The organism is Campylobacter sp. CFSAN093238 (assembly GCF_012898015.1).
GTDB classification, from domain to species: domain Bacteria; phylum Campylobacterota; class Campylobacteria; order Campylobacterales; family Campylobacteraceae; genus Campylobacter_D; species Campylobacter_D jejuni.
The window spans coordinates 1,436,944-1,552,286 of record NZ_CP040611.1 but is presented as its reverse complement, the minus strand read 5'-3'; the positions used below and the strand labels follow the sequence as shown (position 1 = coordinate 1,552,286).

Annotated in this window: 109 protein-coding genes, 1 tRNA gene and 3 pseudogenes (2 of these 113 only partly in view); 89 read left to right on the top strand and 24 right to left on the bottom strand. The window is 29.4% G+C overall.

Annotation, left to right across the window (positions count from 1 at the left end):
- Window positions 1-199, bottom strand: the 5' portion of a protein-coding gene (cueO, locus tag FBF21_RS07915) for a multicopper oxidase CueO (protein ID WP_002900976.1). Its footprint begins 1,343 nt before the window's first position; only the first 199 of its 1,542 coding nucleotides appear in the window; its start codon is at window positions 197-199; its stop codon lies off the left edge, out of view.
- A gap of 123 nt (window positions 200-322) precedes the next feature.
- Between cueO and nspC the strand changes: the two genes are divergently transcribed.
- From nspC to putP, 13 genes and pseudogenes are all read left to right on the top strand, one after another.
- Window positions 323-1,471 (top strand): carboxynorspermidine decarboxylase, encoded by a 1,149-nt coding sequence (gene nspC / locus FBF21_RS07910; RefSeq protein WP_100620038.1) that lies wholly within the window; start codon window positions 323-325, stop codon window positions 1,469-1,471.
- A 303-nt stretch (window positions 1,472-1,774) separates the two neighbouring features.
- Window positions 1,775-2,488 (top strand): molecular chaperone TorD family protein, encoded by a 714-nt coding sequence (locus FBF21_RS07905; protein WP_024088174.1) that lies wholly within the window; start codon window positions 1,775-1,777, stop codon window positions 2,486-2,488.
- On the top strand, window positions 2,463-2,654 hold the full coding sequence (locus FBF21_RS07900; RefSeq protein WP_002851537.1) for a twin-arginine translocation signal domain-containing protein: 192 nt from the start codon (window positions 2,463-2,465) through the stop codon (window positions 2,652-2,654). The genes FBF21_RS07905 and FBF21_RS07900 overlap by 26 nt, the downstream gene beginning before the upstream one ends.
- Complete coding sequence (locus tag FBF21_RS07895) at window positions 2,654-5,458, top strand: formate dehydrogenase subunit alpha (RefSeq protein ID WP_079264288.1); 2,805 nt, start codon at window positions 2,654-2,656, stop codon at window positions 5,456-5,458. The genes FBF21_RS07900 and FBF21_RS07895 overlap by 1 nt, the downstream gene beginning before the upstream one ends.
- Window positions 5,455-6,096, top strand: coding sequence for a formate dehydrogenase FDH3 subunit beta (gene fdh3B, locus FBF21_RS07890; RefSeq protein ID WP_002851264.1), 642 nt, complete (start codon window positions 5,455-5,457; stop codon window positions 6,094-6,096). Before FBF21_RS07895 ends, fdh3B begins: the two co-directional genes overlap by 4 nt.
- Entirely contained in the window at window positions 6,093-7,025 is a 933-nt protein-coding gene (locus FBF21_RS07885) for a formate dehydrogenase subunit gamma (RefSeq protein ID WP_100620037.1), read from the top strand. Before fdh3B ends, FBF21_RS07885 begins: the two co-directional genes overlap by 4 nt.
- Before the next feature lie 166 nt (window positions 7,026-7,191).
- A complete protein-coding gene (gene fdhD, locus FBF21_RS07880; RefSeq protein WP_002858885.1) occupies window positions 7,192-7,974 on the top strand; it encodes a formate dehydrogenase accessory sulfurtransferase FdhD in 783 nt (260 codons plus the stop codon).
- Complete coding sequence (locus tag FBF21_RS07875) at window positions 7,967-8,704, top strand: winged helix-turn-helix domain-containing protein (protein ID WP_168985470.1); 738 nt, start codon at window positions 7,967-7,969, stop codon at window positions 8,702-8,704. The genes fdhD and FBF21_RS07875 overlap by 8 nt, the downstream gene beginning before the upstream one ends.
- Window positions 8,705-8,816: 112 nt before the next feature.
- Window positions 8,817-10,919: an aspartate chemotaxis receptor CcaA gene (ccaA, locus tag FBF21_RS07870; RefSeq protein WP_002858883.1), complete on the top strand. Its 2,103-nt coding sequence runs from the start codon at window positions 8,817-8,819 to the stop codon at window positions 10,917-10,919.
- A 110-nt stretch (window positions 10,920-11,029) separates the two neighbouring features.
- The gene (gene yedF / locus FBF21_RS07865; protein WP_002860696.1) at window positions 11,030-11,602 is read left to right on the top strand and encodes a sulfurtransferase-like selenium metabolism protein YedF; all 573 of its coding nucleotides are present in this window, start codon (window positions 11,030-11,032) and stop codon (window positions 11,600-11,602) included.
- 9 nt (window positions 11,603-11,611) lie between these two features.
- Window positions 11,612-12,634 carry a selenide, water dikinase SelD gene (gene selD / locus FBF21_RS07860; RefSeq protein WP_079254328.1) on the top strand — a complete coding sequence of 341 codons (1,023 nt, stop codon included), beginning with the start codon at window positions 11,612-11,614 and terminating at the stop codon, window positions 12,632-12,634.
- 130 nt (window positions 12,635-12,764) lie between these two features.
- Window positions 12,765-16,253: pseudogene (locus FBF21_RS07855) on the top strand (proline dehydrogenase family protein).
- A 17-nt stretch (window positions 16,254-16,270) separates the two neighbouring features.
- Complete coding sequence (putP, locus tag FBF21_RS07850) at window positions 16,271-17,740, top strand: sodium/proline symporter PutP (RefSeq protein ID WP_002851539.1); 1,470 nt, start codon at window positions 16,271-16,273, stop codon at window positions 17,738-17,740.
- 15 nt (window positions 17,741-17,755) lie between these two features.
- On the opposite strand, the gene yedF (FBF21_RS07845) is transcribed toward putP, so the two are convergent.
- Window positions 17,756-17,983, bottom strand: a complete 228-nt coding sequence (gene yedF, locus FBF21_RS07845) for a sulfurtransferase-like selenium metabolism protein YedF (RefSeq protein WP_002851188.1) — start codon at window positions 17,981-17,983, stop codon at window positions 17,756-17,758.
- 3 nt (window positions 17,984-17,986) lie between these two features.
- Window positions 17,987-19,195 (bottom strand): selenium metabolism membrane protein YedE/FdhT, encoded by a 1,209-nt coding sequence (gene yedE / locus FBF21_RS07840; RefSeq protein WP_002851361.1) that lies wholly within the window; start codon window positions 19,193-19,195, stop codon window positions 17,987-17,989.
- 139 nt (window positions 19,196-19,334) lie between these two features.
- Here yedE and FBF21_RS07835 point away from each other — a divergent pair.
- The 30 genes from FBF21_RS07835 (at window position 19,335) to FBF21_RS07690 (ending at window position 47,826) form a co-directional block, all read left to right on the top strand.
- Window positions 19,335-19,432, top strand: a tRNA-Sec gene (locus FBF21_RS07835).
- Between the two features lie 27 nt (window positions 19,433-19,459).
- Window positions 19,460-20,710, top strand: coding sequence for an adenylosuccinate synthase (locus FBF21_RS07830; protein ID WP_002855302.1), 1,251 nt, complete (start codon window positions 19,460-19,462; stop codon window positions 20,708-20,710).
- The gene (locus tag FBF21_RS07825) at window positions 20,707-21,135 is read left to right on the top strand and encodes a flagellar export protein FliJ (RefSeq protein WP_002797496.1); all 429 of its coding nucleotides are present in this window, start codon (window positions 20,707-20,709) and stop codon (window positions 21,133-21,135) included. The genes FBF21_RS07830 and FBF21_RS07825 overlap by 4 nt, the downstream gene beginning before the upstream one ends.
- Window positions 21,128-21,646 (top strand): MotE family protein, encoded by a 519-nt coding sequence (locus FBF21_RS07820; RefSeq protein ID WP_002851265.1) that lies wholly within the window; start codon window positions 21,128-21,130, stop codon window positions 21,644-21,646. The genes FBF21_RS07825 and FBF21_RS07820 overlap by 8 nt, the downstream gene beginning before the upstream one ends.
- A 92-nt stretch (window positions 21,647-21,738) precedes the next feature.
- Entirely contained in the window at window positions 21,739-22,290 is a 552-nt protein-coding gene (locus tag FBF21_RS07815; RefSeq protein WP_002851269.1) for a DUF507 family protein, read from the top strand.
- Window positions 22,290-23,408, top strand: a complete 1,119-nt coding sequence (gene carA / locus FBF21_RS07810) for a glutamine-hydrolyzing carbamoyl-phosphate synthase small subunit (RefSeq protein ID WP_002851156.1) — start codon at window positions 22,290-22,292, stop codon at window positions 23,406-23,408. The genes FBF21_RS07815 and carA overlap by 1 nt, the downstream gene beginning before the upstream one ends.
- Window positions 23,405-24,064: a sulfite exporter TauE/SafE family protein gene (locus FBF21_RS07805; protein WP_002851528.1), complete on the top strand. Its 660-nt coding sequence runs from the start codon at window positions 23,405-23,407 to the stop codon at window positions 24,062-24,064. Before carA ends, FBF21_RS07805 begins: the two co-directional genes overlap by 4 nt.
- On the top strand, window positions 24,061-25,272 hold the full coding sequence (bumS, locus tag FBF21_RS07800; RefSeq protein WP_002876036.1) for a butyrate sensor histidiine kinase-like phosphatase BumS: 1,212 nt from the start codon (window positions 24,061-24,063) through the stop codon (window positions 25,270-25,272). The genes FBF21_RS07805 and bumS overlap by 4 nt, the downstream gene beginning before the upstream one ends.
- Before the next feature lie 2 nt (window positions 25,273-25,274).
- Window positions 25,275-25,955: a butyrate response regulator transcription factor BumR gene (gene bumR, locus FBF21_RS07795; RefSeq protein ID WP_002864474.1), complete on the top strand. Its 681-nt coding sequence runs from the start codon at window positions 25,275-25,277 to the stop codon at window positions 25,953-25,955.
- A 125-nt stretch (window positions 25,956-26,080) separates the two neighbouring features.
- Window positions 26,081-27,547 (top strand): cytochrome-c oxidase, cbb3-type subunit I, encoded by a 1,467-nt coding sequence (gene ccoN, locus FBF21_RS07790; RefSeq protein WP_002876038.1) that lies wholly within the window; start codon window positions 26,081-26,083, stop codon window positions 27,545-27,547.
- 12 nt (window positions 27,548-27,559) lie between these two features.
- On the top strand, window positions 27,560-28,225 hold the full coding sequence (gene ccoO / locus FBF21_RS07785) for a cytochrome-c oxidase, cbb3-type subunit II (protein ID WP_002851187.1): 666 nt from the start codon (window positions 27,560-27,562) through the stop codon (window positions 28,223-28,225).
- Window positions 28,226-28,229: 4 nt separating this feature from the next.
- The gene (locus FBF21_RS07780) at window positions 28,230-28,493 is read left to right on the top strand and encodes a cytochrome c oxidase, cbb3-type, CcoQ subunit (protein WP_002804842.1); all 264 of its coding nucleotides are present in this window, start codon (window positions 28,230-28,232) and stop codon (window positions 28,491-28,493) included.
- Entirely contained in the window at window positions 28,493-29,356 is an 864-nt protein-coding gene (locus FBF21_RS07775; RefSeq protein ID WP_002851306.1) for a cbb3-type cytochrome c oxidase N-terminal domain-containing protein, read from the top strand. The genes FBF21_RS07780 and FBF21_RS07775 overlap by 1 nt, the downstream gene beginning before the upstream one ends.
- Window positions 29,353-29,574 (top strand): DUF4006 family protein, encoded by a 222-nt coding sequence (locus FBF21_RS07770; protein ID WP_002858873.1) that lies wholly within the window; start codon window positions 29,353-29,355, stop codon window positions 29,572-29,574. The genes FBF21_RS07775 and FBF21_RS07770 overlap by 4 nt, the downstream gene beginning before the upstream one ends.
- Window positions 29,571-29,672 carry a hypothetical protein gene (locus tag FBF21_RS07765; RefSeq protein ID WP_002858872.1) on the top strand — a complete coding sequence of 34 codons (102 nt, stop codon included), beginning with the start codon at window positions 29,571-29,573 and terminating at the stop codon, window positions 29,670-29,672. Before FBF21_RS07770 ends, FBF21_RS07765 begins: the two co-directional genes overlap by 4 nt.
- Window positions 29,669-30,271: a hypothetical protein gene (locus FBF21_RS07760; RefSeq protein WP_002851454.1), complete on the top strand. Its 603-nt coding sequence runs from the start codon at window positions 29,669-29,671 to the stop codon at window positions 30,269-30,271. Before FBF21_RS07765 ends, FBF21_RS07760 begins: the two co-directional genes overlap by 4 nt.
- Window positions 30,258-30,779: a FixH family protein gene (locus tag FBF21_RS07755; protein WP_002851150.1), complete on the top strand. Its 522-nt coding sequence runs from the start codon at window positions 30,258-30,260 to the stop codon at window positions 30,777-30,779. Before FBF21_RS07760 ends, FBF21_RS07755 begins: the two co-directional genes overlap by 14 nt.
- The gene (locus FBF21_RS07750) at window positions 30,776-33,142 is read left to right on the top strand and encodes a PD-(D/E)XK nuclease family protein (RefSeq protein WP_002876040.1); all 2,367 of its coding nucleotides are present in this window, start codon (window positions 30,776-30,778) and stop codon (window positions 33,140-33,142) included. The genes FBF21_RS07755 and FBF21_RS07750 overlap by 4 nt, the downstream gene beginning before the upstream one ends.
- Window positions 33,139-35,904 carry a RecB-like helicase gene (locus FBF21_RS07745; protein WP_168985469.1) on the top strand — a complete coding sequence of 922 codons (2,766 nt, stop codon included), beginning with the start codon at window positions 33,139-33,141 and terminating at the stop codon, window positions 35,902-35,904. Before FBF21_RS07750 ends, FBF21_RS07745 begins: the two co-directional genes overlap by 4 nt.
- A gap of 83 nt (window positions 35,905-35,987) precedes the next feature.
- Window positions 35,988-36,413: a 50S ribosomal protein L13 gene (gene rplM, locus FBF21_RS07740; protein WP_002779321.1), complete on the top strand. Its 426-nt coding sequence runs from the start codon at window positions 35,988-35,990 to the stop codon at window positions 36,411-36,413.
- A gap of 2 nt (window positions 36,414-36,415) precedes the next feature.
- Window positions 36,416-36,805 (top strand): 30S ribosomal protein S9, encoded by a 390-nt coding sequence (rpsI, locus tag FBF21_RS07735; protein WP_002858868.1) that lies wholly within the window; start codon window positions 36,416-36,418, stop codon window positions 36,803-36,805.
- 124 nt (window positions 36,806-36,929) lie between these two features.
- Entirely contained in the window at window positions 36,930-37,889 is a 960-nt protein-coding gene (cadF, locus tag FBF21_RS07730) for a fibronectin-binding outer membrane protein CadF (RefSeq protein ID WP_002876042.1), read from the top strand.
- Complete coding sequence (locus FBF21_RS07725) at window positions 37,889-38,530, top strand: HAD family hydrolase (protein WP_002858866.1); 642 nt, start codon at window positions 37,889-37,891, stop codon at window positions 38,528-38,530. Before cadF ends, FBF21_RS07725 begins: the two co-directional genes overlap by 1 nt.
- Before the next feature lie 91 nt (window positions 38,531-38,621).
- Window positions 38,622-42,182, top strand: a complete 3,561-nt coding sequence (gene nifJ / locus FBF21_RS07720; protein WP_002851382.1) for a pyruvate:ferredoxin (flavodoxin) oxidoreductase — start codon at window positions 38,622-38,624, stop codon at window positions 42,180-42,182.
- Between the two features lie 23 nt (window positions 42,183-42,205).
- Complete coding sequence (locus FBF21_RS07715; RefSeq protein ID WP_002855438.1) at window positions 42,206-42,517, top strand: hypothetical protein; 312 nt, start codon at window positions 42,206-42,208, stop codon at window positions 42,515-42,517.
- On the top strand, window positions 42,495-43,907 hold the full coding sequence (gene mshL, locus FBF21_RS07710; protein ID WP_002856543.1) for a pilus (MSHA type) biogenesis protein MshL: 1,413 nt from the start codon (window positions 42,495-42,497) through the stop codon (window positions 43,905-43,907). The genes FBF21_RS07715 and mshL overlap by 23 nt, the downstream gene beginning before the upstream one ends.
- A complete protein-coding gene (locus tag FBF21_RS07705) occupies window positions 43,900-44,508 on the top strand; it encodes an ATP-binding protein (RefSeq protein ID WP_002851464.1) in 609 nt (202 codons plus the stop codon). The genes mshL and FBF21_RS07705 overlap by 8 nt, the downstream gene beginning before the upstream one ends.
- A 3-nt stretch (window positions 44,509-44,511) precedes the next feature.
- Window positions 44,512-45,099, top strand: a complete 588-nt coding sequence (locus FBF21_RS07700) for a membrane protein (RefSeq protein WP_002851370.1) — start codon at window positions 44,512-44,514, stop codon at window positions 45,097-45,099.
- Window positions 45,089-46,648: a GspE/PulE family protein gene (locus tag FBF21_RS07695; protein ID WP_168985468.1), complete on the top strand. Its 1,560-nt coding sequence runs from the start codon at window positions 45,089-45,091 to the stop codon at window positions 46,646-46,648. Before FBF21_RS07700 ends, FBF21_RS07695 begins: the two co-directional genes overlap by 11 nt.
- Complete coding sequence (locus FBF21_RS07690; RefSeq protein WP_002868229.1) at window positions 46,645-47,826, top strand: type II secretion system F family protein; 1,182 nt, start codon at window positions 46,645-46,647, stop codon at window positions 47,824-47,826. Before FBF21_RS07695 ends, FBF21_RS07690 begins: the two co-directional genes overlap by 4 nt.
- Here FBF21_RS07690 and FBF21_RS07685 read toward each other — a convergent pair.
- The 10 genes from FBF21_RS07685 to FBF21_RS07640 form a co-directional block, all read right to left on the bottom strand.
- Complete coding sequence (locus tag FBF21_RS07685) at window positions 47,819-48,583, bottom strand: TSUP family transporter (protein ID WP_002855821.1); 765 nt, start codon at window positions 48,581-48,583, stop codon at window positions 47,819-47,821. The two genes, FBF21_RS07690 and FBF21_RS07685, sit on opposite strands and share 8 nt — an antisense overlap.
- Window positions 48,584-48,586: 3 nt before the next feature.
- The gene (locus tag FBF21_RS07680; protein WP_002851318.1) at window positions 48,587-49,351 is read right to left on the bottom strand and encodes a TIGR02757 family protein; all 765 of its coding nucleotides are present in this window, start codon (window positions 49,349-49,351) and stop codon (window positions 48,587-48,589) included.
- A gap of 16 nt (window positions 49,352-49,367) precedes the next feature.
- Entirely contained in the window at window positions 49,368-51,194 is a 1,827-nt protein-coding gene (gene flgK / locus FBF21_RS07675) for a flagellar hook-associated protein FlgK (RefSeq protein WP_002876047.1), read from the bottom strand.
- 9 nt (window positions 51,195-51,203) lie between these two features.
- Window positions 51,204-51,638 carry a flagellar protein FlgN gene (locus FBF21_RS07670; protein WP_002876049.1) on the bottom strand — a complete coding sequence of 145 codons (435 nt, stop codon included), beginning with the start codon at window positions 51,636-51,638 and terminating at the stop codon, window positions 51,204-51,206.
- A 42-nt stretch (window positions 51,639-51,680) separates the two neighbouring features.
- On the bottom strand, window positions 51,681-51,878 hold the full coding sequence (gene flgM, locus FBF21_RS07665) for a flagellar biosynthesis anti-sigma factor FlgM (protein WP_002792053.1): 198 nt from the start codon (window positions 51,876-51,878) through the stop codon (window positions 51,681-51,683).
- Window positions 51,879-51,940: 62 nt separating this feature from the next.
- Window positions 51,941-52,282 (bottom strand): hypothetical protein, encoded by a 342-nt coding sequence (locus tag FBF21_RS07660; RefSeq protein WP_002869194.1) that lies wholly within the window; start codon window positions 52,280-52,282, stop codon window positions 51,941-51,943.
- Window positions 52,282-53,328, bottom strand: coding sequence for a flagellar basal body P-ring protein FlgI (locus FBF21_RS07655; protein ID WP_002869192.1), 1,047 nt, complete (start codon window positions 53,326-53,328; stop codon window positions 52,282-52,284). The genes FBF21_RS07660 and FBF21_RS07655 overlap by 1 nt, the downstream gene beginning before the upstream one ends.
- A 58-nt stretch (window positions 53,329-53,386) precedes the next feature.
- Complete coding sequence (rsmD, locus tag FBF21_RS07650; protein WP_002876051.1) at window positions 53,387-54,070, bottom strand: 16S rRNA (guanine(966)-N(2))-methyltransferase RsmD; 684 nt, start codon at window positions 54,068-54,070, stop codon at window positions 53,387-53,389.
- A complete protein-coding gene (locus FBF21_RS07645) occupies window positions 54,063-54,446 on the bottom strand; it encodes a hypothetical protein (protein WP_002858858.1) in 384 nt (127 codons plus the stop codon). The genes rsmD and FBF21_RS07645 overlap by 8 nt, the downstream gene beginning before the upstream one ends.
- Window positions 54,443-55,516, bottom strand: coding sequence for a DUF5644 domain-containing protein (locus FBF21_RS07640; RefSeq protein WP_002876052.1), 1,074 nt, complete (start codon window positions 55,514-55,516; stop codon window positions 54,443-54,445). The genes FBF21_RS07645 and FBF21_RS07640 overlap by 4 nt, the downstream gene beginning before the upstream one ends.
- 86 nt (window positions 55,517-55,602) lie before the next feature.
- Between FBF21_RS07640 and FBF21_RS07635 the strand changes: the two genes are divergently transcribed.
- The 3 genes and pseudogenes from FBF21_RS07635 (at window position 55,603) to FBF21_RS07625 (ending at window position 57,947) form a co-directional block, all read left to right on the top strand.
- Window positions 55,603-56,424 (top strand): thiamine-phosphate kinase, encoded by an 822-nt coding sequence (locus FBF21_RS07635; RefSeq protein ID WP_002876054.1) that lies wholly within the window; start codon window positions 55,603-55,605, stop codon window positions 56,422-56,424.
- Window positions 56,393-57,511 carry a tRNA pseudouridine(13) synthase TruD gene (gene truD, locus FBF21_RS07630; RefSeq protein WP_002876055.1) on the top strand — a complete coding sequence of 373 codons (1,119 nt, stop codon included), beginning with the start codon at window positions 56,393-56,395 and terminating at the stop codon, window positions 57,509-57,511. The genes FBF21_RS07635 and truD overlap by 32 nt, the downstream gene beginning before the upstream one ends.
- A gap of 121 nt (window positions 57,512-57,632) precedes the next feature.
- A pseudogene (locus FBF21_RS07625) lies at window positions 57,633-57,947 on the top strand (hypothetical protein).
- A 157-nt stretch (window positions 57,948-58,104) separates the two neighbouring features.
- On the opposite strand, the gene prfB reads toward FBF21_RS07625, so the two are convergent.
- Complete coding sequence (prfB, locus tag FBF21_RS07620) at window positions 58,105-59,202, bottom strand: peptide chain release factor 2 (RefSeq protein WP_002851475.1); 1,098 nt, start codon at window positions 59,200-59,202, stop codon at window positions 58,105-58,107.
- 73 nt (window positions 59,203-59,275) lie between these two features.
- On the opposite strand from prfB, the gene rimO reads away from it, so the two are divergent.
- The gene (rimO, locus tag FBF21_RS07615) at window positions 59,276-60,595 is read left to right on the top strand and encodes a 30S ribosomal protein S12 methylthiotransferase RimO (protein ID WP_002858853.1); all 1,320 of its coding nucleotides are present in this window, start codon (window positions 59,276-59,278) and stop codon (window positions 60,593-60,595) included.
- Window positions 60,585-61,550 carry a tRNA lysidine(34) synthetase TilS gene (tilS, locus tag FBF21_RS07610; RefSeq protein ID WP_002858852.1) on the top strand — a complete coding sequence of 322 codons (966 nt, stop codon included), beginning with the start codon at window positions 60,585-60,587 and terminating at the stop codon, window positions 61,548-61,550. Before rimO ends, tilS begins: the two co-directional genes overlap by 11 nt.
- Here tilS and FBF21_RS07605 read toward each other — a convergent pair.
- From FBF21_RS07605 to ciaI, 3 genes are read right to left on the bottom strand one after another with little or no spacing between them, the layout of a single operon-like run.
- On the bottom strand, window positions 61,533-62,246 hold the full coding sequence (locus FBF21_RS07605; RefSeq protein WP_002869775.1) for an EI24 domain-containing protein: 714 nt from the start codon (window positions 62,244-62,246) through the stop codon (window positions 61,533-61,535). The two genes, tilS and FBF21_RS07605, sit on opposite strands and share 18 nt — an antisense overlap.
- Before the next feature lies 1 nt (window position 62,247).
- Window positions 62,248-62,937, bottom strand: a complete 690-nt coding sequence (dut, locus tag FBF21_RS07600) for a dUTPase (RefSeq protein WP_002876056.1) — start codon at window positions 62,935-62,937, stop codon at window positions 62,248-62,250.
- A 35-nt stretch (window positions 62,938-62,972) separates the two neighbouring features.
- Window positions 62,973-63,536: an intracellular survival protein CiaI gene (gene ciaI, locus FBF21_RS07595; protein ID WP_002867263.1), complete on the bottom strand. Its 564-nt coding sequence runs from the start codon at window positions 63,534-63,536 to the stop codon at window positions 62,973-62,975.
- Between the two features lie 74 nt (window positions 63,537-63,610).
- Here ciaI and FBF21_RS07590 point away from each other — a divergent pair, with 74 nt between their 5' ends.
- From FBF21_RS07590 to FBF21_RS07550, 9 genes are all read left to right on the top strand, one after another.
- Window positions 63,611-64,018 (top strand): hypothetical protein, encoded by a 408-nt coding sequence (locus FBF21_RS07590; RefSeq protein ID WP_002870905.1) that lies wholly within the window; start codon window positions 63,611-63,613, stop codon window positions 64,016-64,018.
- A gap of 71 nt (window positions 64,019-64,089) precedes the next feature.
- Window positions 64,090-64,872, top strand: a complete 783-nt coding sequence (locus tag FBF21_RS07585; RefSeq protein WP_002876057.1) for an ABC transporter permease — start codon at window positions 64,090-64,092, stop codon at window positions 64,870-64,872.
- Entirely contained in the window at window positions 64,869-65,531 is a 663-nt protein-coding gene (locus FBF21_RS07580; RefSeq protein ID WP_002870907.1) for an ABC transporter ATP-binding protein, read from the top strand. The genes FBF21_RS07585 and FBF21_RS07580 overlap by 4 nt, the downstream gene beginning before the upstream one ends.
- Window positions 65,531-66,649, top strand: a complete 1,119-nt coding sequence (locus tag FBF21_RS07575; RefSeq protein ID WP_002876058.1) for a capsule polysaccharide transporter — start codon at window positions 65,531-65,533, stop codon at window positions 66,647-66,649. The genes FBF21_RS07580 and FBF21_RS07575 overlap by 1 nt, the downstream gene beginning before the upstream one ends.
- 1 nt (window position 66,650) lies before the next feature.
- Entirely contained in the window at window positions 66,651-68,309 is a 1,659-nt protein-coding gene (locus FBF21_RS07570) for a polysaccharide biosynthesis/export family protein (protein ID WP_168985467.1), read from the top strand.
- A 9-nt stretch (window positions 68,310-68,318) separates the two neighbouring features.
- Window positions 68,319-69,266 (top strand): KpsF/GutQ family sugar-phosphate isomerase, encoded by a 948-nt coding sequence (locus FBF21_RS07565; protein ID WP_002876060.1) that lies wholly within the window; start codon window positions 68,319-68,321, stop codon window positions 69,264-69,266.
- The gene (locus FBF21_RS07560) at window positions 69,266-70,894 is read left to right on the top strand and encodes a galactosyltransferase-related protein (protein WP_002876061.1); all 1,629 of its coding nucleotides are present in this window, start codon (window positions 69,266-69,268) and stop codon (window positions 70,892-70,894) included. Before FBF21_RS07565 ends, FBF21_RS07560 begins: the two co-directional genes overlap by 1 nt.
- Window position 70,895: 1 nt before the next feature.
- Window positions 70,896-73,310, top strand: coding sequence for a CDP-glycerol glycerophosphotransferase family protein (locus tag FBF21_RS07555; protein WP_002876062.1), 2,415 nt, complete (start codon window positions 70,896-70,898; stop codon window positions 73,308-73,310).
- Window positions 73,311-73,350: 40 nt separating this feature from the next.
- Window positions 73,351-74,802 carry a glycosyltransferase family 8 protein gene (locus tag FBF21_RS07550; RefSeq protein WP_002876063.1) on the top strand — a complete coding sequence of 484 codons (1,452 nt, stop codon included), beginning with the start codon at window positions 73,351-73,353 and terminating at the stop codon, window positions 74,800-74,802.
- A gap of 9 nt (window positions 74,803-74,811) precedes the next feature.
- Here the strand turns inward: FBF21_RS07550 and FBF21_RS07545 are convergent, their stop codons facing one another.
- From FBF21_RS07545 to FBF21_RS07535, 3 genes are read right to left on the bottom strand one after another with little or no spacing between them, the layout of a single operon-like run.
- A complete protein-coding gene (locus FBF21_RS07545; protein ID WP_002876064.1) occupies window positions 74,812-76,164 on the bottom strand; it encodes a fatty acid--CoA ligase family protein in 1,353 nt (450 codons plus the stop codon).
- Complete coding sequence (locus FBF21_RS07540) at window positions 76,157-76,888, bottom strand: SDR family oxidoreductase (RefSeq protein ID WP_002909439.1); 732 nt, start codon at window positions 76,886-76,888, stop codon at window positions 76,157-76,159. The genes FBF21_RS07545 and FBF21_RS07540 overlap by 8 nt, the downstream gene beginning before the upstream one ends.
- A 1-nt stretch (window position 76,889) precedes the next feature.
- Window positions 76,890-77,183: a hypothetical protein gene (locus tag FBF21_RS07535; RefSeq protein ID WP_002870916.1), complete on the bottom strand. Its 294-nt coding sequence runs from the start codon at window positions 77,181-77,183 to the stop codon at window positions 76,890-76,892.
- A gap of 125 nt (window positions 77,184-77,308) precedes the next feature.
- On the opposite strand from FBF21_RS07535, the gene FBF21_RS09310 reads away from it, so the two are divergent.
- The 27 genes from FBF21_RS09310 (at window position 77,309) to FBF21_RS07400 (ending at window position 109,211) form a co-directional block, all read left to right on the top strand.
- Entirely contained in the window at window positions 77,309-78,901 is a 1,593-nt protein-coding gene (locus tag FBF21_RS09310; RefSeq protein WP_227944507.1) for a hypothetical protein, read from the top strand.
- A 9-nt stretch (window positions 78,902-78,910) separates the two neighbouring features.
- Complete coding sequence (locus FBF21_RS07520) at window positions 78,911-80,416, top strand: hypothetical protein (RefSeq protein WP_168985466.1); 1,506 nt, start codon at window positions 78,911-78,913, stop codon at window positions 80,414-80,416.
- A 35-nt stretch (window positions 80,417-80,451) separates the two neighbouring features.
- Window positions 80,452-82,269 (top strand): hypothetical protein, encoded by a 1,818-nt coding sequence (locus FBF21_RS07515; RefSeq protein WP_052778630.1) that lies wholly within the window; start codon window positions 80,452-80,454, stop codon window positions 82,267-82,269.
- A gap of 3 nt (window positions 82,270-82,272) precedes the next feature.
- Window positions 82,273-84,477 carry a hypothetical protein gene (locus FBF21_RS09305; RefSeq protein WP_069176614.1) on the top strand — a complete coding sequence of 735 codons (2,205 nt, stop codon included), beginning with the start codon at window positions 82,273-82,275 and terminating at the stop codon, window positions 84,475-84,477.
- Between the two features lie 9 nt (window positions 84,478-84,486).
- On the top strand, window positions 84,487-86,283 hold the full coding sequence (locus tag FBF21_RS07505) for a hypothetical protein (protein ID WP_052778632.1): 1,797 nt from the start codon (window positions 84,487-84,489) through the stop codon (window positions 86,281-86,283).
- The gene (locus tag FBF21_RS07500; RefSeq protein WP_002871486.1) at window positions 86,283-86,828 is read left to right on the top strand and encodes a dTDP-4-dehydrorhamnose 3,5-epimerase family protein; all 546 of its coding nucleotides are present in this window, start codon (window positions 86,283-86,285) and stop codon (window positions 86,826-86,828) included. Before FBF21_RS07505 ends, FBF21_RS07500 begins: the two co-directional genes overlap by 1 nt.
- On the top strand, window positions 86,828-87,868 hold the full coding sequence (locus FBF21_RS07495) for an NAD-dependent epimerase/dehydratase family protein (RefSeq protein ID WP_002876273.1): 1,041 nt from the start codon (window positions 86,828-86,830) through the stop codon (window positions 87,866-87,868). The genes FBF21_RS07500 and FBF21_RS07495 overlap by 1 nt, the downstream gene beginning before the upstream one ends.
- Window positions 87,869-87,876: 8 nt before the next feature.
- Complete coding sequence (locus tag FBF21_RS07490) at window positions 87,877-88,911, top strand: GDP-mannose 4,6-dehydratase (RefSeq protein ID WP_002876274.1); 1,035 nt, start codon at window positions 87,877-87,879, stop codon at window positions 88,909-88,911.
- A 23-nt stretch (window positions 88,912-88,934) separates the two neighbouring features.
- Window positions 88,935-89,873 carry an NAD-dependent epimerase/dehydratase gene (locus tag FBF21_RS07485; protein WP_002860369.1) on the top strand — a complete coding sequence of 313 codons (939 nt, stop codon included), beginning with the start codon at window positions 88,935-88,937 and terminating at the stop codon, window positions 89,871-89,873.
- Window positions 89,874-89,947: 74 nt separating this feature from the next.
- The gene (gene hddA, locus FBF21_RS07480; protein WP_002876275.1) at window positions 89,948-90,967 is read left to right on the top strand and encodes a D-glycero-D-manno-heptose 7-phosphate kinase; all 1,020 of its coding nucleotides are present in this window, start codon (window positions 89,948-89,950) and stop codon (window positions 90,965-90,967) included.
- The gene (locus tag FBF21_RS09085; protein ID WP_002909366.1) at window positions 90,964-91,113 is read left to right on the top strand and encodes a hypothetical protein; all 150 of its coding nucleotides are present in this window, start codon (window positions 90,964-90,966) and stop codon (window positions 91,111-91,113) included. The genes hddA and FBF21_RS09085 overlap by 4 nt, the downstream gene beginning before the upstream one ends.
- Before the next feature lie 68 nt (window positions 91,114-91,181).
- The gene (locus tag FBF21_RS07475) at window positions 91,182-92,180 is read left to right on the top strand and encodes a class I SAM-dependent methyltransferase (RefSeq protein ID WP_002909367.1); all 999 of its coding nucleotides are present in this window, start codon (window positions 91,182-91,184) and stop codon (window positions 92,178-92,180) included.
- Between the two features lie 5 nt (window positions 92,181-92,185).
- Window positions 92,186-92,791 (top strand): D-sedoheptulose 7-phosphate isomerase, encoded by a 606-nt coding sequence (gene gmhA2 / locus FBF21_RS07470; RefSeq protein WP_002876464.1) that lies wholly within the window; start codon window positions 92,186-92,188, stop codon window positions 92,789-92,791.
- Window positions 92,779-93,453 carry a nucleotidyltransferase family protein gene (locus FBF21_RS07465; RefSeq protein ID WP_002876465.1) on the top strand — a complete coding sequence of 225 codons (675 nt, stop codon included), beginning with the start codon at window positions 92,779-92,781 and terminating at the stop codon, window positions 93,451-93,453. Before gmhA2 ends, FBF21_RS07465 begins: the two co-directional genes overlap by 13 nt.
- A 12-nt stretch (window positions 93,454-93,465) precedes the next feature.
- A complete protein-coding gene (locus FBF21_RS07460) occupies window positions 93,466-95,268 on the top strand; it encodes a DUF2972 domain-containing protein (RefSeq protein WP_052814078.1) in 1,803 nt (600 codons plus the stop codon).
- A gap of 79 nt (window positions 95,269-95,347) precedes the next feature.
- Entirely contained in the window at window positions 95,348-97,132 is a 1,785-nt protein-coding gene (locus FBF21_RS07455; protein WP_052949013.1) for a DUF2972 domain-containing protein, read from the top strand.
- Window positions 97,133-97,198: 66 nt separating this feature from the next.
- A complete protein-coding gene (locus FBF21_RS07450; protein ID WP_052949014.1) occupies window positions 97,199-97,972 on the top strand; it encodes a class I SAM-dependent methyltransferase in 774 nt (257 codons plus the stop codon).
- 50 nt (window positions 97,973-98,022) lie between these two features.
- Entirely contained in the window at window positions 98,023-98,784 is a 762-nt protein-coding gene (locus tag FBF21_RS07445) for a class I SAM-dependent methyltransferase (protein WP_002913983.1), read from the top strand.
- A 14-nt stretch (window positions 98,785-98,798) separates the two neighbouring features.
- Window positions 98,799-101,138, top strand: a complete 2,340-nt coding sequence (locus FBF21_RS07440) for a PEP-utilizing enzyme (RefSeq protein ID WP_002860376.1) — start codon at window positions 98,799-98,801, stop codon at window positions 101,136-101,138.
- Complete coding sequence (locus FBF21_RS07435; RefSeq protein WP_002860377.1) at window positions 101,129-101,731, top strand: gamma-glutamyl-CDP-amidate hydrolase; 603 nt, start codon at window positions 101,129-101,131, stop codon at window positions 101,729-101,731. The genes FBF21_RS07440 and FBF21_RS07435 overlap by 10 nt, the downstream gene beginning before the upstream one ends.
- A gap of 1 nt (window position 101,732) precedes the next feature.
- Window positions 101,733-102,494, top strand: coding sequence for a CTP:phosphoglutamine cytidylyltransferase (locus tag FBF21_RS07430; RefSeq protein WP_002869138.1), 762 nt, complete (start codon window positions 101,733-101,735; stop codon window positions 102,492-102,494).
- On the top strand, window positions 102,484-102,996 hold the full coding sequence (locus tag FBF21_RS07425) for a cytidine diphosphoramidate kinase (protein ID WP_002875994.1): 513 nt from the start codon (window positions 102,484-102,486) through the stop codon (window positions 102,994-102,996). Before FBF21_RS07430 ends, FBF21_RS07425 begins: the two co-directional genes overlap by 11 nt.
- Window positions 102,993-105,062 (top strand): capsular polysaccharide biosynthesis protein, encoded by a 2,070-nt coding sequence (locus tag FBF21_RS07420; protein ID WP_002875993.1) that lies wholly within the window; start codon window positions 102,993-102,995, stop codon window positions 105,060-105,062. The genes FBF21_RS07425 and FBF21_RS07420 overlap by 4 nt, the downstream gene beginning before the upstream one ends.
- Window positions 105,059-106,243: a capsule polysaccharide modification protein KpsS gene (gene kpsS / locus FBF21_RS07415; protein ID WP_002868491.1), complete on the top strand. Its 1,185-nt coding sequence runs from the start codon at window positions 105,059-105,061 to the stop codon at window positions 106,241-106,243. Before FBF21_RS07420 ends, kpsS begins: the two co-directional genes overlap by 4 nt.
- Window positions 106,244-106,315: 72 nt before the next feature.
- The gene (locus tag FBF21_RS07410; RefSeq protein ID WP_002860382.1) at window positions 106,316-107,437 is read left to right on the top strand and encodes a hypothetical protein; all 1,122 of its coding nucleotides are present in this window, start codon (window positions 106,316-106,318) and stop codon (window positions 107,435-107,437) included.
- On the top strand, window positions 107,434-108,795 hold the full coding sequence (locus FBF21_RS07405) for a cytochrome P450 (protein WP_002875992.1): 1,362 nt from the start codon (window positions 107,434-107,436) through the stop codon (window positions 108,793-108,795). The genes FBF21_RS07410 and FBF21_RS07405 overlap by 4 nt, the downstream gene beginning before the upstream one ends.
- Window positions 108,792-109,211 carry a hypothetical protein gene (locus tag FBF21_RS07400; protein WP_002780440.1) on the top strand — a complete coding sequence of 140 codons (420 nt, stop codon included), beginning with the start codon at window positions 108,792-108,794 and terminating at the stop codon, window positions 109,209-109,211. Before FBF21_RS07405 ends, FBF21_RS07400 begins: the two co-directional genes overlap by 4 nt.
- Here FBF21_RS07400 and acpS read toward each other — a convergent pair whose 3' ends face one another.
- A complete protein-coding gene (acpS, locus tag FBF21_RS07395; protein ID WP_002780441.1) occupies window positions 109,212-109,559 on the bottom strand; it encodes a holo-ACP synthase in 348 nt (115 codons plus the stop codon).
- Window positions 109,559-110,095 (bottom strand): flagellar basal body-associated protein FliL, encoded by a 537-nt coding sequence (gene fliL / locus FBF21_RS07390; protein ID WP_002780442.1) that lies wholly within the window; start codon window positions 110,093-110,095, stop codon window positions 109,559-109,561. The genes acpS and fliL overlap by 1 nt, the downstream gene beginning before the upstream one ends.
- 103 nt (window positions 110,096-110,198) lie before the next feature.
- Between fliL and pgmL the strand changes: the two are divergent.
- Window positions 110,199-111,588 (top strand): annotated as a pseudogene (pgmL, locus tag FBF21_RS07385) (phosphoglucosamine mutase PgmL).
- Window positions 111,589-111,634: 46 nt separating this feature from the next.
- A complete protein-coding gene (locus FBF21_RS07380; RefSeq protein WP_002860386.1) occupies window positions 111,635-112,012 on the top strand; it encodes a DUF1090 family protein in 378 nt (125 codons plus the stop codon).
- A 30-nt stretch (window positions 112,013-112,042) separates the two neighbouring features.
- On the opposite strand, the gene rsfS is transcribed toward FBF21_RS07380, so the two are convergent.
- Window positions 112,043-112,369, bottom strand: a complete 327-nt coding sequence (rsfS, locus tag FBF21_RS07375) for a ribosome silencing factor (RefSeq protein WP_002825802.1) — start codon at window positions 112,367-112,369, stop codon at window positions 112,043-112,045.
- 27 nt (window positions 112,370-112,396) lie between these two features.
- Window positions 112,397-112,942 (bottom strand): nicotinate (nicotinamide) nucleotide adenylyltransferase, encoded by a 546-nt coding sequence (nadD, locus tag FBF21_RS07370; protein WP_002780449.1) that lies wholly within the window; start codon window positions 112,940-112,942, stop codon window positions 112,397-112,399.
- Between the two features lie 59 nt (window positions 112,943-113,001).
- Here nadD and gap point away from each other — a divergent pair, with 59 nt between their 5' ends.
- The 3 genes in view from gap to FBF21_RS07355 are tightly spaced (at most 2 nt apart) and all read left to right on the top strand, a layout consistent with a single transcriptional unit that may run on beyond the window.
- Entirely contained in the window at window positions 113,002-114,000 is a 999-nt protein-coding gene (gene gap, locus FBF21_RS07365; RefSeq protein ID WP_002860388.1) for a type I glyceraldehyde-3-phosphate dehydrogenase, read from the top strand.
- A 2-nt stretch (window positions 114,001-114,002) separates the two neighbouring features.
- On the top strand, window positions 114,003-115,205 hold the full coding sequence (locus FBF21_RS07360; protein WP_002783833.1) for a phosphoglycerate kinase: 1,203 nt from the start codon (window positions 114,003-114,005) through the stop codon (window positions 115,203-115,205).
- Window positions 115,202-115,343: the beginning of a triose-phosphate isomerase gene (locus FBF21_RS07355; protein ID WP_002860389.1), read on the top strand. 530 nt of this gene lie beyond the right edge of the window; the window shows 142 of its 672 coding nt (coding positions 1-142); it begins with the start codon at window positions 115,202-115,204; its stop codon lies beyond the right edge, outside the window. Before FBF21_RS07360 ends, FBF21_RS07355 begins: the two co-directional genes overlap by 4 nt.

Below are 115,343 nucleotides of genomic sequence, written 5' to 3'. Positions count from 1 at the left end.
AAATTTCTCCTTGGGGGAATTGTTTTGGATCTAAAAGCTTTAAATTTTTTGGAGCAAAGTTTATAAAAGAAGTATCTAAGTCATGATTTATAGAATGATTTTTATGCATGGAGTGCATATCATGCATAGGATTTGCATAGGCTACACCCATACTTGCTAGAGTGAGTGCATTAAATTTTAAAAAATTTCTTCTATTCATTAGTTTTTCCTTTTGCTTGATTTTTTGTATTATAGTCATTATTTTTTTAACTTTAGTAAATATTTATTTTGAAAATTTGGTTTAATTTTGTTATGATTTTAGCAATTTAATCAAGGAAAAATAATGTTTTATGAAAAAATTCAAACCCCAGCTTATATTTTAGAAGAAGATAAATTAAGAAAAAATTGTGAGCTTTTAGCAAGTGTTGGCGAAAAAAGTGGTGCTAAAGTGCTTTTAGCTTTAAAAGGTTTTGCTTTTTCAGGAGCGATGAAAATTGTTGGAGAATACTTAAAAGGTTGTACTTGTAGCGGACTTTGGGAAGCAAAATTTGCTAAAGAATACATGGATAAAGAAATTCATACTTATTCGCCTGCTTTTAAAGAAGATGAAATAGGTGAAATAGCCAGCTTATCTCATCATATAATGTTTAACTCTTTAGCTCAATTTCATAAATTTCAAGCTAAAACACAAAAAAATTCCTTAGGTCTTCGTTGTAATGTTGAATTTTCTCTAGCCCCAAAAGAACTTTACAATCCTTGTGGAAGATACTCAAGACTTGGAATTCGTGCTAAAGATTTTGAAAATGTGGATTTAAGTACCATAGAAGGACTTCATTTTCACGCACTTTGCGAAGAAAGTGCTGGTGCTTTAGAAGCTGTTTTAAAGGTTTTTGAAGAGAAATTTGGCAAATGGATAGGGCAAATGAAATGGGTGAATTTTGGAGGAGGACATCACATCACTAAAAAAGGCTATGATGTTGAAAAGCTTATTGCTTTGTGTAAAAATTTCAGTGATAAATACGGTGTGCAAGTTTATCTTGAACCAGGCGAAGCGGTGGGTTGGCAAACAGGAAATTTGGTGGCTAGTGTAGTAGATATCATAGAAAATGAAAAACAAATTGCTATTTTAGATACTTCAAGCGAAGCGCATATGCCAGATACTATCATCATGCCTTATACAAGTGAAGTTTTAAATGCTAGAATTTTAGCCACAAGAGAAAATGAAAAAATTTCAGACTTAAAAGAAAGCGAATTTTCCTATTTGCTTACTGGAAATACTTGTTTAGCGGGTGATGTAATGGGAGAATACGCCTTTGATAAAAAGCTTAAAATCGGCGATAAAATTGTTTTTTTAGATCAAATTCATTACACCATTGTGAAAAACACAACTTTTAATGGTATAAGACTTCCAAATCTCATGCTTTTAAATGCAAAAAATGAACTTCAAATGATAAGAGAATTTTCTTATAAGGATTATTCTTTAAGAAATTAGTATTATTTATAATTTGCATAAAATGTTAATTTTACTCGGAAGAGAATCAAAGATGTAAATTTTATGCAAAGTATTTTATTTTTTCAAATATAAAATCAACTCAAATATCTAATTTTCAATACTTTGGTATGATTTTTTAATATTTTAAATCCTTGTGGAATTTTATTGAAATTCAGTGATTTTTAAATCAAATAGTATTAAGATAAATCGATTTAAAAATCGGCTTTAAAATGAATATTAGGTATATTTTGCATAATATTCATTCAAGCAAAATTTAAAGCTATTTTTGAAAATTTTGAATGCATGGGGGCTTTAATGGATTTGGAAAAATTAAGATTAGCTAGAAGTCTTTATTATCAATGTCTAGGAGAGCTTTTTGTTTTTTCATTTTCTGAAGAAAGATTGTCAAAATTACAAGAGTATTTAAAGACAATGCAAGAATGTTTATTTGATGAAAATTTAAAATCAAATTTTGATATCTTGCTTAAGCATTTAGATGATGAAAATTCTATACAAGCATTTTTTAAAGAATACGATTTGCTTTTTTTAAGTCTTAAAAACAGCATTCCAACGACTTTTTCTTACATAGAAGAAGGTTTTGAAAATTCAAATCCTTTACTTTGTGTGCGTCAAATTTTAGTCAAAAGTAAAATAAGACGCAATGAAAAATTTTTTAAAGAAAGTGAAGATAGTGTTGGATTTTGTTTATTGTTGATGAGTGAATTTTTAAGGCAAAATGAAGATGATTTAGCCAAAGAGCTTTTTGAAAAAGTGATCAATAAAAGCATTGATGAGTTTTTAGGCGATGTTTTCATGAATAAAAATGCGAATTTATATAAGGAAATTGCAAGTATTGCATTGGCTTTTATGGAATTTGAAAGACTTTGCTTTGAAGTAGAAAAACCTGCAAAAATAAATTCTAAAAAAGTGCAAAACGATCTATCGCGTTCAGAATTTTTAAGAAGAGAAGCAAATAAACAAAGGAGGACTCGTGAAAAATCGCAGGGAATTTCTTAAAAAATCCGCTTTTGCCTTAGGGGCTGCTGGAGTGCTTGGTAGCACAACTTTAGCTCTAGCTAAAGATGAAGAAAGAAAAGATTTGGTTAAAGGTAAAAGTAAGAAAAAAGAAGTGCTTTTTCAAAGAAGTGCTAATTGGGAAAATTATTATATAAAGGCTGAGTAATGTCAAGTGTAGGTGAAAATATCAAGCTTACGCGTCGTTCTTTTCTTAAAATGGCAGCACTTTCAAGCCTAGCAACACCGTTGCTTGCTAGAAGTGAAACTTTAAGAGAAGCGAGTGCTGATGAGCTTAAAGAAGCGTATGAAGGTAGTAAAAAAGTAAAAACAGTTTGTACAGCCTGTTCTGTAGGCTGTGGGATTATTGCAGAAGTGCAAAATGGTGTTTGGGTGCGTCAAGAAATTGCTCAAGATCATCCTGTGAGTTCAGGTGGACATTGCTGCAAGGGATCTGATATGATCGATATGGTGCGTTCACATGTGCGTTTAAAATATCCTATGAAAAAAGAAAATGGAGAATGGAAACGCATAAGTTATGAGCAAGCTTTAAGTGAGATCGGAGAAAAACTAGCTGCTTATCGTAAAGAAAATCCTGAAAGTGTTATGTTTTTAGGTTCTGCAAAACTTAATAATGAACAAGCTTATTATATAAGAAAATTTGCAGCATTTTTTGGAACGAACAATGTAGATCATCAAGCTAGAATTTGACACAGCGCAACAGTCGCCGGTGTGGCGAATACATTTGGTTATGGCGCTATGACAAACCATCTTGGAGACATTCAAAGAAGTAAATGTATCATTATCATTGGAGCAAATCCAGCGGTAAATCACCCTGTGGGTTTTAGACATTTCTTAAAAGCAAAAGAAAAAGGTGCAAAGCTTATCGTTGTAGATCCTAGATTTACAAAAAGTGCAGCAAAAGCGGATATTTATGCAAGAATTCGTCCAGGAACTGACATTGCTTTCATGTATGGAATGTTAAAAATCATTTTTGATGAAGGCTTGGAAGATACAAAATATCTTGATGAAAGAGTTTTTGGAATTGATAAAATTCGTGAAGAAGCAGCAAAATGGACAGCTGAAGAAGTGGAAAATGTTACAGGGATCTCTAAAGAACTTTTGGTGCAAATCACTCACGAAGTAGCTAAAAACAAACCAACTACGCTTATTTGGGCTATGGGTTTAACTCAACATACTGTAGGAACTTCAAATACACGTTTAGCACCTATTGTGCAAATGGTACTTGGAAATATAGGTAAATTTGGTGGTGGAGTTAATATCTTACGCGGACACGATAATGTTCAAGGTGCTTCAGATATGGCTTGTTTGAGTGAAAATTTACCTGGTTATTATCCTTTAAATGAAGCGACTTGGAGATACTATGCCAAAATTTGGGGTGTGGATTATGAGTGGCTTTTAGGAAATTTTGTAAGTAAAGATTGGATGCATAAAACTGGACTTTCACTTGCTAGATGGTGGGCAGCGGCTTTAAATGGAAAAGATGGAAATGATGCTATCGATAATGCAGGAACGCCTTTAAAAGCTTTAGTAGTTATGGGAAATGGTATTACTTCGACTGCACAACAAGTAAAAGTTAAAGAAGGTTTGGAAGCTTTAGAGCTTTTAGTTTTAGCCGATCCTTTTGTAAATGAAGCAGGGATTATCGCAGAAAGAAAAGATGGAATTTATCTTTTACCTGCAGCAACACAGTTTGAAACAAGTGGAAGTGTAACAGCTACAAATCGTAGTGGGCAATGGAGATTTAAAGTTGTAGATCCACTTTATGAAAGTATGGAAGATCAAGAAATTTTATTTGAGCTTGCTAAAAAATTAGGCTTTTATGAAGACTTTACCAAGACTTTACGCGATGAAAAAGGTGAGATCGTTTGGCCTGAAAATGCAACAAGAGAAATTGCAAAAGCAGTTAGAAGTATAGGGCTTAATGGTTGGAGTCCTGAAAGGCTTAAAAAACATACTTTATACTGGGATAAATTTGATGAGGTAACTTTAGAAGGAAAAGACGAAGTTGCGGGCGAGTATTATGGGCTTCCTTGGCCTTGCTGGAGTGATAAGCACCCAGGTTCTCCTGTACTTTATAATACCGACATTGAAGTAGCAAAAGGTGGTATGGGCTTTAGAAATAATTTTGGACTTGAGTATGAAGGAGAGAGTTTGCTTGCTAAAAATGCACCTTTAAATTCGCCTATTAATACAGGTTATCCACAAATTACTAAAGATAATATAGAAAAAGTTTTAGGTATTACTTTAAGTGCTCAAGAAAAAGAAAAAATGGGATCAACTTGGTCTTATGATGATAGCAATATCATAGCAACTAAATGTATAGAAAAAGGCATAGTTCCTTATGGAAATGCTAAAGCTAGAGCTGTAGTTTGGACTTTTAAAGATAAAATTCCACTCCACCGTGAGCCTTTACATTCTCCAAGAAACGATTTGGTACAAAAATATCCAAGTTTTGAAGATCAAAAAGCACTTTATCGCGTGGATACTAAATTTGTTTCTGTGCAACAAGCTAAGGATTATTCTAAAGAATTCCCGCTTAATCTTGTTACCGCAAGACTTGTGAATTTAAATGGTGCAGGTATGGAAAATAGAGCATCTATGTATCTAACGCGTTTAACACCTGAAATGTTTTGTGAGATCAATCCTGAATTAGCAAAAGAGCAAGACATTAAAGCAGGAGATATGATTTGGGTGCATTCTCCAGAAGGCACTAAAATTCATGTAAGAGTGAAGGTTAATCCAGGTGTAGCAAAAGATATGATTTTCTTGCCTTTCCATTTTACAGGAGTTATGCAAGGCGTGGATTTAACGCACAATTTCCCAGAAGGAACTAAGCCTTATGCAAGCGGAGAAAGTGCTAATACGGTAACAAATTATGGTTATGATATTATGTGTCAGATTCCAGAGACTAAAGGCGGGCTTTGTAGAATCAGTAAGGATGGAAAATGAGTAAGGTAAATTTTGCAAATTTAGAAAAAGAACGCTTGAAATTCTTTTGTGATAATGAGCGTTGTATTGATTGTAATGGTTGTGCGGTAGCTTGTGATGAAGCACATGAGCTTCCTATTCATATTCGCCGCCGCCGTGTGATTACTTTAAATGAAGGAATTCAAGGAAAAGAAGTTTCAACTTCTATTTCTTGTATGCATTGTGATGATGCTCCTTGTTCTATCGTTTGTCCTGTGGATTGTTTTTACATCCGTGCTGATGGTATTGTTTTGCATGATAAAGAAATTTGCATAGGTTGTGGATATTGTCTTTATGCTTGTCCTTTTGGTGCACCACAATTTCCAAAAGATAGTGTTTTTGGAAATAAAGGCATTATGGATAAATGTACTATGTGTGCAGGTGGCCCTGAAGCAACGAATTCAGAAAAAGAAAGAGAACTTTATGGTCAAAATCGTATCGCAGAAGGAAAAGTCCCTGTATGTGCTGCGATGTGTTCAACAAAAGCACTTTTAGTAGGTGAAAGTTCTAAAATAGAAGAGATTTATCATAATAGACTTATGAATAGAAATTATGGCATTCCAAATCCTTCGGAAAGTTTGGAATGGAAGATTGCTTACACAGGAAAGGAACGCTTATGAGAAAAGTATTTGTAACGCTTTTATTAAGCGTAGTGAGTTTATTTGCTTATGGTAGCGAGAGAATGGGACAAGATACTCAAATTTGGGATTTTCATCGTATTACAAATATCCCAAATTATGATACTTTTGGCAAACTTTGGACAACTTTGCAAGGTGAATATATAGCTACTATAGCTTTAATCACTGTTATTGCGGTATTATCTGCATTTGCTTTGCATTATATGGTTATAGGACCTAAGCAATTTTCACACGATGGAAAGAAAATTTATGCTTTTACATTATTTGAAAGACTTTTTCATTTTATCGCAGCCATTTCTTGGGTGATTTTAGTGCCAACTGGTTTTGTGATGATGTTTGGAGAAGTTTTTGGGGGTGGAGTTTTTGTAAGGGTTTGTAAAAATTTACACGCTTTTGCAACGATTTTGTTTATCATCTCTATAATCCCTATGTTTTTATGGTGGATTAAAAGAATGCTTCCTGCAAGTTATGATATCAGATGGATGATGATAGTAGGTGGTTATTTAAGCAAAGTAAAACGTCCTGTACCTGCAGGTAAGTTTAATTTTGGTCAAAAATCTTGGTATTATATAGCTGTATTTGGTGGATTTTTGATGATAATTACAGGTGGATTTATGTATTTTCTTGATTTTAATTCCACGGCAATTCAAGGTCTTTTTGGTTTAACTCAAATTGAACTTTTAAGAATTTCAGCTATAGTGCATAATTTCTTGGGTATAGTGTGTGCAGTGTTTTTTGGTGTGCATATTTATATGGCAGTATTTGCAATCAAAGGCAGTATCCATTCTATGATTAGTGGTTATAAAGAAGAAGAAGAGGTTTATATTTTACATTCTTATTGGTATAAAGAATTAAGCAATAAAAAGCAAATTGAACCTAGTTTTTCTTATGATCCTAATGTGAAAATTTAATCTTTAACCGCTATGTTATTACATAGCGGTAGTTTTAAGCTTTTTTGAAATAAATAGAACGAATTTTCTTTTATAAGTTGAATCTAAAATCTATTTTTCCATATATAAATTTGTTATTTATGTTTTTTTGATATAATATTGTTTAAAGATATTTAAAGGATAAGGTATGGATCCGTTATTTACAACTCAAATTTTAAAATATAAAGGTGATGAATCTTTTACATGCAATGATACTTTAGTGCGTGAAATTAAGCTTGAAATTTTTATTAATGATGAAAAAGTAGGTGCTTTAATGGCAACTCCTGTAGATGAACAGGCATTAGCAATAGGATATTTAATGAGTGAAAATATCATTGCGAAAGTAAGCGATATTGAGAGCATAGAAACAAAAGATGATGGTATGAGTGTGCATATTAAAGCAAAGATTGATAAAGAAAATTTAGCAAAGCTTAATGCTGAAGGTGTAGTTATAAGTGGTTGCGGTAGAGCACATACTGCCAATATCGATCCAGAAGCTATTGAAGCGAGTAAAATTAGTTCTGATGCAAAATTTAGCAAAGATGAAATTTTAAAACAAATGAGTACTTTTTATACTCAATGCGAGCTTTACGAGAAAACAGGCTGTGTGCATACGGCTAAGCTTTTTGTAGATGAGAAAACTTTTTTTATAGGTGAAGATATAGCTCAACATAATACCATAGATAAAGCTTTAGGAAAAGCACGTTTAGCTGGGGTTGATTTAAGTCAATGTTTTTTAATGGTTAGTGGAAGGCTAAGTTCTGAAATGGTAGCTAAAGCAGTTATGCATAAAATTCCAGTGCTTGTTTCACGCACGGCTCCTACTTGTTTAGGGGTTATGATAGCAAGAAAATTTGATTTAACGCTTTGTGGTTTTGCTAGAGAAAATAAGATCAATATTTATAGTGGAGAATTTAGAATTCATGGATAAAAATCAAGAAAAAGAAATCATCTCATATATGAGAGAATTGTTAAATAGCAATGAAAAATTAGATTGTGGTACGGCTTTTAAAATTGCAAAGAAATTTAATATAAATATAGAAAAAATCGGACAATTAGCCGATGAAAATCACATGAGAATTGATAATTGCGAGTTGGGGCAATTTGGACATTTAGATTTTGAAAAAGCAAAGATTGAAGTGCTTAAAAAAATAGAACCTAGTTTAGATGAAAAGCGTAGAATTTTTTGTAAAGATGCAAGAGATATTGCTAAAGAAGGTTGTGGACTTAAAAGTATGCGTTCAGCTTTAAAAACTTATAAGGTTGATGTAAAGTATTGTCAACTTGGTTGTTTTAAAGAAAAAAAAGGTAAGCAATTTATAGTAAGAACAAAAACTTGGATTGAAAATGCGGATGGAGATTTGCTTTTTGGTCGAGGAAAAACAGAACTTTTAGAACTTATCGGACAAACAGGTAGTTTATTACATGCTTCTAAACTTATGGGGATTAATTATAAAAAAGCTTGGATGCATTTACAAACCTTACAAAAAAATTCTCAAGAAAATTTAGTTAGCACAAGACAAGGACGCTCTAAAGAATCAGGAACAAAACTTACTCCTAGAGCTATGGAATTGATGGAAAATTACTCTATTTTGCAAAAAGACATAGAAGAATACGCTAATAAACGCTTTAAAGAATTGTTTTTAAAAGGAAAAAAATAAATCTTCTATCAAAAAATACTAATACATAATTTTTTTATAATTAATTAATATTATTTTTTTAAAAATATGTTAAAATTAGAATCTAAATTTTTTATTTTTTAGGAGTTATAAGATGTTTAAATCTTTAAATATAGGTTTAAAACTTATTTTTTCTGTGGCAGCTGTTGTTGTTATTGGACTTGTTATTTTAATTTCATTAATCACAAAACAAGTAAGTCAAAATATTACCAAAAATACAGAAGATATTCTTGCTTCTATCACGAAAGAATATGCTACTCAAACTCAAGGAATTTTTGGGGAAATGATCGCTTTAAATAAAAGTATTTCAGGTACTTTAACAGAAATGTTTAGATCAACCTCTAAAGAAGATTTAGATATAGACAATATAACAAATATTATAACCAATACTTTTGATAATAGTGCTTATTCTAATTTTACTTATTTATATCTTATTGATCCGCCAGAATACTTTAAAGAAGAGAGTAAATTTTTTAATACTCAAAGTGGAAAATTTGTTATGCTTTACGCTGATGAAGAAAAGGATAATAAAGGCGGAATAAAAGCAATACAAGCTAGTGATGAAATAGCTAATCTGCAAGTTGTGCAAGATATATTAAAAAAAGCAAAATATGGGGAAAATAAAGTATATATAGGCCGTCCTATTAAGATGAATTTAGAAGGTCAAGATTTTGATGCTGTAAATGTTGCTATGCCTATTTTTGATCGAAAAAATCAAGTTGTAGGTGTCATAGGCATGACTTTAGATTTTTCAGATATTGCTACTTATCTTTTAGACCCTAAAGGTCAAAAATATGATGGTGAATTAAGAGTTCTTTTAAATTCAGATGGTTTTATGGCGATACATCCAAATAAAAATCTAGTTTTAAAAAATTTAAAAGATATCAATCCTAATAAAGGTGCACAAGAAACTTATAAGGCCATAAGTGAAGGAAAAAATGGAGTTTTTAACTATATAGCTTCTGATGGTGATGATTCTTATGCTGCGATTAATAGTTTTAAAGTGCAAGATAGTTCTTGGGCAGTTTTGGTAACTGCTCCTAAATATTCAGTATTTAAACCCTTAAAAAAATTACAATTAATTATTCTTGGTGCATCTTTTATTTTTATTTTTGTTGTTTTAGGAGTGGTTTATTATTGCGTAAGAAAAATTGTCGCATCTAGATTGCCTGTGATTCTTAGTTCTTTAGAATCATTTTTCCGTTTTTTAAATCATGAAAAAATTGAACCTAAGGCTATTGAAATTCGTGCTAATGATGAGCTAGGAGCAATGGGAAGAATCATAAATGAAAATATTGAAAAGATTCAAATATCTTTAGAACAAGATCAAAATGCTGTAGATGAATCGGTGCAAACTGCTAGAGAAATCGAAAAGGGTAATTTAACTGCAAGAATTACTAAAAATCCTATAAATCCTCAATTAGTAGAACTTAAAAATGTTCTTAATAGGATGCTTGATGTTTTACAAAGTAAAATTGGTTCTAATATGAATGAAATTAATAGAGTTTTTGATAGTTATAAGGCTCTTGATTTTAGTACAGAAGTATTTAATGCTAAAGGTGAAGTTGAGATTACAACTAATATTTTAGGCAAAGAAATTAAAAAGATGCTTTTGGCTTCTTCAAATTTTGCTAAAGATTTAGCCAATCAGTCAGAAGAGTTAAAAAATTCTATGCAAAAACTTGCTGATGGCTCTAATGCACAAGCGAGTTCTTTAGAACAATCGGCTGCAGCTGTGGAGGAGATTAATTCTTCTATGCAAAATGTAAGTGGAAAAACAGTTGAGGTTGCTTCACAAGCTGATGATATAAAAAATATTGTCAATGTGATTAAAGATATCGCTGAGCAAACGAATCTTCTTGCTTTAAATGCAGCTATTGAAGCTGCACGTGCTGGAGAACATGGGCGTGGTTTTGCAGTTGTTGCAGATGAGGTAAGACAGCTTGCGGAAAGAACAGGAAAATCCTTATCTGAAATCGAGGCAAATATTAATATACTTGTTCAAAGCGTAAATGAAGTAGCAGAATCTGTAAAAGAACAAACAGCAGGAATCACACAGATTAACGATGCTATAGCACAACTTGAAACTGTAACTAAGGAAAATGTCGAAGTTGCAAATGTCACCAATAATATAACAAATGAAGTCAATCAAATTGCTGCGGCAATTCTTGAAGATGTGAATAAAAAAAGATTTTAAAAAAGCTCATTTTTGAGCTTTTAAATTTTTTCTATATTATTTAAAATTTTTAAACACAAAACAAGTAATAAAATAATATTATTTTTCAAAGCTAATATCAAGGAAAAATAATGAAAATTGATTGTCGCAATCTATCTTGTCCTCAGCCTATAGTTGAAACAAAAAACGCTCTTGAAAAACTTCAAGAAAATGAAATTTTAGAAATTGTTTTAAATTCTATTATTTCAAAAAATAATGTTGTAAAATTTCTTAACTCTTTAAATTTAAACCCTGTTGTAGATGAAAATGCACAAGAGTTTTGCATCAAAGTACAAAAAAAGAATTTTGATTCTAGTAAAGTAAATATTCACGATTATAATGTTTTATTTTTAAAAACCGACAAAGTGGGTGAGGGTGAATTGGGACAAAATTTACTTGTAGGATTTTTAAGTACCTTAAAAAATTTAGATCATGCTCCAAGTAAAATTCTTTGCGTAAATGAAAGTGTTTTAATCAATGTTGATGAAAATCATAAAGCACATTTAGCTATGAAAGAACTTGAAAATTTAGGTATTGAGATCATAAGTTGTGGAGCTTGTCTAGAATTTTTTAATAAAAGCAAAGAACTTAAAATAGGAAATATAGGCAATGCTTATGAAATTTTAAACGAGCTTTTTGGTAAAGCAAAAATCATTACTCTATAAGGAAAAACACTGCAATATAAAAATCAAAATTTAACGCATTTTGTTAAAGCAGCAGGCTGAGCAGCGAAATTAAGCCCGGGTGGTCTTAAAACAATTTTAAATTTCATGCAAAAAACTCCTGCTTTACTTAGTGATATCGGAAATAATGAAGATGCAAGCGTATATCAAATCAGTCCCGATTTAGCTTTGGTGCAAACGCTTGATTTTATCACTCCTATAGTAGATAGTGCTTATCATTTTGGTGCTATTGCTGCAGCAAATGCTTTAAGCGATGTTTTTGCTATGGGTGCAGAGGTAATTAATGCCTTAAATATAGTAGGTTTTGATACTTGCAATCATGATTTAAACATCTTAAAAGAGCTTTTAGAAGGTGCAAATGATAAAGTTAAAGAATGTAATGCTTTAGTCGTGGGTGGCCATACTATAGAAAGCACCGAGCTTTTTTTTGGACTTAGTGTTACAGGAAAAGTACATCCTAGTAAATTTATTGCTAATAATACTTCTAAAATCGGAGATTGTATCATTTTAACCAAGCCTTTAGGAACAGGAATTTTAAGTACAGCTTTAAAGGCGCAAATGTTAAATCAAAAACATTTAGATATAATGCTTAAAAACATGATGGAGTTAAATTATAAAGCCAGTCAAATTGCTCTTAAATTTCATCCAAGTGCCATGAGTGATGTTACAGGTTTTGGACTTTTAGGACATTTAAAAGAAATGCTAAATAAAAATATTTCTTTTGAAATTTTTGAAAGTGAACTTCCTTTTTTAGATGGAGTAAAAGAGTATTTTAATATGGGTTTAATTCCTGCTGGAGCTTATAAAAATTTAGAATTTATAAAAGAACTTACCCCTGATTTAAATGAAGAAAAATTATTACTTTGTGATCCACAAACTTCAGGAGGACTTTTAATTTCTATAAGTGAAAAAGATTCCTTAGAATGTTTAAAAAAACTAGAAGATGAAAATATTCAAGCTAAAATTATTGCTAAGGTTGTAAATAAGCAAGAAAATGATATTATCATTTCTTAATTTTTGTTACTTATATACCCATTAAAATTTTTTTTATCATTTTTTATACATTTTCTATGATTTAAAATATTATTTTTTATCTTATTTATATATTATTTATTAAAATTTATTTTATCTTAGGAGATACGAAATGATACAAAAAGCTTTAGCCTTAGCTGAAGAATTACAAGGACAAATAGAAGCCAATATTTCAAATTCTGAAAAAGAATTTCATGCTAAAATGCAAAAACTTCTTAATAATCCCAAAAATAAAGTTATGCTTATAGAGCTTTTAGATCGTTCTTTTAGATGTAAAGATAAAAATGCAAGTTTTGAGCTTATAGAATATACTTTGAGTAAATATGGCATAGCGGATTTTTTTAGCACTTTTGAAAAATTCCTACTTTTTAGCTTTTTAAATTTTGGCAAATTTGCTCCTAATTTAAGTGTACCTTTTTTTGTCAAACATTTAAGAGAAGATACTAAAGCTATGGTTCTAGATGCAAATCCTAGTGTTTTAGAACCACATATTAAGAAAAGAAAAGAGCAAGATAAAATTACCTTAAATGTGAATTTAATCGGCGAAGAGGTTTTAGGTGAAGCTGAGAGTAAATATCGTATGCAAAAATACGAAGAAGCCTTAAAATCAAGCTATATCACTTATATTTCCATAAAAATTACTACTATTTTTTCACAAATTAATATTATAGATTTTAATTATTCTAAAGAAGAGGTCGTAAAAAGACTAGATTATCTTTATGCTTTAGCCTTAGAAGAAGAGAAAAAACAAGGTGTATCTAAATTTATCAATCTTGATATGGAAGAATTTAGGGATTTAGAGCTCACCGTTGCAGCTTTTATGGAAAGTGTGGCTAAATTTGATATTAAAGCAGGGATTGTTTTGCAAGCTTATATTCCTGATTCTTATAAGTATCTTAAAAAACTTTTTGCTTTTTCAAAAGAGAGGGTTTTAAAAGGTATGAAGCCTATTAAGATCCGTTTTGTTAAGGGTGCTAATATGGAAAGTGAAGAAACCATTGCGTCTCAAAGGGGTTGGGAGCTTCCTACTTTTTACAAAAAAATAGATACTGATAGTAATTATAATAAAATGCTTGATTTTATTCTTGAAGGAGATAATTATAAATACATCAACATAGGAATTGCAAGTCATAATATCTTTGAGATTGCTTATGCTTATACACGCATAAGTGAAGTGGGTGCTTTGGATTCTTTTACTTTTGAAATGCTTGAAGGTATGAGTTTGCAATGTTCTTATGAATTATCTAAAATGCATGATCTAATCCTTTATGCCCCAGTTTGCGATGAAGCACATTTTAACAATGCCATTGCTTATCTTGTAAGACGCCTTGATGAAAATACAAGTGAAGATAATTTTATGCGTTATTTTTTCAATCTTAAAGTAGGAGATAAGAACTGGAATATCCAAAAAGAACTTTTTTTAAAATCTTTAGAAGGCATAAAAACTCTTGATAATACTACACATCGTAAGCAAGATAGAAATAAAGAATCAAATATCATAAGTTCTTATGAAAGTAAAAAATTTAGCAATGAAAGCGATACGGATTTTATTTTAGTACAAAATAGAGCGTGGGCTAAAGAAATTAAAACTAAATATGAAAATTTAAAAGATTATGATGTTTATCCTGTTATAGGCGAACTTGATTTTAAAGCAGAAAATTTAAATGTTTTAGAAGTTAAAGATAAGATCAAAGATAGAGTTATAGGAAAGGCTTATTTAGCAGGAGAAAAAGAAATCAAACAAGCTTTAGAAGTAGCTAAAAATTCCAAATTTACACAAAAAAGTCATGATGAAATTTATCAAATTTTAGCCAAAAGTGCAAAACTGATGAGAGAAAGAAGAGGGGATTTGATAGGTTTGGCAGCTTTAGAAGTGGGCAAAACCTTTTTAGAGATCGATCCTGAAGTAAGCGAGGCTATTGATTTTATAGAGTTTTATCCGCACTCTTTAGAAGAGCTTAAAAAATAAAATCCAAAAGTTACATTCACACCTAAAGGTATAGGGGTTACCATAGCTCCTTGGAATTTTCCTATAGGAATTTCAGTAGGTACTATAGCTGCACCACTAGCCGCAGGTAATGTGGTGATTTACAAACCTTCTTCACTTTCAACTCTAACAGGTTATATGCTTTGTAAGTGTTTTTGGGATTCGGGTATTCCAAAAGATGCTTTGATTTTCTTACCTTCAAAAGGAAGTGATATTTCTAAATATTTACTTATTGATGAAGCGATTAAATTTTCAATTCTTACAGGAGGAGAGGATACTGCTTATGCTATGTTAAAAGCTAATCCAACCTTGCTTTTAAGTGCTGAAACTGGCGGAAAGAATGCGACTATAATTTCTAAATTTGCTGATCGTGATAGTGCGATTAAAAATATCATTCATTCTGCTTTTAGCAATAGCGGTCAAAAATGTTCAGCTACTTCTTTGCTAGTCTTAGAAGAAGAGGTTTATCATGATGAAGAATTTAAAAAGACTTTAGTGGATGCTGCGAGTTCTATGGCAGTGGGCAATCCTTTTGAATTTAAAAATAAATTAGGTACTTTAGCTGATAAGCCAAGTTCTAAAGTTCAAAAGGCCTTAGATGAATTACAACCTTATGAAGAATGGGCATTAAAACCTAAGTTTTTAGAGGATAATCCTTATTTGATGACTCCAGGCATAAAATATGGCACTAAAAAGGGTGATTTTACTCATATGAATGAACTTTTTGTACCGATTTTAAGTGTGATGAAGGCTAAAGACTTAAAAGAAGCTATTGATATAGTAAATTCCACAGGTTATGGTTTAACTGCAGGTTTTGAAAGCTTAGATGAAAGAGAATGGGAGTATTTTCACACTCACATAGAAGCAGGAAATATTTATATCAATAAACCAACCACAGGGGCTATAGTGCTGCGTCAACCTTTTGGTGGGATTAAAAAATCAGCTATAGGTTTGGGTAGAAAAGTGGGAATTTATAATTATATCACTCAATTTTTAGAGATTAAGCAAGAAGATTTTGATGATCATTTAATTGAAGATAAATTTTCAAAAAAATTAGCACAAATAGATTTAAAAGAAGCACAAGATTTTATAAACAATTTAATTAAAATGTCTCAATCTTATGCTTATCATTATAAAAACGAGTTTAGTGTTTCAAAAGATTATGTCAATATTCGTGGAGAAGATAATCTTTTTTCTTATACTAAAATAAAGAATATGGTTTTAAGACTTTGTGGAAATGAAAGCTTAAAAGATGTTTTAGGTGTGGTTTTAGGTGCAAATATTGCAAATATTGATCTAAGTATCAGTTATGATGAACAAGATGTTAGTATGATAGAACGAATTGTTCAAAGCATAGGAGCAAAAGTATTGTTTTTAAAAGAAAATAAAGAAAATTTTATCAAGAGTATTAAAGAATATGAAAGAGTGCGTTATTTAGCAAAGCCAGATGTAAATGATGAGATTTATAAAGAGGCTGCAAAGCTTGCTAAAATCATTATAAGAGAAAAGCCATTATTAAATGGTCGTTTTGAACTTTTAAATTATTTTAATGAAAAAGCTTTAAGTATATCTTTTCATCGTTATGGAAATTTAGGCATTAGAGCAATATCTTAATGATCAAGGAGAGATTGATGGAAGTGGTTCAAATTAATACCCCAATAGCAGTGATGTTTGTAGTGTATGCCTTATTAATGCTTTATATAGGTTTTTATTTTTATAAGCAAAATAAAAATTCAGAGGATTATTTTCTAGGTGGGCGTACTATGGGGCCTGTGATATCTGCACTTAGCGCAGGGGCTTCTGATATGAGTGGTTGGCTTTTAATGGGTTTACCAGGAGCTTTATATGTAAGTGGTTTTATAGATTCTTATATTGCAATTGGGCTTACTATAGGAGCTAGTTTAAATTGGATTTTTGTGGCAAAAAGACTTAGAATTTATACCAGTGTGATTGCAAATTCTTTGACTATTCCTGATTATTTTGAAACTCGTTTTGATGATGATAAACATATACTGCGCATTGTATGTGCGGTGGTAATTTTGATATTTTTTACCTTTTATGTTTCATCAGGGCTTGTAAGCGGAGCAAAACTTTTTGAAAGTACTTTTGGTATCAGATACGATTATGCTTTAACTACTGGAACGATTATTATTGTTGCTTATACTTTTTTAGGTGGATATAAGGCGGTTTGTTGGACGGATATGATACAAGGGCTTTTAATGATGATGGCTTTAATTATTGTACCTTTGGTTATGCTTTATCATTTAGGTGGTTTTGGTGAAGCGATGAATATAGTAAGAGAAATAAAGCCACAAGCTTTATCTATGGGCGAAGGAGTAGGAATTGTAAGCATTATATCTGCACTTGCTTGGGGTTTGGGTTATTTTGGTCAACCACATATTTTAGTGCGTTTTATGTCGATTCGTTCTACTAAAGATATTCCTATGGCCACTTTTATAGGTATTGCTTGGATGGCGGTTTGTCTTTTAAGTGCTTGTATGATAGGTATTTTAGGTATAGCTTATGTGCATAAATTTGAATTAAGTTTGCAAGATCCTGAAAAGATTTTCATCGTGATGTCGCAGCTTTTATTTAATCCTTGGATAGCAGGTATTTTACTCAGTGCTATTTTAGCGGCTATTATGAGTACGGCAAGTTCACAATTGCTGGTTTCAAGTTCTACTATAGCGGAAGATTTTTATAAAAAGATTTTTAGAGAAGATGCACCAAGTCATATTGTATTAAATTTAGGTAAATTAGGTGTTTTATTGGTAGCTGTAATAGCGTTTTTGATTTCTACTGATAAAAACTCAAGTGTTTTGAGTATAGTTTCTTATGCATGGGCTGGATTTGGAGCTTCTTTTGGTTCTGTAATGCTTTTTTCTTTATTTTGGAGTAGGATGACAAGAGTAGGAGCGATCTTAGGTATGATAACAGGAGCTGCTACTGTGGTGCTTTGGAAGAATTTTGCAAATTCAGGTCTTTATGAAATAGTTCCAGGGTTTTTAGTAGCTTCGGTGGTGATTATTATTGCAAGTTTGTTTACAAATGTAAGATCTGGAACTAAGGCAGCTTATGAAAAGATGTTAAAAGAGCTTTGAGAATAAAAGCCTTTTTTAAGGCTTTTGGATTAAAAATCTTAGTGTGGGTCCACTTTGATCGATTTCAAGCACTTTAAAACCACGGTTTTTTACATCTTGAGGTATGGAATTGATACTTTGTGGGCAATCGCAAAGCACTTCCAAAATTTCTCCACTTTTAAGCTTAGGTAAGACATCAAGTGTTGCTATAGCAGGATAAGGACAAGCTTCACCTTGTAAATTTAAACTATAAGTAATTTTCACTGTTTATCCTTTAAGTTGATTTTTAAAAAAGTGTTTTTTGTAAAATACTACAAAAACAAACATTAAGATGAATAAAATAAGGTTGATAAAAAATCCATTTAAATTGCCAAATTCAGTTAAAAGATTGATTTTTATACCTTCTTTAAAAGCTTTTGGTAAAAAGTCATAACTTAAAGCTAAAATCATAGTTCCTATTATATTTGCAATTCCTACTATTATAAAATGACTTTGTCCTTCAAAGGCACGATAAGTCCAACCACACTCGCAACCTCCGGCAAAAACTATACCAAAACCAAACAAAAATGCTCCCACAGCTACAGCAGGAGAAAGTTCTATGAGTTTGCTAGTATGACCTTGCAAGATAAAAGCAAAAGCGATTAAAGAGGCGATAATCATACCGATTAATGCGCCTTTTATAGCATTATCTCTACCAAATAAAAATAAATCTCTAAAGCAAGAAGTAAAACAAATTTGCCCTCTAGAAATAACAAAGCCAAAAACAAAACCAAAAATCAGTGCTAAAGCTAGAAGACTTTGTTTGTTTTGTGTGCTGATATTGCCATTTGTAAAAACAAGATAAAACACCCAAACTAAAAAGGCTATGAAAAGCAATATGCCTAAGTTAAAATATAATTTTGTACGCAAACTTTGCTTGTTTAACGGCAAGTTTTCTTTATTTACACGTTCTAATTTAGCTTTAGGTTTAAAAAAGGAAGTGTTGCAAATTTTCACTCCTAGATAAATTCCTAAAACCATAAAAACAGTAAAAAGCCAAGTGTGTAAAGAAAAATAAGGTAAACCTGTAAAAAAATTAGCTAAATTGCATCCAAATGCAAGTCTTGCTCCATATCCTGAAAGAATTCCACCTACTATTGCTTGAAAAATTCTTATATTGCTAGCAGGTAGACGAAATTTGACTTTGTTAGCTAAAAGTGCGGCTACTAAACAACCTATAAACATACCTATGAGCATAATACCATCAGTTCTTGTTAAAGGGGTTCCATTTAAATTTTGCTTTTGGTAATAAGAATATCCATCTAAATTCATACCTAAAAGCTCTAAAAACTCGCCACCCCAACGTGTCATTTCTCCAGTAACAGCCCAAACGCCACCAAAAATCCCAAAATACACTGCACTTAAAATTCCAAGTGCAATCATAGAACGGGAATTGTCCCAAAAATTGATTAAATATTTTTGTTTAAAAGAATTCAAAGAAAGATCCTAAAAATGTAATCATCAAAACTTGATGCTAAAAAAGAGTGAGATTATAGCTTAAATTTAATATGAAGTCAAAAAGAATATTGATAAATTTATTTTGTTTTTCATTAAAAATCGCTATAATTATCACTTTGGAAGATTAGCGTATCTGGTGATCGCCACTGACTTCAAATCAGATGAAAGGATAGTTGACTATTCTTTGGGGAGTTCGATTCTCTCATCTTCTCGCCAATATTAAGTAAAATCAAGGAAATTTTTATGAGCAAAGCAGATATTATTGTCGGCATTCAATGGGGCGATGAAGGAAAAGGTAAGGTAGTTGATAAATTATGTGAAAATTATGATTTTGTTTGCAGAAGTGCAGGTGGACACAATGCAGGACATACGATTTGGGTAAATGGTGTAAGATATGCGCTTCATCTTATGCCAAGTGGAGTTTTGCATCCAAGATGTATTAATATTATCGGAAATGGAGTTGTGGTTTCTCCTGAAGTATTGATTGCTGAAATGGCTCAATTTGAAAATTTAAAAGGTAGATTATATATCAGCGATAGAGCTCATTTAAATTTAAAACATCATTCTTTAATAGACATTGCAAAAGAAAAGCTCAAAGGCAAAAATGCCATAGGAACAACAGGTAAGGGTATAGGACCTTCTTATGCAGATAAGATTAATCGTACAGGACATAGAGTTGGAGAGCTTTTAGAACCACAAAGACTTTGCGAGGCTTTGATAAAAGATTTTGAAGCTAATAAAACTTTTTTTGAAATGCTTGAAATTGAAATTCCAAGTGCTGAAGAATTGCTTGCTGATTTAAAACGTTTTAATGAAATTTTAACTCCTTATATTACAGATACTACAAGAATGCTTTGGAAGGCTTTAGATGAAGATAAAAGAGTACTTTTAGAAGGAGCTCAGGGCTCTATGCTTGATATTGATCATGGAACTTATCCTTATGTTACAAGTTCAAGTACTATTTCAGCAGGCGCTTTAACAGGACTTGGGTTAAATCCTAAAGAAGCGGGAAATATTATAGGTATTGTAAAAGCTTATGCAACGCGTGTGGGAAATGGAGCTTTTCCTACTGAGGATAAGGGCGAAGATGGAGAAAAAATTGCGCAAATTGGAAAAGAGATTGGCGTAAGCACGGGACGCAAAAGACGCTGTGGATGGTTTGATGCGGTTGCTGTAAGATATACAGCAAGGCTTAATGGTCTTGATGCTTTATCTTTGATGAAGCTTGATGTTTTAGATGGTTTTGAAAAGATAAAAATTTGTCGTGCTTATGAATATAAGGGTATGGAAATCGACTATATACCAAGTGATTTAGAAAATGTTCAACCTATTTATGAAGAAATGGATGGTTGGGATAAAGTTTTTGGTATAAAAGATTATGATTTATTGCCAGAAAATGCTAAAAAATATATAGCAAGACTTGAAGAGCTTGCAGGGGTTAAGGTAAAGTATATTTCTACTAGCCCTGAAAGAGATGATACTATCATCTTATGAAAAGTAAATATAATTCTGTTGTAAAGGTAAGAAAACAACAACTTGATAAAGCAGAATCAAATCTTAATCAAGCCAAACAAAGACAGCTTGAACATGAAAAAGCTTATGAACTTTCACGCCAAGAGTGTGAAAGTTTAGGCGTATTGCCAAAATCAGGATCTATAGCAGAGTTAAGATCGAATTTAAGTATGGCACAAGTAGGACGCGAGGCTTTGGCAAGAGCTAAGGAGAAAGTAGAACTTTCTAAAAAAGAAATGAATCATTATCAGTTTTTATATCAAAAAGCACATTTAGATTATGAAAAAATGAAGGTTTTAGAAGCCGAGGAAATTAAACAAAAGCAAAAAGAACTTGCCAAGGCTGAAGAAAAATTTTTAGATGAAATTGCAATCAGTCGTTTTTTCAAAGGAGAAAAAGATGATTAAAAAATTTATATTGTTAGTTTTTATTTCAAGTGTAGTTTTTGGAGCTGAACAAGATTGTGAGCAGTATTTTGAAGCTAGAAAAGCTCAAATTGAATTGCAAACTAGAGAATTTGATGAAGCAAGACAATCTTTAGAAGCTTATAAAGCCTCTTTTGAAGCTTTGCAAAAAGAAAGGCTTGAAAATTTAGAAAAAAAAGAGGCTGAGGTTAATGCAACTTTGGCAAAAATTGAAGAATTAAAGCTTGAAAACGCAAGGCTTGTAGAAGAACAACAAAAGATTTTAAATTCAATCAATGATAAAACACAAGGTAGGGTTAAAGAAATTTATTCCCAAATGAAAGATGCAGCCATTGCAGATGTTTTAAGTCAAATGGATGCAGAGGATGCAAGCAAAATAATGCTTTCTTTGGAATCGCGTAAAATTTCAGGTGTTTTATCTAAAATGGATCCAAAAAAAGCTAGCGAGCTTACTTTGCTTTTGAAAAATTTAGATAATAATGCTAGTAATTAGGTGATTAAAATAATGAAAATTTTTCATTTTTAACATTCTTTTACCAAAAATAAGCTATTATTTCAAACATTATCAAATAAAAGGTTTTTAAGATGCGTATAAAATTACCACATATTCCTTATATCGCAAATAAAATGATGTTAGATATAGCTAATTCTTCTTTTGTAGAAATTAAAGATCAATTAGAAAAGCTTAAGGTATGTATAATAGAAGTTTTAGAGAAAGATATTCTAAATGAAAGAAAATTAGATGAAAGAGTAAAAGAGCTTTTAGAGCAACAAGAAGATGAAATGGAGCTTATGCAAGTAGATCGTAAAAATATGTTTTGGCTTGTGAAGAAAAAGTTAGCTCCTGAATTTAATGTGATTTTAGATTCTGAAGATAGACATAATCATCTAGCGCATCAAATTTTAGAAGAACTTGTAGAGAATGATTATATTAATTTTATAGTGAGTGAAAATAGAGTTAAAAATTTAATCTTTTCAAGCATAGAGTCTTATCTTAAAATTTATGAAAAACTTGAAGATGAGGTTTATGAGAAAATTAGCAATTATAAAACAAAACCTATTCCAGGTAGCGAAGAATACGATCTTATCTTTGAAAAACTCTATCAAGAAGAGCTCAGAAAAAAAGGTATGTTTTAATGAAGGCTTATATTTATTTAGAAAATGATATTTTTTTAAGTGCTAAGGCTTTTGGAAAGAGCGGTACTTTTTTTGGAGAGCTTGTATTTAACACTTCTTTAACAGGGTATCAAGAAATTATTTCAGATCCTTCTTATGCAGGGCAATTTATCGTATTTTCCATGCCAGAAATTGGTATAGTGGGAACCAATGAAAATGATAATGAAAGCAAGGAAATTTTTGCAAGTGGTGTTTTAATGCGTGAATTAAGTTCCAGTTTTTCAAATTTTCGCGCTAAAGAAAGTCTGCAAGATTATCTTGAAAAACATGGAAAAATAGGAATTTATGAACTTGATACGAGATATCTAGTAAAAATGATAAGAAATAATGGCAATTTAAGAGCTGTAATTTCAACTGAAATTTCAAATAAAGAAGATTTAAAAATCGCCTTAGAAAAATCAGCAAAAATTGATGAAGTAAATTTTGTAAAAGAAGTTAGCACTAAGAAAAATTATTCTCATAAACAAGGCGTTTGGAACGCTAGTTTTCAAAAATTTAATGATGCTAAAAGAAGTGAGAAAAAAGTTGCTGTTATAGATTATGGTGTTAAAACAAATATCTTAAATGAACTTGTAGAAGTAGGTTTTGAAGTAGAAGTTTATCCATATAATGTTAAAGCAGATGAGTTGATTACTCTGTATAAAAAAGGTGAAATTCAAGGCGTGTTTCTTTCTAATGGTCCAGGTGAGCCAAGGATTTTAAAACAAGAGATTGCAGAGATTAAAAAACTTGCAGAAGCTAAAATTCCTATGCTTGGAATTTGCTTAGGTCACCAGCTTTTAAGTAATGCTTTTGGATATGAAACTTATAAAATGAAATTTGGACAACATGGAGCAAATCATCCTGTGATCAATCTTGATACAAAAACGGTAGAAATTACCGCACAAAATCATAATTATAATGTTCCAGAAGAATTAGCTCAAGTGGCTCATATCACTCATAGAAATTTATTTGGCGATAATGTTGAAGGAGTAAGATATAAAGACTATCCTATTATTTCAGTGCAACATCATCCAGAAAGTTCTTCAGGTCCTCATGAAAGTAAGTATATTTTTAAAGAATTTATGAATTTGATGTGAGTATAGATTTTTTAGCTATTATCAGCGTTGCTTTTTTATCTAGTTTTGGACACTGCTATTCTATGTGTGGTGGTTTTAATTTACTTTTTATAAATTTGAATTCAAAAAGCAATAATTTATTTTTATTAACTTTTATTTATAATTTGTTTAGAATTTTTGCTTATATTGTTTTAGGGATAATTTTTGGGACTTTTGGGAATATCTTGGCAATCAATGCTAAGGTTCAAAGTTTGTCATTTTTTATTCTTGGTATATTTATGATGATTTTGGGTTTTGCTCTTATTTTTAGAGGCAATATGTTATCTTTTATTGAAAATAATGTTTTTTTTGATAGTTTTGTAAAGAAAATTATTAAAAAATCTAAAAATTTTAAAGGATTAAAATCAGCCATATTTTTAGGATTTTCAAATGGTTTTGTTCCTTGTGGATTGGTGTATTTTTTTATAGCCAATGCAATGAGTAAGCAAAATATTTTTGAAGGTATTTTGGTAATGATGATTTTTGGAATATCAACTTTACCTGCGATGTTATTTTTTTCTAAAATTTCACAGTTTTTTAGTGATTTTTTGAAAAATTTATTTAATTATTTATCGTATGGCGTTATTGTTTGTTACGGTATAAATCTTGCCTATATAGGTTTTAAGGCTTTTCAATGAAAGATTTTTTTAAAGATCAGTTTTTTAAAGCTCTTGAAAAAAATACAATTTTTTCAAGAGCTGATGTTCAAGGAAATTTAATTTTTGTCAGTGATAAACTTTGTCAAATAAGTGGATATAGTAAAAAAGAGCTTATAGGAAAAAAACATTCAATATTTAAACATCCAGATGTTGAGGAATGTTATATTGAAGAACTTTTAAAAAAACTTTCATATAAAAAACCTTATCAAGTTATTTTTAAAAATATTGATAAATTAGGCAAAACTTTCTATCTTGAAACTTTATTAATCCCCATATTGGATAAAAATAATGAATTAATAGAAATAGTAGCATTCTCTCATAATGTTAGTAATTCTTTTAAGCTTAATGAAGAGCTTGCTCTAAATCACGCTAAATTAAGAGAATTAAGTATTAATCTTGAAAATACAGCTAAAAATCACCAACAAGAATTTATACAGTTAGGTAAAAAATTTGAGAAAAAAATGCAAATTGCCTTGGAAAAAAATGAAAAAGATATTAAAATAGCATATGAAGAGATTTTGAAATCTTCATTAGAACAAATGATTAGCGATATAGCACATCAATGGAGACAACCGTTAAATGAGCTCGGTATTGCCATGTTTCAAATGAAGCAAAATCTTAAAGATGAAAAAGGATTTGCTGAAATTTACTCACAATCAAAAGATATGATTAAAAATATGTCAGAAACAATTGATGTGTTTAGAACTTTGTTTAACAAAGGAGTAGAGCAGTGTGTATTTATAAAAGAGACTTTAAATAAAGCCTTGGAAATTGCTTTTGAAACTATAGAAAAAAATCATGTAAATATTAATATTGTTTCGAAAAGTGATTATGAAGTTTTGGCATATGAGAATGGTTTAATAAGAGTTTTTCTTAATTTGATTTTAAATTCAATAGAAGCATTTAAAAACAAAAAAAGGAAAATCATAACAATAAATTTTTCAAAATTTGGAAAAAATTATCTGAAAATTACAATAAAAGATAATGCTGGTGGGATTGATAAAGAAAATTTAGATAAAATTTTTCAACCTTATTTTACAACAAAACATCCTAGTCAAGGTATAGGAGTAGGACTTTATATAAGTAGACAAATTATCGAAAGTTTCCAAGGAAAAATAAAAGTTAAAAATGGAAAAGACGGGGCTTGTTTTGAGATATTTTTAAAACTAAAAGAGAGGGTAGAGTAGAAATGTCACAAGAATGTAAAGAATTGATAATATTAGTAGTTGAAGATGAGGTTAAGGCTAGAGAATCAATGATTAATATATTAAGCGAACGCTTTAGTAAAGTAATCGGAGCTCAAAATGGAGATGAGGGGCTTAAAAAATTTAAAAAATTTAAGCCAGATTTAGTTATCACAGATATTGCTATGCCTATTATGGATGGACTGGATATGGCAAGAGAGATTAAAGAAATTTCAGATGATGTCCCAATTGTTGTTCTTAGTGCGTATTCAGAGAAAGAGAGACTTTTGCGTTCTATTGATATTGGTATAGATAAATATTTGATTAAACCTGTTGATATAGAAGAGTTGTTTAAAGTTTTAGATTATCTGATAGGTGAAAAAATTGAAGCAAATATGCTTGTAAAAATTTCCGAAGAATATCAATTTAACAAAACTAAACGAACTTTAATTTACAGTGGTGGAGAAATTGTTTTAACTAAAAAAGAATTGGCTTTTATTTCTTTGCTTTTAAAGCAACCTGGAGCTTTGGTTTTGCATGAAGATATTAAGAAAAATGTTTGGATAGGTGAACATGTGAGCGATACTGCTGTTAGAACTTTTATAAAAAGAGTAAGAGATAAAGTGGGTGAAGATTTTATAAAAAATGTGCCAAGTTTAGGTTATAAGATAAATATCAATAAATAAGACTGATTTAGCCTTAAAATATAAAACATAACAAATGATTAACAAAATTATCATTTTTAAGAAAAAATGTATAATTAATATTCTATAATATTCTCTTGTTATCAAAAATTTTAAGGAGAAAGTCGATGCATCCAGGTAATGTATTAAATTACGACTATACGGTTGCAAGATATTTTATGTTTGCGACCATATTGTTTGGCATTGTTGGTATGGCTATAGGAACTCTTATAGCTTTTCAAATGGCATATCCTAATTTAAATTATTTAGCAGGAGAATATGCCACTTTTTCAAGACTTAGACCACTTCATACTTCAGGTGTGATTTTTGGTTTTATGCTTTCAGGGATTTGGGCAACTTGGTATTATATAGGTCAGCGTGTTCTTAAAGTGAGTATGGCTGAGTCAAGATTTTTAATGGCTGTTGGTAAGTTTCATTTTTGGCTTTATATGCTTACTATGGTTTTAGCTGTTATATCTTTGTTTATGGGTGTGACTACATCTAAAGAATATGCAGAGCTTGAGTGGCCTTTAGATATTCTTGTTGTTCTTGTTTGGGTTTTATGGGGTGTAAGTATTTTTGGACTTATTGGAATTCGCCGTGAAAAAACCCTTTATATTTCTCTATGGTATTATATAGCTACATTTTTAGGTATAGCTATGCTTTATCTTTTTAACAACATGGAAGTACCAACTTATTTTGTTACTGGAATGGGTAAATGGTGGCATAGTGTATCAATGTATGCAGGAACAAATGATGCTTTAGTACAATGGTGGTATGGACATAATGCTGTGGCATTTGTATTTACTGTGGGTATTATTGCTCAAATTTATTACTTCTTGCCAAAAGAAAGTGGTCAGCCGATTTTCTCTTATAAACTCTCTTTATTTGCATTTTGGGGCTTAATGTTTGTTTATCTTTGGGCAGGTGGTCACCATTTGATTTATTCAACTGTACCTGATTGGATGCAAACTATGGGTTCGGTTTTCTCTGTAGTATTGATTTTACCTTCTTGGGGTTCAGCGATTAATATCTTGCTTACTATGAAAGGTGAGTGGAGTCAGCTTCGCGAGAGTCCGTTGATTAAATTTATGATTTTGGCATCAACTTTCTATATGTTCTCAACACTTGAAGGGCCAATTCTTTCAATTAAATCTGTTAATGCTTTAGCACACTTTACAGATTGGATTCCAGGACATGTTCATGATGGAACATTAGGTTGGGTAGGATTTATGACTATGGCCGCGCTTTATCATATGACTCCTAGAGTTTTCAAAAGAGAGCTTTATAGCAAATCTTTAATGGAAGCTCAATTTTGGATCCAAACCACAGGTATAGTTCTTTATTTTGCTTCAATGTGGATTGCGGGTATTACTCAAGGTATGATGTGGAGAGCGACAGATGAGTATGGTAACTTGCTTTATAGCTTTATTGATACTGTTGTGGCTATTGTTCCTTATTATTGGATTAGAGCGATTGGTGGATTGTTGTATCTTATCGGTTTCTTTATGTTTACTTATAATATTTACAAAACAATTGCTTGTGGAAGAGTGCTTGATAAAGAACCAAAAAGCGCTTCGCCTATGGCAGCATAAAAAGGAGAGAAAATGTTTAGTTGGTTAGAAAAAAATCCATTCTTTTTTGCTGTAGCTGTTTTTGTAGTGATTGCTTATGCAGGCATAGTTGAAGTTTTACCAAATTTTGCAGAAAATGCAAGACCAATTGAAGGTAAAAAACCTTATACGGTTTTACAACTTGCAGGGCGTGCAGTATATATTAAAGATAGTTGTAATGCTTGTCATTCACAGCTTATTCGTCCATTTAAATCAGAAACAGATCGTTATGGTATGTATTCTGTAAGTGGTGAATTTGCTTATGATAGACCTTTTCTTTGGGGCTCAAAAAGAACAGGACCTGATCTTGCTCGTGTAGGAAATTATAGAACGGCTGATTGGCATGAAAATCATATGTGGGATCCTACTTCTGTTGTTCCAGATTCTATTATGCCTTCATATAAGCATATGTTTAAAAATAATGCAGATATTGAAACTGCTTATGCTGAGGCTTTAACTGTGAAAAAAGTTTTCAATGTTCCTTATGATGCAGAAAATGGAACAAAACTTGGTTCTTGGGAGGATGCACAAGCTGAAGTAAAAGCTGAAGCTCAGGCTATAGTTGATCAAATGAAAAATCAAGAAGTAAAAGATGCTTTTGCTAAAGGTGAAATCAAAGAAATAGTTGCTTTGATCGCTTATTTAAATAGTTTAAAGTAAGATGATGGAACATTTATCAATAGTTTTTGATGTGATTAAAAATTTAATCACATTTGATTTAGCAACAGTTCAAAAACATGAGTGGGAGATTTTCCAAGGTTATGGTTTTTTTGCACTCGTGATGTTTTTGTCAATAGTATTATATGCGTATTTGTATCATTTATATAGAACAGAAAAAAAAGGCGAGAGAAATTATGAAAATTATGCAAACCTTGCCTTAAAAGATGATATTGATGATAGTGTATTAGAAAGTAAAAGGAGTGCTTAATGCAATGGTTAAATTTAGAAGATAATGTTAATCTCTTATCTTTAATTGGAGCTATTCTTATCATTTTAATCACACTGGTTATTGTGGGTAGAATGTTTAAGCAAATGAAAGAAAAAAAAGGCGAGTCAGAGCTTAGTGAACATAGTTGGGATGGAATAGGAGAGTATAAAAATGCTGTTCCTACTGGTTGGGCTGTGGTATTTTTCCTGACTATTGTTTGGGCTATTTGGTATTTTCTATGGGGATATCCTTTAAATTCTTTTTCAAGTATAGGTCAATATAATGAAGAAGTAGCAACTCATAATACAAAATTTGAAGAAAAATTTAAAAATTTATCTCCTGAAGATAAAATAGCAATGGGTCAAAATATCTTTTTAGTTCAGTGTTCGGCTTGTCATGGAATTACAGGAGATGGTATCAATGGTAAAGCTCAAAATTTAAATATTTGGGGTAGTGAAGAAGGTATAATCAATGTAATTAAACATGGTTCAAAAGGTATGAATTTTCCAGGTGGAGAAATGCTTGGTGCTGCTGATTTAGGTGTAGCAGAAGAAGATATCCCTGCTATTGCTGCTTATGTAGCAAAAGATCTTTCAGCTATTAAGAAAACTGCAAATGAAAATTTAGTAGCAAAAGGTAAAGAAGCTTATGCAACTTGTGCAGCATGCCATGGAGAAGATGGAAAAGGTCAAGATGGAATGTTCCCAGATCTTACAAAATACGGTTCTGCAGCTTTTGTAGTAGATGTTTTACATAGTGGTAAGGCTGGTTTTATAGGAACAATGCCGAGTTTTCCAACACTTAATGATATTCAAAAAGAAGCTGTTGGCGAGTATGTAATTTCTCTTTCAAGGGGTGAATGATGGAAAATAATAATAGATGCGTGTTTTCTCTTTCAGGTGTTACAGGTATGTTAATTGCTACGGTTTTGTTGCTTGCTATCTTAGCAGTTTTAACTATTTGGGGTCTTAAAGCTCAGCAAGAAGTGATGCAAAAGCCATATAGTCTTAAAGATGTACAAAGTGTAAAGATGTTTGGTTCAAAAGAACAAGATCATAGAAGTATAAAGGAAGCACAATGAGTAAGGCTTTGGAATATTTAATTGTTATTGGTTTAGTTGTTGCTGCTGCAATCACCGCTTGGTCGGTTTTGACCGTAAATCATCTTCATATAGGATGAAAAAAATATTACAAGATGGCTTTTTTTTAGCTATCTTCTTCTTTGTTTTATTGCCTTCTAGGGTTTTTGCTCTTGATGCTGTGCTTTTTAATGAAAATATTTTAAGTCAAAAAGTAAGTAACGAGATTAATCTTATAGGAAAAGAGCTTTACCAAAAAAGTAATATTTTTATCGGCGTTATGGTTGGTGATAAAACTGAAATTGAAACTTTATTAAATAAACAAAAAGAACTTCCTCAATCTTATATATTGCTTCTTTTGTCAAAAAATTCTCACAAAGTTGATATAGTGGGCTCAAAAGGTGCTTTAGCTTTGATTGATAAAGAAGCTGTGCTTAGTCCTTATCCTGGAACAGGATCTATTTTGCCGATATTAGCTACAAATAAAGGTGATATTTATAATGCTGCTATACTTAATGGTTATGCAGATATTGTAGATCGTGTGGCAAAATCCTTGGGATTGCAATTAGAACATTCTATAGGTAATGCAAATCGTGATACTATCAATATTTTAAGAATACTTATCTATGGATTTATTTGCTTTGCATTGTTATACTATGCACAAAGAAGAATAAAGAGGAAAAAAAATGTTAGAAACTAAAAAAAGTTTTTGGCCTTATGGTATTTTGCTTTCACTTTTGGCTATAATTATTGCTTGTATTGTAACGATTTTTATAGCAAGTCACCATCCTGTGTATGAGGATGATTTTTATTTTGACTCTTATCAAAATGTTGAAAATAATTACAATCAAATACAAAAACAACAAGTAAATTTTGATAAATTTTTTAAAGTAAATTTTCAAAATGATAAAATCACTTTTATAGGTAAAAGAAAAATTCCTAGTTATGAAGTGGATCAAAATTCCTATGTTGCAAATTTTAAAATTTCTGCATTGCAAAATATAAATTCTAATGATTTAAAAGTTCAAGTTCTTCTTACAAGACCATTCACTAAAAATTTTGATCAAAAGTTAGAAGGACAAGTTAAAAATGGAATTTTAAGTATCGCTTTACCTAAATTAGATAAAGGTAGATGGGAGCTTAAGCTAAAGTTTTATGCAAATCAAGAAACAGTGGGTTTTTTTAGCTACGAATTAAATGCTCAATGAAATTAAGAATTTTTAGCTCTTCAAGGCAAATTAGAGAATATTATAATCAAAAAAAACAGCAAAATGCTTTATTAGATAGTGCTATTCATATAGGTGAATTTTTAGATAAAGTTTGTTTGAGCAATTTTCATAAAGCAAGTTCTTATGAAAGTTTGCTTTTAATGCAAGAAGCTTGTCTAAAAAGTAAGGATTTAGAAAAAAAACTAGGAATTTCGGTAGAATTTTTTGCTTTTTTGAAAAATAACGAATATCTTTTTTCTTTTTTTAAAGAACTGAGTTTGGAAAAAAAAAGCATAGAAGATCTTAAAAACAATGATTATTATGCCACCTATAATGAACATTTGGAAATTTTAGATGAGGTATATAAGAATTATCTTGCTTTGCTTGAAAAGAATTCTTTTTATGATGATCTTTCTTTACCTAAAAATTACACTCTTAATAAAGATTTTTTAGATGAGTATGAAGCTATAGTTTATGATTTGCAAGGTTTTTTAAGTAAATTTGAAGAAAATTTATTAAGTGAAATTTCTCAGATTAAAGAAGTGGTTTTAAGTTTTAAAACGAGTAAATTTAATCTTGAATATCTTTTAAAACTTGATTTTTTAAAAATATTTGATTTAAAAATAAACACTCATTATGAAATCAATCTTTCAAAACAAGAGATCTTAAAAGAAGAAATTTTTAAAACAAAAAATTCAAAAATGAAACTCAAATCTTTTGAATTAAGGGCTTTGCAATGTGCTTTTGTTATGGATGAAATTTCACATTTTGTACGCAAAGGTTTAAAGCCTGAAAATATTGCAGTTATAACTCCAGATGAAAGTTTTTGTGAGTTTTTAAGACTTTTTGATAAAGACAATATGCTTAACTTTGCAAGTGGAATTAGTATTAAAGAGAGTTTGTTTTATCAAAAATTTCAAGCACTTTATGAAAGTGCTAGTAGTGCTTCTTTTGTCTATAAAAATCAAGAGGATTATTTTGAAGACACGCAGATGATTTTTGATTATCACAATACGCTTTTACATTCTTTAAAACTTGATTTTATAGAGTTTAAAAAGTATTTTGATGAGAAATGTGATTTTGAATATTTTGAAAAATTACTTGCTTTGTTTTTAGAAAATGAAAAGCAAGAGCTTATTTATTTGATACGAAAAGAACTTTATTTTATTAAAGATTTATTGAAAAATCAGTCTTTAACTCTTAAAGAGTTGATCCATCTTTTTTTCATGCAAATTTCACAACTTTCCCTTAGTGATGTAGGTGGAGGTAAGGTTACGGTAATGGGACTTTTAGAAAGTCGTGGGCTTTGTTTTGATGGAGTGATTTTGGTTGATTTTAATGAAGAATTTATTCCTAAAAGAAGTGTTAATGAGCTTTTTTTAAACAATGAAGTGCGTAAAAAAGCAGGATTGATTAGCTATGATAGAAGAGAAAATTTACAAAGATTTTATTATGAAAGCTTGATGAAGAATGCTTTAGAAGTAAGTATTTGCTTTGTGGAAAATGAAGAAAAAAGCAAATCACGTTTTTTAGATGAACTTGATTTTGACTTTTTTTATGAAACTCATATCCACCAAAAAGCTTATCTTAATGCTTTAAAATTAGACTATGAAGGCATAAAACCTAATCTAACTCCTATAAAAGCTCCTATTTTAAAGCATAATCCTTTCGAGTTTCCGCTTTCTTTTAGTCGTTTTAATTTATTGGAAAATCAAAAAAGAACTTATTATTATCGTTATATTTTAAATTTAGCAGAACCTAGGGTTTTAAGCGAGGAAAGCAAAGCGAAAAATCAAGGAAATTTTATCCATAAAATGCTTGAAATTTATTATAAAAATTATGCAAATAATGATTTTGATATAAAAGTTTTTGCAAATTTATTGGATAAAGAATATCAAAAATACAATATCAGTGAACTTGATCTTGAAGTATTTAAATTAAAATTTATACAATTTGCTAAAAATGAAAAAGAGCATTTTTCAAAAGGCTTTTATGTCGCACATACAGAGCTTGAGTTAAACAATATTTTAAAGCTCGGAACAGATAGTATAAAACTTAAGGGTACTATAGATCGTATCGATAGTTCAAAAGAAGGTAATTTGATTATTGATTATAAAAGTGGAAAAGTGCCAAGTAATTCTTATCAACTTGCTTTTTACCAAGCTTTATATGATGAAAATGCAAGCGTGGGTTTTTATGATTTAAATAGTATGCAAATATTGCATCAAAAAGCCAAAAGTTTAGATGAGCTAAGAGAAAGACTTAAAGATTTAGTTCTTATGAGTAAGGAAGAAATAGAGTTTGAAAATGAACAAGATGAGTATTGTCCTTATAAACTCATTTATAAAAAGGAATTAAAATGAGTCAATTTGAGCCTTTTTTGGCATTAGAAGCGAGTGCAGGAAGCGGAAAAACCTTTGCCTTGAGTGTGCGTTTTGTAGCACTTATTTTAAAAGGAGCTAGGATTAATGAAATTTTAGCTTTAACTTTTACCAAAAAAGCTGCTAATGAAATGCAAAAAAGAATTATTGAGACTTTTTTAAATTTAGAAAAAGAAAATAAAACCAGTGAATGCAATGAACTTTGCAAGCTTTTAGGTAAAGATAAAGAAGAGCTTATTTCTTTAAGAGATGCTAAAAAAGAAGAATTTTTAAGAACAGAGTTAAAAATCAGTACTTTTGATGCTTTTTTCGGAAAAATTTTGCGTGTTTTTGCTTTAAATTTGGGCTTAAGTAGTGATTTTACAATGAGTGAAGAGAGGCTTGATGTAAGAGAGATTTTTTTAAAACTTCTTAAAAAAGATGAATTAAAAGATTTGGCTTATTATATTAATTTAGTTGATGAGAAAGAAAATTTTTTTAACGAGCTTGAAAAATTTTATGAGAATGCTTATTTTCAAAATCGTCCTAAAATTCTAAATCCAACTAAAGCTTATATCAATAAAGCTTATAGTGAGTTAAGAAGTTATTGTTTGGGTCTTACTCATGTAAAAAATTATAAAAATTTGTGTGACAATTTTAAAAGTGAAGTTTTAGATTTATCTGTATTTATGCAATCAAGTTTTATGACAAAATTTGAAAGTACAAAATATTTGCAAGATTTAGAAAGCACTAACTTGCATTTTAGTGCAAAAAGAATGGAGCTTATAAATGCTTTAAATACTTATGCTATAGAGCTTGAAAATTATAAAATTGCTAATTTAATGAATCTTTTAAATCATTATAGTGAAGCTAAAAATATATTTCATAAAGATAAAAATACCTTAAATTTCCAAGATGTGAGTAAAAAAGTTTATGAGCTAATAACTAGTGAATTTAAGGATATGATTTATTTTCGTTTAGATGGTTTTATTTCGCATTTGCTTATTGATGAATTTCAAGATACAAGCGTGATCCAATATCAAATTTTACGCCCTTTGATTACTGAGCTTGTTTCAGGAGAAGGAGTTAAAAAAAATCGCACTTTTTTTTATGTAGGAGATAAAAAACAAAGTATTTATCGCTTTCGTAAAGGAAAAAAAGAATTATTTGATTTGTTAAAACAAGAATTTAGTCAAATTAAAAGTGATAATTTAAATACTAATTATCGTTCTAAAGAGCTTTTGGTTGATTTTGTTAATGAAACTTTTAAAGAAAAAATCAAAGATTATAAAGAACAATTTGCCTTAGAAAGTAAAAAAGGCGGTTTTGTGCGTATTGTGGAGTCTAAGGAACAAAAGGTTAAAAACCAAGCCCAAAAAATTAAGGAAAAGACTTTAGAAACTTTATTTGAGCAAATTAATTTTTTAAGATCTAAAAATATTTCTTATGATGATATTTGTATTTTGTGTTGGAAAAATAGCAATGCAGATATGGTTTTGGATTTTTTAAGAGAGCAAAATATTCCTGCATTTACTCAAAGTAATGTTTTGCTTGAAAATAAAGCAAGTGTAAGACTTGTTTTAGAATATGCTAAATATTGTATTTTTGGTGATGAGTTTTACTTGGTATTTTTAAAGGAACTTTTAGGTTTTGAGCCGAGAAAAATTACCCTTGATTTTTCAAAAAATGCTATGGAAAATGTACTTTTTTTAATAAAAGAATTAAAACTTGATTTAAATGATATCGCTTTAATACAATTTATCGAATATGCTAAAACTAAGGAGAATTTTTTAAAGCTTTTATTTGAGCCTTGTGCTTTGAAAATAGTAAGCGAACAAAATATGGGAATTAGTATTATGAGTGTGCATAAATCTAAGGGTTTGGAATTTGATCATGTGATTTTACTTGATAGTTTATCTAAAAACAATTCAAACAATGAAGATATCATGCTTGAATATGATATCAATCAAGGTTGGCAACTCCATATTAAAGATAAAATTCGAGAGCTTACTAAAGAGCCTATTTATACTCTTTTTAAAGAAAATATTACAAGAGCAAATTATGAAGATGATATTAATAAACTTTATGTGGCTTTTACAAGAGCTAAGGAAAGTTTGATCATCATAAAAAGAAATGAAGAAAGTGTAAATGGAAATTATCCAAGTTATTTTAAGGGGGGATTTTTAAATATACATTCTCAAGAGAGAGGTTTTTTAGAAAGCAAAGAACAAATTTTAAGCGTTAAAAAAGAAAGCATTCAAACTTTGCAAAAATTTGAAAAAATTACCTTGCAAGAAATTCAAAGCGAAGAAAGGCTTGATAGTAAAGAACTATATTTTGGAAATGCTTTTCACTTTTTTATGCAAAATTTAAAACTTCCTAAGGGTGAAAATTTTCAAATACTTACTCAAAGATGCAAGAGTAAATTTAGACATTTTTTAGATGAGAGTGATTTTGAAAAGCTTTTTAAAAGAATTGAAATTTTACTTAAAAATATTCAATTTCAAAATTTGATTGGTGATGGAAAGCTTTTAAAAGAACAAGCTTTGAGTTTTAATGGAGAAATTAAACAATTAGACTTGCTTGCTTTAAAAGATGAAGAAGTTTTTATAATTGATTATAAAACAGGTCTTGCTATGCAAGATAAACATAAAGAGCAGGTAGGAACTTATAAGATCGCCATTAGTGAAATTTTGCAAAAAGATAAAGTGCGTGCTTTTATAGTTTATTGTTTGGAAAATGAAATTCAAATTTTGGAAATATAAACTTTATTTTTACTTAAATTAAGTAAAAATTAATATTATTTTTTATACAATCACATTTTAAATTTTTGGCAAAGGTAAAAATTATGACAAAGATAACAAAGCCAAACGAAGTAAAACGAGAATGGATTGTTTTAGACGCAGAAGGCAAACGCTTTGGTCGTCTTTTAACTGAAGTAGCAACAATTTTGAGAGGTAAAAACAAACCTTGCTTTACTCCAAATGTTGATTGTGGTGATTATGTAATTATCATTAATGCTTCAAAAGCTGTATTTACAGGTGCTAATAAAGCAGAAGATAAGCTTTATCATAGACATTCAGGATATTTTGGAAGTGTAAAAAGCGAAAAATTTGGTGATTTACTTGAAAAAAATCCTGCAAAATTATATAAATTAGCAGTTAGAGGTATGCTTCCTAAAACAAATTTGGGCAGAGCTATGCTTAAAAAATTAAAAATCTATGCGGGTAGTGAGCACCCACACACTGCACAAATTGCTAAAGAAGGAAAATAATCATGGCAACAACATACGCAACAGGTAAGAGAAAAACTGCTATCGCAAAGGTATGGGTAAAACCAGGTAGTGGTAAAATTAGTGTTAATGGTGTTGATTTAAACACTTGGCTTGGTGGACACGAGGCGATTAAGCTTAAAGTGGTTCAACCTTTACTTGTGACTAAACAAGAAACTTCAATGGATATTAAAGCAACCACTTTAGGCGGGGGCTATAGTGCTCAAGCTGAAGCTTTAAGACATGGAATTTCAAGAGCTTTAGCAGCTATGGATGATGATTTTAGAGCCTTATTAAAACCTAAAGGACTTCTTACTAGAGATAGTAGAACTGTTGAGCGTAAAAAATATGGACGCCGCAAAGCAAGAAGAAGCCCACAATTCTCTAAACGTTAATATTTTTGGTGGGATTTTCCCACCTTTCTACAATTTTTTATAAAACTCATCCTTTTTTCTATCATTTATGTTATAATTGCAAAATTTAAATTTTTATTTTATAACACAATGAAAGGTTTTTTCTATGAAAAAAATATTCTTATGTTTAGGTTTGGCAAGTGTTTTATTTGGTGCTGATAACAATGTAAAATTTGAAATCACTCCAACTTTAAACTATAATTACTTTGAAGGTAATTTAGATATGGATAATCGTTATGCACCAGGTGTTAGACTTGGTTATCATTTTGACGATTTTTGGCTTGATCAATTAGAATTTGGGTTAGAGCATTATTCTGATGTTAAATATACAAATACAAATAAAACTACAGATATTACAAGAACTTATTTGAGTGCTATTAAAGGTATTGATGTAGGTGAGAAATTTTATTTCTATGGTTTAGCAGGTGGAGGATATGAGGATTTTTCAAATGCTGCTTATGATAATAAAAGCGGTGGATTTGGACATTATGGCACGGGTGTAAAATTCTGTCTTAGTGATTCTTTGGCTTTAAGACTTGAAACTAGAGATCAAATTAATTTTAATCATGCAAACCATAATTGGGTTTCAACTTTAGGTATTAGTTTTGGTTTTGGTGGCAAAAAGGAAAAAGCTGTAGAAGAAGTTGCTGATACTCGTCCAGCTCCACAAGCAAAATGTCCTGTTGAACCAAGAGAAGGTGCTTTGTTAGATGAAAATGGTTGCGAAAAAACTATTTCTTTGGAAGGTCATTTTGGTTTTGATAAAACTACTATAAATCCAACTTTTCAAGAAAAAATCAAAGAAATTGCAAAAGTTTTAGATGAAAATGAAAGATATGATACTATTCTTGAAGGACATACAGATAATATTGGTTCAAGAGCTTATAATCAAAAGCTTTCTGAAAGACGTGCTAAAAGTGTTGCTAATGAACTTGAAAAATATGGTGTAGAAAAAAGTCGCATCAAAACAGTAGGTTATGGTCAAGATAATCCTCGCTCAAGCAATGACACTAAAGAAGGTAGAGCGGATAATAGAAGAGTGGATGCTAAATTTATTTTAAGATAATGAATAAAACTATTTTATTTGATTTAGATGGCACTTTAATTGATTCTACTGATGCTATTTTAAATTCTTTCCAAGGAGCTTTTAAAGCCCTTGGATTAACTTCTAAAAATAATGAAGAAATCAAAAATCTCATAGGTTATCCTTTAGAGCAAATGTTTAGAATGCTTTATCCAGATAAAGTAAATTTAAGTAAAGAATTTGTATTAACTTATCGTGAAATTTATACACAAATTTATTTAGAACAAACCACTCTTTTGCCTAAAGCAAAAGAGGCATTAGAACTTGGAAGCGAAATTGCAGATCTTGGTATAGTTACAACAAAAGGTGGTAAATTTACTCCGATTTTACTTGATTATTTGGGAGTTAAAAAATTCTTTAAAACTTTAATTACTCTTGAAGATGTCACAAATCCAAAGCCAAGTTCCGAACCTATAATTTTAGCCTTAAAAAGACTCAATAAAACTCAAGAAAATGCCTATATGATAGGCGATACAATACTAGATATTCAAGCTGCAATTTCTGCTAATATCACTCCTTTGGCCTTAACTTGTGGCTATGGTAATGAAAATGAATTAAAATCCCGTTCTATGGTATTTTTAAATGCATATGAGGCTGTTAATTATATAGCTAGATTAAACTAATTTCAAGTTTTCGTTAAACGCCTTTTAAGAGAATTTATAGTAAATTGATAGCTAAAAAATATAAAAATTATCAATATAAAGGAAGGTCTCAATGGGTAAAATTATGAAAACTATGGACGGAAATGAGGCTGCTGCATACGCTGCGTATGCTTTTACTGAAGTTGCTGGAATTTATCCTATTACACCTAGTTCTCCTATGGCTGATTATACCGATATGTGGGCGGCTGCAGGAAAAAAAAATCTTTTTGGAGTTCCTGTAAAAATCGTAGAAATGCAAAGTGAAGCAGGAGCTGCAGGTAGTGTGCATGGATCTTTACAAGCTGGGGCTTTGACTACAACTTATACGGCTTCTCAAGGATTACTCCTTAAAATTCCAAATATGTATAAAATAGCAGGTCAATTACTCCCCTGTGTAATCCATGTAGCAGCGCGTTCTTTGGCTGCTCAAGCTTTGTCTATCTTTGGTGATCATCAAGATATTTATGCAGCAAGACAAATTGGTTTTGCTATGCTTTGTTCGCATTCTGTGCAAGAAACCATGGACTTAGCTGGTGTAGCACATTTAGCTGCAATTAAGGGAAGAGTGCCATTTTTACATTTTTTTGATGGTTTTAGAACAAGCCATGAAATTCAAAAAGTTGAAGTAATGGATTATGCGCATTTTGATAGATTATTAGATAGAGAAGCTTTGCTTGAATTTAGAAATAATGCTTTAAATCCAGAAAATCCAAAAACACGTGGAACAGCACAAAATGATGATATTTATTTTCAAACTAGAGAAGTAAGCAATCGTTTTTACGATGCTTTACCTGATGTTGTTAATGAATATATGCAAGAAATTTCAAAAATTACAGGTAGAGAATACAAACCATTTACTTATTATGGCCACAAAGAGCCAGAGTGTGTGATTGTTGCTATGGGTTCTGTAACTCAAGCACTTGAAGAAGTGGTGGACTATCTTAATGCCAAGGGTGAAAAGGTAGGGATTTTAAAAGTTTATCTTTATCGCCCATTTAGTTTAAAATATTTCTTTGATGTTATGCCAAAATCAGTGAAAAAAATCGCGGTTTTAGATAGAACCAAAGAACCAGGAAGTCTCGGAGAACCACTTTATCTCGATGTAAAATCAGCTTTCTATGGAAGAGAAAATGCTCCTGTTATAGTGGGTGGAAGATACGGACTTTCTTCAAAGGATGTTGATCCTGCTCAAATGATAGCAGTATTTGAAAATCTTAAACTTGATAATCCAAAAGATGGCTTTACTGTAGGTATAATTGATGATGTAACTCATACTTCACTGAGTACTGGAGAGAAAATTTCACTTGGAGATGAAAGTACGATCGAATGTTTATTTTACGGACTTGGTGCTGATGGAACTGTGGGCGCAAATAAAAACTCGATTAAAATCATCGGAGATAAAACGGATTTTTACGCTCAAGCTTATTTTGCTTATGATTCTAAAAAATCAGGGGGTTATACAAGAAGCCATTTAAGATTTTCTAAAAAACCTATCCGTTCAACTTATCTTGTTTCAACTCCGCATTTTATCGCTTGTTCGGTAGCGGCTTATTTGGAAATTTATGATGTTTTAGCAGGAATTCGCAAAGGAGGAACTTTCCTTTTAAATAGTATTTGGAATGCTGAAGAAACCATAAGACAACTTCCAGATGCAGTAAAGAAAACTTTAGCTGAAAAAGAAGTAAATTTTTATATCATCAATGCAACTAAACTAGCTCGTGATATAGGTTTGGGAAATCGTACAAATACCATTATGCAATCAGCCTTTTTCAAACTTGCAAAAATCATTCCTTATGAAGACGCACAAAAATACATGAAAGAGCTTGCGTATAAATCTTATAGTAAAAAAGGCGATGCTATTGTAGAAATGAATTACAAGGCTATTGATGTGGGTGCTGATGGACTTGTAAAAGTTGAAGTGGATCCAAATTGGAAAAATTTAGAGCTTAAAGAAAAAGAACAAACCAATGCCTATAAAGGTACTGAATTTGTTGAAAAAATCGTAAAACCTATGAATGCGGCTAAGGGTGATGATTTACCTGTTTCAGCCTTTTTAGGTTATGAAGATGGAAGTTTTGAACACGGCACAACCGAATACGAAAAACGCGGTGTTGGGGTTATGGTACCAAGATGGATAGAGGCAAATTGTATCCAATGTAATCAATGTGCTTCAGTTTGTCCGCATGCTGTTATCAGGCCATTTTTGATCAATGATGAAGAAATGGCAAATGCACCTCGCGGTGTAAAAGATCATGCTTTAGAAGCTAAAGGAACCAAAGGAGAAAAATTAAGCTTTAAAATTCAAGTTTCTCCACTTGATTGCACAGGCTGTGAGCTTTGTGTTCATGAGTGTCCTACTAAAGAAAAATCTTTGGTTATGGTACCACTTCAAGAAGAGATGGATTTTGGTGAGCAAGAAAATGCGGATTATTTATTTAAAGAAATCACATACAAAGATGATATTTTAAATAAAGAAACTACAAAAGGAGCGCAATTTGCCCAACCTTTATTTGAATTCCATGGAGCTTGTCCTGGATGTGGAGAAACTCCTTATATTACTTTAATTACAAGATTGTTCGGTGAAAGAATGATTGTGGCTAATGCGACAGGTTGTAGTTCTATTTATGGGGGTTCAGCTCCATCAACTCCTTATAGAAAAAGTGTGAAAAATGGACACGGTCCTGCTTGGGGAAATTCACTTTTTGAAGACAATGCTGAGTTTGGTTTGGGTATGAAAATTGCAACTGAAAATACAAGACACCGCATTGAACATATCATGAATGAAAGTATGCAAGAAGTTCCAAATGCTTTATCAGCTCTTTTTAAAGATTGGATTGCAAATAAAGACAATGGTGCTATGTCTGTGGAAATTAAAGATAAAATGATCCCTATTTTAGAGCAAAATAAAAATATTAAAGCCGTACAAGATATATTAGAGCTTAAACAGTATTTAAGTAAAAAATCTCACTGGATTTTTGGTGGTGATGGTTGGGCTTATGATATAGGCTATGGCGGACTTGATCATGTTTTAGCAAGTGGAGAAAATGTAAATATTTTAGTGCTTGATACAGAAGTTTATTCTAATACAGGCGGTCAAAGTTCAAAATCTTCTAGAACAGGAGCTGTAGCACAGTTTGCAGCAGCAGGCAAACCTATACAGAAAAAAGATCTAGGTCAAATTGCTATGACTTATGGTTATATTTTTGTAGCACAAGTAAATTCAACGGCAAATTATACTCATCTTATCAAAGCTATCACTGCAGCTGAGGCCTATGATGGACCATCTTTGGTGATTTGTTATTCTCCTTGTATAGCTCATGGTATTAAAGGTGGGCTGGGTTACTCAGGAGAGCAAGGTGAGCTTGCTACAAAATGTGGTTATTGGCCACTTTATACCTTTGATCCTCGTTTAGAAGAGCAAGGAAAAAATCCTTTAACTCTAACAGGAAAAGAACCTGATTGGGATTTATATGAGCAATTTTTGATGAATGAAGTGCGTTATAATTCACTTAAAAAAGCAAATCCTGAACACGCTGCTGAGCTTTTTGAACGCAATAAAAAAGACGCTCAACGTCGCTATAGACAGCTTAAGCGTATCGCTATGGCTGATTATAGCAATGAGGTCGAAAGCTGATAAAATATATTTTTAGTGCTACATTGTGTTTTAGCACTTTGTTTGCACAAGATAATTTTGAAGAGTATTTTAAACTTATAGATAAAGAAAATCGTATAAATTTTAATACTCTTCAAAACCCATTTGTGAATCCTACTTTTGAAAAATTAAGACATATTAAAATTACTGCAATTATGCTTGATAAAGTAAAAATTTATGATCGATGGTATAAAAAAGGTGATATGATTGATGATGCTATAATATATGAAATAAATACTAAAGAGATTAAATTCCAATATGATAATTTAGAAATTGCAATCCAAATAAATAAAAATGATAAGATTAATATTAATTAACATTCTTTTTTGCCATTATCTTTATGCTTTAGATTGTCAAAAGCGTCTTTTTGATATCAGTATTAATGAAAAATTAAGCATACAAGAAAGTCTTGATGAGCTTGCAAAATATTGTTCTTTTAGTATTATTGTTAAAGATAAAATTGCCAAAGAAAAATTAGAAATATTGCAAAACTCTGTCAATATTCATCAAATGAGTTTAGACGAAATTTTTAATTTTTTTATCAAAGAGCATGATCTTAGCTATGATTTTGATGGTAAAATTTTAAGAATTTCAGGCATTAATACGAAGATTTTTAAGATAAGTTATATCACTTCTATCAGAGAAGGACAAAGCATAACTAAAGCGTCTGTAGACGCTAAACCAAGGCAAAGTGAATATAGCGGTAGTTTTGATGACGCAGAGGACAATATGATTAAAAGTATGGAAAAATTTGATTTTTGGCAAAATATAGAAAAAGAGATTATTGTATTATTAAAAAATTCTCATGAAGATTATGAGGCTAAAACTCCCATTATAAATCCCAATGCAGGTCTTATTATAGTAACTGGAACAAATTCTCAGTTAAAAAGTGTGAAAAATTATTTGCAAAAACTAGAAAATCGTCTTAAAAAACAAGTTATTATCGATGTTAGCATACTTGCTGTGAGTTTAAATGAAAACCATTCTAGTGGGATTAATTGGCAAAATTTTAATATAGGTTTAAATTCGCAAGTAAATAATGAAAATTCTTTTATTCAGTTTCAAAATGGGCAAGGTTTTGTTAAGAATTTGGGTTTAAGGGCGAATTTAAATTTTGATTCTATTATTAACTTTCTTTCTCAAAATGGAAAAACTAGCGTGCTTTCTAATCCAAAGCTTATGGCTTTAAATAACCAACAAGCCATTATTTCTGTAGGTGATACTATAAATTATCAAGTTAAAGAAAGTTCTAAAGGCACTGAAAATGGGACTACTGTTAGTGAAAGTTATAACAATTATTCTATTTTTGTAGGCATTTTACTCAATATCTTGCCTGAAATTTCTGATGATGGAAAAATAATGCTCAGGATTAATCCAAGCTTAAGTGATTTTAAGTATCCAGAAGATAATAAACGACAAAAAGAACCAAGAACTATTGCTCCTGATACCATACAAAAAAAGCTTTCTAGTGTTGTGCAAGTAGAGAATAATCAAACTTTAATTTTAGGTGGATTGATTTCTCACGATAAATCTAATGAGAAAAATTCTATCAATTTTCTATCAAAAATTCCAATCCTAGGTTCTTTGTTTAAAGGAGAAGTTTTAAATTCTAAAGCAACTGAAATTGTTTTTATTATCACTCCAAGTATAGTAGATAGTGTAAATGCTCCAAGTCTTAAAGATCTAGGATTTAAGCATTATGAGTAAAATTATTCCATTTAGAGAAGAAATTTTTCATCAAATCAATCAAATTTTAGAAAGCCAAAAAGCTTTTATTTTTTTATGGGGAAAAAGTGGTAGTGGTAAAAGTGTATTGTTGCAAAGATTGGCAAAAAAATATAATGTTGATTTTATTAATGAAAATTTTAAAGATCAGAGTTTCTTAAAAGAAAAAATTGAGTTTTTGATTTCACAAGGTCAGAGTTTAATCATTCTTGATGAAGTGGGAATGTATGATTACGCAATGCTAGAAAGCATCAGGATTTATAGTGATTCTATAAGTTTTGTTTTAAGTTCTCATAAAAAGTTAAATATACTTAAAAAAGAGCATTTTAAAAGTCGTTTAAGTGCTTGTTTTAAATTGAAAAATATTAGTCTTTTAGAACTTGATGATTATATTAAATTGAAATTCGGAATGAATTTTTCAAATAAATGTCTTAAGTTTTTACAAAAAATTTCTCAAGGAAATTTAAGATATATTGATAAAACTTTAAAAAGTTTTTATGAGATAAATAGTTTTTTTGATAAAAACAAAAGTCAAGAGTATATTTTAAAGCTTAGTGCTTTAGAGAATGGCTTATTAAGGTAAGATATGCAAGAAAGAATTAAAGAGCTTGAGCTTAGGTATAAATACTTTTTACTTAAAAAATATTTAAAATATTTATTATTAATTATTCTAATATCAGTAATAGCATTTTGTTTTTTTGTGCTAATGCAAAAATATAATAAGCAAAAAAATATTTATTTGCAAGCTATTGAACATAAAAAGCATTTGGAGCAAAAGATTCTTCAAGCGCAAATTTTACAAGAAAAAAATAAGATTTCTAGGGAAAAGTTATATAAAGAACTAGAAGAAGTTAAAGCGGTGCAGGAAAATACACATATTAGCAAGATAGAAATTGATTCTAAAATTTTAAATATTTCTGATTTAAAAAAATCTTTTTATCAAAATCCAAGCTATGAAAAGGCATTAAATTTAGCTAAGAAGTATTTTGATATTAAAGCTTATCAAAAGACAATATTTTGGGCTTTAAAAGCCAATGAACTTGACAAGCAAAAACAAGATTCTTGGCTGATTTTTGCTCAGGCTAAAAGAGCTTTAGGCGAAGAAAAAGAAGCTCAAAGTGCTTTAGATGCTTATATAAATTATTATGGTTTAATGGAATTAGATGGAAAGTAGAATGGATAAAATTTTTCAAGCTTATATTGATAATGAAATAAGTCTTGATGAAATTTGCACTAAATTTAATATCACTTCTTGGGATTTTTTTAAAAAATTAGCAAATTTTTGTAATTTGCATTTTGTTGATTTAGATGAAGATAATGATTTTATTTATGAAGGTATACCTTTTTCTTTACTTTTAAAATTTAAATTTCTGCTTATTAAAAACAATGACGGCTTTATGATTATTAGATCCAAACCTTGTTCTTTAGAGCTTTTAGAGCAAGTTAAGACTTTTATGATTTGTGAAAAAATCGACACTGCAATTGCCGATGAATTAAAGATAGCTAAAATTTTAAATCAAATTCGCATTCAAGAGGAGATTAAAAGATTAAGCATTAAGCTTAGACTTGAATGGCAAGAAAATCACAAAAGAGATGATCAAAGTTGCATCAGTCAAATTTTTGATTTTTTATTACATGAAATTTTATCTTTTCATACGAGTGATATTCATATAGAGGCAAGAAATGATGATGCTTTGATTAGGTTTAGGGTTGATGGAATTTTGCGTGAATTTGCTATTTTTGAGAAGGATATTTATGAAGCTTTGGTTTTTCATGTCAAATTTTTAGCTTGTTTGAATTTAGCTGAATCAAGAAAAACACAAGATGGAAGTTTTGAATTAGATTTTGAAAATGAAAGATATGATTTTCGTGTTTCATGTTTGCCTTTGATTTATGGCGAAAGTGTTGTTATAAGAATTTTAAAACATGATAAAGAAATTTTGGATTTGTATAAACTAAATCTTGGAAATAAAAATTTAGAAATTTTAAAAAAGATTTTACATCGTCCCAATGGAATGATTTTATTAACCGGTCCTACAGGTAGTGGTAAAAGCACAACTTTATACGCGTGTTTAAATGAGTTGAAAAGTATTGAAAAAAAGATTATTTCCGCAGAAGATCCTATAGAATATAAAATTCCTTTAGTGCAGCAAATTTTGCTCAATTCAAAAGTTGGAGTCGAGTTTAATAGTGTTTTAAGAGCAATTTTAAGGCAAGATCCTGATATTATCATGATAGGAGAAATTCGCGATGAAGAAAGTTTAGATATTGCACTTAAAGCTTCTTTAACAGGTCATTTGCTTTTAAGCACCTTGCATACTAATGATGCTTTTAGTACCATTGATAGGCTTTTGGATATGCAAGCAAAAAGTTACTTGATAGCATCGGCTTTGAGTCTTGTTATAGCACAGCGTTTGGTTAGAAAACTTTGTCCTTGGTGTAAGCAAAAAAGCAAAAAACATTATATTGAATTTGAAGGTGAATTTTTTGAACCAAAAGGATGTGAGCGTTGTCATCATAGTGGATTTTTTGGCAGAGAATTAATCGCTGAGTGCTTAGAGATCAATGAAGATTTATCTTGTGCAATTAGGGAAAATCAAGATAAAACGATTTTAATGGAGCTTGCAAAAAAATATGGCTTTCAAACTATGTTTGAACAAGGTTTAAAAAAAGCCAAAGAAGGTCTTACAAGTATAGATGAGCTTTTAAGGGTTGTAAGATGAAATTTTATGAAGTGGAATTTCTTAAAAACAATCAAAATTATACAAAAACTATAAAAGCTGAAAATTTAAATACAGCACAAGCAAAAGCCTTATCAAAGAATTGGAAAATCATTGATATAAAAGAAATTCAAAAATCTAATTTTCAGAGATTAAAAGATGAAAATTTTATACTCTTTTTTAAAGAGCTAGCTTTGTTGTGTGAAGTTGGATTAAGTGTTCAAGAAGCGATTAGAGAATTATATCTTATGCACTCTTGCAAGATTATGAAAAAAATATTAGACAATTTAATTTTAGCCCAAAATCTAAATCAAGCTTTTGAAAATGCTAATTTTGGATTAAATCGTGCGGAGTTAGCTTTGATTAAAACGGCTGAAAAGACAGGAAAAATCAGTGAAGTGTTTAGTCAAATTTCTAAACTTCGAGAAAAAAGCTTAGAGAGTCAAAAACAATTAAAAAAGGCTTTTAGATATCCTACTTTGGTTTTTTTAAGTATTATCGGAGCATTTTTGTTTTTAATGCTTTTTGTAGTGCCTAATTTTAAAGATTTATTTGAAAATTTAGGCGCGAGTTTGCCTTTTATCACGCATGTAATGTTAGAAATTTATAATTTTTTAGATGACTATGGAATTTTTTGCATATTTTTGTTTGTTATTTTTATTGTTATGCTTATTTTAGCTTATAAAAATTTTCATTCTTTTGCTTTTTCTTGCGATTTTTTATTTTTAAAAGTACCTTTGATTTCTCGTTTGATTATTTATAATCAAAATTATTATTTTTTTATGGTTTTTTCTTTGCTTTTAAAAAATGGAATTTCAATATCTAAAGCTTTTGATTTAGCTATTATAGGGCTTGAAAATAAATTTTTAATTTTTCAGTATAAAAAACTTTTTAGTTTTATAGATTCTGGTCTTGAGTTAAGTCAGGCTTTTAAAAAGATTGATATTTTTGATTCTTTGGTGTTTTCTATGCTTAGTGTTGCGATGAAAAGTGGAAGACTTGAAGTATTAAGTGAAGAAATTGCCAAATATTATCAACAAAAAAGCGAAAATTTGATGGATAGATTTTTGATTTTTTTAGAGCCTATGATGACTTTATTTGTAGCGCTTTTAGTTTTGTTTTTGGCTTTAGGTATATTTTTACCTATGTGGGAGCTTAGCTCAGGGGTCAATTTTAACTAAAATAATCCCAAGCTACTTTAATAATAGTAGCTCCTACAACGATTAAAAATAAAGTTTTTATAAACTTTCCATTAGTTTTTAACACAAGTTTTGAACCCAAATAAGCTCCTAAAACTTGTCCTACACCCATAAGCAAACCTACAGCCCATAAAAGTTCATATTGCCATAAAAATATAGCAAGAGCAATGATGTTGCTTGTGAAATTTAAAATTTTAGTATTAATGCTCGCTTTTCTCATATTAAAACCTAGTAGCATCACACAAGCAAAAATCCAAAATGAACCCGTTCCAGGCCCTAAAAATCCATCATAAAATCCTAAAGTTAAGCCACAAATTAAATGAAAAATTTTGATATTTTTTATTTTAGGTTCGCTTTCGTGTTTGCCTAAGTTGGGACGTAAGGCTGTATATAAGAAGGTAAGAGTTAAAAAGATTAAGATAATAAGCTTTAATTGCTCATCTTTTACAAAAAGAACACTATAACTTCCTATAGCTGCTCCTAAGGCTGTGAAAAAAACACCCCAAGCAAGATGAGGTAGAGTGGTGGATTTAAAATAAGTTAAAGTAGCCGTAAAAGAACCAAAGACGCTTTGGAGTTTGTTTGTTGCTAAGGATAAATGCGCAGGAATCCCACAGGCTATGAGTGCTGGTAGAGTAATAAGTCCTCCTCCACCTACAATAGAATCTATAAAACCAGCAAAAAGAGCTACAAAAAAAAGTATGAAATAATAAATCGTATTTAAGTGCTCAAAACCCATTCTTCACTCCTTAAATTTGTCAATTTCCTTACTTTGCCCTAAACGATAGAGTGCAAAGTCATATTTTATGGGATCATTTGCATCTAATTTTTTTAAATTTTGTGTGAGTTCTAAAACACTTTTATAATCATATATTTTACGCTTTAGAAGTCCTAAAGTCAAGGAAATTTTATGTGCATGTGTATCAAGTGGAATTAAAAGATCTTTGGTGTGAATTTTGGTAAAAAGTCCAAGATCAAGTTCATCTTTTCTAACCATCCATCTTAGATACATATTATAGCGTTTAAGAGGTGAAGTAGGAGTGTTTTGCCAAATTTTTCCAAAGAAAAAATCATATCCATAACTTGAATATGAATTTAAGGTTTTGATTTTTTGCATAAAAGCTAAGATGGCATCTGTGGTATTTTCTCTTTCTTGATAGGCTTGATAAAAAAGTTCGTAGAGTGAAATTTCATTTTTCAGCCTTGAAAGAGTGATAAAAATTTCTTGTATATCTTTTTCATTTTGGAAGCGGTATTTTAAATTTTTAAGTTCTTTTTTTATTTGTTTTTCTTGAAGGTTTAATAAAGAAAAATCAAGTTTCTTTAGAAAATTTACTATATTTTTAGCATTTCCATAGGCAAATAAAGCACAAATTAAGGCAATAAATTCATCATTGTGAATTTTAGCAATTTGCAAAGGATCTGGAGTTTCAAAAAGGGAATGATTGGTATTTTTTTGATTGGCTAAAAAATCGAGCTTAGCTTTAAGATGGATAAAATTTTTCATTTGATATTACTAGAGCTTAAGATTTAAGCCCTAGTAAGGTATCAAGCATTTGATCTACGGTTGAGACGATTTTTGCTGCTGCACCGTAACTTGATTGATATTGTATAAGGGCGGCTAATTCTTCATTTGTATTTACGCCACTTTTAGATTGGTACTCGCTATAAACAGAATTATAAAGAGTTTCATTGCTTGAATTGACGACATTGTTATTTTCACCATCTGAGGCTATTTTACCTGTAAGTTTGCGGTAATATTCTTCCATGGTAAGATTATCGATAGTGCCATCTTCATTATAAAAATTAACTTTTTCATATTGAAGTTGGATGATTTTATTTGCCATGTCATTGCCACTATCAACCCCACTTAAACTTGCTCTTACTGTGCTTGGATCATTTAAGATGGAATCTTTTACTTTCATATTACTTGCATCAGTTCCGCTGAAAAAACCACCTATACTAAACGCACCTGCGAAATTTGTGCCCTTATCTTCAATGGCTACCTTAAAACCTGATTTTGCATTGATTTGAAATAAACCATCTCCAGTTTTTGCATCGTAGCTAAAACTTGCATTGATATGATCATCAACATCATCGTTTGAATTTTTATTGTTATTATCATCTGTATTAGCATTGATTTGACGCATGATATCATTCATGGTTGTATTTACATCTATGGTGATGGTTTTGGTGAGTTTTTTATCGCCTTTATCATCATAAATGACTATATCAAAACTTCCTGGTTGTATGGTTCTGTCGTAATTAACTAAAGGAATATCTCCCTTAAGCCCAGATAGATAATCAGAAGTAACAGAACTTTTCGCAGAACTTGCATAAAGATTGTTAGTTTCATTGATCATGGTCTTAGCAAAAGTATCTAAAGAATCCATATAACCTTGGATAATTCCATCTTCATATTTTCCTTCGCTTTTGCTATAGTTTCTACCGCGTAAGTCAAGTTGAGCACCAAGCTGTCCACCGCTAATTTTTGCAGTAAGATCGCGAACTTTTTCATCAGGAGTTTCATAATAAATGCTATAAGATTTATTTTTATCATCATAATCAAGCTTTAAAGGATGAAAATTTATTCCATCTACTATACTAAAACCTTCTATACTTAGATTGTATTGATGTCCTGGATCAGTGATGGTTGTATCAAGGCGATTGTCTTGATTGATTTCATTTTTGCTTGCAACTGCACTAACTAGCTTTGAAAGAGTAAGCTCAAGTTCATCTCTTCTATCCCTAAGTTCATTTGCGTGTTCTGTTGGTAAGGCTTCTTGTCCATAAATTTGTTTATTTATAGTAGCAATTTCTTCGCCAATTCTATTAATCTCATCAACTGTATTTTTAATATCATCATTTACTTTTTTTTGGATTTTATCCAAGGTTGCAAAAGTGTTATTAACGCTTTCTGTTAAGGTCTGAGAAGCTTTTACAAGGGCTATTTTTGTGGCATTTTCATTAGGGTTAGATGCAAAATCATTCCAAGCTTTGTTATAATTTTCTAAATCTTTCAAAATTCCAGTATTTTGTAAGTCTGGAAAACGCTGAGCGATTTCTTGTAAGGTTGAAGCCATATATTTAGTGTATTCTAGTTGGTTTGATGCACCTTTTAATTTATAGTAAGAATACTCATCATGCAAACGCACTATACTTTCTATAGCAGTTCCTGTGCCTACTTGAACTCCACCTGCGGTAATATACCCATTTGTAGTTTGCACTACTCTTTGGCGTGTATAAAAAGTTGCATTAGCATTTGAGATATTGTTTCCAGTTGTTGCGATTTGAACTTCGCTTGCCTTTAAGCCTGTAACACCTGTGTATAATGTTCCAAAAATACCCATTATAAATCCTTATACATTGATCTTGAAAATTGACTCTGGATTTGTCTTTTTATCTCCATAAGCATTATTTGTTCCATCATTGATATCAAACATTTTATTTACTAAGCCATCAAGAAAATCTTTGACAATAAGAACAAATTTAGCATACTCTTTGTTTTTACTATGAAGGTTTTGAAGATTTTTTTTAAGTAGATCTAGTTTTTGTTTATCTTCATCATCTAAGAGTTCACTAAGCCCTTTTGTAGAGCTATTATTTAGCTCAACCAAGGCAACATCAAGTTGTTTTTTAGCTGTAATAAATTCGGCAATAAGTTTGTTTTTTTCTTCTACACTTGGCGTTATACTCTCATGTTTAGCCACTTTGATATTTTCTATATCTTCTTCGGTTAAAGCAATAAGTTTTGCTAAGATAGCATTTACTTCATCAAGTCTTTGTTTAAGCATATTTTCTCCTTTTCTCTCTCAAAAAAAAGGAGAATGAAAGTTTTAGATTAAAGAGTCAGCAATCGCAGCAGCCGTAGCTTTTGTATCGATTTTATAAGTACCGTTTTTAATCTGCTCTGCGATTTTACTCGCTTTATCATTTTCCGTTTTTTGAGTATCGTTTGTTTTAGTTTCTTTATCTATTCTATTTGTATTTAATGTGGTATTTGCCACATAACTTTGTTGTATAGGATTGATCATTTCTGCCTCCTTGATCTTAGTTATAATCCTCTACAAACCATATCGACCCAAATTTAAAAAACTTAACCCCTTTCTTTTAAAAAATCGTATAATAATTTTGAAAAACCCATACCTCCACTTAAAGCTTTACTCATAGTATCGTTATACATGGAAGAGTATATTTCATCACTGGCATCTTTTCCAAAGAGTGAATTTTGACTTTTTAAAGATACATCTAAAACTTGCTTTAAAAAAAATGCTTCAAAAGCATCTGTTTGTTCTTTTAAGGCTTCATCTTCTTTGGTTTTTGTAACTATATCATTATCATTTATTTTAATACTTGATTCTAAGCTTCTTGCTTTGGCTGCACGATCAAGTAAAGCGCTATTCATACTATAAGTATTTAAAAAATTATCCACTTTCATTAGATGATCTCCAAATCCGCGTTAATTGCACCTGCGCGCTTTAAATTTTCCATAATAGCGATAATGTCATTTGGGGTTGCTCCAAGTTTGTTAAGCATTCTAGCTATATTCGCAACTGTGCTTTTTGCATTGTTGATTCTTAAGGTATTTGAACTTGGATCTACAAAACCACCATCTTTCATATCGATTTCATTTTGATTAGCTACTGCGTTATTGTTTGGATCTATTTTTATGGTGATATCTTTATGAGTGATTAAAACAGGTTCTACCTCTACATCAACTCCAGCAATCACTGTTCCTGTTCTTTCATCGATGATAACTTTGCTTTGTGGTTTATAAGCTATATCTTGTTCTAAAACTCTTGCCATAAAATCAACATTTGAAAGATCTTCAGGTTTTTTGAGTTTTACTGTGCGAGAGTCGATAGCTTTAGCTACTTCTTCGCCAAAGACAGTATTTAAAACTCTTTCTATATCATTTGCGGTTTTAAAGTCCGCTACTTTTAAACTTAAGGTTAGATCACTGTTTTGACTAAAATTTTGTGGAATTTCTCTTTCTACATTAGCTCCGCCCATTACGGTTGCAGCAGTTGAGTGAGAACCTGCTCCTCCTGGTCTAGGTGTTAAACCTCCTGTTGAGATAGAGCCTTGTGCTATAGCATAAATTTCACCATCAATCCCACGAAGTGCAGTCAGTAAAAGTGTTCCGCCTTGTAAAGATTTTGCATCACCCATAGATGAAACGGTAATATCAAGTTTATCTCCGCTTTTTGCAAAGGCCGGAAGTTTGGCTGTAACCATAACAGCTGCGGTATTTTTTGATTTGATATCGTTAGGATCTACTTTGATATTCATACCTTGCAAAAGGTTTGAGATGGATTGTAGTGTAAATTTAGAGCTTGTTCCATCGCCGCTTCCATTAAGCCCTACAACAAGTCCATAACCTATAAGTTGGTTATCTCTTACACCTACAGTGTTTGCTACATCCTTGATTTGCACTGCAAAAATGCTTGTCATAAAGAGTAAAAATATCGTTAAAACTCTCATGGATTCTTCCTTTAATCTATTGTTGATGATAGATCAAGCAAGAAGTGTTCCAAGTAAGTTAAGAAGCGTAAAAGCTTAAGCTAGTTGATCCAAATTTCTTTTCTTTGACTTTTTGAAAATTTTGGATTTTTTCGGGAGTTTTTATGGTTGAGTGGTGTTCAAAAATGATTAAATTTAAAGTCTTTAAATCTAAATTTTCTAAAAAATGATAAATTTTTTCATAAATATCGCTAAAACCTTCTCTGGTATCAAAAGGTGGGTCAAGATATAAGATGATTTCATTTTTTGAATTTTCTATGAGTTTAGGTAAAATTTCAAAAGTATTTGCATGGATCACTTCTAAATTTGGATCTATATTTTTAGCATTTTCTAAAGCAATTTTATAAGCTTTTACATCAAGTTCTATAGCATAAGCTTTTAAAGCATGATTACTTAGTGCTTCAGCCGCCATTAAAGCACTTCCTCCAAAGGCTTCAATGAAAATTTTACTTCTTAAATCTTCTCTTATTACATTAAAAACACAACTTTTGACTATGCTTTTAGTACTTCTTGTTGTTGTAAGACTAGGTAAAAGTAGTTTTTTCCCTTTGTATTTACCACTTTCTATATTTGTATAAAGCTTTGTTTCTTTAGTTTTTTTTGTTTTTTCTTTAAGAGGTTTAATTTCTTGTTTTTGAAGAAATTTTTTTCTTTTTTCATTGTGATTAAAAAAGTCTTTAACGCTTATAAATTCATCATTCATCATTAAGTGCTTTTACGAGTTTGTTTTTAAGATCTTTTATGGCAAGATCGATTTTATTTTCATAATCTTTTTTAAATTCCAAAGCAATAGCGTCAATTTTTTCTTCAAGCAGTCTTTTTTGTTCAAGTGCAAGTTGCAAAGCTGCTGCTTTTAAGGCATTATCAAATTCATTTAAAGACTCAAACAAGGCTTCTTTGCTAAATGGTATGCTTAAAAATGGAGAGTTTTTAGAGATGATAAATAAGGGTTTTGCGGTATAAATTTTTTCATCGCTAATGATGAAATCACAATTTTTTTTCATTACCAAATGATCTTTTAAAAAAAGTTCTAAAGTTTTTTCTATGATGAGATCTTTGCATTCTAAAGAGATTTTCATATCAAACTAACCTTTAAAGTGTGATTTTTTAATGATGGAGCTTGTATGCCTTCGATAAGGGCTAAAAACTCAAAACGCCTCAAAATATAAAAGTCTTCAAATTCCCTTCCACTTGTTTGCATAAGTTTTTTAGCACAAGTATCAAAAAGATAAAAATCTTTTTCTTCTTTTACTACCATAAAATCAGCCCCGCTATCATAAGCGTCCAAAACAATATCTGCGGCTATTTTATAGCTTAGCGTAGGATTTAGATTAAGCAAGCTAAAGCCATTATTTTTTATACTGTTTTCATAGGAAATAAATTTAGCCTTAAGTTTGGATTTTAAAGTATCGCAAGCATTAAAACCATAAAAAGCTATATTGAAATCTTTAAAATTATGTTTAATTTCTTTAAGTTCTTTGATCTCATTATCAAAAGCATTGGTTTTAGGTAAATCAAAGTGTAAAATATTTTTATCAAAAAGCCCTAAATTTAAAATTTCATTTTGTAGGTTTTTGATCGTTGTTTCTAAAATTTCATTTTTGCTTTCAAGATGATAAAAAATACCCTTTTCTTTATCTGCTAGAGTTTTTAAAATTTCTATCTTTTTTTCAGGATATTTTTCTATCATTTTTGAAGCCAAATAAAACACTCCATCGCCCATATATTCAGGAAGATAGTCTAAAATTTCACTTGCATAATATAAATAATCATATTTTGCATAAAGTTTTTTATCCTCTTCATCACCAAATTTTTCAAGATATTTGTATTTGTCTAAAAAATCATTTTTATCGATGATAAGATCTTTAATGGCTCTTTTTGTGCTTAAAGGCTCGATACAAAGACTAAAATCAAATTCTTTTGCTATTTTTTCTAAAGGTGTAAAAAGTGGTATGATTTGCTTATTTACAACCATGTAAGTATCTTCATCTTTATCAAAATCAAAATAAATATCATCATCTTGAACTTGCAAAAGCAAATCATAAAAACTTGCAAAATTTTCATAATTATCATAAATATAAGGTTTATAATAAGCCTCATAATCCTTGGTTTTATCAAATCTAAAAATTCTTAATTCTAATTTTTTCATGGTTTTTCCTTAAATATTTCTATATTATATAAAATTTTTCTAAAATTCACTAGAATTTAAAAGGAAATTTTATAAAATCACGCATTATGAACAAAGAAGATTTTATTATCAAAGCTTTTTTAAATGAAAAAAATGGCGATGATGGAGCTATTATTGATGATTGGTGTTTTAGTAAGGATTTGTTTTTTGAAAATGTGCATTTTAAAAGAGAGTGGTTTAGCTTAGAGCAAATTGCTACAAAAGCAATGCTTGTTAATATCTCAGATGCTATTTCAATGAATGCTGTACCAAAATACGCACTTTTAGGACTTGCTTTACCAAAAAATTTAAGCGAAAATGAGATCAAAGCCTTGCAAAAAGGTTTTTTAAAAACAGCTAGGAAATTTAATATAAAAATCATAGGCGGTGATACTATAAGCAATGATAAAATAGACATTAGTCTTACTATCATTTCAAAGATTAACGATAAAGCTGTTTTTAGAAAAGGTTTAAAAAAGGGGCATTTACTTGCTTATACGGGAAAATTAGGACGAAGTTTAAAAGGGCTTGAAATTTTACAAAATGGGGGCACTTTAAAACCAAACCATGTATTTATAAAGCCAAAATTAAGAGCTAGTTTTTTTTATGAAATCGCACCTTTAATTTCTTGTGCTATGGATATTTCAGATGGTTTAAGCAAGGATTTATCAAGACTTCTAGCCTTAAATAAATGCGGTATTTCTTGGTTTAAAAAACTTGATGATTATACGCTTTATAGCGGAGAAGAATATGAAATTTTGTTTGCTTTTGATGAAAAAGAGCGTCAAAATATAAAAACAATAGCCAAAAAATACGGCGTGAAATTAAATATCTTTGGAAAAGCAGTGAAAGGAAAATATGAATTTAGAGGAAGAGAACACCATTTTTAAGCCTTTGTATAGTTTAAAACACAGTCCTATTAATGCGTATTTTAGTAAAAATAGCGATGATTTTGTAGTGCGTGAAAGGCCTTTGTATGAATTTAGCGGTAAGGGTGAACATCTTATTTTGCATATCAATAAAAAAGATTTAACCACAAATGAAGCTTTAAAAATTTTAAGTGAAACAAGCGGGGTTAAAATAAGAGATTTTGGTTATGCAGGGCTTAAAGATAAGCAAGGATCAACCTTTCAATACCTTTCTATGCCTAAAAAATTTGAGAGTTTTTTGTCAAATTTTTCTCATCCTAAACTTAAAATTTTAGAAATTTTTATCCATGAAAACAAGCTAAGAATAGGGCATTTAAAAGGAAATACTTTTTTCATACGCTTAAAAAAAGTTTTACCAAGCGATGCTTTAAAACTAGAACAAGCTTTGATGAATTTGGATAAGCAAGGTTTTACGAATTATTTTGGTTATCAGCGTTTTGGAAAATTTGGGGATAATTATAAAGAAGGGCTTGAAATTTTGCGTGGCAAAAAAATGAAAAATGTAAAAATGAAAGAGTTTTTAATTTCAGCTTTTCAAAGTGAGCTTTTTAATCGCTATTTGAGTAAAAGAGTGGAGTTATCACATTTTGCAAATGATTTTAGCGAAAAAGAATTGATCCAAATTTATAAAATTTCTAAAGAAGAAGCTAAGGAACTTAAAAAACAAGAACAATTTTTTAAGCTTTTAAAAGGTGAGGTTTTAGGGCATTATCCTTTTGGAAAGTGTTTTTTATGCGAGGATTTAAGTGCTGAGCTTGGGCGTTTTAAGGCAAGAGATGTAAGCGCCATGGGGCTTTTAATCGGTGCTAAGGCTTATGAAACAGGAGAAGGTTTGGCCTTAAATTTAGAAAATGAAATTTTTAAAGATACTTTGGAGTTTAAGGCTAAAATGCAAGGTTCAAGACGCTTTATGTGGGGATATTTAGAAGAGTTAAAATGGCGTTATGATGAAGAAAAAGCTCATTTTTGTATAGAGTTTTTCTTGCAAAAAGGCTCTTATGCTACTGTGGTTTTAGAAGAAATTTTGCATAAAAATTTGTTTGAGTGAAATAATTATGAGTTAAATTTTTACGTGATTTTTACTTTAGAATTTATTGCAAAAATGATATTTAAATTTTAAATTTAGGTATAGTTATATTAATTTAATTTTAAAACTAGGAGCAAAAATAATGAAAAAGATTTTAACAAGTGCTTTGGCTTTAGGAGCTATGACTTTGATTATAGGTTGTGGCGATGGCGATTTAGTCGAGTAAAAAAACAATGGCAACGATCAAGCTATGTTTGATTTAGGTAATCAAGAGATTATGAAAAAATATCCAAATCATAAACTTTATGATTATACTTCAGTCAGAACAATTAGTGATATTAACAATCCAGAAGGCAAAATTAAAGAAATGAAGCGTGATTTAGAAATAGATAAAACTCCATACTCAAACTATGTTTTCTTATTAAATCCAAACGATAAAAAGACTATAAAGTTGTGAGTGTTTATTGCGATAAAGATTTTAAGAAAAGAGTTTATTGTTCTGTGAATGATGCTCTTAGGTTTTATGCAAGATAATAAAACAAGCGGGAAAATCCCGCTATCTTTCTAATTCTTTTTATACCGACATTTTGCAGAAATTACTTATTTTTAAGCTGTTACTCCGCTTTTAAGGCAATTAAAACGCCTTCTATCATTTTTTTGATATCCCCATCAAGGATATTATCCACTTGAGAAAAAGCTTCTCCGCTGCGATTGTCTTTGACTTGCTGATAAGGGAAAAGCACATAAGAACGGATTTGATGCCCCCAACCTATCTCGCTTTTTTCTCCAGTATTAGCACTATCTTGTTGTTTCATGAGTTCAAGTTCATAAAGGCGAGATTTTAGCATTTTAAAAGCGGTGGCTTTGTTTTTGTGCTGACTTCTGTCATTTTGGCATTGTACGACTATGCCGGTTGGAAAATGTGTGATTCTCACAGCTGATTCTGTTTTATTGACATGTTGTCCGCCTGCACCGCTTGCTCTGTAATAATCTATTCTTATGTCTTTTTCTTCGATTTCAATTTCTATATCATCATCAAGTTCAGGGCTTACCATAACACTTGAAAAGCTTGTATGACGGCGTCCTGCACTATCAAAAGGAGAAGTTCTTACCAAACGATGGATACCATTTTCAGCTTTTAAATAACCATAAGCATTTTCTCCTTTAACTAAAAAGCTCACATCTTTAAGTCCTGCTTCTTCGCCTTCTTGAAAGTCTAAAGTTTCGACTTTAAAACCTTCTCTTTCACAAAATCTTAAATACATTCTATAAAGTATGCTTGCCCAGTCATTACTTTCCGTTCCACCTGCACCTGGGTGAATGGAAACAATGGCATTTTTACCATCATTTTCCCCGCTTAAAAGCATGGAAATTTCAAGACTTGTGATGGTATCTTCAAGTTTTGGTGCGTCATTAAATAAAGCTTCAAGTGTTTCTGTATCGTTTTCGCTATTGGCCAGATCGAAAAGTTCGCTTGCGTCATTTAGAGCATTAAAAGCATTTTCATAGTTTTTAAGTAGATTGGTGATTTTAGTTTTTTCTTTACCTATGATTCCTGCTTGTTTAACATCACTCCAAAAAGAAGGAGAATTTTCAAGCTCTTCGATTTCTTTAAGCCTTGTTTGGATATTTTCAGGCTTGATGATGGAGGCTATGTTGCCGACTTTGTTTTTTAAAGTTTTTAAAAGTTCGCTAAATTCGTAATTATCCATAAAATTTCTTTGCTATAATTATATTTTTAAAGTCAAAAATTATATCAAAAGAAAACTTTAATATAGGAAAAAAATGTCAAAACTTTATCTTATGTCTTTAGGTTGTAATAAAAATTTAGTCGATAGTGAGATCATGCTAGGGCGCCTTAGTGCTTATGAACTTTGCGATGAACCAAGCAAAGCTGATGTTATAATCGTAAATACTTGTGGTTTTATCGATAGTGCAAAAAAAGAAAGTATTAATGCGATTTTGGATTTGCACGAACAAAGAAAAAAAGATTCTCTTTTGGTGGTTACGGGTTGTTTGATGCAGCGTTACCGCGAAGAACTTATGAAAGAACTTCCTGAGGTTGATCTTTTCACAGGTGTGGGTGATTATGAAAGAATCGATGAAATGATACTTAAAAAAACAAATTTATTTTCAAATTCGACTTATTTGCAGAGTGAAAATTCCAAACGTATTATCACAGGTTCAAATTCCCATGCTTTTATAAAAATCGCCGAAGGTTGTAATCAAAAATGCTCTTTTTGTGCCATCCCAAGTTTTAAAGGCAAGTTAAAATCTCGTGAGATAAGTAGCATTATAGCTGAGCTTAAAGATTTGGTAGCTAGAGGTTATAAGGACTTTTCTTTTATTGCACAAGATACGAGTTCTTATTTGTTTGATAAGGGTGAAAAAGATGGGCTTATACGCTTAATCGATGAGGTGGAAAAAATCAAAGGCATAAGAGCGGCTAGAATTTTATATCTTTATCCTACGAGTGCGAGTGAAGCTTTGATTAAACGCATTATAGCTTCTGAAATTTTTGTAAATTATTTTGATATGCCTTTGCAGCACATAAGTGATAATATGCTTAAAATCATGAAGCGTGGGGCAAATAGCACAAGACTTAAAGAAATGCTAAATTTAATGAAAAGTGCGCCAAATAGCTTTTTACGCACGGGCTTTATCGTAGGGCATCCAGGTGAAAGTGAGGCAGATTTTGAAGAGCTTTGTGAGTTTGTTAAAGACTTTGGTTTTGATAGGGTGAGTGTTTTTGCGTATTCTAAGGAAGAAGATACAGCCGCTTTTGATATGGAGCAAGTGCCTTTTAAAGTGATCAATAAAAGGCTTAAAATCATAGAAAAAATTGTTGATGAAGTGATAGAAAAAAGTTTTGAAAAAGAAGTAGGGCAAAAGCGTTTAGTAGTTTGCACAGGAGAAAGTAGTGAGGGAGAGTTTTTTATCGCAGCTAAAGATTTAAGATGGGATAGAGAGATTGATGGGGAAATTCTTATTAATGAAAGCGAATGTGGAAATTTGGAAATGGGGCAAATTTATGAATGTGAAATTTTACAAAACCTTGATAAAAAACTCCTTGCTAAGGCTTTAAGAAAAGTAGATGCAAATTAAAGATGAAATTTTAGCCCTTTTAAAAAGGGGTAAAAATTTACTCGCTTTTTCTTATGGAAGTGATTCTAGTGTGCTTTTTTATCTTTTAATGCAAGAAAAGATCGACTTTGATCTTGTGATGATAAATTACAAAACTAGAAAAAATAGTGATTTAGAAGAGTTAAAAGCCAAAGAACTTGCTTTAAAATTTCATAAAAAAATTTTCATAAAACACGCTCCTAAATTTCAAAGTAACTTTGAAAAAAAAGCCAGAGATTTTCGCTATGATTTTTTTGAAAAAATTTGTCTTGAGCAAGGTTATGACCATCTTATCTTAGCCCATCATTTAAACGATCAATTTGAATGGTTTTTGATGCAACTTTCACGAGGCGCAGGTTTGGCTGAAATTTTAGGTATGCAAGAATGTGAAAAACGCTCAAATTATACACTTTTACGCCCTTTACTCTTTATAAGTAAAGATGAAATTTCATCTTTTTTAAAAGAAAAAGATATTTTTTATTTCCATGATGAAAGTAATGAAAATGAAAAATATTTTAGAAATTATATAAGAAAAAATTTCTCTAATGCCTTTGTGAGTGAATTTCATCAGGGTTTAAAAAGAAGTTTTTCTTATCTTGATGAAGACAGGAAAAAACTTTATGATTTTGAAAATATCAAAGAAATTCAAGGACTTCTTATTTGCCCTAAAAATGAAAGCTTGATTGCTAGAGCGGTGAAAATGAAAGGTTTGCTTTTAAGCACGGCACAAAGAAAAGAGCTTTTAAAGGGTGATTGTGTTTTAGGTGGTAAAATAGCACTTGCATATAAAAACGAACAAGCTATTGTTTTTGAGTATGAAACTTGTCAAAAATTACCTAAAAATTTCAAAGAAGAGTGTAGAATAGCTAAAATTCCAAGACTTTTAAGAGCTTATTTATACAATCACAAAATCGATATTTCAAGCCTTAGCTTTTAGTTTTAAAATTCTTTGATAGCTTAAATGTGTGAGAAAAATCACAAAAAATACTTGCAAAAAAAGTCCTAAAAGTGGTACTGATGAGAGTAGATAAAAACAAAGAGTGCTAAATTTAAACTCTAAAGGCGAAAAATCAGAATGAAAATTTTTAAAACTTTCTTTGTTTAAAATCGTGCTTGTAACATCAATCATTAAAAGTTTGTGAAAGAGATAATAAAAAGCAAGATAATATACAAAAATATTTATAAAAGGTAAAAATAAAGCCAAGGTGCAAAGCAATAAAATCCCTATAAATTTTATAAATATTTTAAAAATTTCAAAGATAGTTTTTAAGGTTGAAACTTCGTTTGTATTATCATAATGGTAATATTTTTGGTTGATTTCTTTAGCGATAAAAGGAGTAAGAAAAGAAGTGATAAAAAGGGCTAAAAAAACCGAAGCAAAAACAACAATAAAACCTGAAAATAAAAAACTTATGATGGTGATTAAAATTTGTACAAAATGAAGAGCATAAAACCACGCCCAAAACGAATCTTCTCCAACGCTAAATAAAGAATTAAAATAATCAAGCAAGGCCGAAAAGCCAAGTACTCCTAAAAAAAGCATCAGTATAAGGCTAAAAATCAAAGGAATTAAGGCAAATTTTAAAAATTTAAGACTTAAAAAATCTTTGATTGCAAGTTTTAAAATATCCAAATTATGCCTTTTTGTAGCATTCTTCTAGTTTTTTATAAATAGTATCAAAATCAAGCTCTTGTTCTAAAATTTGAGCTAAAACTTCATTGTCTTCTTTGCCATTCCAAGTTTTTTTATAGCTACCATCTTTGTAACCATTGTTTTGTCTAAAAATATTTAAAACATTTTTACCTATGTAGGTCTTATAAAGAATTTCAAGATTTAGCCCACATTTAATAGCTAGAGTAAAATAGGTTGAAAGTAATTCTCCAAGATTAAATCCAAAACCACTGCATTTATGGATAATAAGCTCTATATCATTTAAAATGCCATAAATATCACCCTCATTAGGGTATTCTTCTTCTTTGCAAAAATCTTGAAACACGCTTACAGCATTAACTTCTGTGGCTATAGCTTTGAAATCTTTATTGTTTTTATCGCGATACTCTTCAAGTAAAAGACTTAAAATAAAATGCCAAATATCGACAATCTCTATACGCACATTTTCCCAATTTGTCGGATTTGAAATGTTTTTCCAATGTTTCCATGCAAAAGAGTCTATAAGTTCTGCACATTCCATATAAATACAGCGTCTCCAACTGATCAGTTTTCCTTCTTTGGTGTAGCCATTTTCCCAATTTAAGCCGTTTGTTTCGTCGTTAAGTTTTTGTTGGAGTTTGAGCATATTTTCTAAAATTTCGATATTTGTCATTTAAAACTCCTTGATAATTTTTAATATTATATGATTTAAGCGTAAAGATTTAAACTATCATCTGTCTTATCTTGATTTTCCTTGGCTTTTTCTTGTTGTTTTTCAAGTTGTTTTTTCATTTGTTCTAAAACTTCATCAAGAAGTTTTTTGCTATCTTCAAGCATAGAAGTATTGATATCTTTATCATTTGTTTGATTTTGTTTTAGCAAATCACTGAGTTTATTTGTAAAATTATTCATAATAGCATTTTGATGGTTTTTATCATTTGGAGTTGGTAGAACATTTGCCATTTGCATAGCTGATTCGATAATTTCCTTTGGCTTTAACTCTCCAACTTTAGAATTTGCTAAAAAATCTTTGATCATAGGTTCAACTTCTTTCATAGCATTTTTAATCTCATCAAGATCATTTTGTGTGAGTTTAGAGCCTTCAAAAGTAAAGCTAAAACCATACTGACGCTTAAGATTAAGAGTTTTACCTTCTTCATTATTTGCATAACTTATGCTTTGATTGTCATACATAGATAAGGCTAAGTGTTTGCCACTTTTTGTTGTATAATCCATCGAAAAACTTTGGTTTTTACTAGCATCAATTTGCATTTCTTCCCCTTATATTTATAGTTTAAATCAAAAATCGGTTATTTTTAAAAATATTTTAGTATAATTTTTATAATATGGATGAAAGAATTTTAGAATTTATAAAAAATGAGCAGCTTTTATCTTGGGCTATGATTGATGAAAAAGGTGTTTATACGGCTAGTGCTTTTTATGCTTTTGATGAAAAGAATTTAGCTTTTATTATCGCTTCCCATGAAGATACTAAGCATATAAGATTAGCCAGTGAAAATTCAAGTATAGCACTTAATATAGCCAAAGAAAGTAAAATAGCCTTTTTAAAAGGTGTGCAAGCTAAGGCCGAGTTTAAAATGGCAAGTAAGGAGCAAAAGAAAATTTATTTTTCTAAATTTCCCTTTGCTATACTTGATAAAAGTGCAAAAATTTATGCTTTAGAGCTTTTTTGGCTTAAATTTACTAACAATGCTTTAGGACTTAGTAAAAAGCTTGAGTTTTGTAAAAAATAAATTTTTATGATTTTGTTTAAAAAAATGAGTTATGATTATAGTTTATGTAAATTGTTAGGTATAGAAAATAAATGTTAAATGTAATTCACGCTTTATTTTTTAGAGAGTTAAAAACTAGATTTGGTGCTAATAGGCATTTGGGTTATCTTTGGGTAGTTGGAGAACCAATGTCAATAACACTTGCTATTACAGTAATTGTTACCATTATAAGAGAATATCATCATCAAGTTATGCCTGAAGGAATTTCTATTTTTATGTTTTTAATTTCAGGTATTATGCCTTATTTTATGTTTAGAAGTATAGTAACTCAGCTTATGAATGGTACTCAGGCAAATTTGGCTCTTTTTGCTTATAAACCTGTAAAGCCTATACATGTATTTATTGCTAGAACTTTGCTTGAATTTTGTATTTATTTTGTGATTTTTATCACTGTGCTTTTTTTTGCAGGATGGTTTTTTAGATTTGATGTATTCCCCGTTCATTTACTCGGAGTTTTATTTTGTATTTTTTTACTTATGTGCTCAGCTTTTGCTTTGGGGATTTGTTTTGCTATTATTTGGCATTTTGTAGAGCCTTTAAGAACTTTATTAGCTTATTTTAGCATAGTGTTTTATTGGAGTTCCGGGATTATATTTCCTACTTGGCTTATGCCAAGACCTTTACTTGATATATTTTATTATAATCCTTTGCTTCACATAATGGAGCTTTTAAGATTTAATTTTTTTGAGAATTATCCTTTGCAAGATGAATATAGTTATTTTTATGCTATATTTTGGATTTTACTTGTTTTATTTATAGGACTTTTTATTTACTACTATAATAGACAAGCTCTAACGGCGGCAAAAAAAGAATGATAAAGCTAATTAATCTAACTAAATCTTATCCTTTATTTAGCGGTGGAAGACATTATGTTTTTAAAAATTTTACTTTTGAATTTCCTGAAAATTGTAGCATAGGATTGATGGGGGGTAATGGTGCAGGTAAGTCCACTCTCATGAGACTTTTAAGCGGGGCAGAGCTTCCTGATAGTGGTAAGATAATTACTAATAAAAAATTATCCTGGCCTTTGGGTTTAAATGGAGCTTTTCAAGGTTCTTTAACTGCTAGGGATAATGCTAAATTTGTAGCTAGAGTATATGGTTATAAAGGACAAGAACTTCAAGAAAAAGTAAAATTCGTAGAAGATTTTGCAGAGCTTGGGAAATTTTTTGATGAGCCTATGAAGACTTATTCTTCGGGAATGAGTGCTAGAATAGCTTTTGGACTTAGTATGGCCTTTGATTTTGATTATTATTTAATCGATGAAGCTGGAGCTGTTGGAGATCCTGCTTTTAGAGAAAAAAGCGTAAAATTATATAGGGAAAGATTAAGCAAATCAAAAGTGATTATGGTATCTCATGATGTAGCTGAAATTAAAGAATGGTGTGATAAAATAATTTATATGAAAAATGGACAAATTGCGGTTTATGATGATGTAGATGAAGGAATAGCTGTATATCAAGGAAAAGCTTAATGGAAGAAAATAAAACTTTATTAGAAAAAATCAAAGATTTAAGCATATTTGATTCTTTTAAAATTGTTTGGTTTATAATGATTTTTGTTGTGATTTATTATACATTGATTGCAGCACCAAGATATGTAAGCACGATGATTTTAGATGTTAGATCAACAAGTGGAGAAAGTGCTCAAACAAGTGGAATTTTGTCTTTGCTTAGTAGCACTTCTACAGCAAACGAAGATTTAAATTATCTAAAAGGTTATATAGAATCAAGTGATATGTTAAGAATTTTAGATGAGAAAATCAAACTTAAAGATCTTTACCAAGAACAACATATAGATTTGCCTTTTAAAATTTGGGATTCAAGCTCAATAGAATCTTATCTTAAATATTACCAAGCAAGAGTTAAGGTGCATACGGATGAAACTACTAAGCTTTTGCAGGTAGAAGTAGAAGGTTTTACACCTAAATCAGCTCATTTGATTGCTCAAACTATTATGCAAGAAAGCGAAAAGTTTATCAACGAAATCTCTCATAAAGCAGCTAGAGAACAAATGGCTTTTGCTGAAAATGAAGTACAAAAATACAAAGAACGATATCAAAAAGCACAAAATGGTTTGATTGCTTTTCAAAATAAATATGGGGTTTTTGATCCCTTGAAACAAGCTGAAGCTAAAGCAAGTTTGGTTGCGCAAATTGAGACTAATTTAGCTCAAAAAGAAGCTAAACTTTTAACTTTACAAAGCTATATGAATGATGCAGCACCTGAAGTAGTAGCACTTAAAGCAGAAATTGAAGCGATTAAAAAACAGCTTTTAAGGGAAAAATCTAAAATTTCAGCTAACAATTCTTCTCAAAAGCTTAATGATTTGGCTGCTAAATTTCAAGATCTAACTATAGAAGCTACTTTTGCGCAAAAAGCTTATGAAGCAGCTTTAAAAGCTTATGAAAGTGCTAGAATAGAAGCATTAAGAAAAATAAAACAACTTGTCATCATTCAAAGTCCAGATATTCCAGAAAGCGCAAAATATCCTGAAAGAATTTATGATATTTTAACAGCATTTATTGTATTATCTTTGATTTTTGGGATTGTTAAATTTATTAAAATGATAATAGAGGAGCATAAGTATTAAAATGAAAAAAATATTAATTTTACTTTTTAGTTGTATTTTATGTTTTGGAGCTGTGGATGTTTCACAAATCATTTCAGCAGAGGATCAAGGTTCTACTACAACTAGCATAGATCAAAATTTAAGCTCAAATTATGATATAGCAAATAAAGAAAATAATCTTACAAAAATTCATCAAATTTTAGTATTTGGCGCTCATCTTTTTAATGGAAATTTTAAAAATTACAATCAAAGAGTTTATAACCCAGATTATAAGATCGCAGTTGGTGATCAAATCAGTCTTAAAATTTGGGGAGCTGTTGAGTTTTCGCAAGTTTTAGTGGTGGATTCTCAAGGAAATATTTTTATCCCTAAAGTAGGAGCTGTAAATTTACTAGGTGTGAAAAATAGCGCCCTTGTAAGTGTTATAAAAGCACGTGTTAATAAAATCTATAAAAGCAATGTTTTTGTTTATGCAGATATGAATGCTTATCAAAATGTCAGTGTTTTTGTAACAGGAAGCGTTAATGCTCCAGGACTTTATCAAGGACTTAGTTCGGATTCAGTGGTCCAGTATCTTGATAAAGCAGGGGGTATAAATTTAGAATATGGAAGTTTTAGAGATATTCAAATTTTGCGTAATAACAGCGTGATAAAAAATATTGATTTATATGATTTTTTACTAAAGGGGCAAATGGATCTTTTTCCTTTTAGAAGTGGAGATGTTATTTTAGTAGGAAATGTTCAAAATTACGCTTTTGTTAACGGTGATGTGCAAAGACCTTTTCGTTTTGAACTTTCAAATGATATTAAAACTTTAGCTGACTTAGCTAGAGTATCAGGTGCTAAACCTATCGTGACTAATGCTATCGTAAAAAGTTATGGTGAAGATCATAAACTTGATGTCAGTGCTTATAATAAAATGCAATTTTCAAAAGTTTTACTTAGAACGGGAGATGAGGTAGAATTTCACCCTGAGTATGTTTCTGAAAATATAACTATAAGTGTAAATGGCGAGCATAATGGTTTAAAAACTTTAGTTGTGGGTAAAGGAACGACTTTAGAAGATATTTCTAAATTAATTAAAGCTAATCCACAATCAAACATGCAAGCTTTACAAGTGTTTAGAAAAAGTGTAGCTAGAACTCAAAAAGAACTTATCAATGCTCAGCTTAAAGAGCTTGAAACTCTAGCTTTAACTAGTGGTTCTGTTACAGCTCAAGGTGCAGCTATAAGAGCTCAACAAGCAAAAACGATTTTAGAATTTATCCAAAGAGCTAAGCAAGTAGAGCCTAAGGGTCAAATTGTCATTGATAATCCAAAGTCCTATAATTCGGTTATTTTAGAAGATGGTGATACTATTAATGTACCAAGTAAGAATAATCTCATCATAGTTCAAGGTGAGCTTTCTTTACCTGGAGCTTTTGTGTATGATAAGGGCAAAGATTTAAGATATTATATCAATCTTGCAGGAGGTTATGGAGAAAGAGCGGATACTTCAAAAGTTTTAGTGATACGAAGCAATGGAAAAGCTGAAAAATATCATAGTGGTATAGATATGAAACGAGGCGATTCTGTGTTGGTATTGCCAAAAGTAGATAGTGAGAATTTGCAAATTTTTTCAATGTTAACTCAAATTCTTTATCAAATTGCTATTGCAACCAATGTTGTACTTAATCTTTAAGGTTTAAAAATGAATACTCTTGAAATAGCCAAAGAAGTCTTTGAAAAAGAAGCACAAGCTATTTTGGATTTGGCTAAAAATTTAGATGAAAATTTTAATCAAGCTGTGAATTTGATGCTAAATACCAAAGGGCGTTGCATAGTCAGTGGAATGGGTAAATCAGGTCATATAGGTGCTAAGATAGCAGCTACTTTAGCAAGTACAGGAACGCCAAGCTTTTTCATCCATCCAGGAGAGGCTTTGCATGGAGATCTTGGAATGCTAACTCCTGAAGATGTTTTAATTGCTATTTCAAATTCAGGAGAAACTGAAGAAATTTTAAAAATCATTCCAGCTATAAAAAAGCGTAAAATTCCACTTATAGTAATGTGTGGTAAAAAAAATTCCACCCTTGTAAAGCAAAGCGATATATTTTTAAATATAGCTGTGGAAAAGGAAGCTTGTCCTTTGCAGCTTGCTCCTATGTCTTCGACAACCGCAACTTTGGTTATGGGGGATGCTTTAGCTGCTGCTTTGATGAAGGTAAGAAATTTCAAGCCTGATGATTTTGCTCTTTTTCATCCAGGGGGAAGTTTGGGACGTAAGCTTTTAACCAAGGTAAAAGATCTTATGGTTTCAAGTAACCTTCCTATAGTGCATCCTGATACTGAATTTAACGATCTTGTTGATGTGATGACTAGTGGAAAACTAGGGCTTTGTGTGGTACTTGAGAATGAAAAATTAGTGGGTATCATCACTGATGGGGATTTGCGTCGTGCTTTAAAGACAAGCGATAAACCAAGATTTGATTTTAGAGCTAAAGAAATCATGAGTACAAATCCTAAAGTAGTCGATGCTGATGCTATGGCAAGTGAAGCAGAGGAGATCATGCTAAAACATAAAATCAAAGAAATTATAGTAGGGAAAGAAGAAAGGGTTATAGGGATTATCCAGCTTTATGCTATAGGAAATGTTTAATGGCTCTTTTATCTGTTATTATTCCTTTTGGCTTAAGTAAGGAGCGTCCTTATATAGAAGAAAGGGTTATTGAGAAAGCAAAATATTTTAAAAGTGATGAGAATATAGAATTTATTTTTGTTGAAGGATATTCATCTAAAAATCACGAGCTTAAAAATTTTATCCAAGCAAACCATCATATTTATCTTAAAGATATGGAGCAAAAAGCTTTTTCTCAAGGAAAATGCAGAAATTTAGGAGCAAGTTGTGCGCATTCAAATGTTCTTTTGTTTTTGGATGTGGATTGTTATATTTCCTTGGATAATTTTGGAAAAATTTTAAAACTAATTCAAATTAAAAATATTTCTCAAAATATCAATGCTTTGATAGTTTTACCTGTAGTGTATCTTAATAAAGAAGCTAATGAAAAATTAAAACAATACAATGATAAATTTTGGGATATTTTGATACAAGAGGATTTATTTACAGCAAGAAATACTTGGGTAAAATTTTTTGCCCCAAGTTCTACTTCAAGTATTGTGATAAATAAACATCAGTTTTTAAGATTAGGCGGAAATGATGAAAATTTTATTGGACATGGTTATGAAGATTTTGATCTTTTTGCTAGAATTTTAAAAGCTTGTGTGAGTTTTGAAAAAATGCCTACTAATTTAAGTTATGATGCTAGAAATTGGAATTTTTTTAACTTTAAAGGTTTTAGATCTTGGTTTTCATTACTTGGTTATGAGGCTTGTTTTTATGGAATTTATATGTATCATTTTTATCATATAGAACCCAATCAAAATGCTTATATGCAAAATAAAGATAAGAACCATCAGTTTTTTTATAAGCATTTAAAAAACATCAAAAAACACGATTTAAAACCTTTGCAAGTTTTTAAAGCCAAAGGTGAAAAAGTTTTAATGCTTTTTAAAGATCAAAATTATGATTTTAAGGATATTAGTGTTTATGTGGGAGAAATCATTTATAAAAATATAAGTGATTTTTTCATAGATAAAGAGTTAAAATATGAACTTTTGTTGAATTTTTTACAACAAGAAAAAATCACTAAAATATTTTTAGATGCAAGTATAAAACTACAATTTGATGATATAGATTATTGTGATATTTTTTATTTTCAAAAAGGCATTTTACCTCATTCTTGGTTTTTTACAAAAAATTTAGATTTAGATTATAAACAAGATTTGAATTTAAGTGAGCAAAAACTTTATCAAGTTAAAAAATATTTTTTAACTTTAAAAGAGGATGAAAAAAAAGTCATTTTGGATCTTTTAGGCCAAAATAATGATGATAAGTGTGATTTGTATGAAATGCTTTATTATTTGATTAACGAGCTTTATAGTTTTGAGCATGAGGGAATTTTTTATCAAATCATCATTGATAAAGAAAAAATACTGATGGCACAAAAACATGATAAAAGCTTTTATCCTTTAAGATCTTTTGTTTATAAACCTTATTTACATGAGCTTAAGAGCATAAGGCCTTTTTCATTTTTGATGAAAATTTTAGGTTTAGAGTATCTTGGTGCTATGATTTCACATACTAAATTTTATCGCTTGGCAAGAAAATTGTTTTTTAATCCTAAGGGATTTTTTGAGGATTTAAGAATTAAAAAGGCTAGAAATTGATATGTTGTTAAAAGCAAAGTATAAAAAAAATATATCTTTCTTCTTTAAAAGTTTGTTAATTTCCCTACAAAATTTTTTAAAACAATTTAAACCTAAAAAATACAAAGCCTATAATAAATATGTCATAGTTTCAGCGGTTTATAATGTGGAAAAATATTTAGATGATTTTTTTAAATCTATAATTAATCAAAGATTGGATTTTAAAAATAATATTCATCTAATTTGCGTTGATGATGGTTCTACTGATAATTCAGCTAATATCATTAAAAAATATCAAAAAAAATACCCAAAAAATATTATCTATCTATACAAAGAAAATGGTGGTCAAGCAAGTGCGAGGAATTTGGGTTTAAAATATTTAAAGGAAAATAATTTAAATATTCCTTGGGTAACCTTTACTGATCCTGATGATTTTTTAGATAGGGATTATTTTTATGAGGTAGATAGTTTTTTAAAAAATCAAAATAATATAGCTATGGTGGCTACAAATATTATTTTTTATAGGGAAAAAAGAAAGATTTTATATAAAGATACTCATGCTTTAAATTTTAAATTCAAAAAACACAAAAGTGTTTATGATAATATAAAATTAAATGAAAATATTCAACTTTCGGTTGCATCATGTTTTCTAAAATGTGATTATCTTAAAGATACTTTTTTTGATGAAAATTTGACTTTAAATTTTGAAGATGGAAAATTTATTAATATTTATTTATTTAAAAATTTAAATCTAAAATCTATATTTTTAAAAAATGCAAGATATTTTTATAGAAAAAGATTTGATAAAAGTTCCACTTTAGATAAAAAAAATAAAAATAAAATTTACTATTTAGAAATTTTAGAAAAAGGATATTTAGAGCTTTTAAATTTTGTAGCAAAGCAAGATAAAATTCCTATTTTCATACAAAATGTTATTTTGTATGAACTATTTTGGCAGGTGCAAGAACTGGTTAATCATCCTGAAAAATTGTCTTTTATAGATCAAGCTAAAATTCATAAATATCTTGATTTACTCGATCAAATTTGTTATTTTATTGATAGTGAAAATATAATAAAATTTAATTTTAATTCTTTTTTGTTTTTACACAAAATGGGATTTTTGCATTGTTTTAAAAAAGAAAAAGTGCTTATAGACAAAGTTTTTATCGAGCAAATAGATGATAAAAATGATGAAATTTTAATTAAATTTTATACGGCAGATGTTAACGATGAAATTAAAATGCTTTTTGACGATAGATTAGCCAAAATCATTTGTTCAAAAATCAGACAGTATGATTTTTTAAACCGAGTTTTTATCTATGAAAGAAGAATTTGGCTTAAATTTTTTATAGATGCTAAAAATATGATTTGTTTTATTAACGATAAAAAGGTTGATATAATCTATCAAGAAAAAAGATGTACTTCTTATAATATTTCTTATGAGATTAAAAAATTAAAAAAAAGAAGGGCTAAGAATAAATCATTATGGCTTTTTGCTGATATGCCTTTTAGAGCCGATGATAATGCTGAACATTTATATCGCTATGTTATGAAAAATTATCCTGAGAAAAATATCGCCTTTGTCCTTAGAAAAAATTCTCATGATTATAAAAGACTAAAAAAAGAAGGTTTTAAACTGGTTGATCCAAAAAGTTTTAAATTTAAATATTTGGTTTTTAAGGCTGATAAACTCATTTCATCGCATATTGAGAGGTATTTTTTTGAAGCCTTGGGGGAAAATACTTTAAAAACTAAAGATTTTGTATTTTTGCAACATGGAATTACTCAGAATGATTTATCTTCTTGGTTGAATCAAAGAAAAATTGATTTATTTATTACTGGAATGCAAGATGAATATGATTCTATAGCAGGAGATTTTAATCGTTATAAATTTACTCCTAAAGAGGTAAAATTAACGGGATTTCCTAGATGGGATGCTTTGCTTAAAAATAATAAAATAAAGACTAAACAAATTCTTATTATGCCTACTTGGAGAGAATATATAGTAGGTTCTTATAGTAAAAAATTAATGAAAAGAAGATTTAATCCAAAATTTTATGAAAGTGAGTATTTTTATAGATGGGATTCTTTTTTACACAGTAAAAAATTACAAGAATTACATGAAAAATATAATTACAAAATAGTTTTTAGTCCTCATCCACAAATTAGACCTTATTTGGAAGGTTTTAATTTACCAAATTATATTATAATACCTTCTGTTGAAATGAGTATGCAAAAGCTTTTTTGTGAATCATCTTTAATGATAACGGATTATTCAAGTGTGGCTTTTGAGATGGCTGTTTTAAAAAAGCCCGTGATTTATTATCAATTTGATAAAGATGAATTTTTTGCAAAGCATACTGTGCAAAAAAAATATTTTGATTATAAGAAAGATAAGTTTGGGAAAGTTTTTACTAATAAGGTTAATATTTGTTAATTTTTAGAGTTTTAAATATATAAATTGTGAGGGTTTATTTATGTTTCATATTGTTTTTGGTTGTAATGAATCTTATGTGAAATATTTGTCAGTTTTAATTACAAGTATCATGAAAAATATTAATAGTCAAAAAACTTTTCTTGATGTTTATAAAGAAGCTAATATATTGCCAAAGATTGATATAAATTCTCTCGAGTCAAGAGAAGGGTTTATATTTCATATTTTAATTGATTCTATACAAGAAAAAACTTCTATAAAGCTTGATCAAATGATTAAACATTTAAGTAGAGAAAATGATTATCCTGCGGAAATTAAATTACACATAATGGATGCTGAGTTGTTTAAAGAGATGGATGTTCCTATTTGGGTAAAGCATTATGCTACCTATTTTAGGTTATATTTAGGGAGTATTTTGCCTGAAAATTGTGAAAAATGTTTGTACTTAGATGTAGATATGCTTGTTTTTTCTGATTTGAGAGAATTATTTTGTTTGGATTTACAAGATTATATTATTGCAGCATCTCCAGATATAAAACAATGGCCAGGAAGTTTATTTGTAGGGAAATCAAAAAAAGATAATGTTAGAGATTTGATTATTGAAAAAGGTCCTCTTTATTTTAATGCTGGTTTTATGTTAATCAATTTAAAACAGTGGAGATTAGAATCTTTAGAAAAAAGAATGGTAAATGTTGCAAATTCATACACATTTGAAGTTGGAGATCAGGATATTTTAAATTATGTTATTAATAAAAAAGTAATAATACTTCCTTGTAAATGGAATTTTATAGCTGGTCATTTTATTTTAGATAGAAAAGGTATTTTTAATGATTTTAAAGGAGAAGGAAATCAGCCATATTGGTATTATACAAGAGAAGAAATGAAAAAAAATTTACAAAATTTATCTATTCTTCATTATACTCATTATGTTGTAAAGCCTTGGGAGAGCTATTATACGGAATTTGATGTAAATTACTATCCGGTACATTATGATTACTATGATGAATGGTGGTATGTTGCTTTTAATACTCCTTTTTTTAATAAAGAGCTAATTAAATTAAATAAAATGATTAAAAATAAAGAGCTTGAAAATTATTCCAAAACATTAGCTTTTGTATTAAATTATAAGATGGGAAATATAGCTTCAATTAGGATTCGAAATCACTTGGCTTATAAAATTGGAAATTTAATATTGGATACTAAACAATTTAATAAAATATTAAAATTTCCATTTCTATTTATATCAATGGTATTTCGTCATTATATGAATAATATAATTTCAAAAATATTATTTAATGCAATTCCTTATTTAAAACCCTTGCCTTTAGTTTTTTGCATAGATTATATCGAAGCACTAAAAATTAAAAAGCATTTATCATATAGATATGGTAAGATTGTGCTCTATTGTTTTAAATATTGGTATAAAGGTAAAATATTTGCTATTCCTTATCTTTTGTTAAAAGAATATAAAGAATTTAAAAAAAATAAAAAATAATCTTACATTTTAACCCTTCCTCACCTTCTTAAACCTTTGGCTTAATTCTAATCCATCTACAATCTCAACTTGAGTTGGGATTTTATAATTAGCCAATTTATCTTTACAATACATTCTTAATTGTTTTTTGAGTTCAAGGTTTGTAAATTCTATATTTGGTTTTAAAAGCACCTCTACACAAACACTTTGTCCTGTAATAGTATTAGCTTTTGCATACACTAAGCAATCTTGTATATAGTCAAGTTCTAAAATCACCCCTTCAACTTCTTGAGGGACAACTTTCTCTCCTCCTACATTTATAAGCTCTTTGCTTCTTCCTATGATTTTTATATATTCTTCTCCATTTTCTTTATAAAGCTCAACTAAATCTCCTGTTGCAAAATATCCCTCTTCATCAAATACACTATTATCAGCATTTAAATAACCTAAGCTTTGGGTTTTACTTTTTAAGTAAAGCTCATTATTAATAATCTTATAAGCCATACCTTCTAATTTAATCATATTATCTTTAGTTTTAGTTTGAGCTATACCAACTTCACTTGTGCCAAATGTTTGATGAAATCTAACTTTAGGAAATTCCAATTTTAAGCGATTAAGTAAAGAATCACTCATTTTTTCTGTCCCATATGTAATAAGTTTTAAAGAATTTAAATCATACTTTTCTTTTACTCCACTCATTAGTATAAGATTTAGTAAACTTGGACTTGCAGGCAGTAAAGAAACTTGGTATTTTTGTATATTTTGCGCTAAAGCTTCAATATTCTTTCTGTCTTCTAAAGCTATACCACAAGCACCCATACCTAAAACATTAAATAAAGTATTTAAACCACCAATATGATCAAACATTAAAAACAAAACAATATTCATAACCTTAGGTTTTTTACCTTGATAAACATTTAAAATAACATCAAGATTATGAACCATAGCTTTAGGTTTTCCAGTGCTTCCACTTGAAAAAAGAATCAAACCACTAGATGAATGATTTTGAAGAGTATAGATAAGATTATGTTTTAACTGCTTACTTTGATAAGGTATAAACCTACCTTCATCATAAAGATAATCTATTTGCCCCTCATAGATTTTATCTTCTAATTCTTTAAAATCTTGATTTTTTAATTTTAAAAAAGGAGCAACAATTAATCTTTTTTCTATACAAGCTAACAATAAAGCTATACTTTTTAAGTTGTAATCTCCTAAAATTCCAATAATGCCTTTTAAATTATTTAATTGACCAATATATTTCTCAACTTCTAGTAAAAGTTCCAAATAAGAATAAGTTTTATCTTTATAAACTAAACAATTTAAATCTTTATAAGCTATAAGTTTGTTTAAAAAAGGATGAGAAAAATTTAAATTATGCATTAACTCCACCCAAATAAACTACTTGCGAGGTTATAAAACCACTTTTTTCATTAAGAAAAAACTCAATGACATTTAACACATCTTCAAATTCCCCAAAGCGTTTAATGGCTTGCTGATTTAATAAAACATCGAGTTTATTTTGAGGAACATTTTTAATTAAATCCGTTGGAACAGGTGTAGGACCAACAGCATTTACAGTAATACCAAATTCACTTAATTCTTTAGCGCACACTTGAGTTAAATTAACTAAAGCAGCTTTAGATGCTGCATATATGGCTTCACCTTCGAGTCTTAAAGGAGTGGCAACAGTAGTAAAATTAACTATACGAAAAGGCATGGTTTTTGTGTTTTTATAATTTTTTTTATAAATATTGCCCATAACTTTAGCAACTTCTCTTGTAAATAAAAAAGTACCAAAAACATTGGTATTGAAAATATTATTAACGCTTTTATAAGGCGTGGTTAAAATATGATTCATAGAAGCAATGCCTGCATTATTTAACAATACATCTATACGAGAAAATTCTTTACGCACAGCACGAACCATAGAAACTACTTTTTCTTCATCGCTTACATCAAGCTCAAAATGTCTATAATTTATATGATTTATACTTGAAGCACCTCTAGAACATCCACAAACTGTATGACCTAAAGAAAGATAATGCTCGCTTAATTGTTTACCTATACCTTTTCTTGTTCCTGTTATAAGAATGACTTTTTGCATTCTATGCCTTAATTTGACTTGCTATATATTGAGCTAGTGTTTGAACATCTTTAAAAGGAGAGTTTCTCAAACTCATCATTTTTTCATCTGCAAGAGTTATTTCTATATTAAGTTCTGTAGCTAAACTTTCCTCTAAATCTGTAATTAAGCTAACAAGAGCTAAAGAGTCTAAAAGACCTCCTAATCCGCTATAAAGTTTAGTATCCTTATTGGCTGATTTTAATTCTTCTATTTCATAATCATCAGCTGAATTTTTTAAAACATTTAAAATTATAGAAATTATTTTTTCTTCCATAAAAATTTTCTCCTTGATATCAAAGATAATTTCTATATTATAGATCTATTTATAAAATTATCCTTGTATATTTTTAAGTATTATATTATATAATTATTAATAAGTTTAATTGTGGAAATAAAATTATGAATAAAAATATAGTATTATTAGGAGCTAGCAATTCAAGAATTCCTGGTGGACTTCAAGCTGGCTTAAATCAAAAAAATATTAACTTGTATAATCTATCTATAGGTGGGACAGATTCTATACATAAAATTTATGAACTTAAAAGGAAAGAAAATAAAGATTTGATTCAAAATGCTGATTTGATTATACTTGAAGTAAATCTAATGGATGTAACGATGAGTTTTTGTTACAAAAATCTTGATTTTAAGATAATTAAATATATCAATTATCTTTATGAGCAATTATACTTATTAAAAAAGAAAATTTTAGTTTTATTACTTTTTGACTTAAGATGCATAAACGATAATAAAAACAAAAGTGCTAATTTTATTACAAAAATTCATAAACAATTAAGTTTATTTTATGATTTTAATCTGATTGATTTGCATCAAAAAATGATTGATACAAAATGTTTTAAGTTTTATACCGCATCCCTAGATCCCTACCATCTCCTAGCTACTATAATGTACCAACTTGGAAAAAATATTTCTGAAAACTTAAATTATTTTAAATTTTCAGAAAGGAAATTAATTTTTGAGACAAATGCAATTTTTAAAGTTCTTAGTCCATCTGATTTAATATCTAATCCTTGCCTTAAAGCATATAAAGATCTAATTTACAATGATAAATATGTTGAAATTTTAGATAAAGATTTAATTTCTTTTCCAAAACCATATATAGGCTATAAAATTTTAGGAGTACATACTTTTCTTCCAACTAAAAAAGGAGTATTATCTTCTTATCAATCAATGTGTGAAAACTACTTTAGCATGGTTTTTAAAAATTCAAAAAAAGAAATAGTAAAAAGTTTTAGATGTTACAACAATTTTGATTGGCTATATGATGATTTTGTAATCGATAGTGATACTATCGTTATGTATAATAAAGACAATCTGCCTATAACAGAAATTTCTTATGAGACAACTATAATTAATAATCTATCCAATACATCAGATAAAGCATCTATAGTCAATTTTTTACTTGTTAAAGATGATCCGAATTTCATTCAAATAAAAAATAATTTTTCGCAATATAAATATACAAAAGATTTTTCATATTTAATTCCACCTATCGAAATGTATAGAGATATTATAGAAGAATATACACTAAAAACAAGTAAATTAATTGAAATAACTTCACTAAACCAACAAATCTCCTCACTAACTCAACAACTCAATCATTTTAAAACTTTTTCAACAGCTAAACAAAGGATTCAAAACCAACTTCCATATAGATTAGGCCAAGCAATGATAATAAATTCTAAAAATTTTTTAGGTTATATATTTTTACCGTATATTTTATTAAGTATTGTTATACTATATAAACAAGAGCAAAAAAATTATAAACATAAAATTAAATTAAACCCAGAATCAACCTTACCTCCATTAGAAACTTATCCTGATTATAATGAAGCTTTAAAAGAAAAAAGATGCTTCACTTATAAATTAGGACTTGCTTTAATTGAAGCTAATAAAAAATGGTATGGGGGGGGGTATATCAAATTGTGGTTTAAGATTAAAAAATTAAAATATGAATTTAAAACTAAGAATTAGGTTTTAACTATGGGAAAGAAAAAAATTGTACTGATTGGTGCTAGTAACTCAATGCTTTTTAATGGATTGAGGGCTGGATTAAATCAAGATAATGTTGAATTAACGAATTTATCTTTGGGTGGAGCATCTATAATATTTTCTTTATATTGCACCTTAAGAGAAAAAAACAAAGATATAGTAAATAAGGCAGATTTAGTTATTTTGGAATCAAATATTATAGATATGATACATGGTATAGATCTCTATGGAAAAATTCACTTAATACTCAGAAATATTTTTTTAACATACAATGAATTATCTAAATTAAATAAAAAATTTTTAGTTTTATTGCTTCCACTTTTAGAAAAACATAGTGATTATAATGTAGTTGAAACTATTAACAATGCCCATAGAATGTGTTGCAACCAATATGGATTTAATTGTGTTGATGTTCAATCGGTTTATTTGAAGAATAATGTTATGGATTTTTATATGACCATGATGCCTGATGCTAGACATCAATTACAAAGAATTATGTATGAATTTGGTAAAAATATAGCAAATGAAAATTTTTCTTTATTTAAATTTTCTCTTCCTTCATCCATAGATTTAGATTTTAAAATTTGCTCTCCTAAAAATGATTTTAAAATAGAAAATAAGATGAAAGAATTTATTGTATCTGATTTATTTCATAATGAGTATTGTTATAGAATTACAGAAATAGATAAATATCTTTTTCCTACTTTTTTAATAGGTTATAAGATATTGGCTACTCATTCTTGGACTCATGGAAAAAAAGGTTTAAAAACATGGAAACAATATGAAAATACCTTATCTAGTATAATGATACGGAATAATCAAGGGAAATTTATTTGTGGCACATCTTCACATTATAATAGTTTTACTTGTATTTATGATAATATATTAATTGATAACCATACAATAATTTCTTTGAGTGATGTAAATAACCATGTTGATTATTACGACTTGGTTAACTTAATGCTTTATAAAGATGAGGGAAAAATACAAGTAGCTGTAGATGATATTAAGGAAACAGTAATTAAGCAAGAATATAATTTTTCTCATTTATTTCCAGATGTGGTTTTTATTAAGGAAATTTTGGAGGAATATTTAAATTCTACATCTAATATTTCGATTCAGATTTCCTCACTAACTCAACAACTCAATCATTTTAAAACTTTTTCAACAGCTAAACAAAGGATTCAAAACCAACTTCCATATAGATTAGGCCAAGCAATGATAATAAATTCTAAAAATTTTTTAGGTTATATATTTTTACCGTATATTTTATTAAGTATTGTTATACTATATAAACAAGAGCAAAAAAATTATAAACATAAAATTAAATTAAACCCAGAATCAACCTTACCTCCATTAGAAACTTATCCTGATTATAATGAAGCTTTAAAAGAAAAAAGATGCTTCACTTATAAATTAGGACTTGCTTTAATTGAAGCTAATAAAAAATGGTATGGGGGGGGTATATCAAATTGTGGTTTAAGATTAAAAAATTAAAATATGAATTTAAAACTAAGAATTAGGTTTTAACTATGGGAAAGAAAAAATTTACATTACAACTTGGAGAAAAGCCTTATATTATATCTGCAAAACCAGATGGATTTGGAATGAGATTATCGAGCATGCTTATAGGTATGTATTTGGCTGAAAAACTAGGATTTAATTTTGGTTTTGTATGGGATAATATCACTGAAACTCAAGATGAAAGTATTCTTGGTGTTAATGAAAAATTTATTGGAATAAATTTAGAAAAAAAAGAGAATATTTTTAATTTTAACTTTATAAAAAAATATAGTTTAGATGACTTTAATATTAAAAAAAATCATGGTTTTAAGTTACATTCCAAGATTAGAACTTTTGATGAAATTAAATCTCCTCCTTTTGAGAATGAATGGGGATGGTATTCAGCTGGAATAGAAGGTGGATTACCTTCAAATTGGATTTTAAATTGTAATGAGATTGAATGCTTGATTGATTTAAAAAGAATATTTTATAATTTAGATTTTAAAGAGAATTTAAGATATATTATAAATCAAGTAATTAATTTAGTTAAAACATTTGGTGAAGATTTTATAGCGCTACATATTAGAGGTGCTGATATCATTTATGGAGATTATTATAAAAAGTGGTCTTTGCAAGATTTTGTAGGCGATAAGGTTTTCCCTTATGAAATTGCATTAGAAATTATTAAAAGACATACTAATGCAAATGTAAAAATTATTATTTTTGGGCAGGATGTTAAATCAAATATGAAATTATTAAACTATATTATTGAGAATAAAATTTTACCTAAAAATAAAATTTTTACCGTTGATGAATTTATAAATCAGACTTTTAATATTTTTGAACGAACATTCTTTGAAATGAATTTGATGTCTCATGCATTAAAGATTTATACACCAGGTATTCAGGCTCAAAAATCAGCATTCTCTCAATGCGCAATGATGATTGCAGGCAGGAAAAATATTATTTCTTACCACGAAATATTTTCCTTGAAGCAACAGTATCAAATAATTAAAAGTAATTTAGGACTATTAGGTTTAGATAGTTTATATGATTCTATGGCTTATTTTCAATTATATAAGCTTTCTAGAATTTTAAATTTAACACTTGACTTATCTCTGAACTATATTAAAAAAGCTATGGAGTTAGATCAGGATAATGATGCTTGGGGTATTCATTACATATATTGTTGTTTTTTACTTGGCGATCTTGAAGCTATAGAAACTTTTTTGAAAGTATTGCTTGATAGTAATAAATTAAATAATTTACTTCAAACTTTTATTATCTCTAAATCTATGAGAATTTATAAAGAACAAGAGGATTGTTTTATTTCTTTTCGATCCACAAAGATATATCCCATGATAAATTATGTTGGCATATGGTTAAATTATCATTATGGAGAATTTGTTAGAATGTATAAGATGTATAAAAATTATCAAAAATATTTTAATGATTTAGAAGTTGATACACAATGTTTTTTTTCTTGCTATCAAAAAAAAGATCTTATATCAAATAGTGCCGTATTAATTGTAAAAAATCATTTAAGTTACAAGTTGGGTAAAATTCTATTGGAATGTAAAAATTTAAAAGATTTTGTTGAAATTCCAATTATTATAAAATATTTTCTTTGGGAATCTAAAAATGAAAAAGCATATTTCAAATCGTTCTTATTTGAGATAGAAAAATTGGATGATTATAATCAAAGTTGTAGCATTAGAAATTATTTGTCTTATCAACTTGGAAAGTTAATTATTGAAAGTTTTAAAGGTTGGTATAAAGGTTATTTATTATTGTTGCCCTATAGAGCTTTTATTCTTTATAGGAAAATAAAAAAAGATAAAAGATAAAAGATGTTTTATAAAAAAAATGATTTAATTGATATAACAAATTATTTAGCCATGAAGTCTTTTGGATTAAAATATTTTGCAAGCGAACAAACTTCACAATTATTAATTTATTCTAAAAAGAAATACTGTTTAAGATATCTTGTGTTAGAAAGGGTTGATTTTGATATTAAGAAGCTTATTGTTTTGATTTCTATAAATTCCATAGAATGGAAAAAAATAGAGTATAAATATTATATTGATAAAGATTTAAAAATTATTATTGAAATAAATATCCCAATATATTTTAAATATATTAAATTGAATTATAAAGATAATTTTTACATTACAAGATCTAATATGAAAATTCTAGTAACAAAATTTTTAGGCTTGATTGTATCCAACAGACCAGATGGATTTGCTTCAAGAATATGGGCTTTTTTAAATGCTATGTATATTGCAAAAAAAACTGGATTTAAATTCGGTTTTGTATGGCCAAGATTTGATGATGTTGGTGGCATGATTTCTAAAAAATATATAACTATTGATTCTGAGGAAAATATATTTGATAAAAATTTTATTCAAAATCACTCTTATACTTGTAGTCGTTTGCCACAAACTCATAGTTATGATAACTGTTTAGGCCCCTTGTCTTTAAAAAATATTCAAAAATTACCTTTTTATGAAGATTATGGTCATTTGGTTACATGTTGTATTCCGCTTTATGAATTAATTTTTGATATTGATATACAAGAATATCAATATAAACTACGACAAATTTGGAATAAATTACAATTTTCCTACAAGTATTTAAATATAAAAAATATTGTTGAGAATATTTATCATAAATTGAATAATCATTTTGTGGCTATACATATAAGAGGTGGAGATATTGTTAATGGAGAACATAGATTGTTCATAATGAGTAGCTTATGGACTTATTTATATCCTTTGGAGTTGGTAACACAATTGATTAAAATGCTTTTAGGTCAAAAAATTAAAATTATCGTATTTTCAGATGATGATGAAGCTGTTGAAATGATTAAAAAAAATCTTATCTATAATCAGTATAATTTAGAAAATCTTTATTTTTCTAAAGATTTGACCCCGAAATATTTATCTATAGAAGAAAATATTTTTTTTAATTTTCAACTATTATCTAAATCAAGATATATCTATGGTTCTCAATGGTCTACTTTTAGGATATTAGCTGGATTTTTAGGAGAATGTAAGAAGCAAGAGGCAATTTTAGATACCTTTACATATGATGAACAATATCAGATTTTAAGCGATAATTTAAGAAGCGTAAAAACTAATAGAAGTTATAAAGCAGCAAGTTGTATGTATTTATATGTTATTGGACGAAATATAGATAAAGATAAGGAATGTTTAATAAAAATTTTAAGAAAGGGTTTTAGATATGATCCAAAAAATCTCTCGTTTAAGATTAAAATAATTGATTTACTATTTGAACTTGATGTTGTTAAAGCCGAATGTGAAATTAAAAATATTTTTTTTGAAAAAAAATATGGATTTATAGAATTATTGTTTTCTAAATTTTATAAAATGGAATTTGAGATGGAATGGAGAAATTATCTTAAATTTGCAAATAAAAATTATCCTTACATTTCTTTAATTGCAAGTTATATAGCATTTTATATTGGTGATATTGAAAATTCTTTAAAGTTATATTCTTATTATAAAGATGACGAAGAGATTAAAGATATTACATCTAAGGTGTTTATGTGTGAAATATTTCAAAAGAATTTTTATTATTTAAATCAAGAGATTATTGATAAAAATATAATAATAACTTCACTAAACCAACAAATCTCCTCACTAACTCAACAACTCAATCATTTTAAAACTTTTTCAACAGCTAAACAAAGGATTCAAAACCAACTTCCATATAGATTAGGCCAAGCAATGATAATAAATTCTAAAAATTTTTTAGGTTATATATTTTTACCGTATATTTTATTAAGTATTGTTATACTATATAAACAAGAGCAAAAAAATTATAAACATAAAATTAAATTAAACCCAGAATCAACCTTACCTCCATTAGAAACTTATCCTGATTATAATGAAGCTTTAAAAGAAAAAAGATGCTTCACTTATAAATTAGGACTTGCTTTAATTGAAGCTAATAAAAAATGGTATGGGGGGGGGTATATCAAATTGTGGTTTAAGATTAAAAAATTAAAATATGAATTTAAAACTAAGAATTAGGTTTTAACTATGGGAAAGAAAAAATTTACATTACAACTTGGAGAAAAGCCTTATATTATATCTGCAAAACCAGATGGATTTGGAATGAGATTATCGAGCATGCTTATAGGTATGTATTTGGCTGAAAAACTAGGATTTAATTTTGGTTTTGTATGGGATAATTCTATTGATTTGGATAGGTTTGATATTAGAACAAAAATATCTGAAGATATATATTATTTTGCTAATGATATGGAAAATGTTTCTTCTATTTTTTCTTATTTTTTTCTCAAGAAGTATTATATAACTGATTATAAAATACAAAAAAATCATGGTTTTAAGTTACATTCCAAGATTAGAACTTTTGATGAAATTAAATCTCCTCCTTTTGAGAATGAATGGGGATGGTATTCAACTGATATTCCTCCGTATTATTGGTTGAAAGATTGTAAAAAAGAAGAATTTCTATGTATAGTTCGAGATATTTATAATAATAAATTTATTTTTTCTTCTGATTATCAGCAAATTTTTGATAATGTTAATGTGATTAATGAAAAAATTAATAATTTTATTGCTTTGCATATCAGGGGTGGAGATATCGTATATTCTAGTTTGAGAAAGCATGCTGGTCGCAAAGTTTTAGAAGAAAGATTTTTCCCTTATGAAATTGCATTAGAAATTATTAAAAGACATACTAATGCAAATGTAAAAATTATTATTTTTGGGCAGGATGTTAAATCAAATATGAAATTATTAAACTATATTATTGAGAATAAAATTTTACCTAAAAATAAAATTTTTACCGTTGATGAATTTATAAATCAGACTTTTTCTTCACTTCAAAGAGTTTTTTTTGAGATAAATTTAATGTCTAAAGCTTATGCTATTTATTCTCCTAAAGTATCAGCCTTTTCTAGAGCTGCTATGATGATTTCTGGGAAAGATATATTGATTGCGTATGAAGATATATTTAACGTACAAGAACGATTTGATATAATTCAAAGGAATTTATTTTCTTTGGGATTAAATGATTTGCAAATAGCTAGATCTCTCTTTTATCAATATACTTTATCTTTAAAATTGAAAATGCCTTTAAATATATGCTTGGAAATTTTGAAAAAAGCACTTTATTTTGATAGAGATAATGATGCTTATAGGATCTATATAATAGATAACTTATTTCAAACTTATCAACATGAACTTATAAATCGTTATTTAAAAATAATTTTAAATAATAGATATGATTGTTTTTTAAAAACTTTATGTGATAATTCTTTGAATGTTTTCTGTGATTATTATAAAAAATATTTAAATCAATCTAAAAATAATTTTTTTTATATAAAATTTGTTGCAGCATATATTAGTATTTATAAGGGTGATGTGTATTGTGCCTTGCAATATCTAGATGAGTTAATAAGTATGAAACATAACAATACGCTTTTATTGAAATTGATTGATAAAATAAAATATAATTTATGTTATAATGGAGAACTTAGATTAAAGGGTACTTTGCAATATAAATTAGGACAAGTGTTTTTAAATATTTTTACTAAAAGTAATATAATAGATGTTTTATTTTTTTTAAGTCGATATAAGAAGGAGAAGAAAAAAATAGAATTATTTATTCAAAATTTTAATATTAATATTCCATCATTTGAACAATGTTATGATTATAGCAATGCAAAAAGAATTGAGCACTATTTATCTTATAATATAGGTAAAATAATGATTCAAGCTCACCAGTCTTGGTATAAAGGAGCTTATTTTATTTTGCCTTATAAAATATACATGCTTTATAAGAATTTTAAATACAAAAAAGGAAAATAATGGCAATAGAATTTGATATACAAGAATCAAAAATTTTAAAAGGAGTGTATATCATAACTCCTAACAAATTTAGAGATTTAAGAGGTGAAATTTGGACAGCTTTTACAAGCGAGGCTGTAGATAAACTCTTGCCAAATGGATTAAAATTTATACACGATAAATTCATACATTCTAAACATAATGTTATTCGCGGTATCCATGGTGATGTAAAAACTTATAAGTTAGCCACTTGTGTCTATGGAGAAGTGCATCAAGTTGTGGTTGATTGCAGAAAAGATTCCCCAACTTATTTAAAGCATGAAAGATTCATCATAAATCAAGATAATCAAAAAATTATCTTAGTTCCAGCGGGTTTTGGAAATGCTCATTATGTTAGTAGTGAAACTGCAGTTTATTATTATAAATGTGCTTATTTAGGAGAGTATATGGATGCTCCTGATCAATTTACTTATGCATGGAATGATGAAAGAATAGGCATAGATTGGCCTACTAATAATCCTATTCTTTCGGAGCGTGATATTTTAGCTATGAGTAAGGATAAATAATGCAAAAAAATTCCAAAATTTACATAGCAGGACATGGTGGTACCTTAGGAAAAACTCTTTATAATACACTTATAGATGAGGGTTTTAATAATATTATCGTAAAAACAAGAAAAGAATTAGATTTAGTAGATCAAAAAGCTGTGACTGATTTTTTTGCAAAAGAAAAACCAGAATATGTTTTTTTATGTGCTGCCAAGCTTGATACTTTAGGGCTTTTTACTCCAGCCGATGTAATCTATGAAAATAGCGTACTTCAAGCAAATATCATTCATTCATCTTATCAAAATAATGTTAAAAAGCTAATTTTTTATGGTTCTGCTTGGGCTTACCCTCAAAAAGCTATAAATCCCATTAAAGAAGAGAATTTATTAGATGGAAAGCTAGATTTAAAAGCCGTTGCATATGGTTTACCAAAAATTATAGGAACAAAAATGTGCGAAAGTTATAATTTGCAATATGGAACAAATTTTATCACTTTGTATCTTGCAAATTTGTATGGAGAGACAACCGAGTTTGATTTACAAAAAGCAAAAGTTTTACCAGCTTTGCTTCGCAAATTTCATTTAGCAAAACTTTTAGATGAAAATAAAATTGATGAGGTTTTAAAGGATTTGCAAATGAATTCCTTAGAGCAAGCAATGGAATATTTACAAAAATTTGGTGTAAGTAAAGATAGCGTAGAAATTTGGGGTGGTGGTAGTGTAATTAGGGAATTTATTCATGCAAAAGATTTAGCTGATGCTTCTATTTATGTGATGAAAAATATAGATTTTAAAAATATTGTTTCATCTAATGAACCGCATCTTAATGTAGGAAGTGGGGAATTTTTAAGTATCAAAGAACTTGCTTTTTTGATTAAAAATATTGTTGGATTTAAGGGTGAAATTGTGTTTAACAATTCAAAACCAGATTCTACAATGGATAGAATGTTAGACAGTTCAAGATTGCAAAATTTAGGCTGGAAGGCAAAAATCAAGCTTGAAGATGGCATTAAGATGATGTATGAATGGTATTTAAAAGAGCAAAATATAAGACAATAGGAAAAATCATGAAAAAAACAGCATTAATTACAGGATTTACAGGGCAAGTTGGTTCTCAAATGGCAGATTTCTTGCTAGAAAACACAGACTATGATGTTATAGGTATGATGCGTTGGCAAGAACCTATGGATAATATCTATCATTTAAGTGATAGGATCAATAAAAAAGATAGAATCAGTATTTTTTATGCAGATTTAAATGATTACTCTAGTCTTCAAAAACTTTTTGAGAGTCAAAGGCCTGATGTGATTTTTCACCTAGCAGCTCAGTCTTATCCAAAAACTTCTTTTGATATACCTATAGAAACTTTACAGACTAACATAATAGGCACAGCAAATATTTTGGAAAACATTAGAATTTTAAAGGCAAAAGATGGATATGACCCTGTAGTGCATATTTGCTCTTCAAGTGAAGTTTATGGTAAAGCAAAAGCAGGTGTTAAGCTTAATGAAGAAACAGCTTTTCACGGTGCAAGTCCTTACAGTATAAGCAAAATTGGCACTGATTATTTGGGAAGATTTTATGGCGAAGCTTATAACATTCGCACTTTTGTTACAAGAATGGGAACACATAGTGGCCCAAGACGTTCTGATGTGTTTTTTGAAAGCACAGTTGCAAAACAAATTGCTTTAATTGAAGCGGGTTATCAAGAGCCTGTTATCAAGGTTGGAAATCTCTCAAGCGTAAGAACTTTTCAAGATGCCAGAGATGCTATAAGGGCTTATTATCTACTTTCTCTTGAAAGTGAAAAAGGAAAAGTTCCTTGTGGGGAAGCTTTTAATATAGCAGGAGAAGAAGCCTTTAAACTTCCTGAAGTTATAGATATATTGCTAAATTTTAGTGATATGGGGGGGGGTATTGAGGTAAGACAAGTTGAAGATAGGATGCGTCCTATTGATGCTGACTATCAAATGTTTGATAATGGTAAAATAAAGAGTTTTATCGATTGGAAAGCTGAAATTCCTGTTAGACAAATGCTTAAAGATTTGCTAAATCATTGGAGAAATGAAATTAAGAGAGGCAGAATTCCTTTAAATCGATAAAACCATCGATTTAAAGGAAAAATATGTCAAAAAAAGTTTTAATTACAGGTGGTGCAGGTTATATAGGTTCGGTTTTAACACCGATTTTACTTGAAAAAGGTTATGAAGTTTGTGTGATTGATAATTTGATGTTTGATCAAATCTCTCTTTTATCTTGTTCTCATAATAAAAATTTTACTTTTATAAATGGTGATGCTATGGATGAAAATCTTATTAGACAAGAGGTAGCAAAAGCTGATATTATTATTCCCCTAGCTGCTTTGGTTGGAGCTCCACTTTGCAAAAGAAATCCAAAATTAGCCAAAATGATCAATTATGAAGCTGTAAAAATGATAAGCGATTTTGCAAGTCCTTCTCAAATATTTATTTATCCCAATACAAATAGCGGTTATGGTATAGGAGAAAAAGATGCAATGTGCACTGAAGAATCTCCCTTGCGTCCTATCTCAGAATATGGGATTGATAAAGTGCATGCGGAGCAATATTTGCTTGATAAAGGAAATTGTGTAACTTTTCGTTTGGCTACTGTTTTTGGAATTTCACCTAGAATGAGACTTGATTTACTTGTTAATGATTTTACCTATCGTGCATATAAAGATAAATTTATAGTGCTTTTTGAAGAGCATTTTAGACGCAATTATATTCATGTTCGTGATGTGGTTAAAGGATTTATTCATGGAATTGAGAATTATGATAAGATGAAGGGTCAGGCTTATAATATGGGATTAAGTTCTGCAAATTTGACTAAAAGACAGCTTGCTGAAACGATTAAAAAGTATGTTCCTGATTTTTATATCCATTCAGCTAGTATAGGTGAAGATCCGGATAAAAGAGATTATTTGGTTTCAAATGCTAAATTAGAGGCTACAGGTTGGAAACCAGATAATACTTTAGAAGATGGCATTGAAGAACTTTTAAGAGCATTTAAAATGATGAAAGTTAATCGCTTTGCAAATGTTTAAGTGATATTAATAGAAGTTAAGTATATTTTGCTATAATTTTTATAATAAATTATAGCAAAATAAGTAGTAATTCGATGAAAACCATACGCACACAAACTCCTCTTCGTCTCGGTCTAGCAGGCGGAGGAACTGATATAAATTTATATTGTGATAAATACACAGGTTATGTTTTAAATGCGACTATATCTTTATACATACATTGCACTTTGATCGAAAGAGAAGATGGAAAGATCATTTTTGATTCTCCTGATACAAATTCTTACTCTGAGTACGAAAGTAAAGAATTCTTAGGAGATGATGGAAAATTAGATATTTTTAAAAGTATTTATAATCGCATTGTAAAAGATTTTACAAAAAAACCTTTAAGTTTTTCTTTGCATACATACTCAGATGTACCAAGTGGTAGTGGTTTGGGCGGAAGCTCAACTTTGGTTGTAGGGGTTATAAAAGCCTTTGCAGAATGGCTTAATCTACCTTTAGGAGAATATGAAATCGCTAAGCTTGCTTATGAGATAGAAAGAGAAGATTTAGGCATAGTAGGCGGAGCACAAGATCAATACGCCGCAACTTTTGGTGGCTTTAATTTTATGGAATTTTATGATAATAAAAGAGTAATCGTTAATCCTTTGCGTATTAAAAACTGGATAGCTAGTGAGCTTGAAGCTAGAATTGTGCTTTATTTTACAAATATCACAAGAGAAGCAAAAGATATAGAAGAGCATAAAAAAGGAAAGCTCGGAGATGAAAAATCCCTTGAAGCTATGCACGCTATAAAACAAGATGCTATAAAGATGAAAGAAGCTTTATTTAAGGCGGATTTTGATACTTTGGCGAAAATTTTAGGCAAGTCTTGGCAGTCAAAAAAAATCATTTCAGAAATCGTTAGCAATGATGAGCTTGAAAGAATTTATAAACTAGCTATAGATAATGGAGCTTATAGTGGCAAAACTAGTGGAGCAGGAGCAGGTGGATTTATGTTTTTCTTTGTAGATCCTACTAAAAAATACAACCTAATCAAAGCTTTAAGCAAAGAGCAAGGTTATGTGCAAGATTTTTCATTTACAAAAGAGGGGGTTAAATCATGGAGAATATGAATAATTTACAAAAATGTAGTTTATGCGGCCAAGTATATCATGAGAATATTATATTTAAAGCCAATAATATTTTTATTTCTGCTGAAAATTTACAAGAAAAACCTAGCATGCATTTACATAATTATGCTAGGGGGGGGGGAGTATAAAATTATCGCAGTGCGACAAATGTGGTTATATAGAAAATCTTGCTTTTAATAAAAATGAGATGCAGAAAATGTATTCGAGTGCTGGATATTATCAAACAAAAAATTTTACCTCTCGTTTGAATAAACATATAATAGAAATTAAAAATACTATAATGAAATACGCCAAAAATACTGATATTTTTTTGGAAATTGCACCAGGCAGAGGTGATCTTGCTTTAGCATTATCTAGAGAAGTTAGTTTTATTTATACTATAGATCCTTCTAAATCAAGTTCAAATTATGACAAAACGAAAAATATGAAACATATACAAGGATTTTTTAGTAAGAAATTTTTAGATGAGCAGGTTGATAATAAAATTAATTTTATAGTATTTAGACATTTATTAGAACACATTGATAACCCTAAAATTTTTTTAAAAGATATTGTAGAGTATTTAGATGAAAATGGTATGATTTACTTGGAGGTTCCGAATGCACATGATATTTTAAGATATAAAAGATTTATTGATATTTATCATGATCATTGTGGTTATTATCAAGAGGCTACTTTAGTAAATATTATGAATCATTTAGGGTGTAAACTTATTGAAAAAGTGAAATATTTTGATGAACAACACATAGGTTTATTTTTTTTAAAAAAACAAATTAGGAAATATCAAGAACCATTTGTTTTCTATAATAACATAAAAGATAGTTTTGATATTGAAATAAAATATATAAATGATGTTTTATCTCGGTATAAGAATATAGGTATTTATGGCGCTGGTGTGCAAGGGCATACATTAATCAATCATTTGAATTATAAAAATTTATTGAAAATTGTTTGTGCTTTCGAAATTAATAGAGATAAAGTTGGTAAATATATGGTTAATTCAAATATTTTAATAAACTATCCAGATCGGAAAAGTTTAGAAAAATTGGATTGTTTAATTATGGCTATACCATCTCATGAAGTATATGCATATGAAAATGAAATTCTAGATTTTATAAGGAAGAAATATTTTCAAGGAGATGTTATAAGAACTGCAAAAGGGATCGAATGTTTCAAATTTTCAAAGGGTAAATAAAAATCATGGAAGTTATAAATTCATATATAAAAGAACATTTTCAAGAATCAATTTTAGTAAAAGAGCAAATTTTAAAAGATGAGAATTTGATAACTCTTATTAAAAATGCTTCATTAGAAGTCATAAAAGCTTATAAAAATGGTAACAAAACTTTATTAGCAGGAAACGGTGGTAGCGCAGCAGATGCACAGCATATTGCAGGGGAATTTGTAAGTAGGTTTTATTTTGATAGGCCCGGTATTGCAAGTATCGCACTTACGACAGATACAAGTATTTTAACAGCTATCGGGAATGATTATGGTTATGAAAATTTATTTGCTAGACAAGTGCAAGCTCAAGGTGTTAAAGGAGATGTTTTTATAGGCATTTCAACAAGCGGAAATAGTAAAAATATCTTAAAAGCTTTAGAGCTTTGCAAACAAAAAGAAATCATAAGTATAGGCTTAAGCGGAGTTAGTGGTGGAGCGATGAATGAACTTTGTGATTATTGTATAAAAGTGCCTTCAACTTGCACGCCAAGAATTCAAGAAGCACATATTTTAATAGGACATATTATTTGTGCTATTGTCGAAGAAGAGCTTTTCGGTAAAGGTTTTTTTTGCAAGCAATAATACTTTGTGGCGGCTTAGGAACAAGACTTAAAAGTGTTATAAAGGACATTCCAAAGCCTATGGCACCGATAAATAATAAACCTTTTTTAGAATTTATTTTTGAGTATCTTAAAAAACAAGGCATAAAAGAGATTATCTTAGCAGTATCATACAAATATGAAGTGATAAAAGAGTATTTTAAAGATGAGTTTTTAGGTATAAAAATAAAATACAGTATCGAAAAAGAGCCTCTAGGAACAGGCGGAGCCATAAAAGAGGCTTTGAAATTTATAAAAAACGAGGCTTATGTTTTAAATGGCGATACTTTTTTTGACATAGATTTAAGTAAATTAAAGCTAAATAGAAGTAAAATTTGCCTCGCTTTAAAACAAATGAATGATTTTGATAGATACGGCATGATAAATATTGATAAGCATGGGCTTGTGATTTCCTTTGAGGAAAAGGTATTTAAAAAGCAAGGTTTAATCAATGGTGGAATTTATCTTTTAACTAAAGATATTTTTAATGATTTTGCTTTGCAGGAAAAATTTTCTTTTGAAGAGTTTTTACAAGAAAATTATAAAAAGCTAAAGGCTAGAGCTTGTATTTTTGATGATTATTTTATAGATATTGGCGTGCCTGAGGATTATTATAATTTTACAAGCAACCAAAGCTATTTTTAAAGGAGAAACCCTATGTATAACCCAAACTCAGCTATAGAAAGAGTAAAAAATCATCTTGCTTATAAACTAGGTCAAGCTATGATTGACTTTACAAACAATGGGGGGGGGTATATAGCATTATTTAAAAAACTCTATAAAATCAAAAAACAACATAAAAAAGAACAAAAAATTTATCAACAAACTATACAAATCTTTCCTCAGCTCAAATATCCAAGTTTAGAAACATGTGGTGATTATGAACAAGCTTTAAGATATAAATTTCATTTGTCCTATATGCTGGGTGAAGTTTTAATCAAGGCTGATAAAACTTGGCATAAAGGAAGTGGATTTAAACTAAAAAATGATATTAAAAAAGCAAATAAAGAATTTCAAATTTTTAGAGAAATTTTTAAAGAATTTGATCAGATTAACTCTAGCATTCTTGAAGGATTGATAAATAATAAACAACTATTCCTAAAAGAATTTCCAAGAATAAAAAATATATTAAAAATTCATCAAGACTATAAAGCAATACTAGATAATATCTTTCACAACTTTAATTATTTTATACAAAATTTTGATCTTATAGAAGAATGGTTGTTATCAGATGATTTTAATGAAAGATATAAAAAAGGAAGTCATCCTTATCCTTCTTTACTTGATCCCAAGAAACTAAATGATGAAAACGAAAAAATTAATTATAAAAATATACCTGCTGAACTTGCTTGGGAGATGAATTTGCCCTTACCGGATAGGTATGAGTTTGTGATTTTTGGTAGTCATGGTGTCGGAATGAAGAGCGTGTTGGCAATTTTAAAATTTTTAGGATATCATAATCCTAGTTATTTAAACCATGAGGCCGAAGGTAAATTCCGATATTATCAAGCTTATGTAACTTTTTTATCTAAAAAAATATTTTTTTTAGATATATTTGATTATGGATTTGAAGGATGTGATAAATATTTATTAATGATAGCTAAAAAATCCAAATGTATTTATTTCACTCGAGATCCTATTTGTATTTTAGAAACTTATATTAATGCTAAAATTAGAAACCCAAATTTTTCAATGAAAATTAGCATTGATTCAAATTTAGATGGAAAATTAAATTTATATAAATATGTTAATAGTTTAGAGGCTCAGAAAAATTTTATTTTTTCTAAAAATATGGGTTTGAGAGCATGTTATTTTGAATATTCGGTTGTAGATCTCTTGAAATTAAAGGATATCTTATATATTGATATGAATGAATTGCAATCAATAAATATTGTAAACACTTTTATTAAAATTTTTAATTTTTTAAATATCAGTTTAAACATTAATGATCAAATTAAAAATATTAATTTTGGATATTCTTGGTATTTTAATGGTCTAGAAATTGTGTCAAGTAGATTTAGTTTTTTTATTTCAACTCATGCTTCAGTATTGCTTAATGATAAAGTTTGGGAAAACTATAGCGAAATAACTGATCTTGTATCATATGATTATGATGTGTTAGATTTTAAAATTTTTGTTAAATCTGATTGTTATGCTTTGTTAATTAATGATGAGAAAGAATTAAAAAAAATGAACACTTTTTTAAAAAAATTTATACAAGAATTTCAAAAACAAGTTGGCATTGAAAGATCTAGAAAAATAACTCCTAGTCAGTATTTAAAATTTTTATTTACAGAGGAAAAGAAAGAAAAAACTATTAAATTAAAAGAACTTTTTGATTATGAGTTGCAACATATCAAGCAACATCGTCCGGATATAGTAGCTTCTTGGAAATACTACCAAGAATTTGAAAGAATGTGTAAAGAGTTAGATGAGAATAATCAAAACCCATCTTTATAATTTTTTAATCAATAATTATATATAATTATTTCTCGTTTTTGTATTAATTTATTTTTTAAAGGAGATCCCCCCCCCCCATATGAATTCAGCTATAGAAAGAGTAAAAAATCATCTTGCTTATAAACTAGGTCAAACTGTGATAGAACATAGACATAACGGGGGGGGGTATATAGCATTATTTAAAAAACTCTATAAAATCAAAAAACAACATAAACAAGGACAAAAAATTTATCAACAAACCATACAAGTCTTTCCCCAACTTAAATATCCAAACTTAGAAACGTGTCCTGATTATAATGAAGCTTTAAGATGTAAATTCCATTTATCTTACATGATAGGTGAAGTTTTAATCAAGTCTTATCAGAATTGGTATAAAGGAGCTGGATTTAAATTAAAAAATAATATTAAAAAAGCAAATAAAGAATTTCAAATTTTTAGAGAAATTCTAAAACAATTTAAAGAATTAAATAGTGAATCTTTAAAAGCCATTCAAGATAATAAACAATTATTCCTAAAAGAATTTCCAAGAATAAAAAATATATTAAAAATTCATCAAGATTATAAAGTAATATCAGATAATATCTTTCACAATTTTAATTATTTTATACAAAATTTTGATCTTATAGAAAAATGGTTATTGTCAGATGATTTTAAAGAAAGATATAAAAAAGAAAACCATCCTTATCCTTCACTACTTGATCCTAAAAAATTAAATGATGAAAACGAAGAAATTAATTATCATAACATACCTGCTGAACTTGCTTGGGAAATGAATTTGCCTTTACCAGATAGGTATGAGTTTGTGATATCATTCTCATATGGATCTGGCCATGCTGCACTTATAACTTATTTTAATATGTGTGAAGTATCAGTTGCTTATGGCTTTGATGAAAATCCTAAAGTATATTACAAAAATTTATATAATCAATTAACTAGATCATTTTTTAAGGCTATTTGTTTAAATAATTATTACCAAGGATTAAATAGCGAAGATATGGGGCATATAGTATCTTTATCTTGCAATTATAAAGATACGGTATTATTGGTTAGAGATCCTATTTCGATTCAAAAAACAATGTTAAATCATATAAGCTATTTATATTCAAGAGAATCTCTTACAATTAAACCAAATGATCAAAATAGTATAAATTGTTTTTTGAATCAATGGATATATTTTTTTGGATCCAATAAGCCCAATTTAAATACTTTATGTGATAAATGGTTATATGATAATACCATTTTTGCTTATAGTGCTATTATCGATAATACTTGTAAAGAAAAATTATATTTGCTTAATTTTAATGATATTTATCCAAAACAAGTTATAAATACTTTTCAGTTTCTTGGAGAGAAATATTGTTTTTGCATTGAAGGTTTAGTTGCTAATCATAAGGAATTTCCTATAGCTGGAATTTTTTCGTGGTTTTTTCCTGTCAATATTGAAATTGCAAATATTAAAATTTGTTTAGTCACTTCTTGGTTTTATTATGGAAAGTATAATAAAAGAAGTGATTTGATTGATGTTACAAGTTTCGTTTTAGAAAATCATGATATAGATTTAAAATGTCTTGTATCTTTGGAAGATTATAAGAATTTTATTAACTACACTGATGATATAAAAAGATTTGTATTTAAATTGTTTAACTTAATAGAAGATAGGATAGCTATTGAGAGGAGTAGACAAATTTCTGAGCAGGATATTATTTTATTTTTATTAAATAGAAAAATACCAGCAAGGGTTTTTAAAGATAAGATTGATTATGAGATAGGGTATATTAAACAACATCGTCCAGATATAGTAGCTTCTTGGAAATACTATCAAGAATTTGAACAAATGTGCAAGGAGTTGGATGGTAATATTTAGGAGAAAGATTTGTAAATTAATAAAAAAAAGATATAATTGTGTTTAAAATTAGAGAAAGGAATCAATATGAAACAAGGGGATTTTACAAAAGTTGCAAAACATTATCACAATAGACCTGCTTATAGTCCGTTTTTACTTGAAAAACTTGTAGCTTGTATCAATGATAAAAATAAAAATTTTAAAGATTTAAATATTGTTGAAGTAGGAGCTGGAACTGGAAAACTTACTAAGATGTTGGGAGAAATGTTTGGATGCCAAATTAGTGCTGTGGAACCAAACGATAATATGCGCGAAGAAGGGCAAAAATTTACACAAAATTTATCAAATATTTCTTGGCATAAAGGGAGTGGCGAAGAAACCTGCATGAGCAATAATCAAGCTGATTGGGTCATCATGGCTAGTTCTTTCCATTGGACAGATCCTAAAAAATCTCTCCCAGAATTTAATCGTATATTGATAGGGGGGGGGTATTTTACTGCGATTTGGAATCCTCGCCACATTGTAGAGGGTTCGGTTTTTGATGAAATTGAAAAGGAGATTAAACATATTGTTCCAGATCTTGCTCGTGTAAGCAGTGGCACTCAAAATGTTAAAAAATGGGAAGAAATTCTTGTTTCAACAGGAGATTTCACAGACTGCTTTTTTATGGAGTGTGACTATAAAGAGTTTTGGGATAAAGAGCGTTATCTTGGAGCTTGGCATTCTGTAAATGATATACAAGCACAAGCAGGTGAAAAAAGATGGAAGGAAATTTTAGAGATGATAGAAGCTAAAATTTCTCATATGCAAAGTATAGAGATTCCTTATAAAATAAGAGCATGGACAGCTAGAAAAGCATAAAATATTTCCTTTTTTCATCAAGCTTGTCAAAGATGAAAAAAGGAAATAAAATGCAAAAACTAGTAGAACAAGTGTGGGATTATACCAAGCATGCTAAATTTTATAGCTATAGACCAAATTATGCTCCAAAAACTATAGATATGCTTATTAGCTTAGTTGGAAAAAAAGATATTAAAGTCGCTGATATCGGTGCAGGAACTGGAAATTTAAGCATTATGCTTTTAGAAAGAGGATGTAAGGTAGTATCTGTAGAACCAAATGATGCGATGCGTGAGATCGGGATGGAAAGAACCAAGGATCAAAAGATTGACTGGGTTAGAGCAACAGGCTTAAACTCAACACTCCAAAATAGTGAATTTGATTGGGTGACTTTTGGTAGTAGTTTTAATGTAATGGATAGAAATGAAGCCTTAGAGGAAGCGCATCGCTTATTAAAATCAGAGGGATATTTTTCTTGTATGTGGAATCACAGGGATTTAAACGATCCTGTGCAAAAAATAGCTGAAGATACTATTGTAGAATTTGTACCAAATTATACAAGGGGAACAAGAAGAGAAGATCAAAGACCAATTATAGAGAGTCGAAAGGATCTTTTTGATAATATTGTTTATATTGAAGAGGATTTTTATTTTCATCAAAGCATTGAAAATTATATTAATGCATGGAAGAGTGTTAAAAATCCTTACTGGGATTTGGAGACTGATGAAGGAAATGAACTTTTTAATAAAATTAGTAATAAAATTTCACAAAGACTTCCTAAGGAATTTAGCATAAAATATACCACTCGTTGTTGGAGTGCTAAAAAAATATAAAACTAAGGAAAAACATGGCGGAGTTAAAATTTAAAACCAAAGCACAAAATTTAAAAAATTTACAAACAAAATTAAAAAAAGCAAAAGTTCTACCTTTGGTTTTAACTTCGCTTGAAGAATTAATATCAAATGAAGATAAAGTTTTACAGGACATTCAAACCTTAAAGGCTAATAGACTCATTATAAGAAGTTCTTCTTTAAGTGAAGATAGCATGAAAAACTCCAATGCAGGTGCTTTTCTTTCTTTGGCAAATATTAAAGCTGATTCTAAAGATGAGTTATTAAAAGCTTTATATGAAGTTGCCAATTCTATGCCATCAAAAAGTGATGAAATTTTAGTTCAACCTATGCTTGAAAACATTACTCTTTGTGGAGTTGGTTTTAGTGTTGATAAGGATAATTTTTCCCCTTATTTTTGTCTTCAATATGATGAAAATGGTTCAAATAGCTCTATTACAGATGGAAGCAGTAAGAGTGCAAAAACTTACTATCATTACAGAAATTATTTAGAATTTAAAGATATTAGACTTCAAAAAATTATAGAACTTATAAAAGAATTAGAAGTTTTATATGATTGTCATTTTTTAGATGTTGAATTTGCATTTGCTATTCAAGATGATAAGGAAGAACTTTTTTGCTTACAAGTGCGTCCTTTGGTTATGCATGAAAAAAATAATTTATTTCATTCTTTACCAAAAGAAGCTTTATATAGATTTTATAAACGTTTTGAGTCTTTAAAAGAATCAAGATCTAGAGTTTTGGGAGATAAAGCTATTTTTGGGGTAATGCCTGATTGGAATCCAGCTGAAATCATAGGGTTAAGACCTAAGCGTTTAGCTTTTAGTTTATATAAAGAAATCATTACGGATAATATCTGGGCGTATCAAAGAGATAATTATGGTTATAGAGATCTAAGATCCCATCCTTTAATCCATTCTTTTTTAGGCATTCCTTATGTGGATGTAAGATTATCTTTTAATTCTTTTATACCAAAAAAATTAGATGAAAATATTGCACAAAAACTTGTCAATTTTTACTTAGATAAGCTTAATAAAAATCATGAATTGCACGATAAGATTGAATTTAATATTGTTTATTCTTGTTATGACTTTAATAGTTCTAAAAAATTAGAAGAACTTTTAAATCATGGTTTTAATGAAAATGAAATCAAAAGATTAGAATTTTCATTATTAGAACTTACAAATAAGATTATTAATCCTAGATCAGGGTTTTATTTAAAAGACATACAAAAAGCTTATAAGCTAAAAGAAAGATATGATGGCATTATTAATTCTAATTTTTCTTTAATTGATAAAATTTATTGGCTTATTGAAGAATGCAAGCGTTATGGAACCTTGCCTTTTGCGGGGGTGGCTAGGGCTGCATTTGTAGCAATGCAACTTTTAAATTCTTTAGTTGAGATTGATTTTATAACCAAAGAGGAAAAAGATGATTTTTTAAATTCACTCAATACAGTGAGTAAAAATTTAAGCAAACAAACAAACCATCTTAATTTTCACAACAAAGATCAATTTTTGAAAGATTTTGGACACTTAAGAGCAGGAACTTATAATATTTTATCTCCAAGATATGATGAAAATTTTGATCTTTATTTTGATATCAATCAGAAAGATCATAAAATTTATTTACAGGATAAAGCCCTTATTTTATCAGAAGAAAAAACAAAGGCTTTAAATGCTTTACTTAAAGAACATGGACTAGAAATTAGTGCTTGTGAATTTTTTGATTTTTTAAAACAAGCTATTGAAGGTAGAGAATTGGTAAAATTTGAATTTACTAGATTGCTTTCTAAAGCCATAGTTTATATAGAAGAATTAGGCAAGTATTATGGTATTGAAAAAGAAGATTTGGCTCATCTTGATATAAAAAGCATTTTAAATCTTTATTCTAGTCTTTATTCTATAAATCCAAAAGAACAGTTTTTAGAAGAAATTAATCGCAATAAAAAAGAATATGAACTTACACAAGCTATAAAGCTTCCTTCTTTACTTTGTAATGCTGATGAAATTTTTTCTTTTTATAATCATAGTATTATTCCAAATTTTATTACACAAAAAAGCATAACTGCATTTACGGCTAAAGAAAATGATAAAGATTTAGAAGGAAAGATTGTTTTAATTTATGCGGCAGATCCCGGATATGATTATTTATTTACAAAAAATATAGCAGGACTTATTACATGTTATGGGGGTGCTAATTCGCATATGGCCATTCGTGCCTCAGAACTTGGAATGCCTGCTGTTATAGGAGTTGGAGAAGAAAATTTTGAAAAATATTTAAAAGCTAAAAAAATAAATATAGAATGTGAAAGTGAGCAAATATTTTGTTTATAGGTATTACTCAAAGGCTTATTTGCAACGATAGTTATCATGAAGAAAGAGAATGTTTGGCTTTGGATTGGGGAAAATTATTTAATAAAGATTTATTTAAAAATTTTACTCCTCTTCCTCTTAGCTATGAAATAGATTTTTCTTATTATAAACATCTAATAAAAGCTGTGATATTAAGTGGTGGCAATGATTTAAGTTTTTATAGTCCTAATGTTTTATCCAAAAAGAGAGATTTATATGAAAAGCAAGTTATAGAAATTTGTTTAGAAGAAAAAATACCACTTTTAGGAATTTGCAGAGGGGCTCAGATGATAGCTCATTATTTTAACAGCCATATGAGTCCTTGTGAAAATCATATAGGCAAACATGAAGTATTTTTCTCAAAAGAAAAATTTATAAGCAATTCTTTTCATAATTTTGCTATTGAAAAATTAGGCGAAGATCTTGTAGAACTTTGCTTAGCAGAAGATAATACCATAGAAGCTTTTAAGCATAAGTATGAAAATATTTTTGGTATAATGTGGCATATTGAAAGAGAAAATGGGCTTAATAATATTCAAATTTTAAGAGAGTGGTTTAGTTTAATCAAGGAATAATATGAATGCAATTATCTTAGCAGCAGGTTTTGGATCAAGGCTGATGCCTTTAACAAAAGATCAACCAAAGTGTATGGTTGAGTATAAGAATAAAAAAATAATAGATTATGAAATCGAAGCTTTAAAATCAGCAGGTATAAATGAAATAGCTGTTGTGGGTGGATATTTAAACGATGTGCTAAAAAATTATCTTAATAAATATGATATTGAGCATTTTTTTATTAATTCAAAATATGATAAAACCAATATGGTTTATACTTTTTTTTGCGCTAAAGATTTTATGTTAAAATGCATCGAAGAAAAACAAGATTTGATTATTTCTTATGCGGATATTATTTATTTTCAAGATTGCGTGCAAAAGCTTATAAATGCCAAAGAAGAACTTGCTATAGTAGTTGATAAGTCTTGGCGTAAGCTTTGGAGCAAACGCTTTGCAAATCCTTTAGAAGATGCTGAAACATTAAAGATGACAAATGGTTATATTATAGAACTTGGAAAAAAAGCTAATGCCCATGATGAGATAGAAGCTCAATATATAGGACTTTTTAAATTTTCTTATCAATTTCTTTCCGAAGTTATTGCTTTTTATGAAATGCTTGACCGAGATATTTTATATGATAATAAAAATTTTGAAAATATGTATATGACAAGTTTTTTGCAGGCTTTAATTGAAAAATATAACAACGCAAAAGCAGTGGAAATTGATGGCAATTGGTGTGAAATTGATTTTATGAGTGATTTAGAGGTGCAAATTGAAAAATAATCCTTATATTATTTGGCTTACTGGTTTAGCTGGAAGCGGAAAAACAACTATAGGTCAAGCTTTGTATGAAAAATTAAAACTAAAATATAAAAATCTTATTTATCTCGATGGAGATGAGTTAAGAGAAATATTAGGACATTATGCATACGATAAACAAGGTCGCATAGATATGGCTTTGAAAAGAGCTAAATTTGCAAAATTTTTAAACGATCAAGGTATGATAGTTATTGTCACTACGATTTCAATGTTTAATGAGATTTATGATTACAATAGAAAGCAATTAAAAAATTATTATGAAATTTATATAGAATGCGATATGCATGAATTAATGCAAAGAGATCAAAAAGGGCTTTATACTAAGGCTTTAAATAAAGAAATTGATAATGTAGTTGGTGTTGATATAGAATTTGATAAACCAGAGGCTGATTTAGTGATTGATAATTCTTGTCGAAATAATTTAGAAGAAAAAGTTGAACTTATAATAAAGAAATTGGCATTGTGAAGCATTACTCAATATCAAAAAAACTTATTGCTAATGCTAGAAATTTTTATACTATTTCTTTGTATAAGAAAAATTTAAAAATCAAAAAAGATGATCTTTTCTTTGGTTGGGGACGCAAAAAATCAGGTTTAAAAGCTATGAATTTAGCTAAAAAATATAAGGCTAAATTCATACTTTTAGAAGATGGATTTATCCGCTCATTAAACTTAGGGGTTGAAAATAGCCCAAGTTTTTCTATGGTTAAAGATGATATAGGCATTTATTATGATGCAACAATGCCTTCAAAGCTTGAAAATCTTTTAAATACTTGTGAATTTAAAGATGAAGAAATCAAGCAAGCTAAAAAAGCTATAGAGCTTATCAAAAAATATAAAATTAGCAAGTATAATAACAATCTCGATATTCCAGATGATTATTTTCAAAAAGATGAAAAAAGGGTTTTAATCATCACCCAAACGGCCAATGATGCCTCGCTTGAATTTGGGCTTGCTAAAGGTTTTAAAACCGTCGATATGATAAAAGATGCCATAAAAGAAAATCCTAAATCTAAAATTTATATAAAAATCCATCCTGATGTTTTAAGCGGTAAAAAACAAAGTGATTTAGATATAAATTCCTTACCTAAAGAATGTATTTTAATTACTGAAAATTTTAATCCCATAGCCTTACTTGAGTTTTTTGATAAGGTTTATACCAAAACTTCTGGTATGGGTTTTGAAGCTTTGATGCAAGAATGTGAGTGTATTTGTTATGGTATGCCTTTTTATGCAGGTTGGGGTCTAACAAAAGATAAATTAGAGCGTAAAAGAAGGATGCAAAAAAGAAGTTTAGAAGAAGTTTTCTATGCTGCTTATATACTTTATAGCGAGTATTTTAATCCTTATTTAAATCAAAAAAGTAATATTTTTGATACTATTCAAACTTTAGCAAAATATAAAGATATAGAAAAGGTAAATTCTAACAAGCTTTTTATGTTAGGTTTTACCTTATGGAAAAGGCATTTTATCAAGCCTTTTTTTAAGGCCAAAGATAATAAAATTATTTTTTTAAATTCTTTAAAATCTTTAGCTAGATATAAACTTAAAGAAAATGATAAATTTTTCATTTGGGGTAAAAGGATAGATTATAACGCTCTTAAAACTACTCTTATAAAAAAAGCGCAAGATGAGAATTTGCTCCATTTTACTCCCAAAATTTCTTTAGTTGAAGATGGATTTATTCGCTCAATCTCTTTAGGTTCTGATCTTACGCGCCCTTTTTCTTTAATCGTTGATGATAAAGGACTTTACATAGATCCAAATAAAGCAAGTAAATTAGAAGAGCTTTTGCAAAACGAAATTTTTGATGAAAATATGCTAAATAGGGCAAAAAATATTATAAAAATCTTACTTGAGAACCGCTTTTCAAAATACAATGGCTTAAAGCATGAAGACTTAAAAATCAATGCCAAAATAGGACAAAAGATTATTTTAATCCCTGCTCAAGTTGAAGATGATGCTTCGATGATTTTAGGGGGTTTTGGCTTATCTACTCTTGATTTGCTTAAGGAGGTGCGTTCTAAAAATCAAGATGCTTATATCATCTTTAAACCCCATCCTGATGTGTTAAGCGGCAACCGTGTAGGTTTAAAAGATGAAACACTCATCTTGGAATTTTGTGATGAGATTGTAAAAGATTGCAGTATTGATAGCGCTATAAAAATTGCTGATGAAATTCACACTATTACTTCTACAAGTGGTTTTGATGCTCTTTTAAGAGCTAAAAAAGTTTTTACTTATGGCATGCCTTTTTATGCGGGCTGGGGTTTAACAAAAGATAAATATAGATGCGAAAGAAGAACAAGAAAACTAAGCCTAGAAGAGCTTGTAGCAGGTGCTTTGATCATATATCCAAGATATATAAATCCTAAAACAAAAACTTTATGTGAAATTGAAGTTTGTTTAGATATAATGCTAAATTTACAAAAAGCTTATTTTTCAAAAAAATATATAAAATTGGCAATAGATTTTAAAACTTTTATGCTTAGAAAAATAAGAAGATTTTATGAATTTTTAGCAAAGAAATGAGATTTAGCACTAAAATTAAAAAAGAATTTAGCGGTAAAAATGTTTTACTCTTGCAAGGACCTGTGGGAAATTTTTTTCATCATCTTGCAATGAAAATGAAAAAAAACCAAACCAAAGTTTTTAAACTCAATTTTAACGGCGGAGATTTTTTTTTCTATCCTAGTGGAACGAGGTGTAAGTGTGATGAAAAAGATCTTGAAAATTTCTATAGAGATTTTTTTCAAAATAAAAAAATCGATGCTATTTTAATGTATAATGATTGTCGCATTATACATGCTAAGGCTATTAAAGTGGCTAAAGAATTAGGAATTGAAATATGGATTTTTGAAGAAGGATATTTAAGGCCTTATTGTATTACTTTGGAAAAAGATGGGGTGAATGCAAATTCTTCTTTACCGCGTGATAAAAATTTTTATCTTTCTCAAAATATTTTTACCAAAGAAAGTATAAAAGAAATTCCAGGTGGATTTAAATTTATGGCTTTTGATGCTTTTTTGTATTGGTTGTTTGCTTTTATTTTGGCTCCATTTTTTAACAACAAACTTCATCATCGCACTTTATATCCTTTTGAATTTTTATTTTGGTTTAGATCATTGTATAGAAAGTATCTTTATAAGATTACAGAAAAAAAACTAAATGAAAAGATTTATAATTTAGAAAAAAAGTACTTTTTGGCGATTTTACAAGTTTATAGCGATACGCAAATTAAATATCATTACAAAAAAAGCATAGAGCACTTTATAGAGGAAACCATACTTTCTTTTGCAAACCATGCAAGAGCTAAATCTTATCTAGTTTTTAAACACCATCCCATGGATAGGGGCTATAAGAATTATTCTAAACTCATAAATGATTTAAGTCAAAAATATCATGTAGAAGGAAGGGTTTTATATGTTCATGATACCCACTTGCCAGTTCTTTTAAGAAAGGCTTTGGGTTGTATTACTATAAATTCAACAGTAGGCCTTAGTGCTATTTTAGAAGGCTGTCCGACTAAGGTTTGTGGCAATGCTTTTTATGATTTTGAAGGCTTATCTTATCCAAAAAAACTTCAATTTTTTTGGCGTGAAGCTCATGCTTATAAACCCAATCCTGTTTTGGTATGTAATTTTAAAAAATATCTTTTACAAACTAATCAATTCAACGGCAATTTTTATAAAAATTTCTTTTTAGACAAATAAGACTAAAAAGCTTTGATTAAGAGAGCTTTTAAAGCAAAGTTGTTATAATTAAAAGCAAAAAGAAATTATTGTATGGATAGGGAAGTATTTTATATAGCAGGATATGATCCTAAAAGTTATAGATTTTATTATGATTTATTTAAAAAAAACCTAAAAGATTATTCTCATGCTTTTAGCATTAAAGTTGATTTAAGTAAAATTGAAAAAAATGAGCAATTTCCTTTTTTTCAAATTTCTTGCGAAGGAGTACAAACTAAATATCATTTTTTAACATGGAATGATATTGTTAAGAAAAATTGGTCAGAAAATTATAAAGATGCTTTGGCAGATTGTTATAGTTTTTTTAGAATTTATACTATCACAGGGCTTTTTATCAAATTTGGCAAAGAGTCGATTTATCAACTTATCACAGGTTATTATCCTTTTTTTTATGTGTTATTTTCTTTACTATTTTCTTTGGTTTTGGCTTTTGGAAGTTTTGCTTTTTTGCAAAATTATATGCATTTTTCTTTAGCTATCATCATAGGATGTTTTTTAGGATTTTTACTAAATCATTTTTTATTTAAATTAGGTAAGAAATTAGCTGTATTTTGGATAGCAAGAATTTGTGCTTTTTGTGCTACTTGGCAAGATAAAAAAACAGGCACTATGCAAGAAAGAATCAAGCTTTTTGCAAATACCATAGTAGATAAGCTAAAACAAAATGAAAATAAACAAGATTATGAACTTGTTTTAGTAGCACATAGTGTTGGAACTATAGTTTGTATAGAAGTTTTGGAGTGTATTTTAAGACAAAATTTAGATTTATCTTTACTTCGTAAATTAAAAATTCTTACTTTAGGAGAATGCATTCCTTTAGTGAGTTATCAAAAAAAAGCGGATGAATTTAGAAAGAAGCTTGAATTTGTTTCAAGGTTTGATTTAAAATGGTATGATTACACATCGATTATTGATGGAGCATGTTTTCCTCAAGTGGATTTTTTCCGCACGAGTGGCGTAAATGCTAAATTTACACCTCCATTTTTAAGTGCTAAATTTCACACTTTATATGAAAAACATGAGTATAAAAAAATAAAAAGAGATAAAAACAAAGCGCACTTTTTATATCTTTATAGTATTAGTGTTAAAGGTGATTATGATTTTTTTTCTTTCATCATAATGCCTAAATTTTTAGAAGAAAAGGTAAAAATATGAGTGAATGCCCCTTTTTTCCAAAACCTTATAAAAATAAAGCTTCTACGCTCTTAACTTTTTTGTTAAAGCGTAGATCTTGGCTTGACGGGCTTTATGAGCGTAGTTATAAAATGCAAACAGGCTATGTGAAGATGCCAAATTTTGATCTTTATGTCATAAATGATACTAAAGAAGTTAAAAGAATGATGGTTGATAAGGTTAGAGAATTTCCTAAAAGTGCATTTTTACATGAGCTTTTAAGTCCGCTTTTAGGGGAGAGTATTTTTACTACAAATGGTGAAGTTTGGAAAAAACAAAGAGAACTTTTGCGTCCAAGTTTTGAAATGACTCGTATCAATAAAGTGTTTAATCTTATGAGTGAAGCTGTGGCAGATATGATGGATCGTTTTGGCAAGTATCCAAATCATGCTGTTATCGAAGTAGATGAAGCTATGACTTTTATTACCGCTGATGTGATTTTTCGCACCATTATGTCTTCAAAACTCGATGAGGGAAAAGGTAAAAAAATCTTAAACGCCTTTGTGACTTTTCAAGAGCAAAGCGTGCATACAGCCATGCGTCGTATGTTTCGTTTTCCAAAATGGCTTTCTTATGTGCTAGGAGATCGTAAGCGTGCTAAAGCCGGAGATGTGATCAGACAGGTTTTAAGTGATATCATAAAACCAAGATATGATATGGCAGATAATGCAGAATTTGAAGATATTTTAGGATCTTTGCTTTTAGTAGTGGATGCTGATACAAATAAGCGTTTTTCTTTTGAGGAAATTTTAGATCAAGTGGCTATGCTTTTTTTAGCAGGACATGAAACCACAGCAAGTTCTTTGACATGGACGCTTTATTTGCTTAGTCTTTATCCTAAGGAGCAAGAAAAAGCTTACGAGGAGATTACTCAGGTTTTACAGGGTGGAGTCGTTGAAATTTCGCATCTAAGACAGTTTAAATACTTAACAAATATTTTTAAAGAATCTTTAAGACTTTATCCTCCTGTTGGGTTTTTTGCAAGAGAGGCAAAAAAAGATACCCAAGTTAGAGATAAGCTTATTAAAAAAGGTTCTGGGGTGGTGATTGCTCCTTGGCTGATACACAGACATGAAGAATTTTGGACAAATCCGCATGGATTTAATCCTTCTCGTTTTGAAGGAGAGTACAAAAAAGATGCTTATTTGCCTTTTGGGGTAGGGGAAAGAATTTGTATAGGACAAGGTTTTGCTATGCAAGAAGCGATTTTGATTTTGGCTAATATTTTAAAAACTTACAAACTAGAACTTGAAGAAGGTTTTGTACCTGATGTAGTAGGGCGTTTAACAGTGCGTTCGGCTAATGGTATGAGGATAAAATTTAGCAAAAGAAAGCTATGAAAAGAGTTAGAACTAAAATTCGCGCCAATTTTCGTCGTCGTGTAAAACGCACTTTAAAAGGAAGCTTAAAAGAAAAATTAGCAGGGACTATTCTGCTTTGTGCAATAGTACCTTTAGCAGTTTTAGGATATCTTTTTATCGTGATTATAGGAATTTTTTTTAATACCGCACGAGCAAGACAGGGTGTTAGAGCCTTAGATCATTTTGTAAATGCAAGCTTGTTTAATGGCTATGCTTGGGAGAGCGTTTCTTCTCATGCGTGGCGTGAAAGAAATCGCAAAAAATGGGCAAGGATTGTTATAAAAATCACAGATTTTTTTCAAAAAGATCATTGTAAAAGAGCAAACAAAAGAGAACAACCTGTGGTGGATTTCATACTTTCAAGAAATTTAGACAAGCAAACTATAGGAAAATAATCAAACTACAGCCACTATGGCTATAGCAAAACCATTATCATGAGAAATACTTAGGGAAGTTTGAGTGATATTAAAATCTTTTGTAATTTTTTGAGAATATTTTAATTTAGGCGCGTTTTTTTCATCTTTTGATATTTCAATATCAAAAAAACTGCATAATTCGCAAATTCCAACACCCAAAGCCTTGCTAGCGGCTTCTTTAGCAGCCCAAAGACCTGCTAGAGTTGCTGGATTTTTAATGAGTATTTGTTCTTTTGGGCTTAGAAATTTATCCAAAAAATTTTTGCCATGTCTAGAATGAATTTTTTCTATTCTAGAAATGGCGATGATATCACAGCCTACACGCATTAAGAAACTACAAAATCCGTAAAATAAACATTTTTAATAAAGCCATCGGTTAAAATTTCATTGATTTTTCCAACTAGCTCATCTTTTAAACGTTCTTTGCCTTTTTGTGTACTTACTTCTTCAAAAGTTTTAGCTGTTAATGTACGAATAATAATATCACGAATGACTGGGACTTTTTTATCAAGTTCAGGTTTTAAAAGTTCGCTATTTTGTTCTAGTTCTATAGTGCATTTTACATATCTTGAGCCGCTATCGCTAAGTAAATTTAGGGTAAAAGGATCAAGTGGATACATAGGACCTATATTAGCAAAATCACTACCTCGCTGAGCAGGAGCTGAAACTTTAGGTTTATCGGCTTTTGCCTCTTCTTTTGGAGCTTCTTTGACTTCACTTTCATCACTTGAACTGCTTGAAATAAGCCAAGCAATTACTCCCATAATACTAAGAAGTAAAACAAAAAGTAAAATAACAATAATAATTACAAGTGAACCGCCTTTTTTCTTTTTCGTTTCTTCGTTTTCTAATTCTTCATCCATAAATTTTCCTTCATTTAGTGAAATTAATGTAAAATTGTAGCAAAAATTTCTTTTCTATCCAAATTTGCTTTAGAAAAACGATAAATTTTAGGTTAAAGAAGAGATGAATTTGAAGGAAAAAAATGTTAGATGTGATTTTTAGGGAATATGATATAAGAGGGCTTTATGGCAAAGAACTAAATAAAAAAAGTGTTAAGGCTATAGGTTTTTGCTTGGGAAAAACCATGCTAAATAAAGGCTGTAAAAATGTAAGCGTGGGCTATGATGCAAGATATAGTGCAAATGAGCTTTTTAATTATCTAATTAGCGGACTTAACAAAGCGGGAATAAAAATCTATGATATAGGGCTTGCGCCAACTCCATTGGGATATTTTAGTCTTTATGAGGGCTTGAAATTTGATGCAAATGTTATGATAACAGGCTCTCATAACCCAAAAGATTATAATGGTTTTAAAATTACTATTAATAAAGAAAGTTTTTTTGGTGTAGAATTAAAAGAGTTTTCAAAAGAAGTTTATAAGCATTTAGATGATGATATTGAAGAAAATTTAGAAGTAGAAAAATACGATATTTTAAACCTTTATGTGAAATTTATGTGCGAGCAATTTAGCTTTTTAAAGGATTTTAATTATAAATTTGGTGTTGATTGCACAAATGGTGTGGCTGGAGTGGTGATAGAGCCTTTAATCAAGGCTTTAAATTTAAAAGCTCATGTAATGTTTGCAGAGCCTGATGGACAGTTTCCAAACCATGCTCCAGATCCTACAGAAGAAGAAAACTTAAGTGCGATTAGAGAATTTTTAAATCAAAATCAAGATTATTCTTTAGCTTTTGCTTTTGATGGGGATGCTGATAGAATGGTTGCTTTGAGTAAAACTCATGTATTTTGTGGGGATGAGCTTTGTTATTTGTTTGCTAAAGATATCCCTAATCCACGCATTTTAGGTGAGGTAAAATGTTCTAAAAATCTTTTTGATGAAGTGGCTAAATTTGGAACTATTTTTATGGGAAAAACAGGACATTCTAATATCAAAAAAATGATGAAAGAAAAAGATATTGATTTAGCTGCTGAAGTGAGTGGGCATATTTTCTTTAAACATAGATATTTTGGTTATGATGATGGAATTTATGCATTTTTAAGAGCCTTGGAGCTTGTTTATAAAGGTTTTGATCTAGAAAGTATGATTAAAGCTTTACCAAAACTTTATACTACACCTGAAATTAAAATTCCTGTAAATGAAGAAGAAAAATTCAAACTTGTGGAAGAATTTCAAAAAGAGATTGAAAAAGGAGCTTTAAAAGGTGTTAAAAGTCTTTGTGAAATTGATGGAGCTAGGATAGATTTTGGCGATGGATGGGCTTTACTTCGTGCATCTAATACCAGCCCTTATCTTATCACACGCTTTGAGGCAACATCTTTAGAAAGAGCAAAAGAGCTTGAAAGTATGGTATTTACTTTGTTTAATGATATAAAAGCTAGATTTAAGAATTGATGAGATAATATTCCGCGATTTAATTTATTTTAAAAAGGAATTAAAAATGAAAAAAATACTTATTCTACTTACACTATGTGCTTTTGCTTTTGGTGCAAGTGAATGTGATAGAAAAATCGATCGTATCAATAAAGAAATCAGTTTTTCTAAAGCGCATAATGATACAGCTAGAACTTTAAGCTTAGAGCTTGCTTTAAAACAAGTACAAAATGATTGTGCTAAAGATCCTATGTTTTATGATAAAAAGTTAGAAGCTAAAAAACTTAAAGAACAAGAAGTGGAAAAAATCGAAAAAGAACTTGATGCCTTGAAAGAACAAAAAGATTATATGAGTAAGGCTGAGTATAAAGCTAAAAAAGAAGCTTTAAAAGAACAAAAAGAGAAAATTAAAAAAGAAATTAAAGAATATATTGATAATCTCTAAAAATTAAAAGGCTAATTAAATTTAGCTTTTTTAAACCCTACCTTTTTTAAGGTTTTCTAGTAATTCTTCTATATTATAAATTCCTCTGTGTTCTGGTGTTAAAAGATGGATTAAAATATCGCCAAGATCAATCACGCTCCATTCTTCGCTACTATCTATGTTTAAAAATTCCTCACCTTTGGCTTTAAGTTGTGTTTTAAGCTCATCGATCAAGGATAGAGCGTGTCTTTCTCCTAAAGTAGCTGCAATAATGACATATTTTACAAAGTATTCTTGCTCGCTCATGTCAATGGTTTTGATATTTTCAGCTTTTTTTTCATCTAAAATTTTAACGATTAAATCTATTCTTTCTTGCATTATTGTCCTTTAATTTTTGAAATTGTATCAATTTTTTTGTAATTTTTCATAATATTTTTTTACTTCATCTTTAATTTCTTCACAAACCTCATTTGTATTTAAAGTGTCGCGTATGAAAGAAGAAGCGATTTTTTTATTGGTTTTTAAATCTTTGAAATTCTTAGGAATTCCTATATCATTGCGATTGGCAATAACAAATTCTACTAAAGAATTGAGTTTTTCAAAATCATGCCAAAGATGAAGTTTTTCTAAATGATCTGCGCCAATTAAAAGATAAAATTTACTAGGATTATAAAGCTTATAAAGATACTTAACACTTTCTATGCTAGGAACAGGGCGTTTTTGCCTGATTTCAAAATCGCAAATTTCAACTTTTGGCAAATGTCCCCAAAGTTTTTTAACCCATAAGAATCTTTGCTTTTCATCAGCACTAAAACTTTGTTTAAAAGGATTGATATAAGTAGGCATAATAATAAGTTTATCAATATCTAATTTTTCCAAAGCCTCTAAAACAACGCTATTATGACCATTATGCGGTGGATCAAAACTGCCACCAAAAAGTGCTATCTTCATTAAAATTTTAACCTTTTTTTTGTAGAATATTAGCATTATATTTTGCAAAAGGAAATTAAATGGCTGTAAAAGTTGCTATAAATGGTTTTGGACGCATAGGCAGATGTGTTGCAAGAATCATCTTAGAAAGAAATGATATTGAGCTTGTGGCGATAAATGATACTACGGATATTGAACTTACAAAATACCTTTTTAAATACGATACAGTACATGGTGAATTTAAAGGCAGTGTTGATAGTGAAGGCGATGATTTAGTGGTAAATGGTAAAAAAATCAAAGTATTTAAAAGTCGCAATGTAAAAGATCTTGACTTTGCAAAACACGGCGCACAAATTGTTTTAGAGTGTACAGGAGCGCATTTAACTATGGCAAAATGTCAAGAATTTATAGATATGGGAGTGCAAAAAGTGATCATGAGTGCTCCTGCAAAAGATGATACACCTACTTATGTTTTAGGAGTAAATTCAGAACTTTACAAGGGTGAAAGCATTATTTCTAATGCAAGTTGTACAACAAATTGTTTAGGTCCTGTTTGTCGTGTTTTACAAGATAATTTTGGTATAGAAAAAGGACTTATGACAACAATACATGCTTATACAAATGGACAAAGTATTATTGATGCTAAGGCCAAAGATAAACGCCGTTCTCGTGCCGCAGCGCAAAATATCATTCCAACTTCTACAGGCGCAGCAAAAGCTATGAAACTTGTTATGCCTGAACTTAATGGCAAGCTTCACGGACAAAGTATGCGTGTGCCAGTGATTGATGTATCAAGCGTGGATTTAACTGCGCAGCTAAGCCGTAAAGTCAGCAAAGATGAAATCAATGAAGCTTTTAGAAAAGCTGCAGCTACAAATTTAAAAGGCATTTTAATGGTGGATGATGATGAAAGAGTTTCAAGCGATTTTATCACTTGTTCTTATGGAGCCATTGTAGCAAGTGATTTAACTCAAGTGATTATGGATGATTTTATCAAGGTAATTGCTTGGTATGATAATGAATGGGGCTATTCAAGTCGTCTGGTAGATATGGCAGTATATATTGCAAATAAGGCTTAATCATGAGTGATATTATTTCTATAAAAGACATTGATTTAGCTAAGAAAAAAGTTTTTATAAGATGTGATTTTAATGTTCCTCAAGATGATTTTTTAAATATCACTGATGATAGACGCATAAGATCAGCTATTCCTACGATAAGATATTGTTTGGATAATGGTTGTAGTGTGATTTTAGCCTCTCATTTAGGGCGTCCAAAAGAAATTAGTTCCAAGTATTCTTTAGAACCTGTTGCTAAGCGTCTTGCTAGACTTTTAGATAAAGAAATTATTATGGCAAAAGATGTTATCGGCGAAGATGCAAAAACCAAAGCTATGAATTTAAAAGCAGGTGAAATTTTACTTCTTGAAAATTTACGTTTTGAAAAAGGCGAAACTAAAAATGATGAAAATTTAGCCAAAGAACTTGCTTCTATGGTTCAAGTTTATATCAATGATGCTTTTGGAGTATGCCATAGAGCACATTCTAGCGTGGAGGCTATTACTAAATTCTTTGATGAAAAACACAAAGGTGCAGGATTTTTACTCCAAAAAGAAATTGATTTTGCAAGCAATCTTATCAAACATCCAGCACGTCCTTTTGTCGCTGTTGTTGGAGGTTCAAAGGTAAGTGGAAAACTTCAAGCATTGACAAATTTATTACCAAAGGTAGATAAATTAATCATAGGCGGAGGTATGGCATTTACTTTTTTAAAAGCCTTAGGTTATGATATAGGAAATTCACTTTTAGAAGAAGAACTTTTAGAAGAAGCTAATAAAATTCTTACCAAGGGTAAAAATTTAGGAGTGAAAATTTATCTTCCAGTAGACGTTGTAGCCGCTCCTGCGTGCTCACAAGATGCGCCGATGAAATTTGTTCCAGCGCAAGAAATTCCAAATGGTTGGATGGGTTTAGATATAGGACCTGCAAGTGTGAGACTTTTTAAAGAGGTGATTTCTGATGCGCAAACGATTTGGTGGAATGGACCTATGGGTGTTTTTGAAATTGATAAATTTTCAAAAGGCAGTATTAAAATGAGTCATTATATCAGCGAAGGACATGCAACTTCTGTTGTTGGAGGCGGTGATACGGCTGATGTGGTTGCGCGCGCAGGCGATGCAGATGAGATGACTTTTATTTCTACTGGAGGTGGTGCTTCTCTTGAGCTTATAGAAGGCAAAGAACTTCCAGGTGTAAAAGCTTTAAGATCTAAGGAAAATGAATGATCTTTGCTGCAAATTTAAAATGCAATCACACAAGAGCAAGTTTTAAAATTTATGCTGAAATTTTAAATAAAACTATGGGAGCAAAATGTGATGATATTATCGTTTTCCCACCTAGTGTAGCATTTTTAGAAAATGAAA

What these genes read in the sequence shown, in the direction of transcription:
- FBF21_RS07360 (WP_002783833.1), top strand. Translation starts at nt 114,003, where the DNA reads ATGAGTGATATTATTTCTATAAAAGACATTGATTTAGCTAAGAAAAAA.
- rpsI (WP_002858868.1), top strand. Translation starts at nt 36,416, where the DNA reads ATGGCAACAACATACGCAACAGGTAAGAGAAAAACTGCTATCGCAAAG.
- ccaA (WP_002858883.1), top strand. Translation starts at nt 8,817, where the DNA reads ATGTTTAAATCTTTAAATATAGGTTTAAAACTTATTTTTTCTGTGGCA.
- fdhD (WP_002858885.1), top strand. Translation starts at nt 7,192, where the DNA reads ATGGATCCGTTATTTACAACTCAAATTTTAAAATATAAAGGTGATGAA.
- gap (WP_002860388.1), top strand. Translation starts at nt 113,002, where the DNA reads ATGGCTGTAAAAGTTGCTATAAATGGTTTTGGACGCATAGGCAGATGT.
- nspC (WP_100620038.1), top strand. Translation starts at nt 323, where the DNA reads ATGTTTTATGAAAAAATTCAAACCCCAGCTTATATTTTAGAAGAAGAT.
- FBF21_RS07755 (WP_002851150.1), top strand. Translation starts at nt 30,258, where the DNA reads ATGTTAGAAACTAAAAAAAGTTTTTGGCCTTATGGTATTTTGCTTTCA.
- FBF21_RS07590 (WP_002870905.1), top strand. Translation starts at nt 63,611, where the DNA reads ATGGATGAAAGAATTTTAGAATTTATAAAAAATGAGCAGCTTTTATCT.
- FBF21_RS07475 (WP_002909367.1), top strand. Translation starts at nt 91,182, where the DNA reads ATGTATTCGAGTGCTGGATATTATCAAACAAAAAATTTTACCTCTCGT.
- mshL (WP_002856543.1), top strand. Translation starts at nt 42,495, where the DNA reads ATGATAAGATTAATATTAATTAACATTCTTTTTTGCCATTATCTTTAT.
- putP (WP_002851539.1), top strand. Translation starts at nt 16,271, where the DNA reads ATGGAAGTGGTTCAAATTAATACCCCAATAGCAGTGATGTTTGTAGTG.
- yedF (WP_002860696.1), top strand. Translation starts at nt 11,030, where the DNA reads ATGAAAATTGATTGTCGCAATCTATCTTGTCCTCAGCCTATAGTTGAA.
- FBF21_RS07450 (WP_052949014.1), top strand. Translation starts at nt 97,199, where the DNA reads ATGAAACAAGGGGATTTTACAAAAGTTGCAAAACATTATCACAATAGA.
- FBF21_RS07400 (WP_002780440.1), top strand. Translation starts at nt 108,792, where the DNA reads ATGAAAAGAGTTAGAACTAAAATTCGCGCCAATTTTCGTCGTCGTGTA.
- FBF21_RS07825 (WP_002797496.1), top strand. Translation starts at nt 20,707, where the DNA reads ATGAAAAGTAAATATAATTCTGTTGTAAAGGTAAGAAAACAACAACTT.
- FBF21_RS07380 (WP_002860386.1), top strand. Translation starts at nt 111,635, where the DNA reads ATGAAAAAAATACTTATTCTACTTACACTATGTGCTTTTGCTTTTGGT.
- FBF21_RS07645 (WP_002858858.1), bottom strand. Translation starts at nt 54,446, where the DNA reads ATGAAAATCTCTTTAGAATGCAAAGATCTCATCATAGAAAAAACTTTA.
- FBF21_RS07585 (WP_002876057.1), top strand. Translation starts at nt 64,090, where the DNA reads ATGTTAAATGTAATTCACGCTTTATTTTTTAGAGAGTTAAAAACTAGA.
- flgK (WP_002876047.1), bottom strand. Translation starts at nt 51,194, where the DNA reads ATGGGTATTTTTGGAACATTATACACAGGTGTTACAGGCTTAAAGGCA.
- FBF21_RS07495 (WP_002876273.1), top strand. Translation starts at nt 86,828, where the DNA reads ATGCAAAAAAATTCCAAAATTTACATAGCAGGACATGGTGGTACCTTA.
- FBF21_RS07515 (WP_052778630.1), top strand. Translation starts at nt 80,452, where the DNA reads ATGGGAAAGAAAAAATTTACATTACAACTTGGAGAAAAGCCTTATATT.
- FBF21_RS07760 (WP_002851454.1), top strand. Translation starts at nt 29,669, where the DNA reads ATGAAAAAAATATTACAAGATGGCTTTTTTTTAGCTATCTTCTTCTTT.
- FBF21_RS07885 (WP_100620037.1), top strand. Translation starts at nt 6,093, where the DNA reads ATGAGAAAAGTATTTGTAACGCTTTTATTAAGCGTAGTGAGTTTATTT.
- FBF21_RS07905 (WP_024088174.1), top strand. Translation starts at nt 1,775, where the DNA reads ATGGGGGCTTTAATGGATTTGGAAAAATTAAGATTAGCTAGAAGTCTT.
- FBF21_RS07670 (WP_002876049.1), bottom strand. Translation starts at nt 51,638, where the DNA reads ATGCTTAAACAAAGACTTGATGAAGTAAATGCTATCTTAGCAAAACTT.
- FBF21_RS07455 (WP_052949013.1), top strand. Translation starts at nt 95,348, where the DNA reads ATGAATTCAGCTATAGAAAGAGTAAAAAATCATCTTGCTTATAAACTA.
- FBF21_RS07520 (WP_168985466.1), top strand. Translation starts at nt 78,911, where the DNA reads ATGGGAAAGAAAAAAATTGTACTGATTGGTGCTAGTAACTCAATGCTT.
- nifJ (WP_002851382.1), top strand. Translation starts at nt 38,622, where the DNA reads ATGGGTAAAATTATGAAAACTATGGACGGAAATGAGGCTGCTGCATAC.
- FBF21_RS07655 (WP_002869192.1), bottom strand. Translation starts at nt 53,328, where the DNA reads ATGAGAGTTTTAACGATATTTTTACTCTTTATGACAAGCATTTTTGCA.
- FBF21_RS07750 (WP_002876040.1), top strand. Translation starts at nt 30,776, where the DNA reads ATGAAATTAAGAATTTTTAGCTCTTCAAGGCAAATTAGAGAATATTAT.
- FBF21_RS07545 (WP_002876064.1), bottom strand. Translation starts at nt 76,164, where the DNA reads ATGCATAATTTAAATTTTTCTCATCCTTTTTTAAACAAACTTATAGCT.
- flgM (WP_002792053.1), bottom strand. Translation starts at nt 51,878, where the DNA reads ATGATCAATCCTATACAACAAAGTTATGTGGCAAATACCACATTAAAT.
- FBF21_RS09310 (WP_227944507.1), top strand. Translation starts at nt 77,309, where the DNA reads ATGAATAAAAATATAGTATTATTAGGAGCTAGCAATTCAAGAATTCCT.
- FBF21_RS07640 (WP_002876052.1), bottom strand. Translation starts at nt 55,516, where the DNA reads ATGAAAAAATTAGAATTAAGAATTTTTAGATTTGATAAAACCAAGGAT.
- FBF21_RS07550 (WP_002876063.1), top strand. Translation starts at nt 73,351, where the DNA reads ATGTTTCATATTGTTTTTGGTTGTAATGAATCTTATGTGAAATATTTG.
- FBF21_RS07820 (WP_002851265.1), top strand. Translation starts at nt 21,128, where the DNA reads ATGATTAAAAAATTTATATTGTTAGTTTTTATTTCAAGTGTAGTTTTT.
- rsfS (WP_002825802.1), bottom strand. Translation starts at nt 112,369, where the DNA reads ATGCAAGAAAGAATAGATTTAATCGTTAAAATTTTAGATGAAAAAAAA.
- FBF21_RS07700 (WP_002851370.1), top strand. Translation starts at nt 44,512, where the DNA reads ATGCAAGAAAGAATTAAAGAGCTTGAGCTTAGGTATAAATACTTTTTA.
- prfB (WP_002851475.1), bottom strand. Translation starts at nt 59,202, where the DNA reads ATGGATAATTACGAATTTAGCGAACTTTTAAAAACTTTAAAAAACAAA.
- FBF21_RS07460 (WP_052814078.1), top strand. Translation starts at nt 93,466, where the DNA reads ATGTATAACCCAAACTCAGCTATAGAAAGAGTAAAAAATCATCTTGCT.
- FBF21_RS07570 (WP_168985467.1), top strand. Translation starts at nt 66,651, where the DNA reads ATGAAAAAAATATTAATTTTACTTTTTAGTTGTATTTTATGTTTTGGA.
- dut (WP_002876056.1), bottom strand. Translation starts at nt 62,937, where the DNA reads ATGACAAATATCGAAATTTTAGAAAATATGCTCAAACTCCAACAAAAA.
- fliL (WP_002780442.1), bottom strand. Translation starts at nt 110,095, where the DNA reads ATGGATGAAGAATTAGAAAACGAAGAAACGAAAAAGAAAAAAGGCGGT.
- FBF21_RS07485 (WP_002860369.1), top strand. Translation starts at nt 88,935, where the DNA reads ATGTCAAAAAAAGTTTTAATTACAGGTGGTGCAGGTTATATAGGTTCG.
- FBF21_RS07660 (WP_002869194.1), bottom strand. Translation starts at nt 52,282, where the DNA reads ATGAAAGTGGATAATTTTTTAAATACTTATAGTATGAATAGCGCTTTA.
- FBF21_RS07500 (WP_002871486.1), top strand. Translation starts at nt 86,283, where the DNA reads ATGGCAATAGAATTTGATATACAAGAATCAAAAATTTTAAAAGGAGTG.
- FBF21_RS07490 (WP_002876274.1), top strand. Translation starts at nt 87,877, where the DNA reads ATGAAAAAAACAGCATTAATTACAGGATTTACAGGGCAAGTTGGTTCT.
- FBF21_RS07765 (WP_002858872.1), top strand. Translation starts at nt 29,571, where the DNA reads ATGAGTAAGGCTTTGGAATATTTAATTGTTATTGGTTTAGTTGTTGCT.
- FBF21_RS07705 (WP_002851464.1), top strand. Translation starts at nt 43,900, where the DNA reads ATGAGTAAAATTATTCCATTTAGAGAAGAAATTTTTCATCAAATCAAT.
- acpS (WP_002780441.1), bottom strand. Translation starts at nt 109,559, where the DNA reads ATGCGTGTAGGCTGTGATATCATCGCCATTTCTAGAATAGAAAAAATT.
- FBF21_RS07410 (WP_002860382.1), top strand. Translation starts at nt 106,316, where the DNA reads ATGGATAGGGAAGTATTTTATATAGCAGGATATGATCCTAAAAGTTAT.
- rimO (WP_002858853.1), top strand. Translation starts at nt 59,276, where the DNA reads ATGTCAAAACTTTATCTTATGTCTTTAGGTTGTAATAAAAATTTAGTC.
- rplM (WP_002779321.1), top strand. Translation starts at nt 35,988, where the DNA reads ATGACAAAGATAACAAAGCCAAACGAAGTAAAACGAGAATGGATTGTT.
- FBF21_RS07565 (WP_002876060.1), top strand. Translation starts at nt 68,319, where the DNA reads ATGAATACTCTTGAAATAGCCAAAGAAGTCTTTGAAAAAGAAGCACAA.
- fdh3B (WP_002851264.1), top strand. Translation starts at nt 5,455, where the DNA reads ATGAGTAAGGTAAATTTTGCAAATTTAGAAAAAGAACGCTTGAAATTC.
- FBF21_RS09085 (WP_002909366.1), top strand. Translation starts at nt 90,964, where the DNA reads ATGAATAATTTACAAAAATGTAGTTTATGCGGCCAAGTATATCATGAG.
- hddA (WP_002876275.1), top strand. Translation starts at nt 89,948, where the DNA reads ATGAAAACCATACGCACACAAACTCCTCTTCGTCTCGGTCTAGCAGGC.
- gmhA2 (WP_002876464.1), top strand. Translation starts at nt 92,186, where the DNA reads ATGGAAGTTATAAATTCATATATAAAAGAACATTTTCAAGAATCAATT.
- FBF21_RS07440 (WP_002860376.1), top strand. Translation starts at nt 98,799, where the DNA reads ATGGCGGAGTTAAAATTTAAAACCAAAGCACAAAATTTAAAAAATTTA.
- FBF21_RS07405 (WP_002875992.1), top strand. Translation starts at nt 107,434, where the DNA reads ATGAGTGAATGCCCCTTTTTTCCAAAACCTTATAAAAATAAAGCTTCT.
- FBF21_RS07540 (WP_002909439.1), bottom strand. Translation starts at nt 76,888, where the DNA reads ATGCAAAAAGTCATTCTTATAACAGGAACAAGAAAAGGTATAGGTAAA.
- carA (WP_002851156.1), top strand. Translation starts at nt 22,290, where the DNA reads ATGAAGGCTTATATTTATTTAGAAAATGATATTTTTTTAAGTGCTAAG.
- FBF21_RS09305 (WP_069176614.1), top strand. Translation starts at nt 82,273, where the DNA reads ATGTTTTATAAAAAAAATGATTTAATTGATATAACAAATTATTTAGCC.
- nadD (WP_002780449.1), bottom strand. Translation starts at nt 112,942, where the DNA reads ATGAAGATAGCACTTTTTGGTGGCAGTTTTGATCCACCGCATAATGGT.
- FBF21_RS07555 (WP_002876062.1), top strand. Translation starts at nt 70,896, where the DNA reads ATGTTGTTAAAAGCAAAGTATAAAAAAAATATATCTTTCTTCTTTAAA.
- FBF21_RS07575 (WP_002876058.1), top strand. Translation starts at nt 65,531, where the DNA reads ATGGAAGAAAATAAAACTTTATTAGAAAAAATCAAAGATTTAAGCATA.
- FBF21_RS07830 (WP_002855302.1), top strand. Translation starts at nt 19,460, where the DNA reads ATGAGCAAAGCAGATATTATTGTCGGCATTCAATGGGGCGATGAAGGA.
- FBF21_RS07535 (WP_002870916.1), bottom strand. Translation starts at nt 77,183, where the DNA reads ATGGAAGAAAAAATAATTTCTATAATTTTAAATGTTTTAAAAAATTCA.
- FBF21_RS07635 (WP_002876054.1), top strand. Translation starts at nt 55,603, where the DNA reads ATGAACAAAGAAGATTTTATTATCAAAGCTTTTTTAAATGAAAAAAAT.
- FBF21_RS07815 (WP_002851269.1), top strand. Translation starts at nt 21,739, where the DNA reads ATGCGTATAAAATTACCACATATTCCTTATATCGCAAATAAAATGATG.
- FBF21_RS07695 (WP_168985468.1), top strand. Translation starts at nt 45,089, where the DNA reads ATGGAAAGTAGAATGGATAAAATTTTTCAAGCTTATATTGATAATGAA.
- ccoO (WP_002851187.1), top strand. Translation starts at nt 27,560, where the DNA reads ATGTTTAGTTGGTTAGAAAAAAATCCATTCTTTTTTGCTGTAGCTGTT.
- rsmD (WP_002876051.1), bottom strand. Translation starts at nt 54,070, where the DNA reads ATGAATGATGAATTTATAAGCGTTAAAGACTTTTTTAATCACAATGAA.
- FBF21_RS07780 (WP_002804842.1), top strand. Translation starts at nt 28,230, where the DNA reads ATGGAACATTTATCAATAGTTTTTGATGTGATTAAAAATTTAATCACA.
- FBF21_RS07505 (WP_052778632.1), top strand. Translation starts at nt 84,487, where the DNA reads ATGGGAAAGAAAAAATTTACATTACAACTTGGAGAAAAGCCTTATATT.
- kpsS (WP_002868491.1), top strand. Translation starts at nt 105,059, where the DNA reads ATGAGATTTAGCACTAAAATTAAAAAAGAATTTAGCGGTAAAAATGTT.
- FBF21_RS07430 (WP_002869138.1), top strand. Translation starts at nt 101,733, where the DNA reads ATGAATGCAATTATCTTAGCAGCAGGTTTTGGATCAAGGCTGATGCCT.
- FBF21_RS07690 (WP_002868229.1), top strand. Translation starts at nt 46,645, where the DNA reads ATGAAATTTTATGAAGTGGAATTTCTTAAAAACAATCAAAATTATACA.
- FBF21_RS07445 (WP_002913983.1), top strand. Translation starts at nt 98,023, where the DNA reads ATGCAAAAACTAGTAGAACAAGTGTGGGATTATACCAAGCATGCTAAA.
- FBF21_RS07580 (WP_002870907.1), top strand. Translation starts at nt 64,869, where the DNA reads ATGATAAAGCTAATTAATCTAACTAAATCTTATCCTTTATTTAGCGGT.
- ccoN (WP_002876038.1), top strand. Translation starts at nt 26,081, where the DNA reads ATGCATCCAGGTAATGTATTAAATTACGACTATACGGTTGCAAGATAT.
- FBF21_RS07725 (WP_002858866.1), top strand. Translation starts at nt 37,889, where the DNA reads ATGAATAAAACTATTTTATTTGATTTAGATGGCACTTTAATTGATTCT.
- FBF21_RS07775 (WP_002851306.1), top strand. Translation starts at nt 28,493, where the DNA reads ATGCAATGGTTAAATTTAGAAGATAATGTTAATCTCTTATCTTTAATT.
- FBF21_RS07680 (WP_002851318.1), bottom strand. Translation starts at nt 49,351, where the DNA reads ATGAAAAATTTTATCCATCTTAAAGCTAAGCTCGATTTTTTAGCCAAT.
- truD (WP_002876055.1), top strand. Translation starts at nt 56,393, where the DNA reads ATGAATTTAGAGGAAGAGAACACCATTTTTAAGCCTTTGTATAGTTTA.
- ciaI (WP_002867263.1), bottom strand. Translation starts at nt 63,536, where the DNA reads ATGCAAATTGATGCTAGTAAAAACCAAAGTTTTTCGATGGATTATACA.
- bumS (WP_002876036.1), top strand. Translation starts at nt 24,061, where the DNA reads ATGAAAGATTTTTTTAAAGATCAGTTTTTTAAAGCTCTTGAAAAAAAT.
- FBF21_RS07875 (WP_168985470.1), top strand. Translation starts at nt 7,967, where the DNA reads ATGGATAAAAATCAAGAAAAAGAAATCATCTCATATATGAGAGAATTG.
- tilS (WP_002858852.1), top strand. Translation starts at nt 60,585, where the DNA reads ATGCAAATTAAAGATGAAATTTTAGCCCTTTTAAAAAGGGGTAAAAAT.
- FBF21_RS07560 (WP_002876061.1), top strand. Translation starts at nt 69,266, where the DNA reads ATGGCTCTTTTATCTGTTATTATTCCTTTTGGCTTAAGTAAGGAGCGT.
- FBF21_RS07685 (WP_002855821.1), bottom strand. Translation starts at nt 48,583, where the DNA reads ATGGGTTTTGAGCACTTAAATACGATTTATTATTTCATACTTTTTTTT.
- cadF (WP_002876042.1), top strand. Translation starts at nt 36,930, where the DNA reads ATGAAAAAAATATTCTTATGTTTAGGTTTGGCAAGTGTTTTATTTGGT.
- FBF21_RS07745 (WP_168985469.1), top strand. Translation starts at nt 33,139, where the DNA reads ATGAGTCAATTTGAGCCTTTTTTGGCATTAGAAGCGAGTGCAGGAAGC.
- bumR (WP_002864474.1), top strand. Translation starts at nt 25,275, where the DNA reads ATGTCACAAGAATGTAAAGAATTGATAATATTAGTAGTTGAAGATGAG.
- FBF21_RS07770 (WP_002858873.1), top strand. Translation starts at nt 29,353, where the DNA reads ATGATGGAAAATAATAATAGATGCGTGTTTTCTCTTTCAGGTGTTACA.